This is a genomic window from Actinosynnema sp. NPDC053489 (assembly GCF_044544865.1).
Lineage (GTDB): Bacteria > Actinomycetota > Actinomycetes > Mycobacteriales > Pseudonocardiaceae > Actinosynnema.
This window is the reverse complement of the sequence record NZ_JBITXT010000011.1, coordinates 1-112,708: the sequence shown is the minus strand read 5'-3', so window position 1 is coordinate 112,708 and position 112,708 is coordinate 1. Positions and strand designations below refer to the sequence as shown.

The window sequence follows — 112,708 nt, the reverse complement described above, 5'->3', positions numbered from 1 at the left end:
GCTGGCGGAGGAGAGCTTCTCCTTCCCGAGGCAGCAGATGGGGCTGGAGATCGAGCTGAACCTGGTCGACGGGGCCTGTCGGCCGGCGATGGCGAACTCCGAGGTGCTGGAGAAGATCGACGACCCGTCGTTCACCCTGGAGCTCGGGCAGCACAACCTCGAGGTCAACGTCCCGCCGCGCGAGCTGGCCGGTGACGAGACGCTGGACCTGGAGAAGGAACTGGTGTCCACGCTGGCGTCGGCGGACGTGAAGGCGCACGACGCGGGCACGTCGATCGTCATGATCGGGGTGCTGCCGACGTTGCGGCAGGAGCACTTCGACCGGCGGTGGCTGTCGCAGCAGCCCCGGTACACGACGTTGAACGACCGGATCCTCGCGGCGCGCGGGGAGGAGGTCGTGCTGTCGATGGAGGGCGCCCCCCTGCCCGGGCGGGCGGGCGAGCGGCTGTCCAGCTACGCCGAGTCGATCATGCCGGAGGCGGCCTGCACGTCCGTGCAGCTGCACCTGCAGGTGGCCCCGGACGACTTCGCGGCGCACTGGAACGCGGCGCAGGCGCTGGCCGGGGTGCAGGTGGCGATCGCGGCGAACTCGCCGTTCCTGCTGGGGCGGGCGCTGTGGCACGAGACCCGCATCCCGTTGTTCCTGCAGGCCACGGACACCCGGTCACAGGAGCTGAAGAACCAGGGCGTCCGGCCGCGGGTGTGGTTCGGGGAGCGGTGGATCACGTCGATCTTCGACCTGTTCGAGGAGAACGTGCGGTACTTCCCGGCGCTGCTCCCGGAGACCGGCGACGAGGACCCGTTGGACGTGCTGGGGTCGGGCGGGACGCCGTCGTTGACCGAGCTGCGGCTGCACAACGGCACGGTGTGGCGCTGGAACCGGCCCGTGTACGACGTCGTGGACGGCGTCCCGCACCTCCGCGTGGAGAACCGCGTGCTGCCGGCCGGGCCGACGGTGCTGGACACGATGGCGAACGCGGCGTTCTTCTACGGCGCGCAGCGGGCACTGACCACTTTGGAGCGTCCACTGTGGAGCCAGATGTCGTTCCACGCGGCGGAGGAGAACCTGTACGCCGGGTCGCGGCACGGGATGGGCTCGCAGCTGTACTGGCCGGGGATCGGGTGGGTGCCGGCGGATGAACTGGTGCTGCGCCGCCTGCTGCCGTTGGCGCACGAGGGGCTGGCGGCGTGCGGGGTGTCGGACGAGGCGCGGGAGCGGTACCTGGGCGTGATCGAGGCGCGGTGTCTGACGCGGCGGACGGGGTCGCAGTGGCAACGCGACACGGTGACCCTGCTGGAGGACCGGGGGGCGGACCGGGACGCGGCGCTGGCCGGGATGCTGGCGAAGTACGTCGAACTCTCCCACCTCGGCGAACCGGTCCACACCTGGCCGGTGGGCGTCTAACCCCCGTCACGCCCCCGCCCCACCTCGACCCCCACCGCACCCGTCGATCGCCCGCCGGACCCGGACCGCACCTCGTTCCCACCACCCGGCGGGCATCCCCACCACGTCCACCTCACCCGCCACCGCCCCGGACCCGCCCAGCCGCGCCCCGCTCCCAGCCGGGACCCGCGCAGCCGCGCTCTGGTCCCCTCCGCGCTCTAGTCCCTTGCGCGCTCGCAGCCGGGTCCGCGCCCTCCGCGCTCGCAGCCGGATCCGCCGGATCGTCTCTCGCCACGGGGTTCACCGACCGACCGCGCCGGTTCGACCGACCGCGCCGCGTTCGCGGACGTACTGCCCGTGACGGGCTTCACCCGAGCCGGACCCAGGCGTCCCCCGCGTCCCCGGCCGGCGGCGACCCTCAGCCGGCCTGGGTGTGGCGGTCACCCAGGCCCCGTCCCGGACTCACAGGCCCGGAAGCACAGGTCGGGCCGAGCGGCGCGCCTTCATTCTTTCGGCAACGTTTTCGGCCTTACCATTGATCCCCGCCGCCGCCGCATTCGCGCGTTCGGGTGATCTTCAGACCATCCGCCCGAACCGTCGCCACCCACCATACCCGCTGGTCAGCGACGACGCCCGGCCTTCAGCGGGGCTACGTCGGCGCCGTCGTGGGAGCTGCGGCACTCCTCGGGCGTCACCGCTTCCACCGCGAGGGTCAGCATGCCCTTCACACCCGTGTAGATGCTCTCGCCCGCCGACGCCAGCGACGTGTGCACCCGGTTCGAGTCGGAGAAGTCGCGCTCGTCCTTCGTGCGCTTCTTCCCGGCCTCCTCGGGCTTCGTGGCGCTGCGCAGGTTGACCTCCAGCCACGCGGCGACCTCGGCCGGCGTGGTCAGGACCTCCTCCGGCGTCCGCTCCAGCCGCTCGGCGCGCGGGGAGGCGTGGTCGAGTGAGGTGTGCTCCACGTAGGCGTGCCAGTGGGTGTTGCGCAGCGACCACGTCTGCTCGATCGGCCAGTCCTCCTCGGTGCCCATGCTCCCTATCTTGCCAGGCTCCGCACGTCCAACGTGTGGTCAACCCCCACCGCCGACGCCAACCGCCGGTCGTGGGTGACGAGCAGCAGCGTGCCCCCGTACCCCTGCAACGCCTGTTCCACCTGCTCGATCGCCGCCAGGTCGAGGTGGTTGGTCGGCTCGTCCAGCACCAGGCACGTGGTCCCGCGCGCCTGCAGCACGGCCAACCCGGCCCTGGTCCGCTCGCCCGGCGACAGCGTCCGCGCGGGCCGCAGCACGGCGTCCGCGCCGACCCGGAACTTCGCCAGCAGCGTCCGCGCCTCCACGTCCGCGAGCCCGGTCAGCCCGGTCACGACCTCCAGCACCGGCTCCGGCACCGCGAAGTCCGCCCGCACCTGGTCGACCTCGCCCACCACCACGGCGGGTCCCTGGCTACGCTCGCCCGCCACCAGCGGCAACCGGCCGAGCAACGCCCCCAGCAGCGTCGACTTGCCGGAGCCGTTCGGTCCCGTGATCCGCCACCGCTCCCCCGCCCCGACCGTCAGGTCCACCGGGCCGAGCGTGACGTCGCCCCGGCTGACCACGGCCCCGCGCAACGTGAACGCGACCTGGCTCCCGCGTCCCGCGCCGGGCAGCGTCAACCGCAGCTCCCACGGTTCGCGCGGCTCCTCGACCTCCTCCAGCCGCGCCAACTGACGGTCCACAGTGGACGCCCGGCCGGCGAGGTTCTCCGCGCCCTGCTTGCGGGCGAACTTGATGTTCTTGTCGCTCTCGTCGGACTTCGCGTTGCGCCGCACGCCCTGCCGCGACCACTCGCGCGCCTGCCGGGCCCGTTGCGTCAACGCGTCGCGCTTGGCGGCGTAGGTCTCGTATTCCTCCCGCGCCCGCCGGCGCGCCCGCGCCTGCTCCTCCACGTACGCGTCCCACCCGCCGCCGAACACGGTGAGCCCGTGGCCGAACTCGTCCAGCTCGGCGATCGCGGTGGTGGTGCGGGCCAGGAACTCGCGGTCGTGGCTGACGAGGACCATCCCGGCACGGCTGCGCAGCACGTGCGCCTCCAGCACCTCCAGGCCGGCCAGGTCGAGGTCGTTGGTCGGCTCGTCCAGCAGCAGCACGTCGGCCGTCGTCAGCAGCACGGCCGCGAGCCGCAGCCGCGCCGACTGCCCGCCGGACAGCTCGCCGGACCCGCGGCGGTCGAGCAGCGTGGCGGGCAGCCCGAGCCGTTGGCACACCTCGTCGGCGCGTTCGGCGAAGTCGGCCGCGCCGGAGGAAGTCCACGCGTCGAACGCCCGCGCGTAGGCGTCCTCGGCGCCGGCCGCGCCGTCGCTCAACGCCGCGGTCGCCGCGTCGAACGCGCGTTGGGCGGCGGCGACGCCGGTGCGGCGGGCGAGGTGGTCGCGCAACGACTCCCCCGGCCGGATGTCGGTCTCCTGGGTGAGGTGGGCGACGACCCCGCGGGCGACGACGGTGCCGGAGTCGGGGGTCAGCCCGCCGGCCAGCACGCGCAGGAGGGTCGACTTGCCGACGCCGTTCGGTGCGACGAGCCCTAGGCGTTGACCTGCGGCGACATCGAGGTCCACCTCCGAAAGGACGATCTTGGTGCCGTACGACAGCGTGACCTTCCTGGCTGTCAACACGGTCCGATGGTGGCACGGGGGCGGGGCGACGGGCACCCGACTTTTCGGGCACCCCCGGACGCGACGAGGTCCCGCACCCGGCGGTACGACCCGGGGTGCGGGACCTCGTCTGTTCCCGAACTGACTGCCGCTCCCACCACGAAGCGACGAGACTTAGGTTAGCCTAACTTCTCCGACCGCACCAGTCCTGCGCACGAGCCCGCGCGCGACCAGTTCCACGACCACCGCGATCGCCACCGCCTCGACCGCCAGCAACCCCAGCAGCACGACCAGCTGCAACGCCCCCGCCTGCCACACCGGCGCACCGCCCAGGAGCATCCCGACGAACGCCCCGGGCAGCGTCACCAGCCCGACCGTCCGCGTCTGGTCGAGCGCCGGCACCAACGCCTCCGCCGCCGGCCGCCGCACCAGCTCCCGCACCGCCACCGGCTCGGTGAACCCCAGCGCCAGCGCCGCCTCGAACTCGCCGTGCCGGTCCCGCAGCGTGTCCAACGCCCGCCGCACGGACAACGTCGTGGCCGTCATCGCCCCGCCGATCAGGATGCCGCCGACCGGCACCAGCGCGATGCCCTGCACCGGAACCAACCCGCTGACCAGGAGCACCCCGAGCGCCGGCCCCGCGCCGCCGAGGATCGCCGCGCCGACCCACGCGCCCCGCCGTCCGGTCTTCGTGCGCGCCGCGGACGTCCCCGTCGCCACGGCCGCCATCAGCAGGAGGAACGCCGCCGTCAACGGCAGCGACGCCAGCACGACCGCGATCACCGCCGACACCGCGGCCAGCTGCGCGGTCGCCCTGGTCGCCGCGCGCACCACCGGGCGGGGCGACGCCAGGCCGGCCCACCGCACCACCGCACCGGCGGCGGCGGTGAAGACCAGGCAGACGACGAGCAGCCGGACCCAGTCCGTCGCGATGACCACGCGCCCATTGTCGACCGCGACGCCCGGAGCCGCCGCGAGCCGGACCCCCGGGGAACGGGTCGGGCGGGTCAGACGCGGGCACGGCGACGCAGGCCCAGGCGGTGCGTCGGCAGCTTCAGGCCGCCCCGCCGCGCCAGCACGAACCCGCCGACCAGGGCCGCCAGGATCGACACCGCGCCACCGACGACCAGCGGCGCGCGTCCGGTGAAGTGCTCGGCCAGCCAGCCCATCACCGGCCCGCCCACCGGGTTGCCGCCCAGGAACACCAGCATGTACAGGCCCATCACCCGACCGCGCATCGCGGGCGACACGGCGAGCTGCACGGTGGCGTTCGCGGTAGTCGTGAAGGTCATCATGGCGATGCCCAGCGGGATCAGGGCGACGCCCGTCAGCCACATCGTCGGCAGGACCCCGGCGACGATCTCCAGCACGCCGAACGCGAGCGCCCCGATGATCAGCAGCCGCAGCCGCGGCTTGCCGTTGGCACTGCGCTTGGCGGCCAGGGTGGCGCCGGCCAGGGTGCCGACCGCCAGCATGGTCGACAGCAGCCCGTACGCGCTGGCGTCACCGCCGAACGTGTTGCGCGCGAGCACGGCCAGCGTCACGTAGAAGTTCAGCCCGAACGTGCTGATGAAGAACACCAGGCACAGCAGGATCACCAGGTCGGCGCGCTTGCGCACGTACCGCAGGCCCTCGCGCAGCTGGCCCTTCTCGCGCGGCACGGGCTCGCCGCGGTGCAGCTCGCGCGGGTTCATCAGGAGCAGCCCGAGCAGCACGCCGAGGAAGCTGATCGCGTTGAGCAGGAACACCCACCCGGTGCCCACCACGATGATCAGTCCGCCGGCGACGGCCGGACCGACCATCCGGGCCAGGTTGAACGTCATGGAGTTGAGCGCGACGGCGTTGGTGAGCTGGTCGCGACCGACCATCTCGACCACGAAGCTCTGCCGCACGGGCGTCTCCACCGCCGACACCGCGCCGAGCAGCAGGCACAGCACGTACACGTGCCACAGCTGCGCCACACCGGTGACGTCGAGCAGGCCCAGCGTCAGCGCGCAGAGCCCGAGCCCGGTCTCCAGCACGAGCAGCAGCTTGCGCTTGTCCATCCGGTCGGCGAGGACGCCCGCCCACAGCGACAGCAGCAGGGTCGGCGCGAACTGGAGCGCGGCGGCGATGCCCAGGGCCACCGGCGAGCCGTCGGACAGCTCCAGCACCAGCCAGTCCTGGGCGACGCGCTGCATCCACAACCCGACCAGGGACACGACCTGACCGGACGCGTAGAGCCGGTAGTTGCGCACGCGGAGCGAGCCGAACATGCGGCTGCGTGGCGGGGGTGCGGCGGAGTCGCGTTGGACCTGCTCTGTCTCTGCACCACCCGCGTACGCCGGCACGTCGTTACTGCCCCGCCATCCTGTCGATTATCTCGGCGGCGCGCGAGAGCACGCCCCGGTCCTCCGGTGTCAGCTCGGCCAGCCGCTTGTCCAGCCAGGCCTCGCGCGCCGACACCTCTTCGTTGATGTAGCTCAGCCCCGTCTCGCTCAGCTCCACGATGGCCTGCCGGCCGTCGGTGGGGTGCGGGCGGCGCGTGGCGAACCCGTACTCCTCCAAGGCGGCGATCACCCTCGTCATGGACGGTGGCTGGACGCCTTCCCTGGCGGCCAGCTCGCCCGGCGTCAGGGGCCCGCACTTGTGCAGCGTCGACAGCGCGGACACCTGGGTGAGCGAGATCGCGGAGTTCACCCGCTGCGCGCGGAGCCTGCGGTTGAGCCGGACGACGGCCAGTCGCAGCCGACTCGCCAGTCCCGCTTCAGCCTCGGTCTCCGCCACGTAGTTAGCATACCTCACGATCTCTGCGCCCATCGTGTGAAATCGACCATTCAGCCGGCGAGAGCGGCTTCGATCGGCCCGATCGCGAAGTAGACGACGAACGCCGCCGCCACGACCCACATCAGCGGGTGCACGCTGCGCGCACGCCCGGTGAGCGCCCGCAACAGCACGTAGCTGACGAAGCCCGCGCCGATGCCGTTCGCGATCGAGTACGTGAACGGCATGATCACGATCGTGAGGAACGCGGGCAGGCCCACGGAGAAGTCCGCGAAGTCGATCTCCCGCACCTGCATGATCATCAGCGCGCCGACCACGACCAGCGCGGGGGCCGCCGCCTCGATCGGCACCACCGTGTAGAGCGGGGTGAGGAACATGGCGGCCAGGAACAGCAGGCCGGTGACGATGTTCGCCAGGCCGGTCCGCGCGCCCTCCGCGATGCCGGACGCCGACTCGATGAAGACGGTGTTGGACGACGAGGACGCCGCACCACCCGCGACCGCGCCGAGGCCGTCCACGAACAACGCCTTCGACACGCCCGGCAACTGGCCGTCCCTGCCGATCAGCCCGGCCTCCTTGCCCAGGCCGGTCATCGTGCCGACGGTGTCGAAGAAGTCCGTGAGCACGAGCGTGAACACCAGCAGCGCGGCGGTCAGCGCGGGCACGCGCGTCCACGCGCCGAACGACACGTCGCCCAGCAGGGACAGGTCGGGCAGGCCGAGGACCTGCTCCGGCAGGGCCGGGTAGCCGAGGTTCCAGCCGGTGGGGTTGGTGCCCTGCGACGGGCCCGCCTTGACGACGGCCTCGAGCACGATGGACAGCACGGTCGCCGCCAGCACGCCGATGAGGATCGCGCCCTTGACCTTGCGGGCGACCAGGATGCCGGTGACCACCAGGCCGACCACGAACACGAACGTCGGCCAGGACGCGATCGAGCCGTTGATGCCGAGGCCGACCGGGACGGTGGTGTTGGCGGCGTCGGGGAGGCGGCGCACGAAGCCCGCGTCGACCAGGCCGATGAAGCAGATGAACAGGCCGATGCCGACCGCGATGGCCGCCTTCAGCTCCGCCGGGACCGCGTTGAAGACGGCCGTGCGGACGCCCGTGAGGACCAGCACGAGGACCACGAGGCCGTTGACCACGACCAGGCCCATCGCCTCGGGCCACGACATCTGCGGGACCATCGTGACGGCGACGAACGAGTTGATGCCCAGGCCCGTGGCGAGCGCGAACGGGTAGTTCGCGATGAGTCCGAAGAGGATCGTCATGACGCCCGCGACCAGCGCCGTGACCGCCGCGACCTGGGGGACCGTGAGGATGTTGCCGAGGACGTCGACCTTCGCGCCGGGGGCGTCGGCGGCGAAGCTGCCGAGGATCAGCGGGTTGAGGACGACGATGTAGGCCATGGTCACGAACGTGACGAGGCCGCCGCGGACCTCGCGGCCGACCGTGGAGCCGCGCTCGGTGATCTTGAAGAACCGGTCCAACCCGGACCGACCGGCGGGTGCCGCGGCGGACGTCCCGGCGGCGGACGTGCCGGCAGCGGACGTCGCGGCGGTCTCGCCGCCGGACTTGCCGGTCTCGCCAACGGCGTTGCCGGCCTTGCCGGTTCCGCCGCCGGACTTGCCGGTCTCGTCGACGACGTTGCCGGCCTTGTCACCCGACTCGCCGGTGGTGACCTTGGCGCTGGACTCGTCCCCTGCCCGATCGCCGGGTGTCCCGGCCGGCGGCTCGACGGGTGGCTCGACGGTGGCCATCTCATCTCCTCGGTAGGTGTGGTGAGCAGGCAGAGCGTGCCCCACGCGTGTTTCCGCGAGGTAGCCTGCCCGACGTGGCCGAACAGGACGCAACACCCCTCCCGCCCCCGCCCGCGCTGCCCCCGAGGTTGGCCGACCCCGTGCCCGTGGTGGTGGCGGGGACCGCGCTGTGGTTCGTGGCGTTCGCGCTGGTGCTGCTGTTCGGCCGGGACCAGTCGACGCTCCTGTGGACGTGCCTGGCCGGCGGCGTGCTGGGGTTCATCGGCTACGGCATCTTCGCCTGGCAGCGCTCCGCCGCGCGCCGCGGCAGCAAGACCGCCCAGCAGGGCCTGGAGTGATCACCCTGCGGGCCACCCACGAGCAGGGCTGACACCCGGCACCTCGACACCCGACCACTCACGGGCACGGGCACGGGCGCCCGGCCGCAGCACCAGCGCGGACGAACGGGCGTCCCACGGACCGCGGGTCAGGACGGGCGCCCACCCGACCGGCCGGCGCTCGGCCGGCCGACCCCGGCGGCGGCTCGGGCCGGGCGCTCAACCCCCTGCCCGGGCGAGCCCGGCGATCCCGTGCCCACACCGCACCGCCCAGCCACACCGCACCGCACCGCCCACACCGCACCGGGCCCGCAGATCCGCAGCCCTACCCGGACCCGGGACCGGCACGCGCCCCGTCACGGCAGAGACCGAGGGCCGGGTGCCGCGCCTCCCTCTTTTCCGGCAACAAATCCGGGATTTCCATTCATCCCCGGAGCCGGTTCCTCGATCAGGTGATCTTCGGCCTCAGCCCAGCAGCACGGCGGGCGTCGGGTCGGCGATCAGGGCGGCGAACGTGTGCCGATCCTCCCACCGGCCCGTCATCCACGCCAGCGCCCGAGCCAGGCCCTCCGGGGTGTCCGCGGCGTGCACGACGTCACCGTCCACCCACCACGACACCGGGTGCCGCGCCCCCTCGGCCGACACCACCAGCTCGTCGTGCACCACCACCGGACCGGTCGGCAGGTCGACGCCCAGCAGGTCGCACGCCAGCCGCACCGCGCCCAGCTCCGACCACACCACCTCGTCACCCTCGCCGACCACGGCCCCGGAGACCTCCTCCGACGCCAACGGCAGCGCGAGCAGTTCCGCCAGCTCCCCCGCGGCACCGCGGGAGGCCAGCACCTGCTCCGGCGGCAGCACGCCGAGCAGCCACGGCAGGTCCGGCACGAGCACGTCGTCGGCCGGCACGGCGGCGCCTGTCAGCACCCGCACGCGGTCCGGCGGTTCGACGTTCACCGAGTCCGCCACCTCCGCCAGCACCGTGTGCACGCGCAGCACCAGGGCGTCCGACAGCTTCCGCGCCGGATCGCCGAGCCTGGCGATCAGGTCCGCCACGTCGTCGGAGTCCACGACGCTCAACGACGTGCGCACGCCGGCGGCGGCGAGCATGTGCGGCGGCAGGTCGACCTCCGGCACGACGTCGTACAGGCCCTCCAGCCCTTCCGCGTCGGGCAGCCGCCACGACCCCAGCGGCACGCCGTCGATCGTCGCGTAGCGGGCCAGCCACCAGCCCGTGTAGCCGTCGGGCTCGGTCACGGCGCGCCACGCGACCGGGTCGGCGGCCATCATCCGCAGCGCCCGCGGCCACTTGTCGCGCGCCACCAGGTCGAGGTCGCGGATGCCGAGGACGCGGGTCGGGGGCACGTCGAACGCGTCCCACCAGTAGCCCTCGTCGGCGAGGTCGTGGTCGGGTTCGGTGGGCGAGTCGTCCTCGACCACGGTGAACCCGTCGATCACGCCGACGTCGGTCAGCACCGACCGCGGCCACTCCCGCGCCACGGAGGCGTCCAGCACGCCGAAGGGCGCGTCGGGTTCCAGCACGGCCAGCAGCGCCGAGTCGGGCAGCACGAGTTCGTCCGCGCGCCGCCACTCGCCGTCCGCGGAGGGCAGCGCCAGCTCGGCGAGCCACGGTCGGCCGCCGGCCCGCGACACGAGCCGCAGCACGGTCCGCACCAGGTCGGGTCCGTCCAGGGCGGGGTCGTCGAGGCTGCGGTGGACGGCTTCGCGCACGGCGTCGGAGTCGAGCAGCTCGGCCGGGCCGGCTTCGGTCGCGCCGAGGCGCAGCAGCAGCGGGTGGGCGGCGTCCGGGTGGGCGATCCGCAGGCCGGGCACGGAGAACAGGTCCGAGTCGGTGCCGACGAGGACGCCGCGCGGGCTGCCGACGAGCCGGCCGTCGACCAGCGGCACGGGCAGGGCGGCCAGGGCCTCGCGGGCGGTGGAGTCGACGTCGGCGACGGGGGACAGCGCGTCGTAGACCTGGTGCCACCACGTCGGGTCGCCGCCGACGCCGGCCAGCGCGTCGACGACCTCGGCCACGCCGAGCCGCGGCACCTCCAGGGCGGCCAGGGCCCTGGCGTGCGGCGGCAGGGTCAGCTCGTAGTCCAGCAGGCCGGGCACGACGTCCTCGAGCAGTTCGACCAGCTCGAACGAGGCCAGGTCGAGCACCTTGGCGGCGGCGGGGGCGGCCCACTCGCCGTCGGCCAGCGGCAGCCACGCGGCGGTGCGGAGCGCGGCGAGGACGCTCGTGCGGAGGCGGTCGTCCACTTCGGACAGGGGGAACCCGGGCAGCGGCACGAGGGACGTGCGCTCGACGGCGGGCAGCTTCGCCACCAGGTCGGGGTACGCGAGCGCGGCCTGCTCCAGCACGAACGACGCCGCCGCGCCGGTGAGCACGCGGCGGCGGGACGGTTCCACGGGCAGGGTGGCGATGAGGCGGGCGGGCAGGGACAGCTTCTCGTCGGTCGGCGTGGGCGCGTGCAGGACGTCGCCGGACAGCGGTTCGTCCGTCGGCCAGGCCCAGCACACCGACCACTGCGGGCGGGACTCGACGCCGGCGACGAGGGACGCGGGCAGTTCGCCGCCGACCCGGTGCACGAGCCACCGCTGCGCGCCGGACGGCCCGGTCAGCTCCACGACCCCGTCGGCCTCGGCGCGGTCCCAGGCCCGGTCGCCGACCTCGACGCGGCGCAGCCCGGGCAGGGCCAGCAGCAGGTCGGGCACCTGGGCCGCGAACTCGGCCAGCAGCGCCTCGCCGTCGACCTTGAGCGGCAGCCGGACCTCGGTGTCGAACCCGTCGGGCAGGTCGGCCTCGTCGGAGGGCCACACCAGCCGCAGCACCGGCACGTCGCCGCCGCGGGCGGAGGCCAGGGACGGCACCGCCTCGCGCGTGCGGGCGGCGGAGAACGCGACGGCCCCGGACCGCGACACCACGCGGGGTTCGTCGGTGACCGCGAGCACGGCGGCGAAGCCGACGCCGAACTGGCCGACCGTGTCGGCCGCCTTGGAGGAGGCGCGCAGCGACGCGAGGGCGGCCACCCCGGCGGCGTCGAGCGGTGCGCCCGTGTTGGCCGCGCGCAGCTCGCCGGCCACAAGGGTCAGCCGCAGCACGCCGGGGGTGTCACCGGCCGCGTCGGAGGCGTTCTGGGCGAGTTCGACCAGCAGCCGGTCGCGGTAGCCGCCCAGCCGCAGGTCCTCCTCGGCGTTGGCGTCCTCGCGGAAGCGGGTGGGCGAGCCGCGCCACGCGGCCAGCACCGACTCGCGCAGCGCCTCGGTGCCGAACGGGTCCGCGCTCACTTCCCGCTCTCGTCGGCCGCGGGGTTGGCCTCCACGTCCAGCACCGCGTCGTCGTAGACGACCTCGGCGACGGGCACCAGCGGGCCGCCCTCGACCTCGACCTCGGAGTGCGCGCCGCACCCGTACTCCACGTGGACCACGTGCCCGTCGGCGGGCGTCAGCTCGTTCGCGCACACGCCGAAGGCCGCGCCGAGCGACCCGGCGATGCGGGTGTAGAAGCCGCACGTGCCGCAGGTCGCGGGGGCGCTGCGGGCCATCTCGCTGCGCGGGCCGAAGTCGCCGGAGTGCCAGCGCTGGGCGGCGTCGAGCACGCCTTCGCGGGACAGCACCCGCACGCGGCCGAGGCCGACCTCCAGGGCCACCTCTTCCACGGCCGGGTCGTCGGAGCCGACGTAGCCGGGCGCGAGGCGCGGGTCGTCCTCGGGCGCGGGCAGCAGGTCGCCGACGCCGAGGTCGCCCGCGCGGACCCGCTCGTGCCAGGGCACCCACTCGGGGGCGACCAGCGCGTCGTCGCCGGGCAGCAGGACGACCTCGCTGACCGACAGCGGCGTGCCGGGGCCGGCGAACGCGACCGTGACGGCCCAGTTCCAGCCGCGGTAGCCGGCGTGCTCGGCCTCGAACAGGTGCGTGGCCGACACGTCGTCCTCGGCGACGACGCCCACGTGGTCGCCGACGCGTTCCTCGCCCGCCTCCTCTTGGGCGGCGGCTCGGGCGAGCCGGACCGCCTCGGGGTCGGCGAGCGCGGGATCGGGCTGGCGGGTCGGCGTCGCGGTCACAGGTGAATTGTGCCGCACGTCTGCGGGACCCGGTGCACACGTGCCACCCTTTCGGACGTGCGGTGGCTCTTCATGGCGGTGGTCCTGGGTCTGTCGGCGGCGTGCACCGCCGCCCCGGAGGCGCCGTCGGGGCCCGCGGGCGCGCCCTCGGGCTTCGAGCTGCTGGGCAGCGCGCCGCACGACCCGGGCGCGTTCACGCAGGGGCTGGAGCTGGTCGACGGGGTGCTCTACGAGGGCACGGGCCTGGAGGGCGAGTCGTCGGTGCGCCGGGTGGACCCGGCCACCGGCGTGGTCCAGCGGCGCGTGGACCTGCCCCCTCCGCTGTTCGGCGAGGGCATCACGGTGGTGGGCGATCGGATCTGGCAGCTGACGTGGCGGGACGGCGTGGCCATCGAGCGTGACCGCGACACCCTCGAAGAGGTGAGGCGGGTCACCTACGAGGGCGAGGGCTGGGGGCTGTGCCGTGACGGCGGTCGGCTGGTGATGAGCGACGGCAGCGACGAGCTGACGTTCCGCGACCCCGGGTCGTTCGCCGAGACCGGCACGGTGGCCGTGCGCCGCGACGGCCGGCCCGTGACCCGCCTCAACGAGCTGGAGTGCGTCGCCGGCCAGGTGTGGGCCAACGTGTGGCAGAGCGACGAGGTGGTGCGCATCGACCCGGCGGACGGCCGGGTCACCGCCACCGTGGACCTCTCCGGCCTGCGCCCGGCCGACCTGCCGGCCGCGAAGGTCCTCAACGGCATCGCGGCCGTGCCGGGCACGGACGAGTTCCTGGTCACGGGCAAGAACTGGCCGACGGTGTTCCGCATCCGGTTCACCGGCGCGTGACCCCTTTCGGGGCGACCACCGGTGGCGATGTGTGAGACAGCCCGCACCCGGTGAGGCAGGATTGGAGGCGTGACACCCCCTCGGCCGGAGGACCAGCCGCGGCGGTACCCGTGGGAGGACGACGAGTACCGGCCGCGCACCCGGCCGTACCCGACACCCGGCCCGCCGCCTCCCGACCCGCCCCGCCGGTCGGCCCGCTCCACCCCGCCGCCGGACGACCGGCCGACCGCGCCGACGCCGCCGAAGAAGCTGACCGTCACCCGCGTGGCGTGGTTCCGGGTCAAGCAGCTCAGCGGCCGGGCGGTGTCCGCGTTCCGCAAGGCCGCCCACGCCGACGGGGCCAAGCAGTCCGGCCTGTCGTCGCTGACCTACGCGGTGATGCTGAACTACGCGGCCGACGCGGCGATGGCCGTCGCCCTGGCCAACACCCTGTTCTTCTCCGCCGCGGCCGGTGAGAGCCGCGGCAAGGTCGCGCTCTACCTGCTGATCACCGTCGCGCCGTTCGCGCTGGTCGCGCCGGTGATCGGGCCGGCGCTGGACCGCGTCCAGCACGGCAGGCGGGTGGCGCTGGCCGCGTCGTGCGTCGTCCGGGTCCTGCTGTCGATCGCGATGGCGCTGAACTTCGACAACTGGGGCCTGTACCCGGCGGCGCTGGGCAGCATGGTCCTGTCGAAGTCGTTCACCGTGCTGAAGGCCGCGATCACGCCCCGCGTCGTGCCGCGCGAGATCACCCTGTCCAAGACCAACGCCCGGATGACCGTGTTCGGCCTGGCCGCCGGCGGCGTGTTCGGCGCGGTGGCCGCGGGCTTCGCGCACCTGTTCGGCTCGCCGGGCGCGCTGTGGTTCACCGCCGCGCTCTGCCTGGCCAACGCCTACTACTGCCTGCGCATCCCGTCCTGGGTGGAGGTCACCGAGGGCGAGGTGCCGACGTCGCTGCGGGCCAGGCCGCACAAGGCCAAGCGGCAGGCATTGGGCCGGTCCGTCGTCGTCGCCCTGTGGGGCAACGGCGCGATCCGGATGCTGACCGGCTTCCTCATGCTGTTCGCCGCCTTCGTGGTCCGCGCGCAGACCGAGGGCGACGGCCTGATGCAGGTGTTCCTGCTGGGCGTGATCGCCGCCGCCGCGGGTGTCGGCAGCTTCCTCGGCAACGCCGTGGGCGCGCGCCTGCACTTCGGCTCGCCCGACCAGGTCGTCATCGGCTGCGTCACCGCCGCCCTGCTCACCGTGGTCGTGGCCGCCGTCCTCCCCGGCGTGGTGACCGCGGCGGCCGTCGGCCTCGTCGGCGCGACCGCCAGCTCGCTGGCCAAGGTGTCCCTCGACGCGGTGATCCAGGACGACGTCCCGGACGAGTCGCGGGCCTCGGCGTTCGGCCGGTCGGAGACGATCCTCCAGCTCGGCTGGGTCTTCGGGGGCGCGCTGGGCGTGCTGCTGCCGACCGAGTACTGGATCGGCTTCACCGTCCTGGCCGTGCTGCTGGCGGTGGGCCTGGCCCAGACCGTCCAGACCAGACGCGGCACGAGCCTGATCCCGGGCTTGGGCGGCGACCGCCCACTGCGGCCCGCGCCCGTCGTCCCCGGAGCGGGCACGTAGGCTCGCGAGCCGTGCGCCGAGCCCTGATCCCCGTGTCGCTGCTCGTCCTGGCCGGCTGCGCGGCGGCACCCAGCGACCCCGAGGTGACGTTCTACGCCGACGGCAGGACGGTCAACGTCAAGCCGTCCCAGTACTGCGACCTGCGGTCGGAGAACTGCGCCGTCGACCCCGACGCGGTCGGCGTGCTGCGCGTGCGCCCGGGCAAACCGGTCCAGATCTCCGTCCCCGGCGACCTGGCCGACTCCGCCTGGTCGGTGAAGTTCACCTACCGCAACGCCCGGGGTGAGCCCCAGGAACCGCTGCGGAGCAAGCTCTTCACCGAACGCGACCCCCGCCACGCCTACACCCTCGTCCTCCCGGACGAGGGCGACCAGCTGGAGAGCGTCGAGGTCCAGCAGTACGGCGCGCGGATCGAGACCAGCACCACGGGCGCCTTCGACTTCGTCGCCCGAGGGACCTGGATCCTCTCCGTCGACGACCGCGCCGGCTGACCCGCGCCCACCACTCGATCCGACAGGGGTTCGAGCGCCCCGTGTCGGATCGAGCCGGGCTCGACGCCGGACCGCGGAACGCGATCCCGCGACCTACGGGTCCAGCTCCCGAGCCACCGCCCGCACCACCTCGGCGATCAACTTGGTGTTCTTCCGGTCCGGGTACCGCCCACGCCGCAGCTCGGGCTGCACCTTGACCTCCAACAGCTTGATCATGTCCTCGATCAGGCCGTGCAGCTCCTCCGCGGGCCGGCGACGCGCCTCCGCCACCGACGGGGCGGGGTCGATCAGCCGGACCGACAGGGCCTGCGGCCCGCGCCTGCCCTCGGCCATGCCGAACTCGATCCGCTGACCGGCCTTCAAGCCCTCGACACCCGGAGGCAGCGCGGATTTCCGCACGTACACGTCTTCGCCGCCGTCCTGGGTGACGAAGCCGAAGCCCTTCTCCGAGTCGTACCACTTGACCTTGCCGGTCGGCACCGTTCCCACCAATCCTCTGCGATCACACGACGAACGCGCCCCGGGGCGTGCCCGAGGCGCGTCCGACCAGACTATCCAGAACACCGCCGCCGGGGCACCTCCGATCGCGCGACTACGCTTCACGCCATGTCGACCCGGAAGCTGATGCCGGCGGCGGTGGTGTTGTTCGCGCTCGGCGTGGCGGCCATCGTCGCGATGTTCGTCGCCGGCGAGCGCGGCCTGCCCGGCTGGGTGTTCGCCGCGGGCTGGCTGCTCGCGCCGGCCGGTCTCGCGCTGGGCGTGTTCAGCGCGGTGCGGAGCGCCAGGCCCCGGCGCTGAGCCGGTCCGCGTTCGCCCGCAGCCACCCCGGGAAGCCGGTCAGGTCGGGCAGCACGACGTCCGCGCCCTCGGCGGCCAGCTCGTCGGTGTCGCACGGGCCGCTCACCACGGCGACCGACACCGCGCCGGCCGCCTTCGCGCCGCGCACGTCACCGACGTGGTCGCCGACGTACACCGCCGCGTCGTGCGCCTTCAGCGCCTCGGCCTTGCCGGTGGACCACAGCTCGCCGAACAGGTGGTCGACCTCCCAGCCGAACGCGGCCAGGTGCAGCGCCGCGTTGGCCCGGTACTTGCCGGTCACGACGATCGTCGTCCCACCCAGCTCACGCACGACCGCAAGCGCTTGCGCGGCGCCGGGCAGGGCGACCGTGGCGGGGATGACGACCTCCGGGTACAGCGCGCGGAACCGCGCGATGAGGTCCGGGATCTCCGCCTCCGGCACGCCGAAGTCGCGGTAGACCATGTCCAGGGGCGGGCCGAGGTTGGCCGCGAAGTGCGCGCCGTCCAGCGGGTGGCCGCTCTCGGCCGCGACCGCGTCCATCACCGCCGCCATGCCCGGCCTGGGGTCGATCAGCGTCATGTCCAGGTCGAATCCCACGGTCAACGGCACGGTTCGCACCCTATTCCCTGTGCCAAGCTGTGCGCCGTGACCGAACTCACCCGGGCGCTGCTCGACGCGGCGGTGGAGCTGATCGCGGAACGCGGGTCGCGCGGCCTGCGCATGGCCGAGGTCGCCGCCAGGGCCGGGGTCAGCAGGCAGACCGTCTACAACGAGTTCGGCAACAAGGAGCGGCTCGTGCAGGCCGTGGCGCTGCACAAGACCGCCGAGTTCCTCGACGGCGTCCGGCAGCGGCTGGCGAGCACCCCCGACCCGGTGGACGGGCTGCGGCGGGGCATCGCGTTCGCGTTCGACCTGGCCGCCCGCGACCCGCTGGCGCGGTCCGTGCTGAACGGCGCCAACGCCGAGGACATGCTGCCGCTGCTGACCACCAAGGGCCGGCCGGTGCTGGCCCTGGCCACCTCGGTGTTCGCCCGGCACGTCCGCGCGCACTGGCCGGAGCTGCCCGACGCGCGCGTGCAGCTGATCGCGGACACGGTCGTGCGGGTGGGGCTGAGCCACCTGCTGACCCCGACCGGCCGCCGCGTCGAGGCGGTCGTCGCCGTGACGGAAGCGCTGCTCGCCGGCACCCCTCGCCTGCCGGAACCGCGGCACCCGCCGACCCCGGCCTGACGGACCCACCGCACGTCCCACCCAGTCGAGCCGCGCCAGCCGACCCACCCCCACCAAGCCGCGCCAGCCGACCTGACCCAGCCGATCCCGCCCAGCCGACCCGACTCAGCCGAGCTGCCCCGCCGATCCGGCCCCGCCGCGGCACGGGCACCTCACCCGGCCTTGCGCACCGCCTCACCCGACCGCGCCCGCCGCACCACCACGGCCCGCCGCCCCCGCCGCGCGTCCGCCCGACGGGGCGCCTCGCGCCGCCGGACCACCACGGCCCGCACCGGCTCCTCGCCCGCGGCGGCGCCGCGCCGCTTGACCACCACCAGCCCCGCCACCCCGGCCAGGACCACACCCGCGACCTTCAACGCCTTGCCCATGCCTACCCCGCAGTCACGTCGTCGTAGCTCAGGCCCACCCGCTCGGCGGCCCTGGTGAGGGTGCGCAGGATCGCCAGCGACTCGGCGGGTCGCATCGACGGGCTCTCCGTCTCGCCCGCCAGCACCCGCCGGACCACCTCGCGCAACTGCGGAACGTACCCCGCGCCCTCCTGCTCGTGCCGGTGCTCCACCCCGTTCACCAGCATCCGGCTCGGGTTGAACAACGCCTCCGGCAGCTCGACCAGCCCCTTCGTCCCGTACACCACGGCACCGGACTTCAACGGGCTCACCAGCGACGACCCGAGCAGCGCGTGCGCGCCGCCCTCGTAGCCCAGCAGCATCCCGATCTCGGCGTCCACGCCGTCGACCAGCCGCCCGTGCGCCTGCACCACGTCCGGCTCGCCCAGCACCAGGTGCGCCAGCGACACCGGGTAGATGCCCAGGTCGAACAACGACCCGCCGCCCAGCGCCTTGTTCCACAGCCGGTGCCGCGGGTCGTGCTCCAGGGTGAAGCCGAAGTCCGCGCGCAACGACCTGACCTCGCCGATCTCGCCCGCCGCGATCAGCTCGGCCATCCGCACGATCAGCGGGTTGAAGCGGGTCCAGATGGCCTCCATGAAGAACAGGCCGCGCTCGCCCGCGAGGTCCACCACGTCCTGCAGCTCGGCCAACGTCAGCGTGGCGGGCTTCTCGCACAGCACGTGCTTGCCCGCCTCCAGCGCCGCCCGCGTCACCGCGTGGTGCTGGACGTGCGGGGTCGCCACGTAGACCACGTCCACGTCCGGGTCGGCCAGCAGGTCGGCGTAGTCGCCGTAGGCGCGGGGGATCGAGTGCTTGGCCGCGAAGGCCTCGGCCTTGGGCAGCGCTCGCGACGACACCGCGAGCACCTCGACGTCGGGCAGCAGGCGGAGGTCGCCGGTGACGACGTCGGCGATGCCGCCCGTCGCCACGACGCCCCAGCGGAGTGAGTTCGGCACGGACGGGAGCTTAATCGGGCAGGATGACCGGGTGAGGCTCCTCCTGAACCTGATCTGGCTGGTGCTGAGCGGCTTCTGGCTGGCCGTCGGGTACGCGGTCGCCGGCGTGGTGTGCTGCGTGCTGATCATCACCATCCCGTGGGGGCTGGCGTCGTTCCGCATCGCGAACTACGCGCTGTGGCCGTTCGGGCGCACGGTCGTGGACCGGCCCGGCGCGGGCGCGCCGTCCTTGCTCGGCAACGTCGTCTGGATCGTCGTGGCCGGCATCTGGCTGGCGATCGGGCACGTCGTGACCGGCGTGCTGCTGTGCGTGACGATCATCGGCATCCCGCTCGGGGTGGCGAACTTCAAGCTGGTGCCGGTCTCGCTGATGCCGCTGGGCAAGGAGATCGTCCCCGCGCCCTAGTCCGGCGGGTCCAGCTCCACGACCAGGCACGGGCCGCCGCTGTACAGGCCCGCGTCGACGGCCAGCACCTTGCCGTCGGCGTACCGCAGGGGGCCGTCGATCTGGTCCGGCGGCACGCCGAGCTGGTCGGCGATGACGCTGTGCCCGTGCACGACCTCGTGGCCGCCGAGCACCTGCAGCAGCTCGTCCGCGACGTCCGCGCCGTCCGGGCCGCGGAACGCGTAGCGGGTGGTCATCTTGCGCCAGCACTCCCACCAGGCGTCGAGGTCGTCGCCCCGCAACACCTCCCGCACGGCCTCGTTGACCTCGTCGATCGTGTCGCCCCACTCCAGGTAGGCGAGCGTGTCGGAGTGCATCAGCAGGTGGCCGTCGACCTCGGTGAGGACGCGGCGGGTGGTCAGCCACTCGATGTGGGCGTCGGTGAGCCGGTCCTGGTCGCTGCGCAGGCCGCCGTTGAGCAGCCAGCTGCGGGCGAAGCTGCGCGGGGTCGGCGCGCCCGGCACGTTGCGGTCGCCGAACCGGTGCATGCCCAGCAGCAGCACCTCGTGGTTGCCGACGAGCGCGTCGACCCGGCCGCCGCTCTGCTCGGCCAGCCGCATCACGAACTCGATCACCCCGATGCCGTCGGGGCCGCGATCGACGAAGTCGCCGAGGAACCACAGCTCCGCGTCACCGCCGCACCAATCGCCGTCGGCGTCGACCAGGCCCGAGGCGTGCAGGGCGCGGGTCAGTTCGGCGAGGTGCCCGTGCACGTCGCCAACCACGAAGAGCGGTCGTTCCACAGGTGCGACGATAAGCGACGCGGGCGCGTCGTGCGCAGAAGTCGATCAGCGACACGACCCGCGGGCCTCCCCCACAAGGGTGAGATCCGGCCTGCTCGACGCGCTCCGACCGGCCACGGGAGCAGCCGGCGGGCACCTCAGGGCGCGCACCGACCGGAGTCCGGCCGACTACGGGCACCCCGCACCCGCCGCGATCCCGCCGGCCCGGGGCGGCGAACCCCCCGCACCAGCCCCCGTCGGCTCAGGTCCGGCCACCCGAGCAACGCCTCCGCCTTCGACCGGTCACCCGCCACCTCCACCTCCCCCACCCCGACGCGCCGCCACAGCAGCAGGTACAGCTGTTGCGCCGAACCGCTCACCCGGGCATCGGCCGCACCCCCAGCCGCCCCCTCCGCCCACCGCGCCGGCTCGCCGGACCCGTCCGTGCCCACCAGCCACCGCCCGCCGGTGTCCGTCGCCACCAGCTCCGGCACCGCCGGACCGCCCGCCCACGGCACGCCGTCCAGGAAGCGCTCCGGGAACTCGTCCACCCCGCCCGCCGCCGGCCCGGCCGGGATCGACCGCACCACGCCCGCGGCCCGCCACGCGTCCCGGCGGTGCACGACCGCCTCGTGCGCCTGCCGCGACACCAGCGCCGCCGCCGTGGCGCTCCGCTCCTCGGTCCACCACGCCCACCCGGGCGCGTCCGGGCCGGCCGAGCGCGGGTGCTCCTCCCGCACGGCGACGTACCGGGCGCTGATCTCCCGCCACCCCGCGACCCGGTCCGGGCCCGTGTCGGCGGCCCGCCGCGCCGCCGCCTCGCCCGGGTACGCGCCCTTCGCCGGCACGACCGCGGTCCACCACGCCCGCACCTCCGCCAGGTGCGCGACCAGGTCGTCCACCGTCCACCCCGGACACGCGGCCACCGGCGCGCCGAGGTTGCCCGTCACCGCGCCGGTGAAGGACCCGCTGTGCTCCTCGACGACCGCCAGGTGATCGATGCCCATGGCCGGCGACGCCAGACCCGACCACCGACAATTCCGGGACCGCCGCGGGTCAGGCCGGGTCGTGGGCCTCGTCGGGGAACGGGTTGCCCGAGTGGCCCAGCAGGTCGGCGATCGACTTGACCACGCGCGTCGGCCGGTACGGGTACAGCTCGGCCGTCGTCTCCGCCGAGATGCCGGTCAGCACGAGGATCGTGCGCAGCCCCGCCTCCAGCCCGGACCGCACGTCGGTGTCCATCCGGTCGCCGATCATCAGCGTGTTCTCCGAGTGGGCGCCCAGCGCGCGCAGCGCCGACCGCATCATCAACGGGTTGGGCTTGCCCACGTAGTAAGGGGCGCGGCCGGTGGCGCGCTCGATCAGCGCGGCGATCGAGCCGGTCGCGGGCAGCGAGCCCTCGCGGGACGGCCCGGTGGCGTCGGGGTTGGTCGCGATGAACCGCGCGCCCTCCTCGACCAGCCGGATGGCCTTGGTGATCGCGGTGAAGCTGTAGGTGCGGGTCTCGCCCAGCACCACGTAGTCGGGGTCGCGGTCGGTCAGCACGTACCCGATCTCGTGCAGCGCCGTGGTCAGGCCCGCCTCGCCGATGACGAACGCCGAGCCGCCCGGCCGCTGCGAGTCGAGGAACCTGGCGGTGGCCAGCGCCGAGGTCCAGATCGCGGCCTCCGGCACCTCCAGCCCCGTGCGGGACAGCCTGGCCCGCAGGTCCCGCTGCGTGTAGATGGAGTTGTTCGTGAGCACCATGAACGGGATGTCGTTCGCGGTCAGCTCGGCGACGAACTCGCTCGACCCCGCGATCGGGTGCTCCTCGTGCACGAGCACGCCGTCCATGTCCATCAGGTAGTTCCACTGAGCGGCCATGGCGGACATGCTGCCGGCTCAGGCCTCGATCACGCGCCTGCGGAACGTCTCGATGAGCGCCACGTTGTAGCGCTCCAGCACGTCCAGCTCCTCGGGCGTGAACAGCCCCAACACCTCGCGCAGGGTCTCCTGGGCGCCGGCGAACAGGTCGGCGAACTTCCCCTCGTCCGGCACCGTCACCTCGACCAGCACCTTGCGGCGGTCGTGCGGGTCGCGCACCCGGCGCACGTAGCCCGCCCGCTCCAGCCGGTCGATCACGCCCGTCACGGCGCCGGTGGACAGCCCGGACAGCTCGGCGATCCGCCCGGCCGTGACGGGGCCCTGCGCGCGCAGGGCGAGGTCGAGGCACTTCTCGTCGGTCGCCGACAGGCCCATCCGCTCGGCCACCCTGCTGTGGAACAGCACCGTGAGCGCGCTGGACTCGCGCGCGTAGGCGCTGAACCTCTCCAGCACGTCCGCGGGCACCTCGTGACGACCGGTCATGGCTGGCAATTTAGCGTTCCGGTGCGAGGTTTCGGCATCCTCGTCCGGGTTGCCGCCGGCCGCTGTCCCCCCGTCCAAGGCAGTACCCGCAAGTGTCAGCCGATTACCCTGGCAGGGGTGACAGCTGTCGAGCTGGGGCTGCCCGTCGTGCGGGACGGGGCGGAGACCACCCCACGGCCGGACTCGCCCGCGCTGGTGGACCGGTTCGGCCGGGTCGCCACCGACCTCCGCGTGTCGTTGACCGATCGCTGCAACCTGCGGTGCACCTACTGCATGCCCGCCGAGGGCCTGGACTGGCTGCCGAAGCCGGACGTCCTCTCCGACGCCGAGCTGGTCCGGTTGCTCGGCGTCGCCGTGACGCGCCTGGGCGTGACGGACATCCGGTTCACCGGCGGCGAGCCGCTGCTGCGGCCGGGGCTGGACGACGTGATCGCCGCGACCGCCGCCCTGGAGCCCCGTCCCCGCATCTCGATGACCACGAACGGGTTGACCTTGGCCCGCCGCGCCGCCGGGCTGGTGGCCGCGGGCCTCGACCGGGTGAACGTCTCGCTGGACACCCTCGACCCGGAGCGCTTCCGCAGGCTCACCCGCCGCGACCGGCTGGGTGACGTGTTCGCGGGCCTGGCCGCCGCGCGGGACGCCGGGTTGACCCCGGTCAAGGTGAACACGGTGCTGATGCGCGGGGTGAACGAGGACGAGGCCGTGCCGCTGCTGCGCCACTGCCTGGAGCACGGCTACCAGCTGCGGTTCATCGAGCAGATGCCGCTGGACCCGCAGCACGCCTGGAACCGCGACGACATGGTGACCGCCGAGGAGATCCTGGCGGCGCTGCGCGCGGAGTTCGCGCTGACGCCCGAGCCGGGCGAGCGGGGCGGCGCGCCGGCCGAGCGGTGGCTGGTGGACGGCGGGCCGGCCGTGGTGGGCGTCATCGCGTCGGTGACGCGGCCGTTCTGCGCGGCGTGCGACCGCACCCGCCTCACCGCGGACGGGCAGCTGCGGAACTGCCTGTTCAGCCGCTCGGAGACGGACCTCAGGGCGCTGCTGCGCGGCGGGGCGTCGGACGAGGAGGTGGCGGCGGCGTGGCGCGGCAACGCGTGGGCGAAGGCCAGGGGGCACGGGATCAACTCGGCCGGGTTCAGCCAGCCGGACCGGCCCATGAGCGCGATCGGGGGGTGACGGTGCTGCTGACGGTGCGGTACTTCGCGGGGGCGCGGGCGGCGGTGGGCGTGCCGGACGAGCGCTTGGAGCTGCCCGGCGACGCCGCCACGGTGCGGGCCGCGATCGACGCGGTCCGGCGCCGGCACGGGGAGAAGGTGGCCCGCGTGCTGCCCGCGTGCAGCTTCCTGCTGGACGGCGTGGCGGTCCGCGATCATGACACGGCAGTGTTGTCCGGGTCGCAACTCGACGTGCTGCCGCCCTTCGCCGGTGGCTGAGACTTCTCCACCCTTGCGGATTAACACGTGAGCTAAACCTCACTTACGGTGATTGATCTCGGTGAATCTCGGATCGGAAACGGACCGGTAACGGTGCGCTGAGCTGGCTAAACGGTGCAGTCGGGGAGTCACTCTGTCGCGTTACAGTGACGCGCGTCACATGCCAGATCATTTGGCGAGCGGCCCCCGGTTACGTACCGTCGCTTCTCGGTTGGCCCCGACCGACCGAGAGCAAGACCGGGACACCTCGCACCGAACCTGTCCACCGGTGTCCCGGATACACCCCCCGAGCGAGAGTCAACCACCGGACAGGGATCAAGCCGAGCGGCGTACCGGGCCCCGAACCCGAGCCGGTCGAGCAGGTGCGGGTGGCCAGAGAGGGAAATGGCTTCTTACCGAGGCAAGCACCGTCCGACCACCAGTCCCACCGCCCGGGGCATCGCGAAGGTCGCCGTCGCCGGCGTCATCGTGGGCGCTCCGCTGGCCATGGCCGCCGGCACCGCGAGCGCGCAGGGCTCCGGCGTCAACTGGGACGCGGTCGCAGCGTGCGAAAGTGGCGGCAACTGGAGCATCAACACCGGCAACGGGTTCTACGGCGGCCTGCAGTTCGTGCCGTCCACCTGGACCGCCAACGGTGGCACCGGCATGCCACACCAGGCTTCCCGCGAGGAGCAGATCCGCGTGGCCGAGAACGTCCTCGCGACCCAGGGCATCGGCGCCTGGCCCGTCTGCGGCCCCAAGGGCCTCGGCGGCGCCCCCGCGCCCGCCAGGACCGCCCCGGCCCCGCGCCAGGCGCCCGTCCAGCAGGCCCCCGTCCAGCAGGCCGCGCCGGTCGAGGAGGAGGCCCCCGCCCCCGCTCCCGTGACCGTCGCCCTGCCGAGCTCCAACCCGAACGGCGACTACGAGATCAAGGCCGGCGACAGCCTGTCGAAGATCGCGGACGAGCTGAAGATCGAGGGTGGCTGGGCCAAGCTCCACGAGCTCAACAAGGAGTTCATCCCGAACGCCGACCTGATCCTGCCGGGCCAGAAGATCGCCACCAAGTGATCCGAGGCCGGCGCGAGTCGGCGCACGACGGAACCGGGACCCCGGACCGCCCCCCTCGGCGGTCCGGGGTCCCGCACTCGTCTCCGGACCCGGTCCCCCGGCCGATCCCCCGGTCCGCCCCCACCGGGACCTGACCACTCCGGGACCTGACCGCCCCGGGACCTGACCGCCCCGGGTCCAGGCGCCCCGAGTTCAGGGCATGTTGACCCACTCGTCGGACCCGTCGGCGAAGACCTGCCGCTTCCACACCGGCAGCCGCCGCTTCACCTCGTCCACGAGCTCCGAGCACAGCGCGAACGCCTCGCCCCGGTGCTCGGCGGACACCGCGCACGCCAGCGCCACGTCCCCGATCGCCAGCCGCCCCACCCGGTGGGACACCGCGACGGCCCGCACGCCCTCGAACCGGGCCACCACGTCCGCCACCACCTCCGCCACCACCGCGGCGGCCGTCGGGTGGCCGACGTACTCCAGCTCCCGCACCGAACGCCCGCGGTCGTGGTCGCGGACCACCCCGGCGAACGTCACCACCGCGCCCGCCGCCGCGTGGTCCACCAGCTCGGCGTGCTCGGCCACCGACAGCGGCTCGTCGCTGACGGTCGCCCGCAGCACCTCGGTCATGCGTGGTCACCTCCGGACACCTGGTCGACCGCGTGCTCCAGCACGGTCGCGAGCACCTCCAGCCCGTCGCGCACCCCGCCGGTCGAGCCGGGCAGGTTCACCACGAGCGTGCGGCCCGCGACGCCCGCCACCCCGCGCGAGAGCACGGCCGAGGGCACGCGCGGCCAGCCCGACATGCGGATGGCGTCGGCCACCCCGGGCACCTCGAAGTCCAGCACCGACCGGGTCGCCTCGGGCGTGCGGTCGGTGGGGCTGACGCCCGTGCCACCGGTCGTGATCACGACCGCGACCCCGTCCGCCACGGCCGCCCGCAACGCCTCGGCCACCGGCTCGCCGTCCGGCACGACCACCGCGTCGGGCACCTCGTAGGACCGCTCGCGCAGCCACTGGACGACGATCGGCCCGCCGCGGTCGGCGTAGACACCGGCGGACGCCCGGTTCGACGCCGTGATCACCCGCGCGGCGCGGGGCGTCACGGGCGCTCCCACAGACCGGTCTTGCCGCCCTCCTTGCGCTCGACCCGCACCGCGTCCAGCGACGCCGCCGGGTCGACCGCCTTCACCATGTCGTGCAGCGCGAGGCCGGCCACCGACACGGCCGTCAACGCCTCCATCTCCACGCCCGTGCGGTCGGTCGTGCGGACCGTCGCCGTGATGCGCACCTCGGCCTCGCCCAGCGCCAGGTCCACCCGCACGCCCGACAGCGCGATCGGGTGGCACAGGGGCACCAGCTCCCACGTCCGCTTCGCCGCCATGATCCCGGCGATCCGGGCCGTGGCCAGCGCGTCGCCCTTGGGCAGGCCGTCGCTGCCGAGCAGCGCCACCACCTCGTGCGTCGTGCGCAGCACTCCGGACGCCACCGCGGTGCGGGTGGTCGGCTCCTTCCCGGACACGTCGACCATGCGCGCCGCGCCGGCGTCGTCCAGGTGGGTGAACTGGTTGCTCATGGGGCCGATGCTAGGCGGGAACGGACTCCGTGGCGGCCTTGCGGACCGCCTCGGCGACCGCCGGGGCGACGGTGTTGTCGAACACGCTCGGCACGATGAACGACGCGTTGAGCCGGTCGCCGTCCACCACGTCCGCGATGGCGTTGGCGGCGGCGATGAGCATCGAGTCGGTGATGGTGCGGGCGTGGGCGTCGAGCAGGCCGCGGAAGACGCCCGGGAACGCCAGCACGTTGTTGATCTGGTTCGGGAAGTCGCTGCGCCCGGTGGCGACGACGGCGGCGTGCTTCTGCGCCTCCATCGGGTCGATCTCCGGGTCCGGGTTGGCCAGGGCGAACACGATCGCGTCGGAGTTCATCGTGGCGACCTGCTCCGCGCCGAACAGGTTGGGCGCGGACACGCCGATGAACACGTCCGCGCCGACCAGCGCGTCGTGCAGCCGCCCGCTCACGTTGGCCTTGTTCGTGGTGGCCGCGATGGACCGCAGGTTGTCGTCCAGGCCCGGCCGGTCGCGGTGCACGATGCCGTCGACGTCGACCGCGACCACGTCACCGGGCTCCTGCTTGAGCAGCAGCCGGATGATCGCGCTGCCCGCCGCGCCCACCCCGCACACCACGACCTTGCAGTCGGAGATCTTCTTGCCGACCACGCGCAGGGCGTTGCGCAGCGCGCCGACCACGACGATCGCGGTGCCGTGCTGGTCGTCGTGGAAGACCGGGATGTCCAGCTTCTCGCGCAGCCGCGCCTCGATCTCGAAGCAGCGCGGCGCGGCGATGTCCTCCAGGTTGATGCCGCCGTAGACGGGCGCGATCAGCTCGACCGCGCGGATGATCTCCTCGGTGTCCTGGGTGTCCAGGCAGACCGGCCAGGCGTCCACGCCCGCGAACTTCTTGAACAGCGCGGCCTTGCCCTCCATCACGGGCAGCGCGGCGGCCGGGCCGATGTTGCCCAGGCCGAGCACGGCGGAGCCGTCGGTGACCACGGCGACCGTGTTGCGCTTGATGGTGAGGCGGCGGGCGTCGTCCGGGTTCTCCGCGATGGCCGTGCAGACGCGGGCGACGCCGGGGGTGTAGGCGCGGGAGAGGTCGTCGCGGTTGCGCAGCGGCACCTTCGACGAGATCTCGATCTTGCCGCCGAGGTGGACCAGGAACGTCCGGTCCGACACCTTGCGGACCACGATCCCGGGCAGCAGCTCCAGGGTGTCGGTGATGTCCTTGGCGTGGTTGGCCGACAGCGCGTTGCAGGTGAGGTCGATGATCACCCGGTCGGTGTGCGACTCGACGACGTCGAACGCCGTGATCACCCCGCCCGCCCGGCCGACGGCCGAGGTCAGGTCGCCGGCGGCCGACGCCGACGGCGGGGCCTCCAACCGGACGGTGATCGAGTACCCAGGGCCGGGGACCGGCATCGAACCTCCCAGAACGGCACAGCTCAAGAGGCTTCGAGCGTAGTCCCGCCGGAATTGCGGAACGCGCGCGGCTCGACAGCCGCGCGCATCCGGGCTAGCGGTTGATCTCGGTCTCCGGGTGGCGGTAGCCGAGCTCCTCGACCGGCAGCGGGAAGGTGACCTTGCCGAACGGCGACAACGCGCCCTGCACGTCGCTGGCCAGCTCGGACACCGCGTACTTGCCGTCGGCGGGCGGCTCCGGCCAGTGCGGGTCGATGCGCTCGGGGCGGGCCTTGGCCACGGTTCCTCCTCGGTCGTGCCTTCGTCGCCCACAAGTGTGCCTCATCCGCCCTGGTCGCGGTCCGGGGTGGTGGGCGGCCCGGCACGAGAGGCAGGTCACGACGTGATCCGCGTCCCGTCGTGCCCGGCCATTCCGGGTGACGTGGCCGGCGAATTCATTTCCCCACCGCCCCCGGGTCACCCGTGGTGAACCTCGTCCACCCCTCGCCGACCGCACCGGGCTCCATTTCGCCGCCGAATTCGCCCGCGTGATCCCGTGACGCCCTTCGCGCCATTCCGGCGATCGGGAGGGCCGACCCGTGCGCACCCGTTCCCCTTTCCCCGGCGCGACCGCCGGGCTCCGCCCCGACGTCGGCGGCGGTGGGACGGAACCCGCCACCCGGACCGGAGGCGCACGACGGGCGCCGCGGGTCGGCATATACCGTGGTGGGGATGTCCGGCACGACCCTCGCCGAGTGGCTGCGGGCGCAGGACGACTCCGCGCTCGTGGCGCTGCTGCGCGCCCGGCCGGACCTGGCCACGCCCCCGCCGGCCGACACGACCGTGCTCGCCACCCGCATCGGGTCGCGCGCGTCGGTGGCGCGGGCGTGCGAGGACCTCGACACGCTGACGTTGACGGTCCTGGAAGCGCTGCTCGTGCTGGACGCCGACGTGCACCCGGTCGGCCGGTCCGCGGTGCAGGAGCTGTTCGGCCCGACCGACGTCGGACCCGCCCTCGACGTGCTGCGCGCCCGTGCCCTGCTCTGGGGCGGTGACCACGCGCTGTCCACGCCGCCGGCGACCCGTGACGCGGTCAACCCGTTCCCGTGCGGCCTGGGGCGCTCGGTGCCGCGACTGGCCGACGCCGACCTGTCCGGGCTGGACCCCGACGAGCACCGCGTGCTGCGGACCCTCGCCGCCGGGCCGCCGATCGGGCAGACCAAGGACGCCGCCCACGTCGTGTCCCTGGCCAACGCCCGGACGCCGATCCAGAAGCTGCTCGCCCGCGGCCTGCTCGTGCGGCGGGACGCGCAGACCGTCGAGCTGCCCCGCGAGATCGGCCTCCGGGTGCGCGGGGACCGGCCGCTGGGCGAGCTGCGCACCACCGAGCCGCCGCTGACCACGTTCCGCCGCGACCCCTCCGACGTCGACCACACCGGCGGCGGCGAGGCGCTGGAACTCGTCCGGCACGTCGAGGCGCTGCTGAAGGGCTGGTCGGAGGAACCGCCGGCGGTGCTGCGGTCGGGCGGGGTCGGCGTGCGGGAGCTGCGCAGGCTCGCCAAGGAGCTCGACGTGGACGAGCGCCGGGCCGCGCTGCTGGTCGAGCTGGTCGTCAACGCGGGCCTGGTCGCCGACACCGAGGGCCTCGAACCGGAGTGGGTGCCGACGACGCAGACCGACGCGTGGCTGGTGGCCGCGCCCGAGCACCGGTGGGCGACGCTGGCCCAGGCGTGGCTCGACCTGCCCCGGCTGCCCGGCCTGATCGGGCAGCGCGACGACCGCGACCGGCTGCTCAACCCGCTCGCCCCCGAGCTGAACCGGCCGGGCGCGCCGCGCGACCGCAGGCGCGTCCTCGACGCGCTGGCCGCGCTGCCGCCGGGCACCGCCGTCACCGACCCGGACGAGCTGGCCGCCGTGCTGGCGTGGCGCGCTCCCCGGCGCGGCGGGCGGCTGCGCGACGAGCTGGTGCGCTGGACCGTCGACGAGGGCACCCGGGTCGGCGTGCTGGCGCACAACGCCATCACCGCCCAGGGCCGCGCGCTGCTGACCGAGGGGGCGGGTGCGGCGGCGAAGCGGCTGGGCGAGGCGCTGCCCGCGCCCGTCGACCACGTGCTGGTTCAGGCGGACCTGACCGTCGTCGCGCCCGGGCGGCTCGACCAGGAGCTGGCCGACGAGATCGCGCTCGTCGCCGACGTCGAGTCGGCGGGCGGCGCCACCGTCTACCGGGTGCGCGAGACGTCGGTGCGGCGGGCGTTCGACGCGGGCCGCAGCGCCGCCGACCTGCACGAGCTGTTCCGCGCCCGGTCGCGCACGCCCGTGCCGCAGTCGTTGACGTACCTGATCGACGACACGGCCCGCAAGCACGGCCGGTTGCGGGGCGGCGCGGCCGGGTCGTTCCTGCGCTGCGACGACCCCGTGCTGATCGCCGAGGTGCTGGCGCACCCGACGGCGGAGCGGCTGGAGCTGCGGCGGATCGCGCCGACGGTGCTGGTGAGCCCGGCGCCGCTGGCGGAGGTGCTGGACGGGTTGCGGGCGGCCGGCTTCGCGCCCGCTGCCGAGGGGCCGGACGGGCACGTGGTGGACCTGCGGGCCGGTGGTCGGCGGACGGCGGGCAAGGGCCGGCGCAGGCCCGTGCCGCCGGGCGCGCCGTCGGACGAGCAGCTGGGCGAGCTGGTGCGGCTGGTGCGGGCCGGGGACCGCGCGGCGACGACCACCGGTGGCACGCGGGTGTCCGTGCCGGGTCACCTGGGGGCGGGGCCGTCGGCGACGCTGGCGCTGCTGCAGCGGGCGGCCCGGGAGGGGCGCAACGTCCTGGTGGACTTCGTGGACGGCCACGGCACCGCCGCCCGCCGCGTGATCACGCCGCAGGTCGTGGGCGGCGGTGTGCTGGAGGGCGTGGACGTCAGCTACGGCGAGGTGCGCCGGTTCCCCCTGCACCGCATCACGTCGGCCGCGCTGGTGGAGGGCGACGGCGCGTAGAGCCCGATCCGGGGAGGGATCGGGCGGGGATCGGGCTGCCTCCGCACCACCGGGGGCACGGCGGCCTCCGGCCACGAGCGGCCGTGAACGGCGAAGGGCGGCCCTCCGGTGGAGGACCGCCCTTCGCGGGAAAGCCCGGTCAGCCCGCGCGGACCGACATCCACTGGCGCATGGCGTGCTCCACCAGCGTGATCAGCGTCTGCTTGGTCGACTGCCGGTTGCGCGCGTCGCACGTCACGATCGGCACCGACTGGTCGATCGTCAGCGCGTCCCGGACGTCCTCGATGCGGTGGTGGAGCAGGCCGTCGAAGCAGTTGACCCCGACCACGTACGGCAGCTGCCGGTCGTCGAAGAAGTCGATCGACGCGAACGCGTCGGCCAACCGACGGGTGTCCACCAGCACGATCGCGCCGATCGCGCCGCGCACCAGGTCGTCCCACATGAACCAGAACCGGTGCTGGCCCGGTGTGCCGAACAGGTACAGGATCAGGTCCTGGTCCAGCGACACCCGGCCGAAGTCCATGGCCACCGTCGTGGTGACCTTGTTCGGCGTGGCCGAGAGGTCGTCGACCCCGGCGCTCGCCTCGGTCATCACCGCTTCGGTGGTCAGCGGAACGATCTCCGACACGGAACCGACGAACGTCGTCTTGCCCACGCCGAAGCCACCGGCCACCACGATCTTCGCGGAGGTCGTCGGCTTCTTGGCGCCTTCGGCCGCGTTGGGGCTAGAGCCTGCGAAGCCCACTGAGCACCCTCTCAAGGAATTCAATGGAAGGCCGGTCCCCCACGACCAAGCCGCCCTGGTGAATCAAAACCAAACCCATGCTCGCCATGTCGCCGATGAGGACCCGCACCACGCCCAGCGGCAGCCGGAGGTGGGCGGCGACCTCCGCCACCGACCTGGTGTCCTGGCACAGCCCGCAGATCGAGCGGTGCTCGGGCAGCACCGCCGCGTCGCGTTCCAGACCCCGCTCGCTGGTCGACACCAGCGCCTCGATCGCGAGGTCGTAGTCGGGCCGGGTGCGGCCACCGGTCCGGGTGTACGGGCGGACCAGTGATCCCGACTCCGCCGCGGGGTTCTCCTCGCGGCGGACGACCGGCTGGGGACCGGTCGCGTAGGGAACCTGTTCCGGCACGCTGTCGGGCAGGCCGTGGGCACCGAAGAGATCGGCGCCCGGACCTCCGAACAGGCCGCTGCCGTACCCGTCGATGTCGAACCGGTTGGGAACGTCGTCGTAGTCGTACGACGAGTCGTCAACCTCACGCTGAGACATATCGCCTTGCCCCTGCCCTGTGCCTTCGACCCGTGGCCCCGGCGCCCGTTCCGCCCGGCGGCCCGACCACGAGTTGGGTGCGTCCTCGGCTTCCTCGTCCTGTGCGGGGTCGGCGTCCGGCTCAGCGAATTGGAAGCCCCCGACCGCCCACTCCTGGTAGTTGAAGTTCCTACCGAAGCGTCGGCCGCCGGCGCCAGATCGTTCAGCCATCCACCATCACCCCCACGATCTCATGAGGATCTACCGCCGAACCACGCCCTGGAGCTGCGCGCGCAGCTCCGGGGTGAGCTGCTGGCCCACGCGCTCGACCAGCAACGTCATCTCGTACGCGACGAGCCCGATGTCGCAGTTGGGCGCCGCGAGCACGGCGAGGCACGAACCGTCGCTGATCGACATCAGGAACAGGTAACCCCGCTCCATCTCGACCACGGTCTGGTTCACCGCGCCCGCCTCGAAGCACCGCGCCGCGCCCGCCGTGAGGCTGACGAGCCCGGATGCCACGGCGGACAGCTGCTCGGCGCGGTCGCGGGGCAGGCCCTGCGAGCCGGCGAGCAGTAGCCCGTCCGCCGACACGACCACGGAATGTGCGACACCGGGAACCCGGCGCACGAAGTCGGTGATAAGCCAACCAAAGCTGCCTGGCTGAGCTGCGGTCGTCACTCCTGCTCCTCGTCTTGCCGGCTCGACATGTCACCAGCGTAAGCGTCGATCAACGCGTGTCGCCCTCGACGGACGCCCTGCTGAAGACTCGACATGCGTCCACGGATCGCGTCAGCCGATCGTGGTGGCAGCGAAGTCCGCTGCGGTTGCCGCTCCGTCGCCGTGGTCGGCTTCGGCGCGGCGGATCCCGGCACAAGCTGAGCCTTGGGCACCCGCTTGGGCAACCCCGCTTGTGTCGTGGTCTCGGGGGCCTTGTTCAACAGGGCCTGTGCCGCCTGCCAACCCTCGTCGGCGGGGGACTCCCACACCGACTCGGCGGCGGCCGCGACCGGCTCGGGTTCGGCGACCGGTTCCGGCTCGGTCACGCGGGACACCTCCGCGGCGCGCTTGGGCAGGTTGTTGGGCGAACCGGGCTGCCGCTTGGGCAGCCCGCCCTCGGTCAGACTAGTGCCCTCGGCGCGCCCGGTCGTCGCCTCGCCCCGCTGGGGCGGCGATCCGCCGTCGAGTTCGCGCCTCGGCACGGCCGCGCGGCCCGAGTCGAGCAGGCCCCGCTGCGGCAGCTGGTCCTCGGACGTGGTGGGCGCGACCGGCGGCACCGGGCGCGGGCGGCGCGTCGGCAGGCCCGACTCGGCCTGCGGCTCGGACTCCGCCGCGGCCGGGGCGGGCGGCACGGCCTGCGCCGTCGCCGCCGACGTCTCGCTGCCCACGGCCTGGAACCACTGCGACAGGACGGCTTCGTAGATCGGCAGGCGCTCGGTGGGCGCGTCCAGGTCCCGCTCGACCTCCGCGGCCGCGGGCGCGAACCCGTTGCGGCGCGCGGGTTCCGGCTCCGGCTCGGGCTCCGGGTCGACCAGGAAGCCGCTGTCCACCGGCGCGAACTGCGTCGTCTCGAAGCCGTGCTCGTAGGCGGTGTCGTGCTGGTCGCGGTCCTCGTAGGCGGTGAACAGGGTCGGCTCGCCGAACGAGCCCTCCGGCTCCCGCTCGACGTCGCGCTCGGAGCCGGCCTCGACCCACGGCCGCGACACCTCGGCGGGCGTCTCCGCGGGCGCCTGCCCGAACGCCGCCGCCTCGCCGAACGCGGGCACGCGGGCCGGGTCGTGCTCGCCCTCGCCCTGCACGAAGCTCACCGGGAACGCCGGCTCGTCGTCGACGCGGGGCATGCTCGGGAAGCCGGCGTCCTCGTCCAGGCGGGACAGCGTGCCGGTGCCGAACGCGCCCGCGATGCCGGAGGCGCGCTGCGCCGGCGACCCGAACCCGGACTCGCCCAGACCCGAACCGCCCAGACCCGAACCGCCCAGACCCGACCCGACCAGGCCCGGGTCGCCGAACGCCGAGTCGCCGAACGCGGGTGCGGGCTCGGTCCCCAGCGGGGAGCCGGCGGCGCCCGGCGAGGAGACCAGCGTGTCGGGCACCAGCACGAGCGCCGTCGTCCCGCCCTCGATGTCCTCGTTGGACCGCAGCCGCACCTTGATGTCGTGCCGCTTGGCCAGCCGCGCGACCACGTACAGGCCCATGCGGCGGGACACCGCGACGTCCACGTCCGGCGGGTCGGCCAGCCGCTGGTTGGCGTCGGCGAGCTCCTGCTCGCCCATGCCCACGCCGCGGTCCTGGATCTCGATCGCCAGCTCGCCCTTGCGGGTGCGGGCCGTGCGGACGGTGACCTTGGTCACCGGGTCGGAGAACGCGGTCGCGTTGTCCAGCAGCTCGGCGATCAGGTGCACGAGGTCGTTGACCGCGCGGCCCTGGACGGTCAGCTCCGGGGTCTGGCCGACCTGCACCCGGGCGTACTGCTCGACCTCGGACACCGCGGCGCCCAGCACCTCGGCCGCCGGGACCGGGCGGGTCAGCCTCCGCGACAGGTCCGTGCCGGACAGGACCAGCAGGTTCTCGCTGTTGCGCCGCATGCGGGTGGCGAGGTGGTCGAGCTCGAACAGGCTGGCGAGCTGGTCGGGGTCCTGCTCGTCCTGCTCCAGCCGGTCGATCAGGTTCAGCTGGCGCTCGACCAGGGCCTGCGAGCGGCGGGACAGGTTGACGAACATCGAGTTGACGTTGTCGCGCAGCAGCGCCTGCTCGGCGGCCAGCCGCACCGCCTCGCCGTGCACCGCGTCGAACGCCCGCGCCACCTGGCCGACCTCCTCGCGGGTGGTGATCGGCACCGGTGCGATGGCCGTCTTCGCCGCCTCCTGCGGGTTCGGGTCGGCGAGGATGCGGCCGACCGCCTCGGGCAGGCCGTGGTCTGCGACCCCGAGCGCGGTGCGGCGCAGCGTGCGCAGCGGGGTGAGGATCGAGCGGGCCACGAACAGCGCCATGACCAGGGCCAGCAGCAGCGCGCCCAGCACGATGCCGGAGTCGCGGAACGCCGCCGCGCGGGCCGCGCCGGTCAGCTCGTCGGTCCGGTTCTGCAGCTGCTCCAGCAGCAGGTTCTCCACGTCCCGGGTGAGGTTCACCGTCAGCGTGGAGGCGATGTCCCACTTCTCCGGGCGCAGCGACGTCATGGGCTGCCTGGCCGCGGCCAGGTTCAGCGCCGTCTCCTGCATGTCGTTCGCGGTGTCGACGATCAGGCCGGTGACGGTGTCGTCGTAGATCTTGGCCTGGTCGGGGGTCGCGGACTTGCGGAAGTCGTTGCGGGCGGCGTCCAGCTCGGCGTTCGCGGCCAGCAGTTGGCGCTCCTGGCCCGGGCCGAAGCCGCCGCGCTGGAAGACGTCGAGCATGATGCCGCGCTTGCGCGACTCCTGCTCCTTGATGCGGGCGATCGCGTTGGCGGCCAGGTGCAGCCGCACCAGCTCCGGCTCGTTGATGCCCGCGATGGCCTGCTCGCCGAGGTCGAGGAGGCTCTCCACCGACTCGGAGTAGGTGCGCAGGACCGCGTCGGAGGGGTACTTCGTCTCGCGGACGGCGTTGCGCAGGCTGTTGAGCCGGTCGAGCTGGCTGGAGGCCCGGCGGAACCGGGTGACCACCTCGTCGTCGAGGTCGGCGCTGAGGTCGGCGATCTTGGCGTTGAGGGCCTGCACGGTGTCCTCGACGCGCCGCAGCTGGCGGTCCAGGACGACGCGGTCGAGCTGCCGGCCGGAGGCGACGTGGCTCGCGCTCAGGTCGCGCTCGCGCTGCAACTGCTGCACCAGGTCGGCGACGGCCGACTCCAGCTGGATCTGGTTCGCCAGGCGGTTGAGGTCGGCCGCGTCACCGAGGGCGGAGTTGACCCGCAGCCCGCCCAGCGCCACGGCGGCGACGGTCGGGATCAGCAGGACGGCGGTCAGCTTGGTGGGCAGCCGCCAGTTGCGCAGCCGCCAGCCGGCCGTGCGGGTCGGCCGGTCCCGCTCGGCCGACGTCGAACCCGTGTTCCCGGTACCCGTTGACTCGGTCACAGTTCCATCACTCAGCGCAGCCAACCCGTCACCCGTTCCGGGCCTTTCGGAGCGCGGTGGAATCCCCACGCCTGACTGGCTGGGACCTCTCTCTCGACGGGCCACCCTGGGCTTCCTCTTCCGGCAGCAGTGTTCCCCGGCCTCTCCCCCGCGGACCGAAGCATGGACTCGAAATCGGCCGAATTGCAGCACAGGAGCGGTGGTGCCGGCTAGTCACCGCGCTCCGTGCCCGGGACACGACGGTCTGCGACGACCTGTGCCACCAGGCGGGGAGCGTAGTGGTCGAGCCCAGCCCCGGGGAAGACTCCGGAAGCACTCACCGTATCGGAGCAGGGCTGTCGTTTCATACCTCTGGGTGGTTACCATCCCGGACATCGACTAGTTCGTCGACAAATTCGTTGATCAAAAGACCCCGCCCTCTGAGGTCGTCCCGGCGAGAGGTGCCATGCCTACCCCAGCGCGTGTTCTGCGACGTGCGGCAGCGTTGTTCGCGTGTGCCGCCACCTTGACGGCGTGCGGCCTGATCCCCGGCACCGACGGGAACAGCCGCCCCGACGTGGAACGCAGCACGCTGCGCATCGGCGTGCTGCCGGTCGTGGACGTGGCGCCGCTGCGCCTGGCGTTCAACAACAAGCTGTTCGAGAAGGCCGGCCTCCAGGTGCAGCTCGTGCCGCTGAACAGCGAGGACGAGGGCATCAAGCAGCTCGACACGACGCTGGACCTGACCTGGGCGACGCACGTCACGCTGTTCCGCAGCTTCGCGGAGGGCGCGCAGCTGCAGCTCCAGGGCGAGGCGTACCAGGCGGGCGCGAACACCATGGCGCTGGTGACGCTCGACCAGAACTACGACAGCCCCGGCAAGCTGCCCAGCCCGCGCATCGCCGTGCCGTCGTCCGGTGACGTCGGCGCGCTGACCACCAAGGCCGTGCTGAAGACGGCGGGGGTCGAGAAGCAGCGGATCAGGCCCGTCGAAATGCCGTTCGAGCAGATGGTGACGGCGATGGAGGCCAAGCAGGTCGACGCGGCGTGGATGACCGAGCCCTACATCACGCAGGCGCAGAGCGGGTCGGGCGCGCGGATCCTCACCGACACCGCCGTCGGCCCGACCAAGGACTTCCCCATGTCCGGGTACGCGTCGAGCAAGAAGTTCGCCGAGGGCAACCCGCGGACGCTGGCGCTGTTCCGGCAGGTCCTGCGGGACGCGCAGGAGGCCGCGTCGAACGACAAGCTGTCCGTGCAGAACGCGCTGACCGGCTACATGGACGTCGACCAGCGGACCGCCGCGCTGGTATCGGTGGGCACGTTCCCGCTGTCGCTCAACCCCGTCCGGCTCCAGCGGGTCGCGGACATGATGGACACCGAAGAGGTGCTGCCGGAGCGGTTGGACGTCGGCGGGTTGTTGCCGCCCGGAACCACGAACTGACGCTGCGTTGTGAACAGGGGGTCTTCCACAATGGAAGACCCCCTGATTCTTTCGATTTCCGCCTCACGTGGAACTCGATCCGTGGTGATCACGTCACCGTGCGCAGACGGATCAGGCTTCGACCAAGCAGATCGTCGTAGCGGGCTGTGAGTAAACGGACACGGTGTCGCCACTCTCGCACTCGTTCTCGTCCGCGCGCCCGGTCACGACCTTGCCCACCTTGTAGGTCGCGCTCGAATCGCAGGGGACCTTGGTCGTTTTCGCGGCCACAATCGAGCCCTCCTGCTTGAAGCACTCGCCCTCTGCGGCGTTGAGCATCAGGCAGAGCTTGAACCCGTCGCTGCGCCGGCCGCCGCTGTCGGAGTACTCGGCGTAGTCGCCCTCGGGGCAGGAGTCGGCGCTGCTGTCGAGGTTGGCGGCGACCTTGAAGGCGGCCTCGGGCGAGGAGCAGTCGACCTTCTCGACGTCGGCGTCGGTGACGCTCGCCGAGACGACCTTGATGCAGTCGCCCGCCTCGGCCCCGGCGGGACCGTTGAGGTTCGCGACGATGCCCGCGACGACGATGCCGACGACCGCGACGGCGACCACGGCGACCAACGCCTTCGCGCCGCGGGAGGTGCCCTTGGCGGGCGGCGGCGGCAGCGGGGACTGGTAACCCGGGGCGAACTGACCCGGCTGGCCCGGGTACGGCCCTTGGCCCGGGTAGAGGGCTTGGCCCGGGTAGAGGGCTTGGCCCGGGTAGGGGGCTTGGCCGGGGTACGGCGGTTGACCTGGGTACGGCGATTGGCCCGGGTACGGCGGTTGGCCCGGGTACGGGAGTTGGCCTGGGTAGGGAGCCTGGCCTGGGTAGGGAGCTTGGCCCAGGTAGGCGGCTTGACCGGGGTGGGGAGCCTGGGCCTGGTGGAGGGCCTCGTCCGGGTAAGAGGGCTGCGCCGGGTAGGGCGCTTGATCCGCGGGGGAAGCCTGATCCAGGTGGGGCGCTTGGCCGGGGTGCGCCGGGGCGCCGTACTCGCCGGGGAAGCCGGGGTGCTCGGCTCCGCCGGGCTGGTGGGACCGACCCGGCCAACCGGGCTGCGGGTGGTGCGGCGCGGCGTCCTGCGGCGCGGCGTCCTGCGGCGGGTCGGCTGGGGCGGTCGGGAAGCCCTGTGGCGACGACTGCGGACCCCGGGTCGGTGGCTGGGGTGGCGGGAAGCCCTGCGGCTGGTCGTGGGGTGGGGTGGGAGGCGTGGTCACCTGGCGTTCCTCTCGACAACGATCGAGCGGAACGTACCCCCGCGCGCCCGGCGGGCGCACCCGGCTCAGCGCGGGTCGGACGCGGGGACCAGGCAGTACGTGACGGCGGGCTCCACGTAGGTCAGCTTCTTGCCGTTCGCGCACTCCGCGGGCTCACGGGTGACGCCCGCCACGCGGATCGCCTGGGCGGTCGTGCAGTCGACCCTCTTCATCCCCGCCGCGCGGTCGCCCCGGTAGCACGCGCCCTCCACGAAGTTCGGCATCAGGCACAGCGTGTCCGAGCGCTTGAAGATCGTGTAGGGCGCGCCGCCCCGCGGGCACTCGGAGGCGTCGTCCACGACCTTGGCCACGCGCACGTTGGCGTCCGTCGCCGTGCAGTCCAGCACCTTGTACGCCGCGCCCTCCTCGACCCGCTCGACGTGCGCGCAGCCGCCCGGCGCGGGGGTGCGGTCACCGCCGCCGCCGAGCAGCGCGAGCGCGAACGCGCCCGCCGCCACGACCGCGACCGCGCCGACGCCCAACCCGATCTTCCGCATGGTCCAGGACATCGGCACGGCCGCACGGCGGGTTGAGCACGTTCACCCGCCCGTGGCGGGTCACATCTCGGCGGGCTCCAGGCAGTACGTGACGGCCGGCTCCGGGTAGGCCATGCCCGCGCCGTCCGGGCACGCCGCCAGGTCGGCGGAGCCCTTGACGACCTTGGTCACCTTGATGGTCTCCGGGCCGGAGCACGCGGTCTTGACGAAGCCGGTGCCCTCGTCGGCCTTGTAGCAGCCGCCCTCGACCATGTTGGGCAGCAGGCACAGCTTGTAGCCGTCGCCCGCGTCGTCGGTCGGCACGATCTCGGTGTAGAGGCCGTCCTCGGGGCAGGTGGCGTCGCTCGCGTCGAGGACCTTGCCGACCTTGAACGACGCCTGGTCGGTCGAGCAGTCCTGGGTCTCGACGTCGGCGCGGTCGTCCTGCTGGGCGCTCACGCTGACGCAGTCGCCCGCCTCGGCGTGCGACCCGCCGCGGGTCAGCGACCACACGCCGAAGGCGATGATGCCGAGCAGCACCAGGACCAGCACGGCGATGAGGATGCGGCGGCCGTCGCGGCGGGGGTTCGCGGCGGGGTCGTCGTCGGGCGTGGGACGCGCGCCCGGCACGGCGGCCGGGCCGGCGGGGGTGATCGGCTCGTTGCCCGACACGGCCTGGTCCCGGGCCGCCCCTCCGGCCTCGGGCGCGGGTTCGGCGTCGGCGCCGCCCCCGCCCAGGCCGGTCGACGCGGGGGTGGAGAGCTGCTGCTGCCCGGCCGACGCGGCCGCTTCGCGGGCGGCCGCGATGCGCTCGGCGTCGGCGGGCGGCACGTCGGGACGCGCGGAGGGGTCGCCCCCGGTCGGCACGTCGTCGGCGGGTCGGCTCGGCTCGTTGCTCATGGTCATCCTCGCTGCACGGGTGCGTGACGTTCCTGACGGTAACGCCACGCGTGCCGCGAGGTGGATCAGCCGTGCCGGAGGTGCGCGTGACGCCGGTGCGCCGGCGTCACGCGCACCCGCGTCAGGCGCCCTCGGCCGGCGCGAAGCAGAACGTCGTCTTCGGCTCGGGGTAGACCAGCGGCAGGCTGTCGGTGCACGCGCTCTCGTCCGCGCTGTCCTTGACCAGCTTCACCAGCTTGTACACACCGGACTTGCCGCAGTCGACGGGCGGGTAGCCCATCTGCGTGCTGTTGCCGTCGATGTCGTAGCACTTGCCCTCGGCCAGGATGGGCACCAGGCAGAGCTTCGAGTCCGGGCCGCGGCGGGCGGTCTCGGTGTACTCGTCGTAGCCGTCGGTGCCGCAGGACTCGGTGGTGGAGCCCAGCACCTTGCCGACGGTGTAGTTGGCGTCGGCCGAGCCGCAGTCGACGGTCTTGAAGTCCGGCTTGGTGGTGGTGCCGGTCAGGCTCGCGCAGTCGCCCGCCTTGGACTGGGCGGCGTCGCTGGTGAAGTAGTTGATGCCGTAGATCACCACGCCGGCGACCACGAGGCCGATGATCGCCGACGCGATGCGCGCGAGGACGCTCTTCTTCTTCGGTGCCGGGGGAATCTGCTGGGGCGGGGGCGCGTTGTAGTGCTGCGGGGCGCCGCCCTGCTGGAACTGGGGCGCGCCCTGGTACTGCGGCGCACCCTGGTACTGCGGCCCGTTCGGGTACTGCGGTGCGGACGCGGGCATGTCCGTGCTCATGATGACCTTCGTTCATCCGGGGAGGGCCCCCTACCTCCGCGCGCTGGGTCGCGGTGGGGGCGCAGGGACGCTATCCGCTGCGCCACATGGACGTGCGCGCCTTTACCGAACCGAGTCCGTAAGCGTCGGGTGCCCGGACGCACACCGTCCGCAGTCGACTTGCGGCCGGTGGGCACACTGGACCCGACACCGACCGACAGGAGCGCTGCCCCGTGACCGACGGCCCGTTGATCGTCCAATCGGACAAGACCCTGCTGCTGGAGGTCGAGCACCCGCTGTCGGACGACGCGCGCACCGCCATCGCGCCGTTCGCCGAGCTCGAACGCGCCCCCGAGCACGTGCACACCTACCGCATCACCCCGCTGGCGCTGTGGAACGCGCGCGCGGCGGGGCACGACGCCGAGCAGGTGGTCGACGCGCTGGTCCGCTTCTCCCGCTACCCGGTGCCGCAGCCGCTGCTGGTCGACGTGGTGGACACCATGGGCCGGTTCGGACGGTTGCAGCTGACCAACCACCCCGCGCACGGCCTGGTGCTGAACTCGCTGGACCGCGCGGTGCTGGAGGAGGTGCTGCGGCACAAGAAGGTCAAGCCGATGCTCGGCGCGCGGGTCGACGACGACACGGTGGTCGTGCACCCCAGCGAGCGCGGCCGGCTCAAGCAGCTGCTGCTCAAGATCGGCTGGCCGGCGGAGGACCTGGCCGGGTACGTCGACGGCGAGGCGCACCCGATCGACCTGGTCGAGGACGGCTGGGAGCTGCGCGACTACCAGCGGCGGGCGGCGCAGGCGTTCCGGGCGGGCGGCTCGGGCGTGGTCGTGCTGCCGTGCGGCGCGGGCAAGACGCTGGTCGGCGCGGCGGCGATGGCCGAGGCGGGCGCGACGACGCTGATCCTGGTGACGAACACCGTGGCCGGTCGGCAGTGGAAGCGGGAGCTCGTCGCGCGGACCACGCTGACCGAGGACGAGATCGGCGAGTACTCCGGCGAGCGCAAGGAGATCCGGCCGGTCACCATCGCGACCTACCAGGTGATCACGCGCAAGTCCAAGGGCGAGTACAAGCACCTGGAGCTGTTCGACTCGCGCGACTGGGGCCTGATCGTCTACGACGAGGTGCACCTGCTGCCGGCGCCGGTGTTCCGGATGACGGCCGACCTGCAGTCGCGGCGGCGGCTCGGTCTCACCGCGACGCTGGTGCGCGAGGACGGCCAGGAGGGCGACGTGTTCTCCCTGATCGGGCCGAAGCGGTACGACGTGCCGTGGCGCGACATCGAGGCGCAGGGCTGGATCGCGCCCGCCGAGTGCACCGAGGTGCGGGTGACGCTGACCGACCACGAGCGGCTGGAGTACGCGACGGCCGAGCCGGAGGAGCGGTACAGGCTGTGCTCCACGGCCCGGACGAAGCTGCCGGTGGTGCGGGCCGTCCTGGACCGGCACCCGGGCGAGCCGGCGCTGGTCATCGGGGCGTACCTGGACCAGTTGGAGGCGCTGGGCGAGGCGCTGGACGCGCCGGTGATCCAGGGCTCGACGAAGAACAAGGAGCGCGAGGCGCTGTTCGACCGGTTCCGCAGCGGCGAGCTGCGGACGCTGGTGGTGTCGAAGGTGGCGAACTTCTCCATCGACCTGCCCGAGGCGTCGGTGGCCGTGCAGGTGTCGGGCACGTTCGGGTCGCGGCAGGAGGAGGCGCAGCGGCTCGGCCGGTTGTTGCGGCCCAAGGGCGACGGGCGGCAGGCGCACTTCTACTCGGTCGTGTCGCGGGACACTTTGGACACCGACTACGCGGCGCACCGGCAGCGGTTCCTGGCGGAGCAGGGGTACGCCTACCGGATCGTGGACGCCGACGACCTGCTCGGCCCGAAGCTGCCCGAGGTCGGCTGACCCGGCGCACCGCGCCCGGCCCGCTCTAAGCTCGGGCGCGTGCTGGTCTACTCGATCCCGATGCGCAACCGGTTCCGCGGCATCACGGTGCGCGAGGGCGTGCTGCTGGAAGGGCCCGCGGGGTGGGGTGAGTTCTGCGCGTTCCTCGACTACTCCGACGAGGAGTGCGTGCCCTGGCTGGCGTGCGCGCTGGAGGCCGCCGAACAGGGCTGGCCCGCGCCGGTCCGCTCGCGGATCCCGGTCAACTGCACGGTTCCGGTCGTCTCCCCGGAACGCGCGCACGACATCGTCGCCCGCTCCGGCTGCGCCACCGCCAAGGTGAAGGTGGCCGACCCCGGCACACCGCCGGCGGACGACCTGGCGCGGGTCGAGGCGGTGCGTGACGCGTTGGGCCCGTCCGGTGCGATCCGGGTCGACGCGAACATGGCGTGGGACGTCGACACGGCCGTCACGGCGATCCGCGAGCTGGACCGCGCGGCGGGCGGCCTGGAGTACGTCGAGCAGCCGTGCCCGTCGATCGAGGAGCTCGCGGCCGTGCGGCGGCGGGTCGACGTGCGGATCGCGGCGGACGAGTCGATCCGGCGCGCCGAGGACCCGTTGAAGGTGGCGGTGGCGGGTGCGGCGGACGTGGCCGTGATCAAGGTCGCACCCCTGGGCGGCGTGCGGCGGGCGTTGGCCGTGGCCGAGGCGTGCGGCCTGCCGTGCGTGGTGTCGTCGGCGGTGGAGACCTCCGTCGGCATGGCGGCGGGCCTGGCCCTGGCCGCCGCCCTGCCGGAGCTGGACTTCGCGTGCGGCCTGGGCACCCTGCCCCTGCTGGCCGGCGACGTGACCACCGACTCCCTGGTCCCGGTGGACGGCCACCTGCCCGTCCCGACCCGGGCCCCGGAACCGGACCGCTTCACCGACCACCCCGCCTCCCCCACCACCACCGCCCACTGGACCGCACGGCTGGACCGGGTCAGGGCGGCGGGACGAGGGCGGGGTCTGGGAAGGCCGTGAGGCGGGCGATGCCGGTCCTGGTGGCGGTCAGGACGGCCATGCCCCACGGTCCGCCGCGGTGGTGGGTGCAGGTGGCCGGGTGGTTGTTGGCGGTGGTCGGGTGGTTGTTGGCGGTGGTCGGGTCCATCGGCCGCCCGTTGAGCCGGTCCACCGTCCACCGCTCGTACATCGCCCGCACCGCCGCCGACCGCTCGCTCGCCGTGGTCGTGCCTCCCCGATCGTGGTGTCGGAGGTGCGGACCGGCGGACGCGCTGGGAGGAATCGGTCCTGAGCGTCGAACTCAGGGGTCCCGGGTGTTCGACACGCGGGGCCCGGAGGTTCGACACACCAGTGACCAGGCGGCTTCGTAGGCGCGTCGCACGAACGACGCGCCCACCGTCGGGCCGGCGTTGGCCAGGGCGACGAAAACGGTCGAGGTGGTGGGGCTGAAGGCGGCGAACGCCGTGCAACCCCGGGTTCCTCCGGAGTGGAACAGCAGTTCACGGCCCTGCCGGCGGCGCAGGTTCCACACCAGGCACACCTCGTGGTCACCGGCCGACGCCCGCGGCCGCGATGCCTCCGCGGCGGCCCGGCCCAGCGGCCCGGTGACCGGGACCAGGTGGGCGGTCAGGTAGCGCAGCAGGTCCAGCGCCGACGAGCGCAACGCCCCGGCGGCGGGCATGCCGGGTATCTCCCACGGTGGTCGGGGACGTCCGCGCAGGTGACCGGTGACCTGGGGGGATGTGGAGCAGTCGGTGTCGTCCAAGCCCAGCGGGCGCAGCACCCGTTCGGCCAGCAGTTCGGGGTAGGGCCGGCCCGCCGCACCGGCCAACGCCTCGCCCAGCAGCGCCACGCCGAAGTTCGAGTACCGGTACCGGCCGGGCGCTCGTGCCCGGGTGCGGCGCAGCGCGGCGGTGAAGTCGGCGGCGCCGAAGCCGCGGTAGGGGTTGGTGCGCCAGTGCGGCACGGCACGCGCCGGCAACCCCGGTGGCAGGCGCGGGAGGCCGGCGGTGTGGGTGGCCAGGCGCTCCAGGGTGACCTCGCGGCCCAGGTGCGGCACCGCGCCCACCGGCAGGTGACGCCGGACGGGGTCGGACAGGTCCACCTCGCCCCGGTCGGCCATCTCGGCGAGCAGCAGGCCGGTGAACGTCTTGGTCAGCGAACCCACCTCGAAGCGGGTGCGCCCGGTGACCGGGCGCGGATCGGCCCGGCCGGTCGTGCCGCCGACCAGGACCAGCTCGTCATCGCCCTGGCGGAACGCGACCGCGACGCCCGTGGCACCGGGCGCGGCGGCCGGCAGGTCCGCGACGAGGTCTCTCACCTGCCCCCGCCGAGCAGTCGGGACACGGTCAGCGTGCCGGCGATGGTGGCCACCACGGCGGTGTGCTGGTGGCCGAGGAAGCGTTGCCGCGGGTCGTCGTCGACGGGTTCGGCGTCCCGGGGCACGAACCCGTCGGCGTGCTGGGCGCGGGCGAACACCTCCCACGTCGTGCGGTCGCACCACGGCTCGGGCAGGCACGCGCCCACGACCAGCAGCTCGCCGAGCAGGTCCCACTGGCCGGCCTCGGCCCACACCTCGCACCACACCGGCAGCCAGTTGCCCAGGTACTCGACCACGTCGGGCGGCAGTCCACCCGGCAGCGCGCTCCAGTCGGTGATGTGGAAGACGGTGTGCGTCATGCAGTAGGCGGTGTACCAGTCGATCGCCCACGGTTGGGTCGTGCGGCCCAGCCACGTCTGCCGGAGCATGGCCGGGAAGTCGTCGTCGCGGCGGGTGCCCACGACGCGGTGGGCGTTGGCCACCGCCAACCGGCGGTTGGGCAACACCTCGATCAGGGCGTCCGCCGCCGAGGCCCGGTCGAGGAGCTGCTCCAGCGCCTCGTGGCGCAGGCCGCCGCGGGCGTGGGGGGCGTAGGTCTCCAACGGGTCGGTGAGCACGGCGTGCCGCAGTTGGCGCTCGTAGAGCAGGTCGCCTTCGCGCAGCTGCGCCCAGGCGTAGCCCATGAGCTCGCGCGCCGCCCGCAGCTCCGCCGTCCCGGCCACGCCCTCGCGCAGCACCAGCGACGCGGCCAGCGCCAACTCGGCCACCGGCTTGTAGACGCCGTCGGGGTCGTCCAGGTCGGCGGTGGCGTCGTCCTCGAACCCGCCCAGGCCGTGATTGGCGTGCAGCCAGCCCAGGGCACCCGCCGAGACGTCGTGCGCGAGGCGGACCACGGCGTTCACGCCGCCTCCACGAGGTGACGGGCGACGGCCAGGTCCAGCAGCCGTCGCGGTTCCGCGCCGACCCGCGGTTCGACGTGCTCGACCAGCAGCACCGGGTCGACCGGCAGCCGGGCACCGCCGGCGTGCGCCAGGGCGACCCAGCGGGCCATCCGGCTCGCGGTGGCGAAGTCCCGGCGCAGCACGGTCCGAACGGCGCCTCGGCACAGCGCCAACGGCTGCGCCACGACCGCGTCCACCACCGGGCCGGTCGCACCGGGCTGCGCCAACGCCGAGAGCTGCGCCACCGCCCCCGACCAGCGCACCCAGTCCCGCACCGGGCCGAGCACCGCGTCCGGGTCCGCCGGCGAGGTGACCGGCACGTCCCCGGTGAGCCGGGCCAGCACCGAGACCGTGGACCAGTCGTGCCAGGCCATCACCCGCTGCGCCGGCGCGACCGGCTCGGTGATCGGCGGGAAGACCTCGAACGACGCGGCGACCACCTCGGCGTCCCGGGGCGTCAACGGGTGGTTCAGCACCACGTGCGGCAGGAAGACGTCCGCGCCCACCAGCCGGACCGCGCCGAGCCCGGCGGTCGGGTCGGCGCACGAGTCGAGGAAGTCGGCCAGACCCGCTCCGCCGCTTCCCCGCAGTGCGCCGAGCACCCGACCGGCCAGGTCCGCGGCGTCGCTCGCGCAGGACGACGCGTCCACAGTCCCTCCTCGCCGATCCGCCGTGGATGTCCGCCGAACCGCGTGCCTACTTCCGGGGCTCCTTCGGCGTCCCGGTCGAGAGGAGCAGCAGCGCGAGGAGCACGCCTGCCGCGTTCGGCACGTGCAGCGGCGGGTCGGTCAGCGCGCACTCCGGCTCGGCCACCAGCGCGCCGAGCTGCTCGACGTCCGCCGGTGTGGCGACCGTGCGGGTGGTGGTGTGAACAGGCATTGGAGCCTCCCTCCACAGTGGGCGTCACGACGTTCGTCGCCGTGGCTGCCTGTGCGTGTCCGCCCCTCGAGTGCAGCACAGACGGGCGCTCCCATCCTCGTTCGGGGCCCGATCCCGGCCGGTAATACCCGTACGGGTGACAAGTGGTTTTCCGTGTCACCCCAACGGTTCCGGAGCGTCACCGCCCGCCGGGGGGACCACAACGCCTCCCCGAACCGGCCGCTCGGGGTCAGGGGTGGCCGATGGCCGCGCCGAGGCTGCGCACGACGCCGTCCGTGCGGGTGAGGGCTTCGGTGCGGCGGGGGTTGGCGGGCACGCGGGTCAGGTCGACCACGCGGATCGGCGGCCCGAACTCGACCAGGGTCGGGACGTAGGACGCCTGCGCCACCGCCCAGCCGGACGGTCCCTTCACGAACTTGAACCGGGTGACGATGCCCTCCTCGGTGATGCCGCGCGGCTCGGAGTGGCGGGCCACCTCGTTGCCCATGCCGTAGACGACCCACTTGCCGTTGAGCTGCTCGATCGGCTGCACGGCGTGCACGTGCGTGCCGATGATCAGGTCCACCGCCGGGTCGGCGAGCAGCGCCCGCGCCATCTCCTTCTGCTGCGGCGTCGCCTCGTGCCGGTACTCGTCGCCCCAGTGCAGGCTCGCCACCACGACCTCCGCGCCGGCCGCCTTGGCCGCGCGTGCCGCGGCCAGCACGCCCTCGGTGGACAGCTGGTTCGCCATCCACGGCTGCGGCAGCGGGATGCCGTTGAACCCGTAGGTGAAGGCGATGTGGCCGACCTTCACCCCGCCCACGTCCAGCAGCAACGGCGTCGCGGACTCCTCGGGCGAGCGGAACGAGCCGGTGTGCTTCAGCCCGGCGGCGTCCAGCACGTCCAACGTCGTCCTGATCGCGGGCGCGCCCCGGTCGAGGGTGTGGTTGGACGAGGTGGAGCAGCTGTCGTAGCCGATCTCCTTCAACGCCGACGCGACCTCGGGCGGCGCGCTGAACGCCGGGTAGCCGTAGGTCGGCGCGCCCGGCGCGGACAGCGGCGTCTCCAGGTGGCAGATCGACACGTCCGCCGCGATCGCCTCGCGCAGCCCCTCCAGCAGCGGCACGAAGTTGCGCGCGCCGTCGGCGTCGGCCTGCTCGGTCAGCGCCGGGTGGATCAGGATGTCGCCACCCGCGGCCAGCGTGAACGACGGCGACTCCGGCGCGGCCGACGACGTGGTTGTCGCGGGCGCGCGCGGCGAGGTGGTCACGACCGGCGACCCGGTGCACGCCACCAGCACGACGAGGCAGGCGACCAGCCCGAGGACCGGCCGCCCGCCGCGCGCGTTCAGCGGTGCCGCCCGCGGAACCCGCGCACCAGCAGCACCACCACCAGCAGCCCGGCCAGGACCGCCGACACGCGCTTGAGGACGGGCGCGCCCGCCGGGTCGACCAGGTCGAGCGGCTCGTCCGGCACGGCTCGCAGGTGCGGCCTGGCGGCGGTCTGGGGTGGCGTCACCTCCTCAGCTTCCGCCGGCGCGGGCCCGCTCGCCAGGCATTGCGCGAACTCGTCCACGATCCGAGCGGCCCGGCCGCCCGGTGTGGACGACCCCTCACCTGTGGATGGAGCCGTCCGTGCGGGTCAGGCGCTCACCTCCGCCGCCCCAGCGCAGCGCGATGATCTCCGCGGCGATCGACACCGCCGTCTCCTCCGGCGTGCGGGCGCCGAGGTCCAGGCCGATCGGGGACGCGAGCCCGGCCAGCTCGCCCTCGGTCACGCCCGCTTCGCGCAGCCTCCGCAGCCGGTCGTCGTGCGTGCGGCGGGATCCCATCGCGCCCACGTAGCCGAGCTTGAGGCGCAGCGCGACCTCCAGCAGCGGCACGTCGAACTTCGGGTCGTGGGTCAGCACGGCCACCACCGTGCGCTCGTCCACCAGGCCCGCCTCGGCCTGCGCGGCGAGGTAGCGGTGCGGCCAGTCGACCACCACCTCGTCGGCTTCGGGGAACCGGCCGGCCGTGGCGAACACCGGGCGCGCGTCGCACACCGTGACGCGGTAGCCGAGGAACGTGCCCAGCCTGGCCACGGCGGCGGCGAAGTCGATCGCGCCGAACACCAGCATCCGGGGCGGCGGCTCGAACGAGTTCACGAACACGGCCAGGCCCTCGCCGCGCCGCTGCCCGTCCGGCCCGTAGTGCAGGGTGCCGCTGCGCCCGGCGGCGAGCAGGCCGCGCGCGTCGTCGGTGATCGCGTCACGCGCCCTGGCGGACGGCACGTCGCCCGCGGCGCGGTCGGGCCAGACGACCACGCGCCGGCCGACCCACTCGGGGTGCTCCACCACCGTGGCCACCGCGACCGGCTCCCGCGCCCGGACGGTCTCGAGGACTTCGGGCAGTTCGGGGAACGAGCCCTTGTCCACCGGCTCCACGTAGACGTCGATGACCCCGCCGCACGTCAACCCGACCGCGAACGCGTCGTCGTCGCCGACGCCGTACCGCTGGAGCACGGGCCGCCCGTCCCGGACCACCTCCTGCGCCAGCTCGTACACCGCGCCTTCCACGCAGCCGCCGGAGACGCTGCCGACGACCGCCCCGTCCGCGCCGACCAGCATCGCCGCACCGGGCGGCCGCGGCGCGGAGCTGAACGTGGCCACCACCGTGCCGACGCCGACCGTCTCACCCCGGTCGACGCGGCGGGCCAGTTCGGCGAGGACATCACGCACGTCGGACCTCCTCCAGCGGGATGACCCGATTGTGCTCCCGGTCGTGCGGCCGGGCACACCACCCGGCGGTGGCGAGCCGGCGTCACGTGGTCGGATGTGCGCGCCGGTAGCGGCCCGGCGGGGTGCCGTGGGTGCGCTTGAACGCGGCCGCGGACGCGAACTCCGAGGTGCAGCCGACGCGGCCGGCGATGGCGGCCTGCGACGCGTCGGTGTCCCGCAGGAGGCGGGCGGCGGTGGTCATCCGCCACCACGTCAGGTAGGTCGGGGGCGGTTGGCCGACCAGGGCGGTGAAGCGCTTGGCGAACGGCGCGCGGGACAGGCCGGACGCGGCGGCCGGCCCCGCCACCGTCCACCGGTGGGCGGGGTCGCGGTGGAGGTGGAGGTGGTGCAGGGCGGTCGCGGTGACGGGGTCGCGCAGGGCGGCGGCCCAGCCGGTGGCGCGGTCGGACCCGGTGAACCAGGCGCGCAGCAGGTAGAGCAGCAGCGCGTCGAGCAGGGCGGGGACGAGGGCGTCGGAGCCGAGGCGCGGGCGGGCCGGCTCGTCGTCTCGGCGACCCGGGGCGACGCGCCCGACGCCCACTTCGTCACCCGCTTCGACCGCGACCGGCTCGCCGCGCTCGTCGCCCTGGTGGACCGGGGCGCGGTGGTGGTCGACGTGTCCGAGCGGCACGGCCTGGCCGAGGTCCACCGCCGCGCCGAGGCCGGCGACCTCAGGGGGAAAGTGCTGGTGGAACCCTGAGGACGCGGGTCCGGGGGAAGTCAGGGTGCGTCCCCGATGCCCCGAACGGCCCCCGCGGCGCACTCTTGAGCCATGACGAACGACGTGCTCACCGAAGCCACCGCCAAGGTCAAGAAGCTCCGCCGCAGCCGGACCGACAAGATGGTCGCGGGCGTGTGCGGCGGCGTCGCCGAGCTGCTCGGCGTGGACGCGGCGCTGATCCGCATCGTGCTGGTCGCGGCCACCCTCCTCGGGTTCGGGGCCGGCGCGGTCCTCTACCTCGCCGCCTGGCTCCTGGTGCCCGAGGAGGGCTGACCGCGCTACCGGGGGAAGCCGGGCACGCCCGGCAGCGCCTGCCACGGCCGGGGACCGCCCAGGGGCCGGTACTCGACGCCGAGCGCGTCCAGCCGCGGCAGGTGGTGCTCGACCAGCCGGGTCAGGAACTCCGCCTCGTCGCGCTCGGCGGGGCTCCACACGACCTCGGCGAACGCGCTCAGCCGGGGGAAGGCGGCGTAGTCGAGCCGCCGCGGCGAGTCGAGGTGCTCGGTCCACAGGTTCGCCTGCGCGCCGAGCACCCGGTCGGCCGCCGCGGGCTCGTACCGGTAGACGTCCTCCAGCGTGGTGACGGTGCCGACGGGGATCGGCTCGTCGGGGTGGTCGGACTGCCGGTAGTCCAGGTAGAGGTGCCGCTCGGGGCACATCACCACGTCGTGGCCGCGGTCCAGGGCGGTCAGGCCGGCCCGCTCGTCGCGCCACGCGGCGACGACCGTGCGGGTCGGCAGGGGGCCGACGCCCAGCACCTCGTCCCAGCCGAACGGCCGCCGCCCCCGCTGGTGCAGGTGTTGGGCGATGCGCCGGACGAACCGGCCGTCACCGCCCTCGGCCTCGTCGCCGCCCAGCCCGACCACCTCGGACGGGAAGACGTCGAGCAGCTCGTCGAACACCTCGCGGTAGAACGCGACCACCGACTCGTCGGCCTTGAGGACGTTGGGGTTGACGCCCCAGTCCGTCCACACGCCGCCGCCGGACACGCCCAGCTCCGGGTAGGCCGCGATCGCCGCCTGGCTGTGCCCCGGCACGTCGATCTCCGGCACCACGGTGATCTGCCGCTGCGCCGCGTACGCGACGACCTCCCGCAGGTCGTCCTGGGTGTAGTAGCCGCCGTGCGGCCGGCCGGCCGTGCCGCCGGAGCGCCGGTCGCCGAACCGCGAGTCGGGCCGCCACCCGCCGACCTCGTGCAGCCGGGGGAAGCGGCGCGACTCGAACCGCCAGCCCTGGTCGTCGGTCAGGTGCAGGTGCAGCACGTTCAGCTTGTGCACGGCCAGCAGGTCGACGTAGCGCAGCAGGTCGTGCTTGGGCAGGAAGTGCCGCGCCACGTCGAGCATCACGCCGCGCCACGCGAACCGCGGGTGGTCCTCGACCTCGCACACGGGCAGCGCCACCGCGCCCGGCGGCACGGCGCGGAACGCCGCCGGGCCGCTGAGCTGCCGCAGCGTCTGCCGGGCGTAGAACTCGCCCGCGTCGTCGGAGGCGCTCACCCGCACGCCGTCGGCCGACACCGACAGCCGGTAGCCCTCGGCGGGCCCGGCCACGCGCTCGACCTGGAACGTGCCGTCGAACGGCACCTCACCCGCGCCGCGGGTGAAGGACACGGGACGGGGCAGGATCACGACTTCACCGCCCCGGCGAGGCCCGCGACCAGCCGCCGCTGCACGAGGATGAAGAACACCAGCACCGGAATCGTCATCAACGTCGATCCTGCCATGATCGCTCCCCAGTCGTTCTGGTCGGGTTTGACGAACACCTGCAGCGCCAGCGGCAGCGTCTGGTTCTCCGCCGCCGAGATGATGAAGGTCTTGGCGAACAGGAAGTCGTTCCAGGCGTGGATGAACGACAGCACGCTCGTCGCCACCAGGCCGGGCGCGACCAGCGGGAACAGCACCTGCCACAGGAACCGGAACCGGGACGCGCCGTCCAGCGTCGCGGCCTCCTCCAGCTCCACCGGCACGGCGGCGACGAACCCGCGCAGCATCCAGATCGCGAACGGCAGGCTGAACGCCAGGTGCACCAGCACCAGCGAGCCGAGGTGGTTCAGGCCGAACACCGGGACCACGTCGCGCACCGACCGCATGAGGAAGAACAGCGGGATGGTCAGCGCCTCGACCGGCACCATCTGCACCACCAGCAGCATGACCAGCAGCGTGGTGCGGCTGCGGAACCGGAACCTGGTCAGCGCGGTGGCCGCCAGGAACGAGATCAGCAGGCTCAGCAGCACCACCGCGACCGCCACGACGACGCTGTTGAGCAGGTAGCGGCCGAAGTTCTGCACGGTCAGCGCGCGGGTGAAGCTGTCGAGCGTCGGCGCGAGCGTCCACGGCCGCGGGTCGGCCGAGAAGATCTCCGCCTCGGGCTTGAACGCCGTCAGCGCCATCCAGTACAGCGGGAACGCCACCACGGCCGCGACCGCGACGGTGACGCCCTCGGCGACGCCCCGCGACACCCGCCGGTTCACAGCGCCTCCCCGCTGCGGCGCAGCGCCCGCAGGTAGCCGAGGGTGATCAGCAGCAGCAACGCCGTCATCACCACGCCGATGCCCGCGCCGAGGCCGTACTCGGAGGCGGCGAACGCCTGCTGGTAGGCGTAGACGTTGAGCACGAGGTTGCGGCCGGCGATGCCGCCGCCGTTGGTCATGATGTAGATCTGGGTGAACACCTTGAAGTCCCAGATGATCGACTGGATGGTCACCACGATCAGCAGCGGTCGCAGCAGCGGCAGGATCACCGCGGTGGCGGTCCGCCGGGTGCTCGCGCCGTCGAGCGCGGCGGCTTCGAGCACCTCGCCGGGGATGGCCTTGATCCCCGCGTACAGGGTGACCATGACGAACGGGAACGAGCACCAGATCACCTGGGCGGCGACCAGCCCGAACGCCAGCCACTTGTCGTAGGTCCAGGAGAGCCCGGTGGTGCCGAGGACCTCGTTGACGAACCCGAAGTTGGCGTCGAACAGGAACAGCCAGATCGTCGACCCGGCCACGGTCGGCGTGGCCCACGCGCCCAGGGCGGCCAGGAACAGCGTGGTGCGCGCCCACGTGCGGACCCTGGTGGCCAGCACCGCGAGCGCGGCGCCGACCAGCAGGGTGCCGACCACGCAGACGGCGGCGAACCCGACCGTCTGCCCGAGCACGGACCAGAACTTCGGCTGCGACAGCAGGTGCGCGTAGTTGCCCAGGCCCAGGAAGGTCAGCGGCGCGCCGCCGCTGACCTGCTCCTGGCCGTAGTCGAACAGGGAGATCAGCACGAGCTGGTAGATCGGGTAGCCCATCAGCCCGACCAGGACCAGCAGCGCCGGGGCGAGGTAGGCGTACGCGATCCGCCCGTCGCCCTTGGCGGTCCGCATCACGAGGAGAAGGCGGCGTTCATCTGGGTGGCGGCCTGGGCGGCGGCCTGGTCCAGCCCTTCCCCGCCGGTCGCGACCTGCTGCAGCAGCGTCGGCAGCACGGCCTGGGCGTCGATCTTGGCCCAGTTCGGCGTGACCGGCACGAACCGCGTGCCCGCGTTCAACGTCCTGGTGAACGGCTCCAGCACGGGGTTGGCCTTGGCCACCTCGGCCTGCACGTCGCCGAACGTCGGCAGGTTGCCCATCGCGTCGAACATCTTGCGCTGGTACTCCTTGCCGCCCAGGAGCTGCAGGAACTGGTTGGCCAGGGTCTTGCGCTGACTGCCCTTCAGGACGCCGAGGAGGTTGCCGCCGGCGAACGCGGGCGCGATCTCGCCCGCCTTCTTGCCGGGCAGCGGCACGACGGCGTACTTGCCGGCCGCGGCGGAGGCGTCGACGGACTTGCGGTTGAAGTCGCCGCCGACGACCATCGCGGCCTTGCCGGCGCGGAACGCCTCGACGCTGGCGTCGCCGCCGTTGCCGGCGCACTGGGCGGGCGGGCAGATGTCCTCGGCGATCAGCTCGGTGTACTGGCGCAGGCCGGCCTTGGACTCGGGGCTGTCGATGGCGGCGACGTACTTGTCGCCGTCCCTGCGGGCGATGTCGCCGCCGTTGGCCCAGACGAACGGCATCGCGCCGTAGGTGTACTTGCCGCCCGCGGAGATGCCGAGCAGGTCGGGCTTGGCGGCGCGGATCCGGCGGGCCAGCGGCGCGATCTCGTCCAGCGTGGCCGGTGGTTGGAGGTTCAGCTCCTGGAAGACGTCGGTGCGGTAGTAGAGCGCGCGCACGCCGACGTACCAGGGCACGCCGTAGACCTTGCCGTCCACCTTGCCGGTGTCCAGGACGGCGGGCAGCAGGTCCTTCGAGTCCGCCCAGCCGCCGAGGTCGAGTTCGGCGAACCCGCCGCCCGCGACGTAGCCCGCCAGGTCGGTGTTGCCGAACTCGGCGACGTCGGGCGCGCTCTGCGGGTCGCTGAACGCGGCCTTGAACCGCTCCGCGCGGCTCTGCACCTGGATGTACTGGACGTCGACCGTGACGCCCTGGTGCGCCTGCTCGAACTCGGTGATCGCCTCCTTGACGACCGCCTCCTTCGGGGCGCGGTTGACCTCGTCGAACAGCCAGACCCGGAGCTGCCCCGACTGCTCGTCGCCGCCGGCGGGCGCCGGACCGGACTGCACCGGGGCGCACCCGGCCAGCACGACGGCGCCCACCACGGCTGCTGCTGCTGCGAACCGCATCTCGCCCGCCTTTCAGGTGTGTCGCACCCCGGCTACTTATTGCGTATTTCGCAACGGCCATTTCATGGGGAGCAACGGCGATGCTAATGTCCGCATCGGCAAGCGGTCTAGACCAGATTCGCCCAGGTGCGGACCGCGTCGGCGGACACCGGGGCGTCCCACCCGCCTGGGCGCACCGCGCCGCCGACGTGGAACCCCGTGACGCCGACGGCCTTCAGCGGCGCGACGTGCTCGGCCTTGAGCCCGCCGCCCACGAGCAGCCGCACGTCGCCCTGGCGCGCGGCGAGCCGTTCCAGCACGTCGAAGCCGTCGGCGACCCCGCGCGGGCTGCCGGCCGCGAGCACCGTGTCGCAGCCCAGCGCGCCGACGGCGGACCACGCCGCCTCCGGGTCCACCGAGTTGTCCAGCGCGCGGTGGAACGTCCACGCGCACCCGTCCAGCTCCGCCACCAGGGCCGAGCACGCCGCCTCGTCCACCCGCCCGTCGGCGTCGAGGAAGCCGAGCACGAACTCCGACGCGCCCGCCTCCCGCAGCGCCGCCGCGTCGCGCCGCAGCCCGTCGAGGTCGCCGGGCGCGAAGCCCCGCGCGTCGCGCAGCATGACCCGGACCGGCAGGTCGGTCGCGGAGAGCACGTCGCGGAGCACGGTGACCGGGGGCGTCAGCCCGTCCGCGGCCATGTCGACGGTGAGTTCCAGCCGGTCCGCGCCACCGGCCTGCGCGGCCTCGGCGTCGGTGGCGTCCAGTGCGATGACCTCAAGCATGGTCTGGACCATAGCCGTCGGACCGGCGCGGACGCGGTCGGTGAACTGTTAAGGCGGGCCGATGTATCTCGCGTAGAACTACCCACTCCTTACCTAGTGACCGGTCCGCGACCGCGAACCAGGAGAGCGAATGAGCGCCAACCCGCCCGGCGTCGACGAGGTGGGCCCGGCGCGGCGGTGCGCGGACGGGCGGCAAGCCGCTGGGGGGAGGAGGGGTGGCGGTCGGTCGGCTTCGAGGGGTGCCGATCGGACGCCACCGGCGATGGGGGGAGGGCGGTCCGCGGTGCGAGGGGGGCACCGCGGACCGCCGCCGCGCCGGCCCTGGGGAACGTGTGTGACGATCAGCTTCGGCTGGGGGACGCCGAGAAGGAGGTGACGACGTGGGAGAACTGCGCACGGCCGGTGAGCGCCCACCGTGGGAGGGTCTCGACGGGACCGACCGGCACGCGGCTTGCGTCGTCGCCGCGCGGGACGGGGACCGCCGGGCGTTGGACGCGCTGGTCGCGGACCTGACGCCGCTGGTGTGGCACGTCGCCCGCGGGCACGGGCTGGACCGCAGCACCGCGGAGGACGTGGTGCAGACGGTGTGGCTCGCGCTGCTGCGCCACCTCGACCGGCTGGTCGAACCGCGCGCGCTGGCCGGCTGGCTGGTCGTCGCGACCCGCCGCGAGGCACAACGGACCTGGACGCCCGCTCGCCGCGAAGCGGCGCTGAGCGACGAGCTGGCGGATCAACTGGAGAGCGAGTACGGCCTGCCCGAGGACGCCGCCCTGGTCGACGACCGGGACCACCGGCTGTGGCGGGCGTTCGGCCGTTTGTCGCAGAAGTGCCAGGAGCTTCTGCGGCTCACCGTGCTGGCCGGCCGGGCGGAGTACCGCGCGGTCGCCGAGGCACTGTCCATGCCGCGCGGCAGCATCGGCCCCACCCGGGGTCGCTGCCTGACCGCGTTGCGCACACATCTCGACGCGGAAGGAGGATCGCGGTGAACGACATCGACCCGCGCGATGACCGCAGAGGCCAAGAGGACACCGCTGTCCTCACTGAACTGAACCGCCTGGTGTACGAGTTGGACCCGCCCCCGGCGGGGCTGGTCGAACGCATCCAGTTCGCGGTGGCACTGGAGAACCTGGACGTCGAGGTGGCCCGCTGGGAACGCGCGGGCTCGTTCGCGGGCGTGCGAGGGGGCAACCCCGGCACCATCACGTTCACCGTGGACAACCTGACGCTGATGGTGAACTTCACCTCGATCGGCGCGCGGCACCGCATCGACGGCTGGCTCGTGCCCGCGGGCGAGCACACCGTCGAGGTACGGGTCGCCGAGCACGAGTCGAGCACCACCAAGGCCGACGACGGCGGCCGCTTCGTGCTGTCCGACGTGCCCGCCGGCACCACCCAGATCGTGGTGCACCTGGTGAACTCGCGCGGTGAGCCGGGGCGGACCGTGGTGACGCCGACCATCATGTTGTGACGGGTGCGCCACCCCGTGGCGCATTCACGGAGAGTGATCCGTTCCGCCCACGGAGGGGCGATGGCGCCGGGCAACCTCGGTGACATCGCGCACCTGACGGGCGACGTGCCGCGGGCGCCGGCGTTCCGCGTGCCGGCCTTAAGCTCCGCGTGCCGGCCTCGGACTCCGCGTGCCGGCCTCGGCCCTGGTGGCGCGCGAACCGGGTCGACCGGACCCGGGTGGTGCCGGCCCTGTGCCACCGGCGTGCGGGTCAGGAGCCGACGGAAGCGGCAACGGGCCCGGACCGCCACAGCAGCACGTCCTGGGCCGAACCCGGCCCTCCTGACGCGTCCTGAGGGCTGAACCTCACCACCGCTACTTCACTACCGCTGTCTTCCGGTGCGGACACCGCGCCCACTTCGCCATCCGCGACGCCTTCGGGCGACCCTCCACCCGAGGGAATGCCCATCCCTCGTCCTGGTGATCCACTCGGTTCCCGCCGTCCACCGCGGGGTGCCCGACGAGGCGGCCACAGCGGAGGCCCCTCACCGTTCTTACCGCGATCCGTCGGGGTGACCCGACCACGGTTCGCGCGGTACTCGACAGATCCCGGCGCCGGGTCCGATCACACCGGTGGACCACCGGATGCTGCCGCGACTGTGCCGGGCGGAACTGGCCATGGCGGTCGGCGGGCAAAGCCAGTGAGGGCGCCAAACTCCCGCAGCGATCGCACGAACAACAACGCCTGCGGCCCTGTGCAATTGTTCTCCGCGCACAGCACGAAGGTGATTCTTCCCGGCCCTGGCCTCCGAGCCCGACCCAATCGACCGCGGGGGTACCCACGAGGATTGCCGCTGGTCATCGCGGCAGCCGCTCGGGAGAACGCCAGGAACGAACGCGGTAAACCACCGAGCATTTCTCCCACGACTTCGGTGGCGGATGCGTTCGACAGCCCAGTCCTCACTTCGGGTTGGGGCCCGCGAAGGGTGAGCGGTCATCCGCCTTGGGGATTTCGAGGTAATCCGACCTCGCCCTGTGTTCAGGTGAGGCTGGACGTCGGGCTGCTCTTATCGCCCAGGCACGCCGGCGTGCCTGCGTCACGGGCCCTATGACGGATACGCCTGGGACCGCGAGCACCGGGGGCGCGACCAAGAGAGGCGCGGCACGGGTCCGGAAGTGGCCGGCGGGAGTGCCGGCGGTGACTGGCGGCGTGGCGGTGGTCGACAGCGGTGGCGGGTGGCGGCGGCGGGCAGCGGCGGTGGCAGCGGCGGACAGAGGCGGCGGCGGATAGAGGCGGCGGCGGCGGACAGAGGCGGCGGCGGACAGAGGCGGCGAGCGGTGGTGGCGGGCAGAGGTGGCGGGCGGTGGTGGCGGGTGGCGGTGGCGGGTGGCGGGAGCGGCATTGGTGGGTGAGGGGGTGGTCGGGGTTCCGTCTCGTTTTAACCGAGGTGCGGTAACGGTGTTTCCGTACACTTCCGACCCGATCTCACCCGATCGTGTTCCACGCCTGCCTCCCGCCGCGGGTCGCGGACGACGGAGGGCCCGGTCCGCGCTGAGCGCGGACCGGGCCCTCCGGGAACTTCAGGTCGATCGAACCCCGGTCAGGTGACCTGGTCGATCAGAAGTCCATGCCGCCGGCGTCCGGGACGGCCGGGGCGTTGTTGGCCTTCTCCGGCTTGTCCGCGACCACGGCCTCCGTGGTCAGGAACAGCGCGGCGATCGACGCGGCGTTCTGCAGCGCCGAGCGGGTCACCTTGGTCGGGTCCGGCACGCCGGCCGCCAGCAGGTCCTCGTACGCGCCGGTCGCGGCGTTGAGGCCGTGGCCGACGGGCAGGCCCTTGACCTTCTCCACCACGACGCCGCCCTCGAGGCCGGCGTTCACGGCGATCTGCTTCAACGGGGCCTCGACGGCGACCTTGACGATGTTGGCGCCGGTCGCCTCGTCACCCTCGAGGTTCAGGCCCGCGAACGCGATCTCGGCGGCCTGGAGCAGCGCGACGCCACCACCGGCGACGATGCCCTCCTCGACGGCGGCCTTCGCGTTGCGCACCGCGTCCTCGATGCGGTGCTTGCGCTCCTTCAGCTCCACCTCGGTGGCGGCGCCGGCCTTGATCACCGCGACACCGCCGGCGAGCTTCGCCAGGCGCTCCTGCAGCTTCTCGCGGTCGTAGTCGGAGTCCGACTTCTCGATCTCGGCGCGGATCTGGTTGACGCGGCCCTGGATCTGCTCCGGGTCACCGGCGCCCTCGACGACCGTGGTCTCGTCCTTGGTGACGACGACCTTGCGGGCCTTGCCCAGCAGCGACAGGTCGGCGTTCTCCAGCTTGAGGCCGACGTCCTCGGTGATGACCTGGCCACCGGTGAGGATGGCGATGTCCTGCAGGATCGCCTTGCGGCGGTCGCCGAAGCCCGGGGCCTTGACGGCGACGGACTTGAACGTGCCGCGGATCTTGTTGACGACCAGGGTGGCCAGGGCCTCGCCCTCGACGTCCTCGGAGATGATCAGCAGCGGCTTGCCGCCCTGCATGACCTTCTCCAGCAGCGGCAGCAGGTCCTTGACCGACGAGATCTTCGAGCCGTAGAGCAGGATGTACGGGTCCTCGAGGACCGCTTCCTGGCGCTCGGCGTCGGTCACGAAGTAACCGGAGATGTAGCCCTTGTCGAAGCGCATGCCCTCGGTGAGCTCCAGCTCGAGCCCGAGCGCGTTGCTCTCCTCGACGGTGATGACGCCTTCCTTGCCGACCTTGTCCATGGCCTCGGCGATGAGCTCGCCGATGGTCGAGTCGCCCGCGGAGATGGACGCCGTGGCGGCGATCTGCTCCTTGGTCTCGACCTCCTTGGCGGTCTTGAGGAGCTGCTCGGTCACGGCCTCGACGGCCTTCTCGATGCCCCGCTTGAGGCCGAGCGGGTTGGCGCCCGCGGCCACGTTGCGCAGGCCCTCGCGGACCAGGGCCTGGGCGAGCACGGTGGCGGTCGTGGTGCCGTCACCCGCGACGTCGTCGGTCTTCTTCGCCACTTCCTTGACGAGCTCGGCCCCGATCTTCTCCCACGGGTCCTCGAGCTCGATCTCCTTGGCGATGGAGACGCCGTCGTTGGTGATGGTCGGCGCGCCCCACTTCTTCTCGAGCACGACGTTGCGGCCCTTCGGGCCGAGCGTCACCTTGACGGCGTCGGCGAGAATGTTCATGCCACGCTCGAGACCGCGGCGGGCATCCTCGTCGAACGCGATCATCTTGGCCATTGCGGTGTGTTCCTCCGCCTGATTACGAATGGGGCCACTGCGGGCGCGCGCCCACAGCGGAACACGGTGCTTCGGCCAGGCTCGGTGCCCGCGACGGACGACCTGCCCCCGGAGGGGGACGGGCCTCACCGTCCCAGCCTGCGTGTTGGCACTCAGGTGTTCCGAGTGCCAACACCGTGTTTAGCACTCGACGGGGGAGAGTGCAAGAAGAGCAGGTCAGCGGGAGGTGCGCACGGGGACGTCGGTGGGCAGCGTTTTGCCGCTGGTCGTGCCCCCGACCTCGATGGATCGGGTGGTGGTGCCGCTGCTCCCCTGTCGCGGAGGTTCATCCTTCGGCGTGAGGATCACCACGAGGATGACGACGAGCACGATGGCGACCGCGCCGGCGACGACGGGCGCGAACCACGCCGGCCGGGACTTGCCGGTGTTGGTGAACGCGCTGGCGCCGACCTGGGCGGGCGGGCGCAGCCGCACGGGGTCCTGGAGGAACCCGGGCTGCTGCTGGTAGGGCGGCCGGTACTGGCCCTGCTGCGCGGGCACGCCGCCGGTCTGCGGGCCCATCGGCACGGGGCCCGAGGCGGGCCCGGCGTCGCGGCGGGGCGGGGCGCCCTGGGCCGCGCCGGACAGCGCGGCGCGGGCGGCGGCGATCAGCTCGACGCACGAGCCGTACCGCTGGGAGGGGTCCTTGGCGGTGCCCTTGCGGAGCACGTCGTCGATGGCGGGCGGCAGCGACACCAGCGCGGTCAGCGACGGGATCTCGGAGCCGAGGTGCCCCTGGATGACGTCCTGCACGCCGCCCTGGAACGGGGGCCGGCCGGACAGGCAGGCGAACACCATGCACGCGAGCGCGTACTGGTCGGTGCGGCCGTCGAGGGGTTCGCCGCGCAGGTGCTCGGGGGCGGCGTAGGTGGGCGAGCCGAGGAAGTCGCCGGTGCGGGTGCGGTGGCCGGTGGCGCCGCGCCGGGTGAGGCCGAAGTCGGCGAGGTAGACGTGCTCGTTCGCGGCTTCCTTGGTGGTGACCAGCACGTTGGCCGGCTTCACGTCGAGGTGGACCAGGCCCTTGCCGTGCAGCATGTCGAGCGCTTCGGCGACCTGGCCGAGCAGCGCCAGGGTGCGCTGGGGCGAGAGGGGGCCGTCCTTGATGTGGCTGGCGAGGTCTTGGCCGTCGACCAGGCGCATGGCGATGTAGAGCAGCCCGTCGACCTCGTCGAAGTCGTACAGCGGCACGATGTTGGCGTGGTCGATCGCCGAGGTGTTGCGGGCCTCGTCGACGAACCGCTCGCGGAACTCGGCGTCCGCGGTGAGGTGCTCGCCGATGACCTTCAGGGCGACCTTGCGACCGAGCCTGACGTCCGTGGCCTTGTAGGTCACGCTCATGCCACCGCGGCCGAGCACCCCGTCGATCCGGTAGTGCCCCAGCCGTCGCCCGCTCAGGTCCTCCGACACGCGACGGAGCCTAACGTCCGCGCGCGGCGAGTTGCGCGGGGTTCCGGCGAACGGACCAGGCGCGGCGGCCGGAAGGCGGCCCGACCCGCCGCGCGGCGGGTCGGGCGGAGGTCACGATGCCTTCCGCACGTCCGATGCCTGGCTGCGGCCGTCGCGCCCCGCCTGGATCTCGAACTCCACGCGGTCGCCCTCGGCCAGCGTCCGGAAGCCTTCCATCTGGATCGCCGAGTAGTGCACGAACACATCGGGCCCGCCGTCGGCGGCGATGAATCCGTAGCCCTTCTCCGAGTTGAACCACTTGACCGTGCCGACAGCCAAGACGTCCTCCTTCGAGAAATACCTTGAGCAAACCGCCACGCTAGAGGCACGAGGGGGTTCGCCGATACCTCCTTATGGAGTCATGAGCGGACGCTGAATCCGTTGTCGCGCAACCAAGTGACGAGTCCGCGCGGGCTGCGGGTCCGGGTGAGCACGAGGCCCGGTCCGGCGAAGTCCAGGACGAGCCCTTCGCCATTCCGCACGGATTGGGGCGCGCCGGGGGAAACGGCGCGCAGGCGGGACTGGACGGTGTCGGCGAACGCGACGACGTGGCTGCCGGCGACGGTGACCAGCTCACCGGCTTCGAGGGTGACCACGTCGAGGGTGCCGTAGCAGCTCAGCACGACGGGACCGGTGCCGTAGGCGTAGGCGAGGAAGCCGTGGTCGCCGCCGTGCAGGACGCGCACGGGCGGTGCGGCGGGGTCGAGGCGGGCGGTGGCGGCGCAGGCGAGCCAGCTGTCGCGGGCGACGCACCAGCCGGTGGTGGCGTCGAGTTCGAGGACGTGCAGGTCGCCGGGCAGGGGTGGGGCGACGTCGACCCAGCCTCCTTCGGGGCCCGCGGTGCACAGGGCGGCGTTGACGCCGGGCGACTTGGCGCGGCCGTCGACGGCGATGCCGTAGCTGGTGGCGAGCACGGAGTTGCGCTCGACGACGACGGGCTCACCGGGCGCGAGGACGAGTCTGGCCACCCCGAACGTAGGGGTGTGGCGGGTCCTGACCTGCAACGTTCCCCCTGTCGTGATCAGCCGGTTGGAGCAGTCTGCCACGGGCGCGGCAGGATGGGGTGCGTGTCGAACGCGCTGACCCGAGTCGCTGATCACAAGGCCCGCGTCGCCGGGCTGGTCGGGGCGATGCCCGTGGTGGAACTGCCGGTGGCCGAGTGCCTGGGGTTGGTGCTGGCGCGGGACCTCGTGGCGCCGGTGCCGCTGCCGCCGTTCGACAACTCGGCGATGGACGGTTACGCGGTGCGGGCGGCGGACGTGGCGCGGGTGCCGGTGGAGCTGCCGGTGGCCGAGGACATCCCGGCGGGCCGCACGTCGTCGCCGCCGTTGGAGCCGGGCACCGCGCACCGGATCATGACGGGTGCGCCGGTGCCGGCGGGGGCGGACGCGGTGGTGCAGGTGGAGTGGACCGACGGCGGCACGTCGGTGGTGCGGGTCGAGCGGGCCGTGGCGGCGGGCGCGAACGTGCGGCGGGCGGCGGACGACGTGGCGGTGGGGGCGACGGTGCTGCGGGCGGGGACGCCGCTGGGCCCGGCGCAGCTGGGGTTGGCGGCGGCGCTGGGGTTCGGCGCGCTGCCGGTGCGGCGCAGGCCGCGGGTGCTGGTGCTGTCGACGGGCTCGGAGCTGGTGGGGCCCGGGGTGGCGCTGGAGCCGGGGCAGATCTACGAGTCGAACGGCGTGATGCTGGCCGCGGCGGTGCGGGAGGCGGGTGGCGAGGCGGAGCTGCTGCGATTCGTGCCCGACGACGTGGAGCGGTTCCACGAGGCGATCGCGCCGCGGCTGGCGTCGGTGGACCTGCTGCTGACGTCGGGCGGGGTGAGCGCGGGGGCGTACGAGGTGGTGAAGGACGCGTTCGCGGGGCGCGGGGTGGAGTTCACGAAGGTGGCGATGCAGCCGGGCGGGCCGCAGGGCGCGGGCCGCTACCGGGGGGTGGCGGTGGTGACGCTGCCCGGCAACCCGGTGAGCGCGCAGGTGTCGTTCGAGGTATTCGTGCGGCCGGCGCTGCGGGCGGCGATGGGGTTCGCGCGGGTGGAGCGGCCGACGGCGGCGGCCCGGTTGAGCGCTCCGGTCACGTCGCCGGCGGGGCGCACGCAGTTCCGGCGGGGCGCGTACGACCCGGAGTCGGGGCGGGTGGTGACGCCGGTCGGCGGGCCGGGGTCGCACCTGCTGTCGGCGCTGGCGGTCAGCAACTGCCTGATCGAGGTGCCGGAGGACGTCACGGAGCTGGCGGCGGGCGCGGAGGTGGCCGTCCGGCTGCTGCACGCAGAGTGACCCGGCGTGACCGTGGGCGTTGATCACCGGTGTGACCGGGCTTACACTGGGGATGATGGGAGGACCGGCCGGTCCGTGCGTTCGTCGGGGGACGCACGGGCGGGCCGGACGGGGGCCGGCGCAAACGCGTAGCGTGTGGCGGGCCGGAAGCACTGCCCTGACACGGAAGAGCCATGACCGTCGATCGCGACAAGCACAGTGGTGCCGTCTCCCACTTCCTCGACCTCGCCCGGGGCGTCGTGCCCCCGATGCACCCCGCGGGCCGCCCCTTCGTGGCGGGCGCGGCCGTCGCGACACTGCTGCTGCGCAGGTACTCCAAGCGCGCCGGTGTCGTCGGTGGCCTGCTGACCGCGTGGGTCGCGTGGTTCTTCCGCGAGCCGAAGCGCACCGCGCCCAGCAGGTCCGACGTCGCCGTCGCGCCCGCGGACGGCACCGTGTCGCACGTGGTCGAGGCCGTGCCGCCGGCCGAGCTGGGCCTGGGCTCCGCGCCGATGACCCGGGTCAGCGTGTTCCTGTCGGTGTTCGACGTGCACGTGCAGCGCGTGCCCGTGCCCGGCCTGGTGCGGCAGGTGTCGTACCGGCCCGGCAAGTTCCTGTCCGCCGACCTGGACAAGGCCAGCGAGGACAACGAGCGCAACACGGTGTGGCTGACCACGCCGTCCGGGCACGACGTGGTGGTCGTGCAGATCGCGGGCCTGGTGGCGCGGCGGATCGTGTGCCAGGTCGCCGAGGGCGACAAGGTGGCGGCCGGGCAGACCTACGGCCTGATCCGGTTCGGCTCGCGGGTCGACCTGTACGTGCCGTCCGGCAGCCGCGTGCTGGTGGAGGCCGGGCAGCGCACGATCGGTGGCGAGACCGTGCTCGCCGAGCTGCCCGCCGCGGAGGGCTGAGCCGATGGCTCCCAGCGGGCCGGGGATCAGGCTGCTGCCCAACGCCATCACGGTCCTGGCGATGTGCGCGGGGCTGTCGGCCGTGCACTTCGCGATCATCGGGATGTACGGCGCGGCGATCGGCTCGATCGCGGCGGCGGCGGTGTTCGACGGGTTGGACGGGCGGATCGCGCGGCTGCTCGACGCGACCAGCAAGATGGGCGCGGAGCTGGACTCGCTGGCGGACGCGATCTCGTTCGGCGTCGCGCCCGCCCTGGTGATCTACGTGTGGAGGTTCCAGCCGGGTCGCGAGGGCTGGGTGGTCGCGTTGATCTTCGCGGTGTGCATGGTGCTGCGGCTGGCGCGGTTCAACACGCTGCTGGAGGTCGAGCAGCCGCCGTTCGCGAAGGAGTTCTTCGTCGGCGTGCCCGCGCCGGCCGGCGGGTTGCTGCTGCTGCTGCCGCTGATCGTGGACGAGCAGCTGGGCCGGTCCGGGTGGTGGTCCGGGTCGGCCGTGGTGGCGGTCTGGACGGTCGGGATCGCGCTGCTGCTGGTGAGCCGCATCCCGACGCTGTCGGTGAAGACGATCAAGGTGCCGCCGCGGCTCGTCGCGCCGCTGCTGGTGCTGGTCGGGCTGCTGGCGGCGGCGGTCATCACGTTCCCGCTGGTGGCGTTGATCGCGGCGATGCTGGTGTACCTGGGGCACCTGCCGTACTCGGTGCGCCGGTACCGGTGGCTGGCCAAGCACCCCGAGGCGTGGTCGGTGCCGGCGGCCGACCGGCGGGCGATCAAGCGGGCGCACGGCGTGGCGGCGCGGCGGTTGGGGTTGCGGCAGCCGCTGGGCGGTCGGGTGGCGGGCGCGGCGATGCGCGCGGTGCGGCGGCCCCGGCGCGGCGTGGACCCGACGCAGGTGGCGGCGGAGGCGAACGGTCAGGCGCGGTCCGGCAAGCGCCGGGGGTGGCGGCAGGTCGGCTTGCGCCGGCATGATCGGCCGTAGGCCGGTGAAGTGCGGTTGAGCTGGGGTTTCGGTCGGTCACGCGGTTCACGACCGGGTGATCTTCGAGGCCGGCGAGAACGGTGACGCCGTTTTTGCCGTGCTGGGACGTCGGTTGGAACAACGAGGACCGCGACCGACCGCCACCCCTGCGCCGACCCGCCACCCGTCGTGCCACCCGCTGCGCCGACCACGGCCGGTGGGGAGGCGCCGCGGCCGGCATTGCGGGAACCCGCAGTCGCCACCGCGCCCATCCATCGCGCCCATCCACCGCACCCATCCGCGAGCCCCGTCGTCGCGCCGGCCGTTCGCGAGTGGTCAGCGCGCGAGTGGTCAGCGCGCGGGGTTCGGCGCGCGGGGGTTCGGCGCTGCGCGGAGGCCGTGCGCGGGGTGTGGTGACCGGTCGGACCGTCGGGGGTCAGTCGTCCTCGTCGTCGGCGAACGGGTCCTCGGAGGTCGCCGGGTCCCAGCTCAGGCCGGGCACGCCCCAGCCGTTGGCCTTCAGCATCCGCTTCGACGCCCGCTTGTGCCGCCCCACCAGCCGGTCGAGGTAGATGATCCCGTCCAGGTGGTCGGTCTCGTGCTGCAGGCACCGCGCGAAGAAGCCGGTGCCCTCGACCTCGACGGGCTTGCCGTCGCCGTCGAACCCGGTCACCTTCGCCCACGACGCGCGCCCCGTCGGGTACGACTCGCCCGGCGCGGACAGGCAGCCCTCGAAGTCGTCGTCCGGGTCCGGCATCCCCAGCGGGACCTCGGAGGTCTCCAGCACGGGGTTCACCACCACGCCGCGGTGGCGCACGCCCTCGTCGTCCGGGCAGTCGTAGACGAACAACCGCAGGTCGATCCCGATCTGGTTGGCCGCGAGCCCCACGCCGTGCGCCGCCGTCATCGTCTCGTGCATGTCCTCGATCAACGTGCGCAACGACTCGTCGAACACCTCGACCGGGCGGGTCGGGTGGTGCAGGACGGGATCTCCGGCGATCCGGATCGGGTGAACTGCCATGGCGTGCAGCCTAACGGCGTGTCAGAGGGGACGCGCCGACCGATGAGCCGACCCAGACCAAGATCACGTGGTGTAATGGCACCCACGCACGGGACACGGCTGAGGAGCCAGATGGACGCCGCAGAGGCACTGGCGCCGGCGGAGGGGCCGGACGACGGTTTGAACGACCGGGAACGCGAGATCCTGGCCTTCGAACGCCAGTGGTGGAAGTACGCGGGCGCCAAGGAACAGGCCGTCAAGGAGCTGTTCGACATGTCCGCGACGCGCTACTACCAGCTGCTCAACGCGTTGATCGAGAAGGAAGAGGCGTTGGCCGCCGACCCGATGTTGATCAAGAGACTGCGCCGGTCCCGTTCCGGCAGGCAACGCGCCCGCGCGGCCAAGCGGCTGGGCGTCGAGCGCCGATGACGAACCCGGAACAGCCGGCGGGCCCCGCGCACCCGGCACGCGCCGCGGGCTACGCGCTGCTCGGCGTGGCCGTGATCGCCCTGGTGATCGGGCTGGTCAGCCTGTTCACCGGCGGCCCGGACGACGAACCGCCCGCCGCCCAGTCGGCCCCGCCGTCGGCCACGACCCCGGGCACGTCGGAGGGGTCGCAGACCGCGTCCGCCGAACCGACCGCGCCGTCGGCGCCGTCGTCGGAGACCTCGTCCGCACCGGCCGGGACGCCGACGACGGCGCCCACCGCCGTTCCCCCGGCCAACGCCGGCACGCCGACCACGACCGAGGTCCCGCCGCCGCCGGTGAACACGACGCCGAAGGTGCCGGTCCGCGTCTACAACAACAGCACCCTGCAGGGCTTGGCCAAACGCGCGTCGGAGGACGTGCAGCGCGCCGGGTGGCAGGTCGCCGAGAGCGGCAACTACTCGTCGGGCACGATCCCGACGACCACCGTGTACTTCCGCCCCGGCACGGACGAGGAAGCGTCGGCGCGCGAGCTGGCCCGGGTCCTCAACGCCCGCGTGGAACAGCGGTTCGACGGCATCCGGGACGCGCACCCCGGGATCATCGTGATCGTCACGAACGACTACAAGGGCCCGTCCGGCAAGGTTTCCTAGCCCGGCCTACCGCTCGCGGGACCTGGCGTAGGCGGCGAGGGACGCCAGCTGCGCCGGGTCCAGCGACGGCCGGACGGCGTCCCGGGCCGTCGCCAGGTGGGCCGCGGTCACCTCCGCCGCCGACAGGGACTCACGCATCGCGGTCAGCGCGGCTTCGCGGATCAGCGCCGCGCAGTCGGCCGCCGAGTAGCCGTCCAGTTCCTCCGCCAGCGCGTCGAGGTCCACGTCCGCGGCCAGCGGCGTGTTCCGCGACGACGCGCGCAGGATCTCGGCGCGTGCCCGGGCGTCCGGCGGCGGGACGTAGACGAGGCGCTCCAGCCGGCCGGGGCGCAGCAACGCCGGGTCGATCAGCTCGGGGCGGTTCGTCGCGCCGAGCACGATGACGTCCCGCAGCGGTTCGACGCCGTCCAGCTCGGTGAGCAGCGCGGCGACGACCCGGTCGGAGACGCCGGAGTCGGACGACTGGCCGCGGCGGGGTGCGAGCGCGTCGACCTCGTCCAGGAAGACCAGCGCGGGTGCCGCCTCGGCGGCCCGGCGGAACAGCTCGCGGACCGCGCGTTCGGACTCGCCGACGAACTTGTCCATCAGCTCCGCGCCCTTGACCGACAGGACGTTGAGCCGGCCGGTGCCCGCCAGCGCGCGGACCAGGAACGTCTTGCCGCAGCCGGGCGGGCCGTAGAGGAGCAGGCCACGCGGCGGTGCGACGCCCAGTCGGGCGAAGGAATCCGGGTACTGCAACGGCCACAGCGCGGCCTCGGTGAGCGCCTGCTTGACCTCGGTCATGTCGCCGACGTCGTCCAGCGTCAACCCGCCGGTCCTCAACGTGTCCGAAGTGGACATCGAGATGGGGCGGACGGTTTCGAGCGCTTGCAACAGGTCCGCCTGCGCCACGCGCGGTTCGTCGACGTCGCGTTGCCGCAGCGCGGCCCGCAGCGCGGCTTCGCGGCGCAGCGCCACCAGGTCGGCCGCGACGAAACCCGGTGTGCGGTCGGCGATCGCGCCGAGGTCCACATCGGACTCGACGGGCACGTCCCGCAGCAGCACGCGCAGCAACTCGGTGCGGGACTTGCCGTCCGGCAGCGGCAGGACCAGCTCGCGGTCGACCAGCTCGGGGACCCTCAAGCGGGTGTCGACCGCCTCCGGGTGGGCGCTGGTGACGACGAGCGCCACGCCGTCGGGCCGCTCGCGCAGGGCGTCGAGCACGACGGTCGCCACCGGCGGCGGCGAGGCCGCGGGCAGCAGGGCCTCCACGTCGGTCAGCAGCAGGACCGCCGGCGACTGCTGCCCGGCCTGGGCGAGGGCGTCGGCCACGCGCTGCGCCGCCGCGTTCGCCTCCAGCACGGCGATGCCCGGGGCGGCGACCTCGACCACCGAGGCTTCGGCGGCCTGGGCGACGGCGCGCACGAACGTCGCCTTGCCGACCCCCTCCGGTCCGCTGACCAGCGCGGCCAGGCGTGGGGCGGCGCCGAGCCGGGCCAGCAGCTCGGGGTGGCTGAACGTGAGGTCGAACCACTCGGCCAGGCGCTTCGCGGCCTCCTGCTGCCCCACGAGGTCGGCGACCGGCACGGCGGGGGCGGGCGGTGGCACGACGTGCGGCACCCGTTGCGCGGCGGGACGACCCGGCGTCGGGCTGGTGCCGGACACCGCTGGGGCATCGCCCGTCCGCGCGCCGTCGCGCCACCCGACGACGGTCGAGGGGCGGACGGCCACGGGCCCGTCGGCGGGGTCGGTGGCGGTGATGGTGAGCAGCTCGTTGGTCCACGTCATGCCGATGGCGTTGGACAGCCTGCGGCGGGTGGCGCTGACGTCCGTGCCGGGTGGGGGCGCGAGGTCCTGGGGCAGGAGGGAGACGGCGTCGCCGACGGTCAGGACCTTGCCGGTCAGCGCCAGGCGGAGGGTCTCCGGGGTGAGCGACGTGCTGGCCAACCGCGATCCCGCCACGACGACCGTGCGCGCGGCGGCGACGTCCACGGGCGCCACCACCACCTCCGCGCCCTCGACCACGCCGAGGTTGGACAGCGTGACGTCGTCCACGAACACCACGCCGGGCGGGCCGTCGCCGGCGGTCGCGGCGGCCAGGGCGGCGCTGACGCGGGCGCCGGTGAGGCGCACGGCGTCCCACGCGCGCAGGCCCAGCGCGTCGAGCACCTCCGGGTGGAGCCGGACCACGCCGCGGCGGGTGTCCAGGGCCGAGGGGGACAGGCGGGCGGTCAGCGTGATCACGGGATGAGCGTAGTTGGGGTTCGCGGGCGGGGGCGGGTGGTCCGGCCGGTTCTCCGGGGTCCGGCCCGGTCGGGCGCGCGAGGTGGGGGCCGGGGACGGCGGGGTGCGGCGGAAGCGGCGGGAGCGGAAGCGGTGAAGGCGGGCGTGAGAGGCGGCGGGGTGGCGCGGGCGGGAGGCGGCGGAGGGCGAGGTCGGAGGGGTGGGTTGGTCGCGGGCCTCGTTGTTCCAACCGACGTTCGAGGGTGGCGAAAACGGTGTTTCGGTTCTTCGGCGGTGACAGGTCCACTCGAACGGGTTACGGGTGCACGGCCCTGACCTGCGCTTTCACGCCAGGTCCACGGCCGGTTCGTCAGGCGCTGGGCGGGGTTCGTCCGCGACCTCCGCGACCTCCGCCACCTCGACCACCTCCGCCACCTTCGCGTACTGCGCCTTCCCCTGGTGGTCGGCACGCGCCGCCCGCTCCGGCCGGCGCCACGGCAGCTCCGGGTACGACGCCAGCTCCCCGTACGCCATGCACCCGGCCAGCTCCGCGTACGCCCCCGCCAGCACCGCCGCCCGGATGCGGCGCACCTCCCCCACCGTCGGCAGTTCACCCACCAGCAGGAACGGCAGCAGCAGCCGCCACGCCCCGACCGTCGCGGCGCGGTGGCGGTGCGGGGCGCGGAGCACGGCGCGGGCCACGCGGAGCGCGTGCTCGCCCGCCGTGATCGCCGTCGGGTAGCCGGCGTGGTCCCACGACCAGCGCAGGCCGTCGGCCATGGCGCAGCGCACGCAGTCGGCCGGCCCGGTCGCCGGCTCCTCGCCGCACCGGGAGCACGCGAGCAGGGTCATGGCCCAGTCGGTGCACGTCCACGGGTGGCGGCCGACCTCGTCGGCGAGCACCAACTCGGCCAGTTCCCGCTCCCCCGCGCCGCCCTCGGCGAGCTGCTCGGCGGCGAGCAGCTCCTGCCAGTCGAGCAGCCAGTACTGGTCGACGAGCTCGGCGCAGAACCGGCACGCGGGGTACCCGCGGCCGGCCAGGTCGCCGCACGAGGGGCACGGCGAGACCGCGGCGGGGCGGGCCACGCGCCGGGCGCCGGGCGGGAACGGCCGGTGATCAGCCACGCGGTGAAAGGTACGCGCAAACGGTGGGCGTTGGCATCCGCACCTTGGCACCGGCGGCGGGCCGTGGCTATGGTCAGGCCCGACAGGCACAACAACTCAACACACGCGGGAGCTCGCGCCACAGCGGGCTGAGAGGGCGGCTGGGGTGTGAGGGCCCCGGTGCCGCCGACCGCCTGAACCTGACCGGGTAATGCCGGCGTAGGGAGGAATGTCGTGACGGCACTCGAGGACCGTTCGGTCGAGCCGAGCGTCACCACCGGGCCCATCTCGGGCTCCGCCAAGGTCTACCGCGAGGTGGGCGGGGGCGTGCGCGTCCCGTTCCGCCGGGTGGGGCTGACCAACGGCGAGCACGTGGACCTGTACGACACTTCCGGTCCGTACACGGACGACAACGCGACCATCGACGTCCACAGTGGACTTCCGAAGCTGCGCGCGGACTGGGTCGCGGGGCGCGGGCCGATCGACGGGGCGGTGACGCAGCTCGCGTACGCCAAGGCCGGGATCGTCACGCCGGAGATGCGGTTCGTGGCGGCCCGCGAGAACCTGAGCCCGGAGTTCGTGCGGGACGAGGTGGCCGTGGGGCGGGCGGTCATCCCGCTCAACCGCAACCACCCGGAGGCGGAGCCGATGATCATCGGCAAGAACTTCCTGGTGAAGGTGAACGCCAACATCGGCAACTCCGCCGTGACCTCCTCGATCGGGGAGGAGGTGGAGAAGATGGTGTGGGCGACGCGGTGGGGCGCGGACACGATCATGGACCTGTCGACGGGCAAGCGGATCCACGAGACGCGCGAGTGGATCATGCGCAACTCGCCGGTGCCGGTGGGGACGGTGCCGATCTACCAGGCCCTGGAGAAGGTGGACGGCGACCCGGCGAAGCTGTCGTGGGAGGTGTACCGCGACACGGTGGTCGAGCAGGCCGAGCAGGGCGTGGACTACATGACGGTGCACGCGGGCGTGCTGCTGCGGTACGTGCCGCTGACGGCGCGGCGGGTGACGGGCATCGTGTCGCGCGGCGGGTCGATCATGGCCGCGTGGTGCCTGGCCCACCACCGGGAGAGCTTCCTGTACACGCACTTCGAGGAGCTGTGCGAGATCCTGCGCGCCTACGACGTGACGTTCTCGCTCGGCGACGGGTTGCGGCCGGGGTCGATCGCGGACGCCAACGACGAGGCGCAGTTCGCGGAGCTGCGGACGCTGGGCGAGCTGACGCACGTCGCCCGGTCGCACGACGTGCAGGTGATGATCGAGGGCCCGGGCCACGTGCCGCTGCACAAGATCGCGGAGAACGTGCGGTTGGAGGAGGAGTGGTGCGGCGAGGCGCCGTTCTACACCCTCGGGCCGCTGGCGACGGACATCGCGCCCGCCTACGACCACATCACCTCCGCGATCGGCGCGGCGCAGATCGGCTGGTTGGGCACGGCGATGCTGTGCTACGTCACGCCGAAGGAGCACCTGGGCCTGCCGAACCGGGACGACGTGAAGACCGGCGTGATCACGTACAAGATCGCGGCCCACTCGGCGGACCTGGCCAAGGGGCACCCGGGGGCGCAGGACTGGGACGACGCGCTGTCGCGGGCGCGGTTCGAGTTCCGGTGGGAGGACCAGTTCAACCTGTCGCTGGACCCGGACACGGCGCGGTCGTTCCACGACGAGACGCTGCCGGCGGCGCCGGCGAAGACGGCGCACTTCTGCTCGATGTGCGGGCCGAAGTTCTGCTCGATGAAGATCACGCAGGACGTGCGGCGGTACGCGGAGGAGCGCGGTCTGTCCACGGTGGAGGCGATCGAGGCGGGGATGGCGGAGAAGTCGCACGAGTTCGGCGACCGGGGCAACCAGGTGTACCTGCCGGTGGTCGACTGATGGCGGCCGCGCCGCCGCGGGTGCTCACCATCGCCGGGTCGGACTCCGGCGGTGGTGCGGGCCTGCAGGCCGACCTGCGGACGTTGTTCGCGTGCGGGGTGCACGGGATGACGGCGGTCACGGCGGTGACCGTGCAGAACACGCTGGGCGTGTCCGGGTACACCGAGATCCCGCCGGAGGTGGTGGCCGCGCAGATCGAGGCGGTGGCCTCGGACATCGGGGTGGACGCGGCGAAGACGGGGATGCTGGCGTCGGCGGCGATCATCGAGGCGGTCGCGGCGGCGGTGGACCGGGTCGACGTGGGCCCGTTCGTGGTGGACCCGGTGGCCGCGTCGATGCACGGGCACCAGTTGCTGGCCGACGACGCGCTGGACGCGATCCGGTCGCTGCTGTTCCCGCGGGCGACGCTGGTCACGCCGAACCTGGACGAGGTGCGGCTGCTGACCGGGGTGGAGGTGCGCAGCCGCGCCGACCAGCGCAAGGCGGCGGAGGCGCTGCACGCGATGGGCCCGCGGTGGGTGCTGGTGAAGGGCGGTCACCTGTGGGACGACCCGGAGTGCCTGGACGTGCTGTACGACGGGGACGGGTTCGTCGAGCTGCTCGGGCCGCGCTACGACGTCCGGCACACGCACGGCAGCGGTGACACGCTGGCGTCGGCGATCGCGTCGCAGCTCGCGCGGGGCGCGGACGTGCCGACGGCGGTGCGGTTCGGCAAGGAGTTCGTGGTCCGGTCGGTGGCCGCCGCGTACCCGTTGGGCGGTGGGGTCGGGCCGGTGTCGCCGTTGTGGCGGTTGGAGGGCTAGCGGTGGAACGGCCTGGCGGCGCCCGCCGCCGTCAGGCCGTCTCGCCGACCAGTTCCTCCAGCGCCGGCAGGGCGGCGAGCAGGGCGTCGCGGTGCTCCGGGGTCAGCTCCTCGATGCGCCGCTGCAGCTCCCGCACGCGCGCCGACCGGACGCCGGACACCATCGTCACGCCCTCGGGGGTGGGGGTGGCCAGCCAGGCCCGGCCGTCCTGCGGGTCCGGTTCGCGCCGCACGTAGCGGGCCTCCACCAGGGCCGCCACGATCCGGGACAGGGTGGGCGGGGCGACGCCCTCCTTGGCCGCCAGGTCGCCCAGTCTCATGGGGCCGCAGCGCGCCAACGTCGCCAGCGCCGACACCGCGCCCGGTCCGAGGCCGGGGGAACCGGTGCGCCGCAGCAGCCGGGAGAGCCTGCCGATCGCGAGGTACAGCCGGGCGGTGGCGTCCTCGACCTGGTCGGTCGTCACGGCACTCCTCCTCGGGCAGGCGGACACGGGCGAGCGTCCATCATGCCGTGCCGGGCAATCACCCCACCGCGGGACTCGACGCGTGGGCCCGGAACCGCTTCGGGATGCGCCCCGCCGACCGGGCGAGCCGGCCCGCCTCCACGCCCGCCCGCATCGCGGCCGCCATCCGCTCGGGGTCCTGCGCCCTCGTCACGGCGGTCGCCAGCAGCACCGCCGAGCAGCCCAGCTCCATCGCCAGGACCGCGTCGGACGCCGTGCCGATGCCCGCGTCCAGGATCACCGGCACCGACGCGCGGGACACGATCAGCTCGATGTTGTGCGGGTTGCGGATGCCCAGGCCCGTGCCGATCGGCGAGCCCAGCGGCATGACGGCGGCGCAGCCCACCTGCTCCAGCCGCAGCGCCAGCACCGGGTCGTCGGAGGTGTAGGGCAGCACGACGAAGCCGTCGTCGACGAGGCGCTGCGCGGCGTCGAGCAGTTCCACCGGCTCGGGCAGCAGGGTCTCGTCGTCGGCGACGACCTCCAGCTTCACCCAGTTCGTCTCCAGGGCCTCCCGCGCCAGCCGCGCGGTCAGCACGGCCTCGGCGGCGGTGCGGCAGCCGGCCGTGTTGGGCAGCGCGGTGATGCCGAGCCGCCGCAGCAGGTCCAGCACGCCGCCGCCGGAGGAGTCCAGGCGGCGCAGGGCGACGGTCGTCAGCTCGGTGCCGGACGCGACCAGGGCGCGTTCGAGCACCGACAGGTTCGCCGCGCCCCCGGTGCCCAGGACGAGCCGGGAGCCGAACTCGCGGCCGGCGATCACGAGCGGGTCGTCCACGTCAGCCTCCCTGCACGGCGGTCAGCACCTCGACGGTGGCGCCGGCGGGCACCGGGGTCGTGCCCCACGCCGCTCGCGGCACGACCTCGCCGTCCAGGGCGACCGCGACACCCCTGGGCGGCGCGTCGAGGAGCGCGAGCACGGTCGCGACGGTCGCCCCGTCGGCCAGGTCGCGCTCCACGCCGTTGACCTTCGCCTTCACCGTCCGTGTCCTCCTTCGCGGAGCAGGTCGAGCACCCGCCGCGCCGTGACGGGCGCGAGCAGCAGTCCGTTGCGGTGGTGGCCGGTGGCGGCCAGCACCCCGGGTTCGAGCCAGGCGATGACCGGCGCGTTGTCGGGGCTGCCGGCGCGGAACCCGGCGGCGGCCTCGGCCAGCCCGTACTCGGCGACGCCGGGCCACACCACCTCGGCGTCGCGCAGCAGGTCCCGCACGCCGCCCACGGTGACGTCGCCGTCGAAGCCGGCTTCGTACTGGGTCGCGCCGAGCACGAACCCGTCGTCGCGGGGCACCAGGTAGACGGGGCGGCCGCGGACGTGGGCGCGGATGGTGTGGCGGGGCGGCGGCAGCGCGCCCGGCCTGGCCGACAGCCGCAGGATCTCGCCCTTGACGGGCCGGATCACGTCCCGCAGCGCGGGGTGCAGGTCGCGGCTCCACGCGCCGGCCGCGATCACCGTCACGTCGGTGTCCCCGGCGGGCCCCTCGGCGAAGTCGACGCCGGCGGCGGCGCACGCCCCCCGCAGGGCGCGCAGCAGGGCCCGGTTGTCGACGGCCACGTCACCGGGCACCGACAGTCCACCGAGGACGGCGCCCAGGCCCGGTTCCAGCGCGCGCAGCTCGCGGCCCGTCAGCCGCTGCGCCGACCGCCCCATCCGGTCCAGGTAGGCGCGGAGCTGGTCCAGCACCTCGACGTCGGCCCGGTCCACGGCGACGGCGAGCGTGCCCGCCGGGCCGAGCGCCACGCCGAGGGAGCGGGCGAACTCCGGCCACAGCTCCAGCGACTCGACCCCCAGCGCCAGCACGTCCTCGTCGCCGGGCCACGCCTCGGTGATCGGCGCGAGCATGCCGCCCGCGACCCAGGAGCCGCCGTGCGGCGACCCGAGGTCGACGAGCCGCACCGCGTACCCGTCCCGGGCCGCGTACCAGGCGGCGGACAGCCCGATGACGCCGCCGCCGAGGACGGTCACCCGCATTGCCAAGGCACTCACGCTCCCTGCGCCGGCATGACCCGGATCAGGTTCGACGGTCGGAGCGAACCACGCTCCCTCTCAGCCCGGTGCGTTCCAGGCTCCCGTGCGGACCACGTCCACCGTAGCGCACGCGCCGGGCCGGCGGTTACCGTGCCGCCCGTGCCAGGACTCGACGGAACGCGGATCAGGCGGCGGCTCGCCGACGCACGGCTCTACCTCTGCACCCCGGCGCGGCCGGACCTCGCCGAGTTCGCCGACGCCGTGCTCGCCGGCGGCGTGGACGTGGTGCAGCTGCGGGACAAGGGGCTGGAGGCCCGGCAGGAGATCGCCGCGCTGGAGGTGCTGGCCGAGGCGTGCGCCCGGCACGGCGCGCTGCTGGCGGTCAACGACCGGGCCGACGTGGCGCTCGCCGTGGACGCGGACGTGCTGCACCTCGGGCAGGACGACCTGCCGGTGCCGCTGGCCCGCCGGGTCGTCGGCGACGCGGTGGTGATCGGCCGGTCCACCCACGACGTGGACCAGGCGCGGGCGGCGGCGGTGGAGCCGGGCGTGGACTACTTCTGCACCGGGCCGTGCTGGCCGACGCCGACGAAGCCGGGCCGGCCCGCGCCGGGGCTCGACCTGGTGCGCGCCACCGCCGGCACGACCGACCGGCCCTGGTTCGCGATCGGCGGCATCGACCGCGACCGGTTGCCCGAGGTGCTGGCCGCGGGCGCGGAGCGGGTCGTGGTCGTGCGGGCCGTCACCGAGGCCGAGGACCCCCGCGCCGCCGCAGCCTGGTTGAAACTTCAACTAACTGGCGTACAGTCGACGGCGTGATGCCTGTGCTGTACCTGGGCCACGGGGCTCCCCCGCTGGCCGACGACGAACGGTGGACCGGCGAGCTGAGGTCGTGGTCCGCGGCGCTGCCCCGCCCCGAGTCGGTCCTCGTGGTGTCCGCGCACTGGGAGAACGACCCGCTCACCCTCGGTGCGACGACGACCGTGCCCCTGACCTACGACTTCTGGGGCTTCCCACGGCGCTACTACGAGGTCACCTACGACGCGCCGGGCGCGCCCGGGCTGGCCCGCGAGGTGACCGGGCTGCTCGACCGGCCGGTGGCGCGGGACGAGGCGCGCGGGCTGGACCACGGCGCGTACGTGCCGCTGAAGGAGATGTTCCCGGAGGCGGACGTCCCGGTGCTCCAGATGTCCCTGCCCAGCCTCGACCCGCGCGACCTGTTCGAGGTCGGTCGCCGGCTCGCGCCGCTGCGGGAGCGGGGCGTGCTGATCGTCGGCAGCGGGTTCGTCACCCACAACCTGAGCTGCGTGGACCTGTCCCGCGCCCCGGACCACGAGCCGCCGTCGTGGTCGGCGGAGTTCGACGACTGGGCGGGCCGGGCGCTGGCCGGCGGCGACGTGGACGCGCTGCTGGACTTCCGGCGCAAGGCGCCCGCCGCCGGCATCGCGCACCCCCGCACCGAGCACTTCGCGCCGCTGTTCGTCTCGCTCGGCGCGAGCGCCGCCGCCCAGGCCACCACCACCGTCGACGGGTTCTGGTACGGGCTGTCCAAGCGGTCCGTGCAGTTCGGCTGACCTTCTTCGCGCGGAACGCCCCCGGACCGGAGCCCGGGGGCGTTCTGGTGAGCGGTGCGCGGCCCGCAGGGGATGACGACCGCGCGCCCGACGGCCGCGGGTCAGCCGCGGGTCAGGCTCAACCCGTAGGCGCTGAGGATCTCGTTGACGGGCTGGAAGTAGGTCGTGCCGCCGGAGGTGCAGTTGCCCGAACCGCCGGAGGTCACGCCCTGGGCCTGGCTGTAGTTCGAGCCCGCGACCCACGAGCCGCCCGAGTCACCGGGCTCCGCGCAGGCGTTGGTGCGGGTCAGGCCGGACACCGAGCCCTGCGCGTAGTTCACCGTCTGGTTCAGGGCCTGGACGGTGCCGCAGCGCCAGCCGGTGGTGGAGCCGGAGCGGCAGATCGCCGCGCCGACGGCCGCGGCCGAGGAGCCGGTCACGGTGACGTTGGTGCCGTTGTAGCGGTTGACCCACGGGCGGGAGGTCCAGTTGGTGTTCGTCCGCACCCAGGCGTAGTCGTTGCCCGGGAAGGACGAGCCCGCGAAGGTGCCCTGCGAGACGCGGTTGAAGCCGGTCGTCGTGTTGCCCGAGCGGCCGCAGTGGCCCGCGGTCACGAAGCCGCCGGAGACCGCGAAGCCGACCGAGCAGCGGCTGCTGCCGATGTAGTAGGCGTCGCCGCCGCGGGTGTCGTACAGCGGGGTCGGGGACTCGTCGACCTCGACCACCCGCACCGCCGGGCTGACCGACTTCGCGGTGGCCAGGAACGACTCGGCCGCCGCGTCGCGCTGGAACCGGTTGACCTCGACGACCACCGAGTTCGTCTGCGCGTCGACCCGCCAGCCGGTGACCGACTTCGGGGCCGACAGGGCGTCGATCGCCGACTTCGCGCCGGTCAGCTGGTCGTGGGAGAAGGCGACGGACCGGGTGTCGGCGCCGGCGGCACGGGCCGCGCCCGCCTTCGCCGGGTCGGCCACCGCGACCACCAGCTTGCCGGTCGCCGCGTTGATCCAGGAGCCCGCGTAGGCGCTGCCGACCGCGGACCGCGCGGCGGCCTCGACCTCACCCGCCCGCGTGTCACTCGCCAAACGGGCGGTGATCTGTTCGGCGTTCAGGCCGAGGTCGCGTTGCACCGCTTGGAGCAACTCGGCGGGGTAGCTCTCCGTGTCGGCCCGGCCGGCGCCCTGGGGCGCTGCCGTGTCCGCGACGGCCGGTACGCTGAGAGCTGTAGCCGTGCCGGCGGCCAGCAGGACGGCCGTGGCAAGGCGGACCGCACTCGTGCGGTTCATTAGGCGTCTCCCTCATCTTCGGGTGCAGGGAACCCGAGAGCCTGGTTGCAGGGACCGCTCTCGGGGGCTCTAGGGGGACGGGTGGTGGGGCGGCGGCAGGGGTCGCCCCACCCCATTACTCCTCGCCCGCGTCGTCGCCCGGGGCGACCGGACCTCCGCAGCGCCCGGTGAGGCGCACCCGCCGGACCGCTTTGACGCGTCCCGCATGGCACTCCCTCCCGATCGCTACCGACCAGTACTCGCCCGTTCGAGCGACGTTATGACCCTGTTACCTGTTACGGCTCAGGCCATCTGAGGGCGAAGTGTGTCACAGGACACGCCGATGTGACTGCGCTGTGTAGCGTTTGACAGTTAACTCTCACTCAAGGTAGTGAGACGATCACCGATTCGGGCGGTTTTGCCAGATGTAAGGGATTCGGCGAGGCAAGCCACGGACGTGTGAAACCTGTTGGCCCGGGCGGGTGACGCAGGAGGAGTTCCGGTGACGACCCGTGTAGTCGCCGCGCCACCGCAGGGGTGAGGATCGACGCATGGACCTCGTCACCATCTCCGACATCCGGGCCGCCGCCGACCGCATCCGGGGCGCCGCGGTGCGCACCCCCCTGCTGCGGTTCGACGACGGGCTGTGGCTCAAGCCGGAGAGCCTGCAGCCCGTCGGCGCGTTCAAGCTCCGCGGCGCCTACAACGCGCTCGCGCGGCTGCCCGAGGACGTGCGGGCGCGGGGCGTCGTCGCCTACTCCAGCGGCAACCACGCGCAGGCCGTCGCGTACGCGGCCAAGCTGTTCGGCGTGCCCGCGGCCATCGTCGTGCCGGACAACACGCCCCGCGTGAAGGTCGAGGCGACGCTGTCCCACGGCGCCGAGGTGGTGCAGGTGCCGATGGCCGAGCGCGAGTCGCGGGCCGCCGAGCTGGTCGCCGAGCGCGGCGCGACGCTGATCCCGCCGTTCGACCACCGCGACGTCATCGCGGGCCAGGGCACCGTCGGGCTGGAGGTCGTCGCCGACCTGCCCGACGTGGCCGCGGTGCTGGTGCCGGTCAGCGGCGGCGGGCTGATCTCCGGCGTCGCCGCGGCCGTGAAGGCGCTCAGCCCGTCGACCAGGGTGATCGGGGTTGAGCCGGAGCTGGCCGGCGACACGGCCGAGTCGCTGCGGGCGGGCGAGCTGGTCCGGTGGCCCGCCGAGCTGCGGGCCCGCACGATCGCCGACGGGCTGCGCGCCGAGCCGTCCGAGCTGACGTTCGCCCACCTGCGCGCCCACGTCGACGACGTCGTCACCGTCACGGAGGAGCAGATCGGCGAGGCCGTCGGCCTGCTCGCCCGGCGGGCGCGGCTCGTCGTGGAGCCCAGCGGCGCGGTCACGGTCGCCGCCCACCTGGCGCGGCCGGCCGAGCGGACCGTGGCCGTGCTGTCCGGGGGCAACGTGGACCCGGAGGTGTTCGCCCGCTACCTGTGACGCCTCACTCGGGCACCCGGGCCGGCGGGGCGTCCACGCCGCAGCTGTGGCACTCCGGCACCTCCGGGGTGGGCTTGAGCACGCCGTTGTCCGTGCCCAGGGCCAGCAGGCCGCCGACGGCCGCCGCGACCGCGCACACCAGCAGGGCCGTGCGCCAGCCCTCGGTGAGCGCGGTCGGGTCGGCGTACTGCGCGCCGGTCAGGCCCGCCACCGCGGGCAGCACGGCCACCGCGAGCAGGCTGCCGGTGCGGGCGACGGCGTTGTTCACGCCCGAGGCGACCCCCGCGTACCGGTCCGGTGCGGCGGCCAGCACGGTCGCCGTCACCGGCGCGACCACCGCGGCCAGGCCGAGGCCGAACACGAGCAGGCCGGGCAGCACACCCGTCCAGTAGTCGGCACCGGGCACGACGCGGCGCAGCAGCAGCATGCCGGCGCCGATCAGGATCGGTCCGGCGACCAGCTGGGCGCGGGGCCCGATGCGCTGGGCCAGGCTGCCCGAGCGCGCGGACAGGGCCAGCATGATGAGCGTGATGGGCAGGCTCGCCAGGCCCGCCGCGGTCGGCGGGTAGCGCAGGGACACCTGCAGCTGCAGGACCATCAGCACCATCACCCCGCCCAGGGCCGCGTAGACCAGGAACGTCAGGGCGTTGGCCAGCACGAACGTGCGGTCGGCGAACAGCCGCGGCGGGACGAGCGGGTCCCGGCCGCGCCGTTGCAGCACCACGAACGCCACCAGGCAGCCCACGCCGAGCACCGCCGCCGTCACCACGAGCGGGTCCGCGCCCCGGACCGGCGCCTCGACCAGCGCGCCCGTGACGCCGGCGAGGCCGAGCGCGCCGACTGCGGACTCGCCGACGTTCGGGTGGCCGGTGAGGGCCTCGTCGCGGGACTCGGGCACGTGCCGGCGGGCCAGCCACACGCAGGCCACCGCGACCGGCAGGTTGATCAGGAACGCGAGCCGCCACGACCACGCCTGCACCAGCAGCCCGCCCAGCAGCGGCCCGACCGCCGTGGCGACGCCGGACAGCCCCGACCACGCGCCGATCGCCCGGCCGCGGTCGGCGCGGGCGAACACCGACTGGAGGATGGCCAGCGAGCCGGGGGTGAGCAGCGCGCCGCCGACGCCCTGGAGCACGCGTGCGACGACCAGCAGCTCCGTGGTCGGCGCGAGCCCGCACAGCAGGGAGGCCGCGCCGAACCACAGCACTCCGAACGCGAAGACCCGGCGGCGGCCGTACCGGTCGCCCAGCGAGCCCGCGACCAGGATCAGCGAGGCCAGCGCCAGCAGGTAGCCGTCGAGGATCCACTGGAGCCCGGCGACGGACGCGCCCAGCTCCGCGCCGATGCGGGGCAGGGCGACGTTGACGATCGTGCTGTCGAGCATCGCCATGCCCGACCCGAGGATGGTCGTCGCCAGCACGGCCCTGGCCCGGCCCGTGCCCCACACCACTGTCTCCGCCACCGACCCATTCTGCGCCCGCACCGCCGGCCGGGTGGCCCGGCCGGGCTGGGAACGGTCCCAGCCGAAGGCGCCCGGCGGGTCGCCGGACGACTTCGCGGGTGCCGCGCCGCGCGGGCTAGTCGGCCGGCCGGTTCAGCGTCGCCACGAACTTGTAGCGGTCGCCCCGGTAGACCGAGCGGACCCACTCGACGGGGTTGCCCTCGGTGTCGAACGAGTGCCGCGACAGCAGCAGCATCGGCAGGCCGATGTCCGCGCCGAGCAGCTCCGCCTCCTCCGGCGAGGCCAGCGCCGTCTCGATCGTCTCCTCGGCGTGTCCCATCTCGACGCCGAACCGCTCCCGCAGCACCTGGTACAGCGACGCGCCCGGCGCGAGGTAGCGGCGCAGGCCGCGGAACCGGCCCAGGGCCAGGTGGGTCGTCTCGATCGCCATCGGCTCGCCGTCGGCCAGGCGCAGCCGGTGCAGGCGGAGGACCTTCGCGCCCGCCCGCACGCCCAGCAGCCTGGCCAGCTCGGCCTCGGCGGGCATCTCCGACGCCTCGATCAGCTTGGACGAGGGCTGCCTGCCCTGCGCTTTCATGTCCTCTGTGTACGACGACAGCTGGAGCCGTTGCGCCACCTTGGGTTCGGCGGCGAACGTGCCCTTGCCCTGCACGCGCAGCAACCGACCTTCCACGGTCAGTTCGGCAAGCGCTTGCCTGACCGTCGTGCGCGACACGTCGAACTCGGCCGCCAGCGACCGCTCCGTCGGGATGGGCGATCCTGGCGGCAGTGCCCGAAGGAGGTCGAGCAGGTGCCGTTTGAGTCCCCAGTACTTCGGCTCGCGCTGCGCGCGAGTTCTGGCGTCCACGCCAGTCGCAGGGCTCGTGTCGAGCATGCCTTCCTCCTGCCCCTTGCCAGCCGACCTTGCCAGCGCTCCCGGACACAGGATGCCTTGTCCGGGTCGGATCGTGCGCCCGAACCCCCGACAACGGCCGAGAAAATGATCCGATGACTTTGCAACGGTCCAGCAACAGCCTTGACATGCCCTGTGGCGAGGCACACTCTAGGCCGCATTGGTCTACACCACTTAAGCGTTCCGGTCGTGGGATCGGGGCATGGGGAAAGGGCGCACAACGTGAAGGGCTGGAGAGGACTGGCCGTAGGTGCCGCCGCACTCGCGGTGGCCGTGGCCGGATGTGGCACGAGCTCCGACAGCGGCAGCAGCAACTCCGGGGAACCCAAGACGCTGACGGTGTGGTTGATGGACGGCTCGGCGCCGACCACCCTGACCGACGCGCTGAACAAGGAGTTCCAGGACGCGCACCCCGGCGTCACCGTCAAGTACGAGGTCCAGAAGTGGAACGGCATCCAGGAGAAGCTGACCACCGCGCTGACCAGCAACAACCCGCCTGACGTCATCGAGCTGGGCAACACCCAGACGGCGAAGTTCGCGGCGGAGGAGACGCTGACCGACCTCAGCGGCGACGCCTCCGACCTCAACGGCGACCAGTGGCTCGGCGGTCTGAAGGACTCGCTGACCTGGGACGGCAAGCAGTACGGCCTGCCGTTCTACGCCGCGAACCGCACCGTCATCTACCGGACCGACCTGTTCCAGGCCGCCGGCGTGGCGAACCCGCCGAAGTCCCGTGACGAGTGGGTCTCGGCGATCGAGAAGCTGAAGGCCGCCAACGCCGCGGACCCCGACTTCCAGCCCCTCTACCTGCCGGGCCAGTCGTGGTACGTGCTGCTGTCGTTCATCTGGGACGAGGGCGGCGACGTCGCCAAGCCGCAGGGCTCGGCCTGGGCCGGCTCGGTGGACACCCCGCAGGCCAAGGCGGGTCTGGAGTTCTACAAGAAGCTGGTCGACACCTCGGGCACGAAGGCCCCGAAGGACGCCGACGAGGCCACCCCGCAGCAGATGGAGGTGTTCGCCACGGGCAAGGTCGGCATGATGATCGGCCTGCCGTGGGAGCTGGCGGGCGCGGTCAAGGCCAACGCCGACCTGAAGGACAAGACCGGCGCGTTCCCGATCCCGTCGAAGACCGCGGGCAAGACGGCCCCGGTGTTCCTGGGCGGGTCCAACCTGGCCATCCCGGCCGGCAGCAAGAACGCCGACCTGGCCAAGGAGTACCTGAAGCTGCTCAGCGGCAAGAAGTACCAGGACATGCTCGCCGAGGGCGGCGCCGTCCCGGGCACCTCGACCGACACCGCCAAGCTGGCCACCACCCCCATCGGCAAGGCGCTGGCCGAGTCGGCCCCCAACGGCAAGGTCACCCCGACCACGCCGTCGTGGGCGGCGGTCGAGGCGGGCCAGAACCCGCTGAAGGACATGCTGACCGCCTACCTGACCGGCGCGAAGCCGCTGGACCAGGCCACGGCCGACGCCAACTCCGCGCTGTCGAAGACCCTGGCCGGATGACGATCGCATGACGGCCGTGCACACGACCGACGCCGCGGTGCCGACGAACCCCTCGTCGGCACCGCGGCGTGCCGCACCGGACGGCGCGCCGCGCCGTCGGGCCAGCGCCTTCGACCGGGTGCTGCCCTACCTGCTGCTGGCCCCCGCCGTGGCGGCCATCCTCTGGCTGATCGGTTGGCCCGTCCTCTCCGTCCTGGTGACCAGCTTCCGCAAGCTGAACCTGCGCGAGCTGACCCGCGGCGAGGTCGTGTGGGCCGGTCTGGACAACTACACCGAGATCCTGGGCGACCCCGGGTTCTGGGTCATCGCGGTGCGCTCGGTGGTGTTCACCGGGCTCGTGGTGGCCGCGTCCGTCCTCGCGGGCCTGCTGATCGCGCTGCTCATGCGGCAGATCAGCCCCGTGGTGCGGATCCTGCTGCAGGTCGCGATGCTGCTGGCGTGGGCGATGCCGCTGCTGGCGGCCACCACGGTCTACCAGTGGATCTTCGACCAGCGGTACGGCATCCTCAACAAGACGCTGGTCAAGCTCGGTTTCGACTCGTTCGCCGGGTTCTCGTGGTTCGCGACGGGCACCTCGACGCTGGCCGTGGTCGGGCTGCTGATCGTCTGGCAGGCCGTGCCGTTCCTGGCGTTCTCGCTCTACGCGGGCGCCATCGGGATCCCGAAGGACCAGTACGAGGCGGCGGGCATCGACGGCGCGTCGGCGTGGCAGACGTTCCGGGCGGTGACGTGGCCGGAGCTGCGGCCGCTGCTGCTGATGGTGACGTTCCTGTCGCTGCTGTGGGACTTCAAGGTGTTCACGCAGGTCTGGGCCATGCGCAAGGGCGGCCCGGACGGCGGCAGCACCACCCTGCCCGTCTACCAGTACCTGGAGGGCATCTCCAAGAGCCACTTCGGCGTGGCCGCCGCGGTGTCCGTGGTGATGGTGGCGCTGCTGGCGCTGCTGACCTTCCAGTACCTGCGCAGGCTGGTCCGATCCCAGGAGGGCGAGCTGTGACCGCGAAGAGGGTCTCCGCCAACGTCGTGGCGCTGGTCGTGGCGCTGTTCTTCGCGTTCCCGACCTACTGGATGGTGTCCACGGCGCTCAAGCCGCGCAAGGACCTGCTGTCCAACGACTACGACCTGATCCCGTTGTCCCTGTCGGGCTCGAACTTCGCCACCGCGTGGGCCAAGCCCGGGTTCCTCGACGCGCTGGGCAACAGCCTGCTGGTGTCGCTGAGCGCGGTGCTGGCGGCCGTCGTGATCGGCCTGCTGGCGGCCCTCGCGCTGTCCCGGATGCGGTTCCGCGGCCGCAAGGGCTTCGCGTTGCTGCTGCTGATCGCGCAGATGGCCCCGTTCGAGGCGCTGCTGATCCCGATGTTCCTCATGATGCGCGACCTGGACCTGCTGGACCGGCTGCCGGCGCTGGCGCTGATCTACTTCGCGGTGACGCTGCCGTTCTGCGCGTGGACGCTGCGCGGGTTCGTCAACGGCATCCCGCTGGAGCTGGAGGAGGCGGCGATGGTCGACGGCTGCGGGAGGTGGGGCGCGTTCCGGCGGGTCACCCTGCCGCTGCTCGGGCCCGGCCTGGTGGCCACGTCCGTGTTCGCGTTCGTGACCGCGTGGAACGAGTTCCTGTTCGCGCTGTCGCTGGTCAAGGACCAGACCAAGGAGACCCTGCCGGTGTGGCTGTCGGGGTTCCAGACGCAGTTCGGCACCGACTGGGGCGGCACGATGGCCGCGTCGGCCCTGTTCACCCTGCCGGTGCTGGTGTTCTTCCTGATCGTGCAGCGCAAGATGGTCACCGGTGTCACCGCCGGTGCGGTGAAGGGGTAGGACCGCATGTCGTTGCACCGGCTCGCGTCGGGTGTGCTGCTGCCGGGGTTCCACGGGACCACCGCGCCGGACTGGCTGCTGGCCAGGGTGGCCGACGGGCTCGGCGGTGTGGTGCTGTTCGGGCGGAACGTGGTGGACGACGAGCAGGTCACGGCGTTGAACGCGCGGTTGCGGGGTGCGCGCGCCGACGTCGTGATCGGCATCGACGAGGAGGGCGGCGACGTCACGCGGCTCGACGCGGGCCGCGGGTCGGAGGTGCCCGGCAACCACGCGCTGGGCGCGGCGGACGACGTCGCGCTCACCCGGGCGGTGGCCGCGTCGATCGGGGCGCGGCTGGCGGCGACCGGGGTCAGCCTGGACCTCGCGCCGTCGGCGGACCTCGTGCTGACGCTGGACGACCCGGTGATCGGCGTGCGGTCGTTCGGGTCGGACCCGGCGGTCGCGGGCGCGCACGTGGCGGCGTTCGTCGAGGGCATGCAGGCGGTCGGGGTGGCGGCGTGCGCCAAGCACTTCCCCGGTCACGGCGCGTCCACGGTGGACTCGCACGCGGCGCTGCCGGTGCTGCCGCGCACGGTGGCCGAGCTGGCGGCGGTGGAGTTCGTGCCGTTCCGGGCGGCCGTGGCGGCGGGCGTGCGGTCGATCATGACCGGGCACCTCGTCGTGCCGGAGTGGGGCGAGCAGCCGGCGACGCTGAACCCGCAGGCCGTGCGCGTGCTGCGGGAGGAGCTGGGGTTCACCGGGGCGGTCATCACCGACGGGCTGGACATGAAGGCCGTCGGCGGCGACCTCGCGGAGGGCTCCGTGCGGGCGCTGGCGGCCGGCGTGGACGCGCTGTGCCTGGGCGGGGAGCCGTTGGACGACGACGGGCTGCGGTGGCTGGTGGACAGCATCGTGGCGGCCGTCGAGTCGGGCGCGCTGCCGGTCGAGCGGCTGGAGGAGGCGGCGCGGCGGACGGCCGCGCTGGGCACGCCCCCCGGTCCGGTGGACGCGCACGACCCGGCGTTGGGGCTGATCGCGGCGCGGCGGGCGCTGGAGGTGCGGGGCGAGCTGGCGCTGTCCGGGCCGCCGGTGGTCGTGGACCTGGCGGTGGAGCCGTCGATCGCGGTCGGCGACGTGCCGTGGGGCCTCGGGCCGTACCTGGTGGAGCTGGTGCCGGGCACCGAGGTGGTCGCGGCGACGTCGGCCGGGGAGATCGCGGCGCTGGCCGCGGGGCGCCCGGTGGTCGTGGTGACGCGTGAGGCACACCGCCACGCGTGGGCTCGCGAGCTGGTGTCGTCACTCGCTAGTATTGGTCTAGACCTTGTGCACGTCGAGACGGGCGTGCCGGGTCCCGACCTGGGCGCTGTCGCCCGCGTGGACACCCACGGCGGCGCCCGGGTGTGCCTGCGGGCCGCGGCCGAGCGGATCGCCGCCGCCCTCTAGCACCCGAACCGACAGGGGAACAGCGATGACCGACCACCAGCCCGGCAGGCACATGGCGGCCGAGATCGACCAGCAGCCGGGCATCTTCGCCGACCTGCACGCCCGGCGGGACGCCATCGCGTCGGTCGCCTCCGTGATCGCCGAACGCCGGCCGCGGTTCGTGCTGCTGGCGGCGCGGGGGTCCAGCGACCACGCGGCGCTGTACGCCAAGTACCTCACCGAGGTGCTGCTGGAGCTGCCCGCCGGGCTGGTGTCCCCGTCCACGACCACGCTGTACGGGGCCCGGCCGGACCTGCGGGACGTGCTGCTGGTCGCCGTGTCGCAGTCGGGCGGGTCGCCGGACCTGCTGGAGGTGACCGAGTCGGCGCGCGCCCGCGGCGCGTTGACCGTGGCGGTGACCAACACGGCCTCCTCGCCGTTGAACGGCGCGGCCGAGCTGTCGGTGGACGTCGGCGCGGGCGTGGAGCAGGCCGTGGCGGCGACGAAGACGTACTCGGCCACGCTGCTGGCGCTGTACCTGCTGGTGGACGCCATCCGGGGCGGGGACGGGTCGGCCGCGGCGCGGTTGGGCGACCTGGCCCGGTCGACGCTGGACGCGTCGGCGGACGCGGTGGCCGAGGCGGTGCAGCGGTACCGGTTCGTGGACCGGGTGCTGACCACCGGGCGCGGCTTCTCGCTGCCCACGGCGCTGGAGTCGGCGCTGAAGCTGGCCGAGACGTCCTACCTGGCGGCGCGGGCGTACAGCGGGGCGGACCTGCTGCACGGGCCCGTGGCGGCCGTGGACGCCGAGACGGCCGTGCTGGCGGTGACCAGCGCCGGCAAGGGCGGTGAGGCGCTGCACGACGTGCTGGACGCCGTGCACGGGCGCGGTGCGGACGTGCTGGCGGTCGGTTCGGCGTCGGACAAGGTCTCCGCCGCGCTGCGCGTGCCGGTCGCCGAGACCGCCGAGGAGGTCGCGCCGATCCTGGAGATCCTGCCGGTGCAGCGCCTGGCCCACGGCCTGGCCCTGGCCCGCGGCGGCGACCCGGACAACCCGCGCGGCCTGAACAAGGTCACCCGCACCCGCTGACCCACCCCCGGCGCGAGCCCATCCCCCAGTTCGCGTGAGTCGTCCCCTCAGGTCTCGTGAGTCGTACGCTCAGGTCCCGAGAGTCCTACGTTCGGGACCCGAGAGTCCTACGTCCAGGACCCCCGAATTCAACGCTCAGAACGCGAGAGGCCCGAGGAATCGCTCCTCGGGCCTCTCGCGTCATCGGGTCACTGGCCCGCCGCGGCCACCCCGACCGGGGCGTTCTCCAGCACCGCCTCGCGGTCGAACGCCACCTCGCCGTCCACCCAGACCTTGCGCGGACGCAGGTCGTCGTCCCACCAGACGAGATCGGCCACCGCGCCGGGCTCCAGCCGGCCCAACGTCGGCTCGCCGATCACGTCCGCCGGCACGATGGTCGCCGCCGCCAGCGCGGCCGCCGGGTCCACCCCCACCGACACGATGTTGCGCACGGCCCGGTCCAGCGTCAGCGCGCTGCCCGCGATCGTGCCCTCCGGCGAACGCGGCACGCCGTCCTCGGCCAGCACCACGTCCGCGCCGCCGAGCTGGTAGCGGCCCGGCGGCATGCCGGCGGCGGCCACGGCGTCCGTGACCAGCGCGACCCGGTGGCCGGCGGCGTTGAAGACCAGTCGGCAGACGTCCGGGCCGACGTGCGCCAGGTCCGCGATCAGGCCCAGCGTGAACCGGTCGTCCACCAGCGCCACGCCCGGCACGCCCGGCTCGCGGTGGCCCAGCGGCCGCTGCGCGTTGAACAGGTGCGTCACCATGCGCGCCCCCGCCTCCGCCGCCGCACGGGTCTGCTCGCCCGTCGCGTCGCTGTGGCCCACCGCGACCAGCACGCCCGCCGCCGCGAGCCGCCGCACGGCGTCCATGCCACCGGGCTGCTCGGGCGCCAGCGTCACCATGCGCAACGCGCGGCGCAGCACCTCGTCGCCCAGCAGCACGTCCAGCTCGGCCTGCCCGGGCGGCACCATGAACGCCGGGTCGTGCACCCCCGCGCGCTTCGGCGACAGGAACGGCCCCTCCAGGTGCACGCCGAGCGGCTTGGCGCCCGCGTGCGGCGGCAGGGTGGCCGCGGCCTCCAGCACGGCGTGCGCCTGGCGGACGGCGACCGGCACCGGCGCGGTGATCAGGGTGGGCAGGAACCGGGTCACCCCCGTTCGTGGGAGCGCTCTCGCGACTGCGGCCATGCCCTGGGGGTCGACCTCGGCGAAATCGACGCCGACCGCACCGTTGACCTGCACGTCCACCAGGCCCGGGGTGAGCAGGCCGTCCGCCATCACCTCGGCACCCTCGGGCGGTGAGCCCGTGATCACCTCGACGATCCGGCCCGCGCTGATCCTCAGGCTGACAGGACCGGTGATGGTCCGACCGAGCAGTGCTCGCGGAGCTGCGACAACCGTGTCCAAGGTCCCTCCTCAAATGGTCCAGACCATTATGGCCGGAATTTGTGGACGACGTCACGTTTGGTTATAAGATAACCGAATGGAGTAACGAGAGGTGAATGTTTCGCCGCACGGTGTGGGCCGTCCGCGCGGCGCTTCGCCGTGGCCCATACTTGGCGCCAGACATCCGAGGTCTAGCTGACGAGTCGAGGGCCGCCGTGGCAGTTACCGACGACGCGATCCTGCGCGTCAAGGAGATGATCGTCTCGGGCGAGCTCAAGCCGGGCGACCGACTGCCGCGCGAGGCGGACCTGGCCGAGCGGCTGGGGCTGTCGCGGAACTCGCTGCGCGAGGCGGTCAAGGCGTTGTCGCTGGTCAGGGTGCTGGACGTGCGGCAGGGCGACGGGACCTACGTGTCCAGCCTGCGTGCCGACGACCTGCTCGGCGCGCTGTCGTTCGTGCTGGACCTGCACCGCGGCGAGGACTCCGTGCTGGAGGTGCTCCAGGTGCGCCGCATCCTGGAACCGGCCGCGGCGGCGATGGCGGCCCAGCGCGTCGGGCCGGACGAGGTCGCGGCGCTGCGGGCGCTGTGCGACGCCGCCGAGTCCGCCGGGTCGGTGGAGGAGCTGGTCGAGCACGACCTGGAGTTCCACCGGGCCATCGCCCAGGGCTCCGGCAACGCCTACCTGGCCCGGCTGCTGGACACGCTCGCCGGCCCGACCGTGCGGGTGCGGATCTGGCGGGGCATCACGCAGGCCGGGGCGGTGGACCGGACCGTGGCCGAGCACCGGGCCATCGTCGACGCGCTGGCCGCCCGCCAGCCCGAGCTGGCCCGCTCCTGGTCCACGGTGCACGTGGCCGGCGTCGAGCAGTGGCTGTCCGACCTGGCGTGACGCCGGCGGCCGTGCGCCGGGCGTTGAACTCGGGGGTCCCGAACGTAGGACTCACGCGACCTGAACGTAGGACTCTCGGGCTCTGAACGTAGGACTCACGAGACGCGAGGGGACGACACACGGGGCGCGAACGTGGGACTCACGGGAGGGCGGGCCAGAGGTGGTCGGGGACGGGGGTGGCGAAGGCGGCGGCGTTGGCGCGCATCTCGGCGGCCGAGCGCACGCCCAGCAGCACCGACACCACGGCCGGGTGGCGCGTCGGGAACCGCACGGCCGCCTGCGGCAGGGTCACGCCGTGCCGCTCGCACACCGAGGCGATCCGCCGGGCCCGCTCCACCAGCTCCGGCGGCGCGGCCCGGTAGTCGTAGGTGCCGCCCACCTCCGGCCGGGCCAGCAGGCCGGAGTTGAACACCCCCGCCGCCACCACGGCCACCCCTCGTTCGGCGCACAGGTCGAGCAGCTCCTCCCCGGACCGGTCCAGCAGCGTGTAGCGACCGGCGAGCAGCACCACGTCCAGGTCCGCCTCGCGCACGAACCGCGCCGGCATCTCCCACTGGTTCATGCCGACCCCGACCGCGCCGACCACGCCCTCCGACCGCAGCGCGAGCAGCGCGGGCACGGCCTGCGACACGGCCTGCTCCCAGTGCTCGTCGGGGTCGTGCACGTACACCACGTCCACCCGGTCGAGGCCGAGCCGGTCCAGGGAGGACTCCAACGACCGCCGCACGCCGTCCGCGCTGAAGTCCCAGCGCCGCCGGGCGGCGGCGGGCACCGCGAACCCGTTCGCCAGGTCGTCCCCGTCGCCGGGCGCGGGCTTCAGCACCCGGCCCACCTTCGTGGACACCACGAACTCGTCGCGCGGCCGGCCCGCGAGGAACGCGCCCACCCGCCGCTCGGACAGCCCCAGGCCGTAGTGCGGCGCGGTGTCGAAGTACCGCACGCCGACGTCCCACGCGGCCTCCAGCGCGCCGAGGGCGTCCACATCGGACACCTCGGCGAACAGGTTGCCGATCGGCCCGCCGCCGAACCCCAAGGGGGACAGGGGGATCACTCCTGCGCCTTCCCCGTGGCGAACCTGGTCACCACCAGCGCCACGATGATCACCGCGCCGTACGACGCGTTGATGTAGAACCCGCTGACGCTGAGCAGCCGCAGGATGTTCTCCACCAGCCCGAGCAGCAGCACGCCGAACAGCGCGCCCACCAGCGTGCCCCGCCCGCCCTGGAGCGAGATGCCGCCGATCACCGCCGCCGCGAACACCTTGAAGATCATCCCGTCGCCCTGCGTCACGGCGACCGTGCCCAGCCGCCCGGTCATCAGGATGCCCGCCACGGCCGCCAGCACACCACCGATGACGAGCACCACCCACACGACCCGGTCGACCCGGATGCCCGCCGCACGCGCGGCCTCCTTGTTGCCGCCCACGGCGTACAGCGCGCGCCCCTGCCGCAGGTAGCCCAACGCCCAGATGCCGGCCGCGAAGAGCAGCGCGCACACCCACACCGCCGCCGGCAGCCCCAGCCACGTCGCCGCGCCCAGGTACAGGAACGACTCCGGCACGTCGAACAGCGTCTGCCCCTTGGTCAGCGCCTCCTGCAGGCCCCGCAGCAGGGTCAGCATCCCGAGCGTCACCATGAACCCGGACAGGCCCAGCCGCAGGACCAGCAACCCGTTGACCGCGCCGACCAGCGCGCCCACCAGCAGGCACACCGGGATCGCCGTCCACGCGCCCAGCTCCACGCCGAGGCCGTTGGACCCCGCCGGGATGACCAGGGCGATCGCCAGCGCGGGCGCGATGCCGATGGTCGACTCCAGCGACAGGTCCATCTTCCCGGCGATCAGGATCAACGCCTCCCCGAGCACCAGCAGCGACAGCTCGCTCTGCTGCTGGAGCACGGCGACGAGGTTGTCCGCGGTGAGGAAGATCGGGCTGACGGCCGCGCCCACGGCCAGCAGCACGACGATCGCGGGCACCAGGGCCAGGTGCTGGTAGCGGCCCAACAGGGATCGGCCCAACAGGGATCGGCCGGCCAAGGATCGACCCGACGGGGATCGGTCGAGGGGAGCGCGGCCCTCCGGTGACCGCCGTGACGCGAGCCGCCCGGTCATCGGCCCATCCCCTCCACGGCGGCGATCAGCTCCCGGTCCGACCAGCCGCGCCCGAACTCGCCCACCACGCGGCCGTGGAACAGCACCAGCACCCGGTCGCACACCCGCAGGTCGTCCAGCTCGTCGGACACGACGACCGCCGCCGTGCCCGCCCGCGCCCGCGCGTCCACCACGCCGAGCAGCGACTCCTTCGACTTCACGTCCACCCCGGCGGTCGGGTTGAGCAGCACCAGCACGGCCGGGTCGGCGGCCAGCGCCCGCGCCATCACGACCTTCTGCTGGTTGCCCCCGGACAGGTCGGACACCGGCCGCGCCGGGTCGTCGGCCTTGATGTCGTAGGCGGCGATCGCGGCCCGCCCGGCCTCGCGCAACGCCCCGCGCCGCACGACCCGGTCCAGCACGCCCAGCCGCGCGTTCTCCGCGATGCCCAGGTCCGGCACCAACCCCTGCCGGTGCCGGTCCCGCGGCACGCACCCGATCCCGGCGCGCAGCGCGCTCGGCACGTCCCGCACCGGCACGCCCCGCACCGACACCGAACCGCCCGACGCGCGCCGCAGCCCGTACACGGTCTCCGCGAACTGGTGCTTGCCGCTGGACGCGCTGCCCGCCAACCCGACGACCTCGCCGGCCCGCACGGTCAGCGACACGGCGGAGAACGCCTCGCCGGACAGCTCCCGCACCGCCAGCACCTCCTCCCCCACCGGCCCGCGCCCCGACGCGCCCGGCACGGCCAACCCGCCCGGGTCGCCCGTCATCGCCTCGATCAGCCGGGGTTTCGGCAGGTCGGCGACCGGCGCGGTCACGACGTGCCGCGCGTCCCGGTACACCGTCACGGTCTGGCACACCTCGTAGACCTCCTGGAGGTGGTGGGAGATGAACAGGAACGCCACCCCGCCGTCGCGCAGGGACCGCATCCGCTCGAACAGCCGCTCGATCGCGGGCCCGTCGAGCTGCGCGGTCGGCTCGTCCAGCACGATCAGCCGCGCGCCGGCCGACAGCGCCCGCGCGATCTCGACGAGCTGCCGCTGCTCCACGGTCAGGTCGGCCACCAGGGCGTCCGGCGGCACGGCCACGTCGTACTGCTCCAGCAGCTCCGCGGCCCGCCGGCGCAGCCGCGACCAGCGCACGAGCGCCCCCTGCCGGTTGAGGAACAGGTTCTCCGCGACCGTCAGGTCCGGCACCACCGAGGACCGCTGGTAGACGCACGACACGCGGGCCCGCCACGCCGCCCGGTCGGCCACCGGCGGCGCGGGCTCGCCGAAGAACCGCACCTCGCCCGCGTCCGGCGCCCGCATCCCCGTCAGCACCGACACCAGCGTCGACTTGCCCGCGCCGTTGCGGCCCACCAGCGCGTGCACCTCGCCCTCGCGCACCCGGATGCCCACGTCGTCCAACGCCACCGTGCGCCCGAACCGCTGCGTGACGCCCGTCGCCTCGACCGCGAACATCACGACCCGGCCCGGTTGCCCCAGAAGGCGTCGTCGTCCACGTTCTCCCGGGTGATCAGCGGGGCGGGCAGCTGGTCCTCCAGCTGTCCCCCGCCGACGTCGACGATCTCGCTGCCGTGGTCGGTCCTGCCCGGTCCGAAGACCTTCCCCTCGACCGCGGCCTTGGCGTAGAACAGGGCCCACTCCGCGTACAGGTCGGCGGGCTGCGAGACGGTCGCGTCGATCTCGCCCTTGCGGATCGCCTCCAGCTCCTGGGGGATGCCGTCGTTGGACACGACCACCACGTGCTTCGGGTCCTCCGGCGGCACCAGCAGGCCGCGCTGGCGCAGGACCTGGAGCGTCGGCGCGAGGAACACGCCGCCGGCCTGCATGTAGATGCCGTTGACGTCGGGGTGCTGGGCCAGGCGGGTCTGCAGCGCGGCCGACGCCTTCGTGCCCTCCCAGTCGGTGGGCTCCTCGAACACCGTGATGCCCGGGTAGTCGCGGCGCATGCAGGCGGCGAACGCCTCGGACCGGTCCCGGCCGTTCACCGACGACAGCGAGCCCTGGAACTCGACCACCTTGCCCTTGCCGCCCAGCGCGTCGCCGAGGAACCCGCACGCCTTCTCGCCGTAGGCCTTGTTGTCCGCGCGCACCACCATGTACGCGCCGCCGCGGTCGGGCCGCGTGTCCACGGTGACCACCGGGATCCTCGCCTTGCCCAACCGGTCCATGGTGGACGCGATGGCGCCGGTGTCCTGCGGCGCCATGACGATCGCCTTCGCGCCCTGGCTCTGCAGCGACTGGACGTTCGCCACCAGGTTCTCGACCTTGTTCTGGGAGTTGGTGGGCGGCATGAGGGAGACGCCCAGCGACCGCGCCTTCTCCGGGACGTACTTGATGTAGGAGTTCCAGAAGTCGGAGTCGGCGCGCGGGTGGTCGACGCCGATCGGGCCGACGCCGGCGGACGGCCCGGTCGTGCCCGCGGAGCCGCAGGCGGTGGCAAGCGCGAGGCACACCGCGACGGTGGGGATGCTGCGACGCTTCATGGTCCCTCGTTCCTGGTCACTGGGGTTTCGGGCGCAACCGCAGCCCGTGCATGCCGCCGTCGACCGCGAGGACGGTCCCGGTGGTGGAGGCGGAGAGCGGACCGGCCAGGTAGGCGATGGCGCCCGCGACCTCGTCCGCCGACACCAGCCGCCCGTGCGGCTGCCTGGCCTCCAGCGCGGCCCGCTCGGCGGCCGGGTCCGGCGCCGAGTCGAGCAGGCGGCCCACCCACGGGGTGTCCGCCGTGCCGGGCGCGACCGCGTTCACGCGGATGCCCTCCCGCACGTAGTCCGCGGCCATGGCCAGCGTCAACGCGTGCACCGCGCCCTTGCTCGCCGAGTACAGCGCGCGCTGCGGCAGCCCGGCCCAGGCCGCGATCGAGCCGGTGTTGACGATCGCCGCGGCGGGCGACCGGCGCAGGTGCGGCAGCGCGGCGCGGGCGACGCGGGCCATGCCGACCACGTTCACGTCCAGCACCCGCAGCCACTCCTCGTCGGGGTTCGCGGTCACGTCGCCCTGCGCGCCGACGCCCGCGTTGTTCACCACCACGTCGAGCCGCCCGAACCGCCCGACCACCTCGTCCACCGCGGCGCGCACCGAGGTGTCGTCGGAGACGTCCGCCCGGATGCCGTGCAGCGGCGGCTCGACCCGGGGGTCCAGGTCCAGCGCCACCGCCGTCGCGCCGCGCGCGGCCAGCAGCCGCGCGGTCGCCAGGCCGATGCCCGACGCGCCGCCGGTCACCACCGCGACCAGCCCCTCGAACTCGCTCACCCGTCCTCCACCCCGGTCCACGCGGGACCGTCCGGGAACCGGTACTCGGTCAACGACTCCTCGCGCAGCCGGGCCGAGAAGCCGGGCTCGGCGGGCGCGAGGTACCGGCCGCCGCGGACCACCGCGGGGTCGGTGAAGTGCTCGTGCAGGTGGTCGACCCACTCGATGACGCGCCCCTCGGCGGTGCCGGACACGGCCACCAGGTCGGCCATCGCCAGGTGCCGGACCAGCTCGCACAGGCCGACGCCGCCCGCGTGCGGGCACACCGGCACGCCGAACTTCGCCGCGAGCAGCAGGATCGCCACGTTCTCGTTCACCCCGCCGACCCGGCACGCGTCCAGCTGCACCACGTCCACGGCCCGTGCCTGCAACAGCTGCTTGAACACCACCCGGTTCTGCACGTGCTCACCGGTGGCGACCCTGATCGGGCCCACCGCCCTGGCGATCGCGCCGTGCGCCAGCACGTCGTCCGGCGACGTGGGCTCCTCGACCCAGTACGGGTCGAACGGCGCCAGCTCGCGCACCCACGCGATGGCCGTGTCGACGTCCCACCGCTGGTTGGCGTCCACGGCGATGCGCACGTCCGGGCCGACGACCTCGCGGGCCAGCCCCAGCCGCCGCACGTCGTCGCCCAGGTCGCCGCCGACCTTCAGCTTGATCATGTCGAAGCCGTCGGCCACCGCCCGCCTGGCCAGGTCGGCCAGCTTCTCGTCGGAGTAGCCCAGCCAGCCCGGTGAGGTCGTGTAGGCGGGGTAGCCGTCCCGGACCAGGGCGGCGGCGCGCTCGGCCCGCCCCGGCTCGGTGCGCCGCAGGATCTCCAGCGCCTCGTCCGGCGTGAGCGCGTCGGACAGGTACCGGAAGTCGACCAGGCCGACGATCTCCTCCGGGGTCATGCCCGACAGGAACCGCCACAGCGGCAGCCCCGCGCGCCGCGACGCCAGGTCCCAGGCCGCGTTGACGACCGCGCCGAGCGCCATGTGCGCCACGCCCTTCTCCGGGCCCAGCCACCGCAGCTGCGAGTCGCCGACCAGGTCCGCGGACAGCGCGGCCAGGTCGGTGGCCGTCTCCGGCACGGCGCGGCCGACCACGTGGTGGGCCAACGACCGGATCGCGGCGGCCTGCACGTCGTTGCCCCGGCCGATGGTGAACGCCAGCCCGTAGCCGTGCGGGCCGGCCGACGTGCGCAGCACGACGTAGGCCGCGGAGTAGTCGGGGTCGGGGTTCATCGCGTCCGAGCCGTCCAGCTCGCGCGAGGTCGGGAACCGCACGTCGAGCACGTCCAGCGCGACGATCCGGTCCCTCCCGGCGGCCATCACGCCTGCCCGAGCGTCTGCCGCTGCCTGCCCAGCCCGTCGATCTCCAGCTCCACCACGTCGCCCGCCCGCAGGTACGGCTTCGGCTCGGGTTGGCCGAGCGCGACGCCCGCCGGCGTGCCGGTGTTGATCACGTCCCCCGGTCGGAGGACGAGGAACCGGCTCAGGTAGCGGACCAGCTCGGCCACCGGGAAGATCATGTTCTTGGTCGAGGAGTCCTGCCGCGGCACCCCGTTGACCCACAGCCGCATGCCCAGCGCCTGCGGGTCGCCGACCTCGTCCGCAGGCACGAGGAAGGGTCCGAGCGGGTTGAACGTCTCGCAGTTCTTGCCCTTGTCCCACTGCCCGCCGCGCTCGAGCTGGAACTCGCGCTCGCTGACGTCGTGGGACAGCGCGTACCCGGCGACGCAGGTCAGCGCCTCCTCGGCGGAGCCCAGGTACCGGGCCGTGCGGCCGATGACCACGGCCAGCTCGACCTCCCAGTCGGTCTTGACCGAGTCGCGCGGCACCAGCACCTCGTCGTCGGGCCCGACGATGGTGTCGGCCGCCTTGAGGAACACGACCGGCTCGGTGGGCGCCGGCTGCCCGGTCTCCTCGGCGTGGTCGCGGTAGTTGAGGCCGATGCAGACGATCTTGCCCACGCCCGCGACCGGCGGTCCGACGCGCGTCCCCTCCACCACGATCGGGTGGAGTTCCCCGGCGGCGAGCGCCGCGCGGGTGCGGGCGATGCCGTCGGCGGCCAGGAACGCACCGGTCACGTCGTCGGTCACCGGGGTCAGGTCGTACGTCACGCCGTCGTCGGCGCGGACGGCGGGCCGTTCGGCACCCGACGGTCCCAGGCGCAGCAGCTGCACGGCAGGTCCTCCTCCACAACCGGTCGATAGATCGGATGTATAGCCGTCTTCGACCACTCCGTCTAGAGGTAGTCCGGGTAGTGGTCCGATGAATCCCACTCACGAAAGGTCTCGATGTCACTCCACCGCGCGGTGTGGGCCTCCGCCGCCGCCACCGCACTGCTCGGCACGCTCCTCGTCGGCACCGGCACCGCGACCGGCACCGACCGGGCCGCCCGGCCGCTGCCGCCGACCGGCGCCCACCACGCCCGCGGCGGGTCGACCGAGCGGGTGGGCGCGACCCTCGCCCGGGCCGCCGGTCCCGTCACCGCGTTCGTCGAGCTGGCCGCCACCCCGGCGGCCCGGGCGTACGGCGACGAGAAGGCGCGCGGCGGTGACCCGGCCGCCGCGGCACGGGCCGCCCGGCGGCGCGCCGACGGGCAGGCCGACCGGGTGCTGACGGCGTTGCGCGGCCGGGACGGGGCCACCCGCCGGGTCGCCGAGACCCGCAACGCCGTGCCGGGCCTGGTGGTGAGCGCCGACGCGGCGAGCCTGCGCGCGGTGGCCGCGCTGCCCGAGGTCCGGTCCGTGCGGCTGACCGTGCCGAAGTCCGTGCGCAACGCCGGGGCGGTCCAGCTCACCCGGGCCGCGCGCGTGTGGCACGACACCGGCCGGTACGGCGAGGGCCTGCGCATCGGGATCGTCGACACCGGCATCGACTACACCCACGCCGACTTCGGCGGCCCCGGCACCACCGCCGCCTACCAGGCCGTCGACCGCACCGCGCCGTGGACGCCCACCGCCAAGGTCGTCGGCGGCCACGACTTCGCGGGCGACGCCTACGACTCCACCAAGCCCGAGACCGCGGTGCCCGTGCCCGACCCCAACCCCCTGGACTGCCACGGCCACGGCACCCACGTCGCCGGCACGGCCGCCGGGTACGGCGAGAACGCCGACGGCACCACCTTCACCGGCGACTACCCGGCGTTGACGCCCGAGGCCCTGACCGGTCTCAGGGTCGGTCCCGGCGTCGCGCCCAAGGCCTCGCTGTACGCGCTGAAGGTGTTCGGCTGCACCGGTTCCACCGACCTGGTGGGCCAGGCGCTGGACTGGTCGCTGGACCCGGACGGCGACGGCGACCTCGCCGACCGGCTCGACGTGGTGAACCTGTCGCTGGGCGGCGACTTCAGCGGCCAGGACGACCCCGACGGCCTGTTCGTGCGCAAGGCCGTGGAGCACGGCGTGGTGGTCGTCGCGGCGGCCGGCAACGGCGGTGACCTCTACGACGTCGGCGGCTCGCCCGCCAACGCGCCCGAGGCGCTGGCCGTGGCGAACGCGCGGGACGCGTACGAGGTGCTCGACGGGGTCGAGGCGGCCGGCACCCGGCGGGCCGGGCAGTACAGCAAGAACTACCCCGGCTACGCGTCGCTGGACCTGGAGCTGCCCGTCGTGCCGGTGTCCGACCCGAAGAACCCCGACGGGTGCGCGCCGATCGCCGACGACCTGCGCGGGAAGTTCGTCTGGCTGGAGTGGGACGAGGACGACGCGACCCGGGCGTGCGGCTCCACCCCGCGCACCGACCACGCCCAGGCGGCCGGCGCGGCGGGCGTGCTGCTGCCCGCCACCAGCGACCACTTCAAGGCGGGCATCGCCGGCAACGCGGGCGTCCCGGTGTTCCAGTTCACCCGCGCGTCCACCGACGCCGTGCGGCCCGCGTTCGCCGAGGGCACGCTCAGGGTGCGGATGCTCGGCTCGCTGCGCAACGCCGTGCCGACGATGACGCCGACGTTGGCCGACACCATCACGCCCTCGTCCTCCCGCGGGTCGCGCGGCGCGACGGCGGCCAAGCCGGACGTCGCCGCGCCCGGCGACACGATCTCCTCCGCCGCCTTCGGCACGGGCGCGGACGCGGTGACCATGGGCGGCACGTCGATGGCCGCGCCGCACGTGGCGGGCATCGCGGCCCTCGTGCGCGAGGCGCGTCCGGAGTGGACGGTCGAGGAGGTCAAGGCCGCCATCATGAACACCGCGGGCGGCGAGGTCACCGACGGCGACGACCACACCACCGGCACGCCCGAGGCCCCGATGCGCGTCGGCGCGGGCCGGGTCGACGCGCTCGACGCGGTGGGCACCGACCTGCTGGCCATGGTCGCCGACGACCCCGGCGCGGTGGGCGTGTCGTTCGGGCCGGTCGAGGCCGGTGAGCCGCTGACCGCGCGCAAGACCGTGAAGGTGGTGAACAAGTCGCCGCGGGGTCGCACGGCGCGCGTGACCTACGACGACGCGACCACCGTGCCCGGCGCGCGGATCGACGTGCGGCCGGCCGTGCTCGCCCTGCCGCCCGGCGGGACCGGGACGGTCGAGGTGGAGCTGACCGTCACCCCGGGGGAGCTGCGCAAGGTCGCCGACCCGACGGTCGTGAAGGTGCAGGCGGGCGTGGCGCGGCAGTTCCTCGCCGAGGCGTCCGGGCGGCTGCTCGTGCGCTCCGGCGGGCGGGTGCTGCGGGTGCCGGTGTACGCGGCCCCGAAACCGGTGTCGGACCTGACGGCCGTCGACCTCGGCGACGGGTCGGTGCGGCTCGACGGGCGCGCGCTGGACCAGGGCGAGGGCGACGAGGCGTACCGGTCGCTGGTCAGCGCGTTCGAGCTGCAGGGCTCCAGCCCGCCGCTGCCCGACTGCGGTGACGACCAGGTGCCGGCCGAGTGCGCCGTCAACGGCTCCGCCAAGGGCGGCGACCTGCGCTACGTCGGGGCGGCCTCGGCCGGGGGGCTGCTCGCGTTCGGCGTCGTGACCTGGCACGACTGGGTGACCCTCGGCCTCGCGAACAGCCCCGCCGTGCGGCTGGACACCACCGGGGACGGCACGCCCGACTACACCGTGCGGGCCGTGAAGCCGTCGGTCGGCGACGTCGTGACCGCGGACGTGTGGCTGGCGCGGACCGAGCGCGTGTCGGACGGCGCGGTCGTCGACGAGCAGCCGCTCAACGGGCGGTACGGCGACGTGGACACCAACCTGATGGACAGCGACGTGGTCGTGCTGCCCGTGGCGCTGAGCGCGCTGGGGATCGACCCGGCGGCGGGCAGCGCGCCCGTGACGTACACCGTCGTGACCTCCGGCAGCTACCCGGCTCCCGGCAACGCCGACGGGTTCGTGGACCGGATCGACACGCCGATGACGTTCGACCCGCTGCGGCCGGCGCTCGCGGTCGAGGGCGGGGTCACGTTCGCGGCGGAGGAGGGTGCGGTGCTGCGGGTGCGGCGCGCGGCGGCGGGCAGCCTGCTGCTCCTGCACCACCACAACGCGTCCGGCCGCCGGGCGCAGCTGGTCCCGATCGGCTGAGGGGTCGGCTGAGGGGCGTTCCCGCGCGGTGAGGTCCGGCGCAACCCGGTTGGGCGTGCCGGACCTCGCCCGCGCTGGGCATACTCGGGCGAATGGGTTTCGTGGTTGGTCTGGACGCGGGCGGCACCAGCACCCGGGCGCTGGTGCTCGACCTGGACGGCGCGCGGCTCGGCGCGGGGGTGGCGGGTGGGGCGAACCCCAACTCGCACCCGCCGGAGGTGGCCGCCGAGCACGTGCGGCGGGCGTTGGTGGCGGCGCTGGACGGGTTGGACGCGGGGAAGGTCGAGGCGGGCGTGCTCGGCATGGCCGGGTCGAGCAAGCTGACCGACCCGGCGGTGGCGGCGCTGTTCGAGCGGGCGTGGGCCGACGCCGGGCCGCGGTGCCCACTGCGGGTCGTCACGGACAGCGAGGCGGCGTTCGCGACCGGCACGGCGTCGCCGGACGGGACCGTGCTGGTGGCCGGGACGGGGTCGATCGCGGCGCGGATCGAGCAGCACGAGCTGGTGTCGACGGTGGGCGGGTACGGGTGGCTGCTGGGTGACGAGGGTTCGGCGTTCTGGCTGGGTCGGGAGGCGGTGCGGGCGGCGCTGGTGGCGTTGGAGCGCGACGCGGTGGACGACCTGGCGGTGGCCGTGCTGGCGCGTGCGGGCGTTCCCGGCGACCTGCCCCGACGTGACCGGCGGCGGCGGTTGATCACCGCGGTGAACGCGGCCGAGCCGATCGCCCTGGCGGCCTACGCGCCGCTCGTGACGGCGCACGCGGCCGTGCCGTCGGCGGACCGGATCATCACCGCCGCCGTGCGGGCGTTGGCGGACCTGGCGCAGGCGGCCCGCCCGGCCGACGACCACGCCCCGATCGTGCTGGTGGGCAGCCTGGTCCACGCCGACCCCCTGGGCGCGCGCCTGAAGCGCGAACTGGCCTCCCGCACCGCGGCCCCGGTCACCGCCGTCACCGGCGGCGCCGCCGGCGCCGCCTGGCTGGCCGCCACGAAACTCCTGGGCCCCACCGCCCCCCGCCCCACCTGACCCGTGTGTCGAACCTCCAAGCCTGGTGTGTCGAACGCTCAGGTCTCGTGTGTCGAACGCTCAGGACCCCCGAGTTCAACGCTCAGAAGCTGCGGCGCCGAGCCCGACCGTCCTGAACGTTGAACTCGGGGGTCCTGGAGGTTCGACACACGGGGCGCGAAGGTTCGACACACGAGACCTGGGGGTTCGACACACGGGTCAGGGGGTGCGGGGGTGGCGGAGGCCCGGGTGGTCGGGTGGGAGGGTTCGGCGGAGGACCCACCAGCTCACGGCCAGGCACGCGAGTTGCAGCGGCCAGGTCAGGGCGGCGCGCATGACGCCCAGCAGCACGACCTCGCCGGCCAGCCACAGGGCGCCGAACACCAGCACGCGCAGCAGGTACTGGCCCACCCACGGCCACGACGCGTAGCGGTACGCGCGGAGCAGGTCCGGGTCGCGCCGCCAGCGGAACCTCTGACCCGTCACCACCCCCACCACCACCCCCAGCAACGGCCACCGCAGCACGATCGACGCCGCCCACACCAACGCCGACGCCGCGTTCAGGAACAGCTGCACGAGGAAGAAGTCCTCCGCCCGCCCCGTCCGCAGCGCCACGTAAGCCGCCAGCACGACCAGCGCGACGGACGCCAGCAGCGCCCGCGGCCGACCACCGCGAACGACCCGCACCACCCCCACCACCACGCCGCACACGACGGCCGCCAGCGCGCCGACCGCGACGGAGTTCCCACCCAGCAGCCACCCCAGCACGAACGCCAGCGGCGGCAGCGACGCGTCCAGCGCACCACCCCGCCCGCCCAGCAGTGAGGCCAGCGACTCCTGACGCGTGTCGGTCATGCGTCCAGAGTGCCCGAGGGCCTCCCGACCCAGGTAACGGACCCGTCTCGGGCATTGACCCCCGTGAGGCCCGTCACTACCGTTCCCGAAATCGTCTGGAAAGTTAACAGACAGGAGAGCCGATGCGAGCCGGGAGCCCGAGGCTGCTGCGCGAGATCAACGACCGCGCGGCCATCGAGGCGTTGCTCCGCAACGGACCGCTCACCAGGGCCGAGCTGGAAGGCATCATCGGACTGTCCAAACCGGCCACCGCGCAGCTCCTCACCCGCCTGGAGGACGAGGGCACGGTCCTGCGCAACGGCCTGCGCGGCGGCGGACGCGGCCCGCGCGCCCAGCTGTGGACGGTCAACGGCGCGCTGGCCCACGTCGCCGCCGTCGACCTCACGCCCGACGCGATCGACATCGCCATCGCCGACATCTCCGGCGCCACGCTCACCGAGCACCGCGCGCCGATGCCGAGGACCGACGTGCTGGAGGCGTTCCGCGACGCGGTCACGAAGGCCGCCGCGCAGGCCGGCCTCACCACCGACGCCCTGCACCACGTGGTCGTGGGCAGCCCCGGCGCGGTGGACCCGGCGACGGGCCGCCTCAACTACGCACCCCACATGCCGGGCTGGGCGGACCGGAACATCCCCGAGGCGCTGGCCGCGCTGCTGGACACCTCCGTGACGGTCGAGAACGACGTCAACCTGGTCGCGCTGGAGGAGATGGTCGCCGGCCGGGCCGTGGGCGTGAAGGACTTCGTCCTGCTCTGGCCCGCCGACGCGGTGGGCGCGGCCGTCGTCGTCAACGGCGTGCTGCTGCGCGGCGCGACCGGCGGCGCGGGCGAGATCGACGCCATGCGCGTCCCCGACCACGCGCACGCCGACACGGGCGGCGACCGCGCCGGCAGCCGGTACGGCGACCTGCTCGACAGCCCGGCCATCGCCCGGCTCGCCCGCGCGCACGGCGTCTCCGCCCGCACGGGCCAGGCCGCCGTGGAGAAGGCGCTGGGCGAGGGACCGGCCGGTCGGGAGTTCCTGGCCGACCTGGCCCGCCGCATCGCCACCGGCGTCGCGAACGTGGTCGCCGTCCTCGACCCCGAACTGGTGCTGCTCTCCGGCGGGATCGCGCAGGCGGGCGGCACCGCGCTCGCCGACCTCGTCGCCGCCGAGCTGCGCCGCCTGGTGGTGCCCCGCACCCCCGTCCGACTCGCCCTGGTGACCGGGAAACCGGTCCGGTCCGGCGCGCTGCACGCGGCGCTGTCGGTGGTCAGGGAACAGGTGTTCGGTCTGCCCGCCGCCACGACCGAGCCCTTCCGCGGTCCGAACCAGACCGCGTCGAGCACGTCGACATGAAGGAGAGCACATGCGCAAGCTCCACCGCGCAGCGTTGTTGTGCGTGGCCGCCGCGGTGTCCCTCACCGCTTGCGCGGCGGGCTCCGGCGGGCAGGCCGGGCAGTCGGGACCGGCGGCGGCGCCCGGCCGGGACGACCGGTTCTCGCTGACCGTCTGGAGCAACTACTCCGGGCGCGAGCAGGACGAGGTCACCAAGGCCCTGGAGAGCTTCAAGGCGAAGTACCCCAACGCCGAGATCAGGCACGAGGGCAGCCAGGACGACGACAAGATCACCGCGGGCATCCGCGGCGGCAACCCGCCGGACGTGGCCCTGTCGTTCACCACCGACAACATCGGCCAGTTCTGCTCCAGCGGCTCGTTCCAGGACCTCAAGCCCTACCTGGAGCGCGACGACGTCGACCTCGGCCAGATCACCGACGCCGTGCGCTCCTACACCGAGTACAAGGGCACCCGCTGCGCGATGCCGCTGCTCAGCGACGTGTACGGGCTGTACTACAACAAGGACCTGCTCGCCGAGGCGGGCATCACCGCGCCACCGAGGACCACGGCCGAGCTGCTGGACTTCGCCAAGCGCACCACCAAGCGGGCACCGGACGGCTCGATCGAGGTCGCGGGCTTCCTGCCCAGCATGCCGTTCTACGCCAACAACCCGCAGATCTGGGCGCCGCACTTCGGCGCGAAGTGGGAGACCGCGGCCGGCAGGTCGGGCCTGGCGTCGCCGGAGTGGGAGGAGATGCTCCGGTTCCAGAAGGAGCTGGTCGACTTCTACGGCCACGACGCCCTGGAGCGGTTCCGCGCGGGCCTCGGCCAGCAGTACTCCAACGACCACGCGTTCCACCAGCGCAAGATCGCCATGATGATCGACGGCGAGTACCGGACCGCGTTCCTGCAGGACCAGGCCCCGGACGTCCGCTTCGGCACCGCGCCGTTCCCGACGAGCAAGCCCGAGCTGTACGGCACCGGCTTCACCGCGGGCACGATCATGGGCATCCCGAAGGGCGCGAAGAACCCCGGCGCGGCCTGGGAGCTGATCAAGCACCTGTCGTTCGACACCACGGCGATCGTGGACCTGGCCAACGGGATCAAGAACATCCCGCACACCAAGGCCGCCCTGGCCGACCCGCGGCTGGAGGTGGACGACAACTTCCGGACGTTCATCGACCTGGCCGCGTCCGACAAGCTCCAGGGCAACCCGGTCACGCCCATCGGCGACGCGCACATCAAGGCGATCGGCGACTTCGCCACCTCGTGGCAGGCCGGCAAGGTGCCCGACCTGCGGGCGGGCCTCGCCGAGGTCGACCGGCAGATCGACGACCGGATCGCGAAGAGCGGCAAGTGACGCGATGACCGCCACGCTGCCGCGCGTGGACGTGGCGCCGACCGCCCCCGCGAGGGGGCGGTCCCGCGCCCGCACCCGCCACCGCCTGACCGTGCTCGCGTTCCTCGCGCCCGCGATCACCGGGTTCGCCCTGTTCTTCGGCTACCCGCTGGTCGCCACGATCGGGTTCTCGTTCACCGAGTACGACCTGATCAACCCGCCGCGGTGGGTCGGCTGGGAGAACTACGCGTTCATGTTCTCCGACGAGCTGTTCCGCACGGCCGTCTACAACACGCTGTGGTTCGTGGTCGTGCTGACCGCCGCGCGCGTGGTGTTCGCGCTGGGCGTGGCGTCGGTGATCGCCCGGCTGAAGACGGGCGTGGGCCTGGTCCGCACGCTGTGCTACCTGCCGTCCCTCGCGCCGCCGGTCGCGGCGACCCTGGTGTTCTTCCTGGTCCTGCGGCCGAACGAGGGCCCGCTGGACGCCGTGCTCGGCTGGTTCGGGATCGAGGGGCCGCTGTGGTTCGCCGACCCGGTGTGGGCCAAGCCGGGCATCGCGGCGGTGGTGCTGTGGGTGTCCGGCGACCTGATGATCATCATCCTGGCGGCGATCCTCGACGTGCCGCAGGAGCAGTACGAGGCCGCGGAGCTGGACGGCGCGGGGCCGGTGCGGCGGTGGTGGCACGTCACGCTGCCGACGATCGCGCCCGTGCTGACGTTCGGGGTGGTGAACTCGATCATCCTGGCGCTGCAGCTGTTCACGCAGGCCGTGGTGGCGGGGTCGGCGGCCAGCGGTTCGGCGGACGTCACCGGGTCGACCAAGGTGCTCGGGTTCCCGGAGAACTCCACGCTGACGTTCCCGGTGTGGCTCTACACGCAGGGCTTCCGGTACTTCGACATGGGGTACGCGGCGGCGATGGCGACGGTGCTGTTCGCGGTGTCCTTCGCGGCCACTGCGGTGCTGGTGCAGCGGATGCGCCGGGCGACGCACCAGGAGGCGTCGTGACGGCGGCCAGGCCGATCCGGTGGCGCCGGGCGCTCGACTGGGTGGCGGTGCACAGCCTCGGGCTGGCGCTGGCGCTGATGTTCGCGCTGCCGATCGTGTTCGTGCTGCTGACGGCGGTGATGTCCGACAGCCAGGCGTTCACGGAGGACCTGTGGCCGCGCGAGTGGCACTGGGACAACTTCGCGGAGGTCTTCGACAAGGCACCGCTGCTGGGGTACCTGGGCAACAGCATGCTGTACTCGCTGCTGGCGACGGCCGGGATGCTGCTGTCGTCCATCCCGGCCGCCTACGCGCTGGCCAAGCTGCGCTGGCGCGGTCGCGACACCGCGTTCCTGCTGGTGGTGGCCGCGATGATGCTGCCGCCGCAGGTGGTGGCCGTGCCGCTGTACGACACGTGGTCGAGCCTCGGGCTGACCGGCACGCTGTGGCCGCTGATCGCGCCCTACTTCCTGTTCGACGCGTTCAGCGTCTTCCTGCTGCGCCAGTTCATCCTCACCATCCCGCAGTCCTACGTGGACGCGGCGCGGGTGGACGGGTGCGGCGAGTTCCAGGCGCTGGCGCGGGTCGTCGTGCCGATGGCCCGGCCGGGCATCGCCGCGACCGCGCTGTTCTGCTTCCTCTACACCTGGAACGACTACTTCGGACCGCTGCTCTACACGAGCGAGAGGCCGGACCGGTGGACGCTGTCGCTGGCGCTGTCGAGCTTCAAGGGCATGCACCACGTGCAGTGGAACCTGGCCATGGCCGTCACGTTGCTGATCATGGTCCCGGCGGTGGTGCTGTTCGCGTTCGCGCAGCGCTCGTTCGTCCGGGGCATCACATTCACGGGGGTCAAGGGGTGAAGCTCACCGTTGTCGGTGGCGGGTCGACCTACACGCCGGAGCTGGTCGACGGGATCGCGGGGCGGCGCACCGGCCTCGCCGTGGACGAGATCGCGCTGGTCGACCCCGACGAGTCGCGGTTGGCGGTCGTCGGGGCGTTCGCGCGGCGGATGCTGGAGCACGCCGGGCACTCCGCGCGGGTGACGACCACCACGGCGCTGGACCGCGGGGTCGACGGCGCGTCGGCGGTGTTGTTGCAGCTGCGGGTGGGCGGCCAGGCGGCACGGGCGGTCGACGAGACGTTCCCGCTGGCGTGCGACTGCGTCGGGCAGGAGACGACGGGCGCGGGCGGGCTGGCCAAGGCGCTGCGGACCGTGCCCGTGGTGCTGGACATCGCCCGGCGGGTGCGGGAGGTCGCCGGCGACGACACCTGGATCGTGAACTTCACCAACCCGGTCGGGATCGTCACCCGGGCGCTGCTCGAGGAGGGGCACCGGGCGGTCGGCCTGTGCAACGTGGCCATCACGTTCCAGCGCTGGACTTCGGCGCTGCTGGGGGTCGAGCCGGGGTCCGTGCGGCTGGAGCACGTCGGGCTCAACCACCTGAGCTGGGAGACCGGCGTGTTCGTGGACGGGGTGGACCGGCTGCCGGAGCTGCTGGACCGGCACGGTGACGCGGTGAGCGGGCACATCGGGCTGCCCGCGGCGCTGATGCGGCGGTTGGGCATGGTGCCGTCGTACTACCTCAAGTACTTCTACGACCACGACGAGGTGGTGCGCGAGCAGCAGAGCGCGCCGCCGCGCGCCGAGGTCGTGGCGGGCGTGGAGAAGGAACTGCTGGACCTGTACGCGGACGAGTCCGTGGTGACGAAGCCGGAACAGCTCGCGCAGCGCGGCGGCGCGTACTACTCGGAGGCGGCCGTGCGGCTCGTGCACGCGTTGACCGGCGGCGCGGGCGCGGAGCAGCACGTCGTGAACGTCCGCAACGGCGGCACGCTGCCGTTCCTGCCCGCGGACGCCGTGATCGAGGTGCCGGCGGTGGTGGACGGCGGCGGCGCGACACCGCTGCCCGTGCCCCCCGTGCCGCCGACGATCTCGGGGCTGATCGCGCACGTCACGGCCTACGAGCACCTGGCGCTGGACGCGGCGGTGCGCGGCGGGCGCGACCGGGTGGCCGACGCGCTGCTGGCGCACCCGCTGATCGGGCAGCACGCGCCGGCCGAGCGGCTCGCCGACGAGCTGCTGGCGCGCAACGCCGACTTCCTGCCGTGGGCGAGGGGATCGGCGTGACCGACCGGGTGCTCGCCATCGACGGCGGCAACAGCAAGACCGCCGTGGCGCTGGTCGACGTGGCGGGGCGGGTGCTGGCGCGCGTGCTCGGGCCCGGCGCCTCCCCGCAGAACGTCGGCCTCGCGCGCAGCCTGGAGGTGTTCGACGGGCTGGTGCGCGAGGCGGCCCGGCGGGCGGGGGTGGCGGGGGGCGGGCCCGTCGCCGCGCACACCGCCGCCTACCTGGCCGGGGCCGACCTGCCCGAAGAGGAGGAGGACCTGCGCGAGGCCATCTCGGCGCTCGGCTGGTCGGCGACGACGGTGGTCGGCAACGACACCTTCGCGCTGCTCCGGGCCGGCACCGCGGACGGGATCGGGGTGGCCGTGGTGTGCGGCGCCGGGATCAACTGCGTCGCCGTCGCGCCGGACGGGCGCACGCACCGGTTCCCCGCGCTGGGCCGGATCTCCGGCGACTGGGGCGGCGGCGGGCACCTCGGGTCGGAGGCGCTGTGGCTGGCGGTGCGGGCCGAGGACGGGCGGGGCGAGCCGACGGCGCTGCTGGACGCGGTGACCGCCCACTACGGGACGGCGACGCTGGCCGAGGCCGTGCGGCGGCTGCACTTCGGCGAGGTGGAGTTCGACCCGCACGCCCTGTGCCCGCTGCTGTTCGAGGTGGCGGCGGCAGGCGACGCGGTGGCGCGGTCCGTGGTGGACCGGCTGGTGGAGGAGGTCGTGCTGCTGGCCCGGGTGTCGCTGACGCGGTTGGAGCTGCTGGCCGAGCCGGTGGACGTGGTGCTCGGGGGCGGGGTGCTGACCGGGACGGGTGAGGTGGTGGTCGACGCGGTCGCGCGGCGGTTGGGCGTGGACGCGCCGCGGGCGCGGGTGCGGGTGGTGGACGTGCCGCCGGTGGTGGGCGCGGCGCTGCTGGGGTTGGACGCCGTGTCGGGCGGGGCGTCGGCCGAGGCGGAGGCGCGGTTGCGGGCGGGGTACCGGGCGGTGGGGGCGCGGTCCTGAGTGATGTGCGCCGCACGTCCGGCGGGCAAACGCGGTGAATCACCCATTGCCGACACCGGTTCGCGCCGATGGGTGACACCTTGGTAACGGCGTCGCCAACCGGCGGTGGCGCGGGGCGGACGTCGCGTTGCATGCTGGTCTGCGCGGTCATGGGGGTGCCGCGCGGATGTGGAGGGACGCATGGAAGGGCTCGACAGCTTCGTCGCAGTGGGGGACAGCTTCACCGAGGGGATGGACGACCCGGCGCCCGACGGCACCTACGTGGGGTGGGCCGACCGGCTCGCCGCGATGATCTCGGCCAGGCAGCGCGGGTTCCGGTACGCCAACCTGGCCATCCGGGGCAAGATGCTCCAGGAGATCGTCGACGAGCAGGTGCCGCTGGCCGCGTCGCTGAAGCCGAAGCTGGTCACGCTGTGCGGCGGTGGCAACGACATCCTGGTGCCCGGCAGCGACGCCGACGCGCTGGCCGAGGTGTACGAGATCGCGGTGGCCGACCTGCGGGCGGCCGGCGCGGAGGTGCTGATCTTCACCGGGTTCGACCCGAAGCACACGCCGCTGCTGCGCTCGTTGCGCGGGAAGATCGCGATCTACAACGCCCACCTGTGGTCGGTCGCGCAGCGCTACCACTGCAAGGTGGTCGACCTGTGGTCGATGACCGTGCTGCACGACCGGCGGGCGTGGAGCGCGGACCGGCTGCACCTCTCGCCCGAGGGGCACCGGCGGGTGGCGCTGCGGGCGGCCGAGGTGCTGGGGTTCGAGCCGGACGAGGCGTGGAACACCCCGTGGCCGCCGCTGGTCGGCGAGGACTGGGTGACGCAGCGGCGGCACGACCTGAAGTGGGCGCGGGAGCACGTCGTGCCGTGGATCGGGCGGCAGTTGCGCGGCGAGTCGATGGGCGACGGGTTGGCGCCCAAGCGGCCCGAGCTGCTGCCGGTGTGCGACTAGCGGTCGCGGGCCCTAGGAGCTGTTTGGGGTTCGGATCATGTGGTTGGGGTCAGGGTCTTCAGCCACATGATCGCTCCTCGTAGATGCAGTCCTGCTTCGTAGCTTTGCGGTGTCTTGTCGTAGCGGGTGGCCAGGCCGCGCCATGTCTTGATCTTCTGGAAGCAGCGTTCGACGGTGTTGCGCCGCCGGTAGCGCACGGGATCGAAGGATACCGGCCGCCCTCCGGCGGAGCCCTTGTTCCTGCGGTTGGCCTGCTGGTCGGTCTTCTCCGGGATCACCGCGGTGATCCGGCGGCGGCGCAGGTAGGCCCGGTTGGCCTTGGAGGAGTACGCCTTGTCCGCGGCCACCGCGTCCGGACGGGTGCGGGGCCGCCCGGTCGGGCCGGGAACCCGGATCCGGTCCAGCACCGTCCGGAATTGCGGACTGTCCGCGGCCTGGCCGGGGGTGAGCACGAACGCCAACGGCAACCCCGCGGCGTCCACCGCGGCGTGGACCTTGCTGCTCAGCCCGCCCCGGGACCGGCCGAGCCCGGCCGCCGCAGCCCGCGCCCTGCGACGACGCCTGCGGGCGGCACGGTCCCGATCGGCAGGCGTGCCCGCACTGGCCGTGTCCGGCGCGGACCGCGGCGCATCACCCGCAGC

The 112,708-nt window shown here is 73.6% G+C and carries 112 protein-coding genes and 2 riboswitches (1 of these 114 cut by a window edge); of the genes, 45 read left to right on the top strand and 67 right to left on the bottom strand.

The features are described from left to right. Positions 1–1,405, top strand: partial view of a glutamate-cysteine ligase family protein gene (locus ACIGNX_RS24620; RefSeq protein ID WP_396543042.1) — the 3' portion only. It extends 95 nt beyond the left edge of the window; the window shows 1,405 of its 1,500 coding nt (coding positions 96–1,500); its start codon lies off the left edge, out of view; it ends in the stop codon at positions 1,403–1,405. A gap of 599 nt (positions 1,406–2,004) precedes the next feature. Here ACIGNX_RS24620 and ACIGNX_RS24615 read toward each other — a convergent pair. The 6 genes from ACIGNX_RS24615 to ACIGNX_RS24590 all read right to left on the bottom strand — a co-directional run bounded on the left by ACIGNX_RS24615 (position 2,005) and on the right by ACIGNX_RS24590 (position 8,530). Beyond that, a complete protein-coding gene (locus tag ACIGNX_RS24615) occupies positions 2,005–2,415 on the bottom strand; it encodes a hypothetical protein (RefSeq protein ID WP_396543041.1) in 411 nt (136 codons plus the stop codon). A 5-nt stretch (positions 2,416–2,420) separates the two neighbouring features. Next, positions 2,421–4,031 carry an ABC-F family ATP-binding cassette domain-containing protein gene (locus ACIGNX_RS24610; protein WP_396543040.1) on the bottom strand — a complete coding sequence of 537 codons (1,611 nt, stop codon included), beginning with the start codon at positions 4,029–4,031 and terminating at the stop codon, positions 2,421–2,423. Positions 4,032–4,184: 153 nt separating this feature from the next. Next, on the bottom strand, positions 4,185–4,949 hold the full coding sequence (locus ACIGNX_RS24605; RefSeq protein WP_396543039.1) for an ABC transporter permease: 765 nt from the start codon (positions 4,947–4,949) through the stop codon (positions 4,185–4,187). Positions 4,950–5,017: 68 nt separating this feature from the next. After that, the gene (locus ACIGNX_RS24600; protein ID WP_396543038.1) at positions 5,018–6,265 is read right to left on the bottom strand and encodes an MFS transporter; all 1,248 of its coding nucleotides are present in this window, start codon (positions 6,263–6,265) and stop codon (positions 5,018–5,020) included. Positions 6,266–6,344: 79 nt separating this feature from the next. After that, a complete protein-coding gene (locus ACIGNX_RS24595) occupies positions 6,345–6,809 on the bottom strand; it encodes a MarR family winged helix-turn-helix transcriptional regulator (RefSeq protein ID WP_396543037.1) in 465 nt (154 codons plus the stop codon). 17 nt (positions 6,810–6,826) lie between these two features. After that, positions 6,827–8,530 (bottom strand): NCS2 family permease, encoded by a 1,704-nt coding sequence (locus tag ACIGNX_RS24590; protein ID WP_396543036.1) that lies wholly within the window; start codon positions 8,528–8,530, stop codon positions 6,827–6,829. Between the two features lie 74 nt (positions 8,531–8,604). Here ACIGNX_RS24590 and ACIGNX_RS24585 point away from each other — a divergent pair, with 74 nt between their 5' ends. Further along, the gene (locus ACIGNX_RS24585; protein WP_396543035.1) at positions 8,605–8,868 is read left to right on the top strand and encodes a DUF2530 domain-containing protein; all 264 of its coding nucleotides are present in this window, start codon (positions 8,605–8,607) and stop codon (positions 8,866–8,868) included. Between the two features lie 444 nt (positions 8,869–9,312). On the opposite strand, the gene ACIGNX_RS24580 is transcribed toward ACIGNX_RS24585, so the two are convergent. Both ACIGNX_RS24580 and ACIGNX_RS24575 read right to left on the bottom strand, forming a co-directional pair. Continuing rightward, positions 9,313–12,141: a sacsin N-terminal ATP-binding-like domain-containing protein gene (locus tag ACIGNX_RS24580; RefSeq protein ID WP_396543034.1), complete on the bottom strand. Its 2,829-nt coding sequence runs from the start codon at positions 12,139–12,141 to the stop codon at positions 9,313–9,315. Continuing rightward, positions 12,138–12,917, bottom strand: a complete 780-nt coding sequence (locus tag ACIGNX_RS24575) for a DUF3027 domain-containing protein (RefSeq protein WP_396543033.1) — start codon at positions 12,915–12,917, stop codon at positions 12,138–12,140. Before ACIGNX_RS24575 ends, ACIGNX_RS24580 begins: the two co-directional genes overlap by 4 nt. 72 nt (positions 12,918–12,989) lie before the next feature. On the opposite strand from ACIGNX_RS24575, the gene ACIGNX_RS24570 reads away from it, so the two are divergent. From ACIGNX_RS24570 to ACIGNX_RS24560, 3 genes are all read left to right on the top strand, one after another. Then, positions 12,990–13,745, top strand: coding sequence for a glutaminyl-peptide cyclotransferase (locus tag ACIGNX_RS24570; protein ID WP_396543190.1), 756 nt, complete (start codon positions 12,990–12,992; stop codon positions 13,743–13,745). Positions 13,746–13,814: 69 nt separating this feature from the next. Next, positions 13,815–15,335 (top strand): MFS transporter, encoded by a 1,521-nt coding sequence (locus ACIGNX_RS24565; RefSeq protein WP_396543032.1) that lies wholly within the window; start codon positions 13,815–13,817, stop codon positions 15,333–15,335. Between the two features lie 11 nt (positions 15,336–15,346). Further along, entirely contained in the window at positions 15,347–15,826 is a 480-nt protein-coding gene (locus ACIGNX_RS24560) for a DUF2771 family protein (RefSeq protein WP_396543031.1), read from the top strand. A gap of 93 nt (positions 15,827–15,919) precedes the next feature. Here ACIGNX_RS24560 and ACIGNX_RS24555 read toward each other — a convergent pair whose 3' ends face one another. After that, a complete protein-coding gene (locus tag ACIGNX_RS24555) occupies positions 15,920–16,306 on the bottom strand; it encodes a cold-shock protein (protein ID WP_141979393.1) in 387 nt (128 codons plus the stop codon). 126 nt (positions 16,307–16,432) lie between these two features. Here ACIGNX_RS24555 and ACIGNX_RS24550 point away from each other — a divergent pair, with 126 nt between their 5' ends. Continuing rightward, positions 16,433–16,624, top strand: a complete 192-nt coding sequence (locus ACIGNX_RS24550; protein WP_396543030.1) for a hypothetical protein — start codon at positions 16,433–16,435, stop codon at positions 16,622–16,624. Here ACIGNX_RS24550 and ACIGNX_RS24545 read toward each other — a convergent pair. Beyond that, positions 16,590–17,234 (bottom strand): HAD family hydrolase, encoded by a 645-nt coding sequence (locus tag ACIGNX_RS24545; protein ID WP_396543029.1) that lies wholly within the window; start codon positions 17,232–17,234, stop codon positions 16,590–16,592. The genes ACIGNX_RS24550 and ACIGNX_RS24545 overlap by 35 nt on opposite strands. A 36-nt stretch (positions 17,235–17,270) precedes the next feature. On the opposite strand from ACIGNX_RS24545, the gene ACIGNX_RS24540 reads away from it, so the two are divergent. After that, a complete protein-coding gene (locus ACIGNX_RS24540) occupies positions 17,271–17,855 on the top strand; it encodes a TetR family transcriptional regulator (protein ID WP_396543028.1) in 585 nt (194 codons plus the stop codon). 152 nt (positions 17,856–18,007) lie between these two features. Here ACIGNX_RS24540 and ACIGNX_RS24535 read toward each other — a convergent pair whose 3' ends face one another. Both ACIGNX_RS24535 and ACIGNX_RS24530 read right to left on the bottom strand, forming a co-directional pair. Next, positions 18,008–18,223 carry a hypothetical protein gene (locus ACIGNX_RS24535; RefSeq protein ID WP_396543027.1) on the bottom strand — a complete coding sequence of 72 codons (216 nt, stop codon included), beginning with the start codon at positions 18,221–18,223 and terminating at the stop codon, positions 18,008–18,010. A 2-nt stretch (positions 18,224–18,225) separates the two neighbouring features. Next, positions 18,226–19,200: a Gfo/Idh/MocA family protein gene (locus ACIGNX_RS24530; RefSeq protein WP_396543026.1), complete on the bottom strand. Its 975-nt coding sequence runs from the start codon at positions 19,198–19,200 to the stop codon at positions 18,226–18,228. A 31-nt stretch (positions 19,201–19,231) separates the two neighbouring features. Between ACIGNX_RS24530 and ACIGNX_RS24525 the strand changes: the two genes are divergently transcribed. Next, positions 19,232–19,606: a YccF domain-containing protein gene (locus ACIGNX_RS24525; protein WP_396543025.1), complete on the top strand. Its 375-nt coding sequence runs from the start codon at positions 19,232–19,234 to the stop codon at positions 19,604–19,606. Here the strand turns inward: ACIGNX_RS24525 and ACIGNX_RS24520 are convergent. The 4 genes from ACIGNX_RS24520 to ACIGNX_RS24505 all read right to left on the bottom strand — a co-directional run bounded on the left by ACIGNX_RS24520 (position 19,603) and on the right by ACIGNX_RS24505 (position 22,713). After that, on the bottom strand, positions 19,603–20,388 hold the full coding sequence (locus tag ACIGNX_RS24520) for a metallophosphoesterase (RefSeq protein ID WP_396543024.1): 786 nt from the start codon (positions 20,386–20,388) through the stop codon (positions 19,603–19,605). The two genes, ACIGNX_RS24525 and ACIGNX_RS24520, sit on opposite strands and share 4 nt — an antisense overlap. A 137-nt stretch (positions 20,389–20,525) precedes the next feature. Beyond that, complete coding sequence (locus ACIGNX_RS24515) at positions 20,526–21,374, bottom strand: maleylpyruvate isomerase family mycothiol-dependent enzyme (protein ID WP_396543023.1); 849 nt, start codon at positions 21,372–21,374, stop codon at positions 20,526–20,528. Between the two features lie 49 nt (positions 21,375–21,423). Next, complete coding sequence (locus ACIGNX_RS24510; protein ID WP_396543022.1) at positions 21,424–22,230, bottom strand: HAD-IIA family hydrolase; 807 nt, start codon at positions 22,228–22,230, stop codon at positions 21,424–21,426. Positions 22,231–22,248: 18 nt separating this feature from the next. Continuing rightward, positions 22,249–22,713, bottom strand: coding sequence for a MarR family winged helix-turn-helix transcriptional regulator (locus ACIGNX_RS24505; RefSeq protein ID WP_396543021.1), 465 nt, complete (start codon positions 22,711–22,713; stop codon positions 22,249–22,251). Positions 22,714–22,830: 117 nt separating this feature from the next. Here ACIGNX_RS24505 and moaA point away from each other — a divergent pair, with 117 nt between their 5' ends. From moaA to ACIGNX_RS24490, 3 genes are all read left to right on the top strand, one after another. Further along, positions 22,831–23,889, top strand: coding sequence for a GTP 3',8-cyclase MoaA (moaA, locus tag ACIGNX_RS24500; RefSeq protein ID WP_396543020.1), 1,059 nt, complete (start codon positions 22,831–22,833; stop codon positions 23,887–23,889). Beyond that, positions 23,886–24,146, top strand: a complete 261-nt coding sequence (locus tag ACIGNX_RS24495) for a MoaD/ThiS family protein (protein ID WP_396543019.1) — start codon at positions 23,886–23,888, stop codon at positions 24,144–24,146. The genes moaA and ACIGNX_RS24495 overlap by 4 nt, the downstream gene beginning before the upstream one ends. Before the next feature lie 384 nt (positions 24,147–24,530). Next, a complete protein-coding gene (locus tag ACIGNX_RS24490; RefSeq protein ID WP_396543018.1) occupies positions 24,531–25,193 on the top strand; it encodes a transglycosylase family protein in 663 nt (220 codons plus the stop codon). A 192-nt stretch (positions 25,194–25,385) separates the two neighbouring features. On the opposite strand, the gene ACIGNX_RS24485 is transcribed toward ACIGNX_RS24490, so the two are convergent. The 5 genes from ACIGNX_RS24485 to ACIGNX_RS24465 all read right to left on the bottom strand — a co-directional run bounded on the left by ACIGNX_RS24485 (position 25,386) and on the right by ACIGNX_RS24465 (position 28,442). Continuing rightward, positions 25,386–25,811, bottom strand: coding sequence for a molybdenum cofactor biosynthesis protein MoaE (locus ACIGNX_RS24485; protein WP_396543017.1), 426 nt, complete (start codon positions 25,809–25,811; stop codon positions 25,386–25,388). After that, complete coding sequence (locus tag ACIGNX_RS24480; protein ID WP_396543016.1) at positions 25,808–26,287, bottom strand: molybdenum cofactor biosynthesis protein B; 480 nt, start codon at positions 26,285–26,287, stop codon at positions 25,808–25,810. Before ACIGNX_RS24480 ends, ACIGNX_RS24485 begins: the two co-directional genes overlap by 4 nt. Continuing rightward, complete coding sequence (gene moaC, locus ACIGNX_RS24475) at positions 26,284–26,757, bottom strand: cyclic pyranopterin monophosphate synthase MoaC (protein ID WP_396543015.1); 474 nt, start codon at positions 26,755–26,757, stop codon at positions 26,284–26,286. Before moaC ends, ACIGNX_RS24480 begins: the two co-directional genes overlap by 4 nt. A 10-nt stretch (positions 26,758–26,767) precedes the next feature. Further along, positions 26,768–28,162, bottom strand: coding sequence for an NAD-dependent malic enzyme (locus ACIGNX_RS24470; protein WP_396543014.1), 1,395 nt, complete (start codon positions 28,160–28,162; stop codon positions 26,768–26,770). Between the two features lie 94 nt (positions 28,163–28,256). Next, positions 28,257–28,442 (bottom strand): hypothetical protein, encoded by a 186-nt coding sequence (locus ACIGNX_RS24465; protein WP_396543013.1) that lies wholly within the window; start codon positions 28,440–28,442, stop codon positions 28,257–28,259. A gap of 431 nt (positions 28,443–28,873) precedes the next feature. Between ACIGNX_RS24465 and ACIGNX_RS24460 the strand changes: the two genes are divergently transcribed. Then, positions 28,874–31,120, top strand: a complete 2,247-nt coding sequence (locus ACIGNX_RS24460; RefSeq protein ID WP_396543012.1) for a helicase-associated domain-containing protein — start codon at positions 28,874–28,876, stop codon at positions 31,118–31,120. A gap of 139 nt (positions 31,121–31,259) precedes the next feature. On the opposite strand, the gene ACIGNX_RS24455 is transcribed toward ACIGNX_RS24460, so the two are convergent. From ACIGNX_RS24455 to ACIGNX_RS24440, 4 genes are read right to left on the bottom strand one after another with little or no spacing between them, the layout of a single operon-like run. After that, positions 31,260–31,865, bottom strand: coding sequence for an ATP/GTP-binding protein (locus ACIGNX_RS24455; RefSeq protein ID WP_073887831.1), 606 nt, complete (start codon positions 31,863–31,865; stop codon positions 31,260–31,262). Next, a complete protein-coding gene (locus ACIGNX_RS24450) occupies positions 31,846–32,604 on the bottom strand; it encodes a DUF742 domain-containing protein (protein ID WP_396543011.1) in 759 nt (252 codons plus the stop codon). Before ACIGNX_RS24450 ends, ACIGNX_RS24455 begins: the two co-directional genes overlap by 20 nt. Positions 32,605–32,634: 30 nt before the next feature. After that, on the bottom strand, positions 32,635–33,054 hold the full coding sequence (locus ACIGNX_RS24445) for a roadblock/LC7 domain-containing protein (protein ID WP_189221129.1): 420 nt from the start codon (positions 33,052–33,054) through the stop codon (positions 32,635–32,637). Continuing rightward, positions 33,051–36,419 (bottom strand): nitrate- and nitrite sensing domain-containing protein, encoded by a 3,369-nt coding sequence (locus tag ACIGNX_RS24440; protein WP_396543010.1) that lies wholly within the window; start codon positions 36,417–36,419, stop codon positions 33,051–33,053. The genes ACIGNX_RS24445 and ACIGNX_RS24440 overlap by 4 nt, the downstream gene beginning before the upstream one ends. A 556-nt stretch (positions 36,420–36,975) precedes the next feature. Here ACIGNX_RS24440 and ACIGNX_RS24435 point away from each other — a divergent pair. Then, complete coding sequence (locus ACIGNX_RS24435) at positions 36,976–37,842, top strand: ABC transporter substrate-binding protein (protein WP_396543009.1); 867 nt, start codon at positions 36,976–36,978, stop codon at positions 37,840–37,842. A gap of 111 nt (positions 37,843–37,953) precedes the next feature. Here the strand turns inward: ACIGNX_RS24435 and ACIGNX_RS24430 are convergent, their stop codons facing one another. Further along, positions 37,954–38,430 (bottom strand): hypothetical protein, encoded by a 477-nt coding sequence (locus ACIGNX_RS24430; protein ID WP_396543008.1) that lies wholly within the window; start codon positions 38,428–38,430, stop codon positions 37,954–37,956. 384 nt (positions 38,431–38,814) lie between these two features. Between ACIGNX_RS24430 and ACIGNX_RS24425 the strand changes: the two genes are divergently transcribed. Next, the gene (locus ACIGNX_RS24425; protein ID WP_396543007.1) at positions 38,815–39,195 is read left to right on the top strand and encodes a hypothetical protein; all 381 of its coding nucleotides are present in this window, start codon (positions 38,815–38,817) and stop codon (positions 39,193–39,195) included. On the opposite strand, the gene ACIGNX_RS24420 is transcribed toward ACIGNX_RS24425, so the two are convergent. The 3 genes from ACIGNX_RS24420 to ACIGNX_RS24410 all read right to left on the bottom strand — a co-directional run bounded on the left by ACIGNX_RS24420 (position 39,141) and on the right by ACIGNX_RS24410 (position 41,277). After that, positions 39,141–39,611, bottom strand: coding sequence for a hypothetical protein (locus ACIGNX_RS24420; RefSeq protein WP_396543006.1), 471 nt, complete (start codon positions 39,609–39,611; stop codon positions 39,141–39,143). The genes ACIGNX_RS24425 and ACIGNX_RS24420 overlap by 55 nt on opposite strands. Positions 39,612–39,671: 60 nt before the next feature. Continuing rightward, positions 39,672–40,490, bottom strand: coding sequence for a hypothetical protein (locus tag ACIGNX_RS24415; protein ID WP_396543005.1), 819 nt, complete (start codon positions 40,488–40,490; stop codon positions 39,672–39,674). A 121-nt stretch (positions 40,491–40,611) separates the two neighbouring features. After that, positions 40,612–41,277: a hypothetical protein gene (locus ACIGNX_RS24410; protein ID WP_396543004.1), complete on the bottom strand. Its 666-nt coding sequence runs from the start codon at positions 41,275–41,277 to the stop codon at positions 40,612–40,614. A 212-nt stretch (positions 41,278–41,489) separates the two neighbouring features. Here ACIGNX_RS24410 and ACIGNX_RS24405 point away from each other — a divergent pair, with 212 nt between their 5' ends. Beyond that, positions 41,490–43,151 carry a DNA repair helicase XPB gene (locus ACIGNX_RS24405; RefSeq protein WP_396543003.1) on the top strand — a complete coding sequence of 554 codons (1,662 nt, stop codon included), beginning with the start codon at positions 41,490–41,492 and terminating at the stop codon, positions 43,149–43,151. A 39-nt stretch (positions 43,152–43,190) separates the two neighbouring features. Beyond that, positions 43,191–44,150 (top strand): o-succinylbenzoate synthase, encoded by a 960-nt coding sequence (locus tag ACIGNX_RS24400; RefSeq protein ID WP_396543002.1) that lies wholly within the window; start codon positions 43,191–43,193, stop codon positions 44,148–44,150. Here ACIGNX_RS24400 and ACIGNX_RS24395 read toward each other — a convergent pair. From ACIGNX_RS24395 to ACIGNX_RS24355, 9 genes are all read right to left on the bottom strand, one after another. Then, positions 44,110–44,319 carry a hypothetical protein gene (locus ACIGNX_RS24395; RefSeq protein ID WP_396543001.1) on the bottom strand — a complete coding sequence of 70 codons (210 nt, stop codon included), beginning with the start codon at positions 44,317–44,319 and terminating at the stop codon, positions 44,110–44,112. The genes ACIGNX_RS24400 and ACIGNX_RS24395 overlap by 41 nt on opposite strands. 111 nt (positions 44,320–44,430) lie before the next feature. After that, entirely contained in the window at positions 44,431–45,450 is a 1,020-nt protein-coding gene (locus ACIGNX_RS24390) for a serine hydrolase domain-containing protein (protein WP_396543000.1), read from the bottom strand. Further along, positions 45,447–46,352 carry a DUF6895 family protein gene (locus ACIGNX_RS24385; RefSeq protein WP_396542999.1) on the bottom strand — a complete coding sequence of 302 codons (906 nt, stop codon included), beginning with the start codon at positions 46,350–46,352 and terminating at the stop codon, positions 45,447–45,449. The genes ACIGNX_RS24390 and ACIGNX_RS24385 overlap by 4 nt, the downstream gene beginning before the upstream one ends. Next, entirely contained in the window at positions 46,349–47,041 is a 693-nt protein-coding gene (locus ACIGNX_RS24380) for a hypothetical protein (RefSeq protein ID WP_396542998.1), read from the bottom strand. Before ACIGNX_RS24380 ends, ACIGNX_RS24385 begins: the two co-directional genes overlap by 4 nt. Positions 47,042–47,087: 46 nt before the next feature. Further along, positions 47,088–47,270, bottom strand: a complete 183-nt coding sequence (locus ACIGNX_RS24375) for a hypothetical protein (protein ID WP_396542997.1) — start codon at positions 47,268–47,270, stop codon at positions 47,088–47,090. A gap of 229 nt (positions 47,271–47,499) precedes the next feature. After that, the gene (locus ACIGNX_RS24370; RefSeq protein ID WP_396543189.1) at positions 47,500–48,600 is read right to left on the bottom strand and encodes a CapA family protein; all 1,101 of its coding nucleotides are present in this window, start codon (positions 48,598–48,600) and stop codon (positions 47,500–47,502) included. After that, positions 48,597–48,767 (bottom strand): hypothetical protein, encoded by a 171-nt coding sequence (locus ACIGNX_RS24365; protein ID WP_396542996.1) that lies wholly within the window; start codon positions 48,765–48,767, stop codon positions 48,597–48,599. The genes ACIGNX_RS24370 and ACIGNX_RS24365 overlap by 4 nt, the downstream gene beginning before the upstream one ends. Before the next feature lie 94 nt (positions 48,768–48,861). Next, on the bottom strand, positions 48,862–49,968 hold the full coding sequence (locus ACIGNX_RS24360) for an XdhC family protein (RefSeq protein ID WP_396542995.1): 1,107 nt from the start codon (positions 49,966–49,968) through the stop codon (positions 48,862–48,864). An 82-nt stretch (positions 49,969–50,050) separates the two neighbouring features. After that, on the bottom strand, positions 50,051–50,314 hold the full coding sequence (locus ACIGNX_RS24355) for a helix-turn-helix transcriptional regulator (protein WP_396542994.1): 264 nt from the start codon (positions 50,312–50,314) through the stop codon (positions 50,051–50,053). Positions 50,315–50,323: 9 nt separating this feature from the next. Here ACIGNX_RS24355 and ACIGNX_RS24350 point away from each other — a divergent pair, with 9 nt between their 5' ends. Both ACIGNX_RS24350 and ACIGNX_RS24345 read left to right on the top strand, forming a co-directional pair. Then, entirely contained in the window at positions 50,324–50,707 is a 384-nt protein-coding gene (locus tag ACIGNX_RS24350) for a hypothetical protein (RefSeq protein ID WP_396542993.1), read from the top strand. Between the two features lie 72 nt (positions 50,708–50,779). Further along, positions 50,780–51,001, top strand: coding sequence for a PspC domain-containing protein (locus ACIGNX_RS24345; RefSeq protein ID WP_396542992.1), 222 nt, complete (start codon positions 50,780–50,782; stop codon positions 50,999–51,001). A gap of 5 nt (positions 51,002–51,006) precedes the next feature. On the opposite strand, the gene ACIGNX_RS24340 is transcribed toward ACIGNX_RS24345, so the two are convergent. The 5 genes from ACIGNX_RS24340 to ACIGNX_RS24320 all read right to left on the bottom strand — a co-directional run bounded on the left by ACIGNX_RS24340 (position 51,007) and on the right by ACIGNX_RS24320 (position 56,120). Beyond that, complete coding sequence (locus ACIGNX_RS24340) at positions 51,007–52,356, bottom strand: beta-N-acetylhexosaminidase (protein ID WP_396542991.1); 1,350 nt, start codon at positions 52,354–52,356, stop codon at positions 51,007–51,009. Further along, a complete protein-coding gene (locus tag ACIGNX_RS24335; RefSeq protein ID WP_396542990.1) occupies positions 52,353–53,198 on the bottom strand; it encodes a carbohydrate ABC transporter permease in 846 nt (281 codons plus the stop codon). Before ACIGNX_RS24335 ends, ACIGNX_RS24340 begins: the two co-directional genes overlap by 4 nt. Next, on the bottom strand, positions 53,195–54,082 hold the full coding sequence (locus ACIGNX_RS24330; RefSeq protein ID WP_396542989.1) for a carbohydrate ABC transporter permease: 888 nt from the start codon (positions 54,080–54,082) through the stop codon (positions 53,195–53,197). The genes ACIGNX_RS24335 and ACIGNX_RS24330 overlap by 4 nt, the downstream gene beginning before the upstream one ends. After that, the gene (locus ACIGNX_RS24325; RefSeq protein WP_396542988.1) at positions 54,082–55,359 is read right to left on the bottom strand and encodes an extracellular solute-binding protein; all 1,278 of its coding nucleotides are present in this window, start codon (positions 55,357–55,359) and stop codon (positions 54,082–54,084) included. Before ACIGNX_RS24325 ends, ACIGNX_RS24330 begins: the two co-directional genes overlap by 1 nt. Positions 55,360–55,466: 107 nt before the next feature. Next, positions 55,467–56,120 (bottom strand): copper homeostasis protein CutC, encoded by a 654-nt coding sequence (locus tag ACIGNX_RS24320; RefSeq protein ID WP_396542987.1) that lies wholly within the window; start codon positions 56,118–56,120, stop codon positions 55,467–55,469. A 380-nt stretch (positions 56,121–56,500) separates the two neighbouring features. Here ACIGNX_RS24320 and ACIGNX_RS24315 point away from each other — a divergent pair, with 380 nt between their 5' ends. Both ACIGNX_RS24315 and ACIGNX_RS24310 read left to right on the top strand, forming a co-directional pair. Then, positions 56,501–57,106, top strand: a complete 606-nt coding sequence (locus ACIGNX_RS24315; RefSeq protein ID WP_396542986.1) for an RNA polymerase sigma factor — start codon at positions 56,501–56,503, stop codon at positions 57,104–57,106. A 71-nt stretch (positions 57,107–57,177) separates the two neighbouring features. Further along, positions 57,178–57,588 (top strand): carboxypeptidase regulatory-like domain-containing protein, encoded by a 411-nt coding sequence (locus ACIGNX_RS24310; RefSeq protein ID WP_396542985.1) that lies wholly within the window; start codon positions 57,178–57,180, stop codon positions 57,586–57,588. Between the two features lie 1,597 nt (positions 57,589–59,185). Here ACIGNX_RS24310 and groL read toward each other — a convergent pair. The 4 genes from groL to ACIGNX_RS24290 all read right to left on the bottom strand — a co-directional run bounded on the left by groL (position 59,186) and on the right by ACIGNX_RS24290 (position 63,297). Then, the gene (gene groL, locus ACIGNX_RS24305) at positions 59,186–60,808 is read right to left on the bottom strand and encodes a chaperonin GroEL (protein WP_396542984.1); all 1,623 of its coding nucleotides are present in this window, start codon (positions 60,806–60,808) and stop codon (positions 59,186–59,188) included. A 216-nt stretch (positions 60,809–61,024) separates the two neighbouring features. Then, complete coding sequence (locus ACIGNX_RS24300) at positions 61,025–62,254, bottom strand: serine/threonine-protein kinase (RefSeq protein WP_396542983.1); 1,230 nt, start codon at positions 62,252–62,254, stop codon at positions 61,025–61,027. 111 nt (positions 62,255–62,365) lie between these two features. Then, the gene (locus ACIGNX_RS24295) at positions 62,366–62,572 is read right to left on the bottom strand and encodes a cold-shock protein (RefSeq protein ID WP_033432301.1); all 207 of its coding nucleotides are present in this window, start codon (positions 62,570–62,572) and stop codon (positions 62,366–62,368) included. A gap of 80 nt (positions 62,573–62,652) precedes the next feature. Next, positions 62,653–63,297: an AIM24 family protein gene (locus ACIGNX_RS24290; protein WP_396543188.1), complete on the bottom strand. Its 645-nt coding sequence runs from the start codon at positions 63,295–63,297 to the stop codon at positions 62,653–62,655. 54 nt (positions 63,298–63,351) lie between these two features. Between ACIGNX_RS24290 and glp the strand changes: the two genes are divergently transcribed. The 3 genes from glp to pssA all read left to right on the top strand — a co-directional run bounded on the left by glp (position 63,352) and on the right by pssA (position 66,432). Then, positions 63,352–64,566 carry a gephyrin-like molybdotransferase Glp gene (glp, locus tag ACIGNX_RS24285; protein WP_396542982.1) on the top strand — a complete coding sequence of 405 codons (1,215 nt, stop codon included), beginning with the start codon at positions 63,352–63,354 and terminating at the stop codon, positions 64,564–64,566. Positions 64,567–64,739: 173 nt separating this feature from the next. Next, positions 64,740–65,456, top strand: coding sequence for a phosphatidylserine decarboxylase (locus ACIGNX_RS24280; RefSeq protein WP_396542981.1), 717 nt, complete (start codon positions 64,740–64,742; stop codon positions 65,454–65,456). A gap of 4 nt (positions 65,457–65,460) precedes the next feature. Further along, positions 65,461–66,432, top strand: coding sequence for a CDP-diacylglycerol--serine O-phosphatidyltransferase (gene pssA, locus ACIGNX_RS24275; RefSeq protein WP_396542980.1), 972 nt, complete (start codon positions 65,461–65,463; stop codon positions 66,430–66,432). Positions 66,433–66,847: 415 nt separating this feature from the next. Here the strand turns inward: pssA and ACIGNX_RS24270 are convergent, their stop codons facing one another. After that, positions 66,848–67,432, bottom strand: a complete 585-nt coding sequence (locus ACIGNX_RS24270) for a peptide deformylase (RefSeq protein ID WP_396542979.1) — start codon at positions 67,430–67,432, stop codon at positions 66,848–66,850. 111 nt (positions 67,433–67,543) lie between these two features. Between ACIGNX_RS24270 and ACIGNX_RS24265 the strand changes: the two genes are divergently transcribed. Both ACIGNX_RS24265 and ACIGNX_RS24260 read left to right on the top strand, forming a co-directional pair. Further along, positions 67,544–67,840, top strand: a complete 297-nt coding sequence (locus ACIGNX_RS24265; protein WP_053715184.1) for a DUF3263 domain-containing protein — start codon at positions 67,544–67,546, stop codon at positions 67,838–67,840. Then, entirely contained in the window at positions 67,837–68,490 is a 654-nt protein-coding gene (locus tag ACIGNX_RS24260) for a LytR C-terminal domain-containing protein (RefSeq protein ID WP_396542978.1), read from the top strand. The genes ACIGNX_RS24265 and ACIGNX_RS24260 overlap by 4 nt, the downstream gene beginning before the upstream one ends. 6 nt (positions 68,491–68,496) lie before the next feature. Here ACIGNX_RS24260 and ACIGNX_RS24255 read toward each other — a convergent pair whose 3' ends face one another. Both ACIGNX_RS24255 and ACIGNX_RS24250 read right to left on the bottom strand, forming a co-directional pair. After that, a complete protein-coding gene (locus ACIGNX_RS24255) occupies positions 68,497–70,713 on the bottom strand; it encodes an AAA family ATPase (RefSeq protein WP_396542977.1) in 2,217 nt (738 codons plus the stop codon). A gap of 324 nt (positions 70,714–71,037) precedes the next feature. After that, entirely contained in the window at positions 71,038–71,817 is a 780-nt protein-coding gene (locus ACIGNX_RS24250) for a hypothetical protein (protein WP_396542976.1), read from the bottom strand. 95 nt (positions 71,818–71,912) lie between these two features. After that, positions 71,913–72,040: riboswitch (TPP riboswitch) on the top strand. On the opposite strand from ACIGNX_RS24250, the gene thiC reads away from it, so the two are divergent. Together thiC and thiD are read left to right on the top strand one after the other, a co-directional pair. Next, the gene (gene thiC, locus ACIGNX_RS24245; RefSeq protein WP_396542975.1) at positions 72,031–73,680 is read left to right on the top strand and encodes a phosphomethylpyrimidine synthase ThiC; all 1,650 of its coding nucleotides are present in this window, start codon (positions 72,031–72,033) and stop codon (positions 73,678–73,680) included. (Overlaps the previous riboswitch by 10 nt.) Then, on the top strand, positions 73,680–74,483 hold the full coding sequence (thiD, locus tag ACIGNX_RS24240) for a bifunctional hydroxymethylpyrimidine kinase/phosphomethylpyrimidine kinase (protein WP_396542974.1): 804 nt from the start codon (positions 73,680–73,682) through the stop codon (positions 74,481–74,483). The genes thiC and thiD overlap by 1 nt, the downstream gene beginning before the upstream one ends. A 31-nt stretch (positions 74,484–74,514) precedes the next feature. On the opposite strand, the gene ACIGNX_RS24235 is transcribed toward thiD, so the two are convergent. The 4 genes from ACIGNX_RS24235 to thiO are packed head-to-tail and all read right to left on the bottom strand — an operon-like array spanning position 74,515 to position 76,951. Continuing rightward, the gene (locus ACIGNX_RS24235; RefSeq protein WP_396542973.1) at positions 74,515–74,946 is read right to left on the bottom strand and encodes a MarR family winged helix-turn-helix transcriptional regulator; all 432 of its coding nucleotides are present in this window, start codon (positions 74,944–74,946) and stop codon (positions 74,515–74,517) included. A gap of 58 nt (positions 74,947–75,004) precedes the next feature. Then, positions 75,005–75,760: a thiazole synthase gene (locus ACIGNX_RS24230; RefSeq protein ID WP_396542972.1), complete on the bottom strand. Its 756-nt coding sequence runs from the start codon at positions 75,758–75,760 to the stop codon at positions 75,005–75,007. 1 nt (position 75,761) lies between these two features. Continuing rightward, on the bottom strand, positions 75,762–75,962 hold the full coding sequence (gene thiS / locus ACIGNX_RS24225; protein WP_396542971.1) for a sulfur carrier protein ThiS: 201 nt from the start codon (positions 75,960–75,962) through the stop codon (positions 75,762–75,764). Continuing rightward, entirely contained in the window at positions 75,959–76,951 is a 993-nt protein-coding gene (gene thiO / locus ACIGNX_RS24220; RefSeq protein ID WP_396543187.1) for a glycine oxidase ThiO, read from the bottom strand. The genes thiS and thiO overlap by 4 nt, the downstream gene beginning before the upstream one ends. Then, a riboswitch (TPP riboswitch) is annotated at positions 76,952–77,063 on the bottom strand. It lies immediately after the preceding gene. A 44-nt stretch (positions 77,064–77,107) separates the two neighbouring features. Between thiO and thiE the strand changes: the two genes are divergently transcribed. Both thiE and ACIGNX_RS24210 read left to right on the top strand, forming a co-directional pair. Next, positions 77,108–77,767, top strand: a complete 660-nt coding sequence (gene thiE / locus ACIGNX_RS24215) for a thiamine phosphate synthase (protein WP_396542970.1) — start codon at positions 77,108–77,110, stop codon at positions 77,765–77,767. Then, entirely contained in the window at positions 77,767–78,522 is a 756-nt protein-coding gene (locus ACIGNX_RS24210; RefSeq protein ID WP_396543186.1) for a dioxygenase, read from the top strand. The genes thiE and ACIGNX_RS24210 overlap by 1 nt, the downstream gene beginning before the upstream one ends. A 101-nt stretch (positions 78,523–78,623) precedes the next feature. On the opposite strand, the gene ACIGNX_RS24205 is transcribed toward ACIGNX_RS24210, so the two are convergent. Next, entirely contained in the window at positions 78,624–79,787 is a 1,164-nt protein-coding gene (locus tag ACIGNX_RS24205; protein ID WP_396542969.1) for a S1 family peptidase, read from the bottom strand. A gap of 530 nt (positions 79,788–80,317) precedes the next feature. Between ACIGNX_RS24205 and ACIGNX_RS24200 the strand changes: the two genes are divergently transcribed. Then, positions 80,318–81,238, top strand: coding sequence for a threonine/serine dehydratase (locus ACIGNX_RS24200; RefSeq protein WP_396542968.1), 921 nt, complete (start codon positions 80,318–80,320; stop codon positions 81,236–81,238). A gap of 4 nt (positions 81,239–81,242) precedes the next feature. Here ACIGNX_RS24200 and ACIGNX_RS24195 read toward each other — a convergent pair whose 3' ends face one another. Together ACIGNX_RS24195 and ACIGNX_RS24190 are read right to left on the bottom strand one after the other, a co-directional pair. Further along, positions 81,243–82,700, bottom strand: a complete 1,458-nt coding sequence (locus ACIGNX_RS24195; protein ID WP_396542967.1) for an MFS transporter — start codon at positions 82,698–82,700, stop codon at positions 81,243–81,245. Positions 82,701–82,815: 115 nt separating this feature from the next. After that, a complete protein-coding gene (locus tag ACIGNX_RS24190) occupies positions 82,816–83,574 on the bottom strand; it encodes a GntR family transcriptional regulator (protein WP_396542966.1) in 759 nt (252 codons plus the stop codon). Between the two features lie 240 nt (positions 83,575–83,814). On the opposite strand from ACIGNX_RS24190, the gene ACIGNX_RS24185 reads away from it, so the two are divergent. From ACIGNX_RS24185 to ACIGNX_RS24165, 5 genes are read left to right on the top strand one after another with little or no spacing between them, the layout of a single operon-like run. After that, positions 83,815–85,098 (top strand): sugar ABC transporter substrate-binding protein, encoded by a 1,284-nt coding sequence (locus ACIGNX_RS24185; RefSeq protein ID WP_396542965.1) that lies wholly within the window; start codon positions 83,815–83,817, stop codon positions 85,096–85,098. 7 nt (positions 85,099–85,105) lie between these two features. Next, the gene (locus tag ACIGNX_RS24180; protein ID WP_396542964.1) at positions 85,106–86,095 is read left to right on the top strand and encodes a carbohydrate ABC transporter permease; all 990 of its coding nucleotides are present in this window, start codon (positions 85,106–85,108) and stop codon (positions 86,093–86,095) included. Next, positions 86,092–86,913, top strand: a complete 822-nt coding sequence (locus ACIGNX_RS24175; protein WP_396542963.1) for a carbohydrate ABC transporter permease — start codon at positions 86,092–86,094, stop codon at positions 86,911–86,913. Before ACIGNX_RS24180 ends, ACIGNX_RS24175 begins: the two co-directional genes overlap by 4 nt. A 6-nt stretch (positions 86,914–86,919) precedes the next feature. Continuing rightward, a complete protein-coding gene (locus ACIGNX_RS24170; RefSeq protein ID WP_396542962.1) occupies positions 86,920–88,335 on the top strand; it encodes a glycoside hydrolase family 3 protein in 1,416 nt (471 codons plus the stop codon). A gap of 25 nt (positions 88,336–88,360) precedes the next feature. Then, a complete protein-coding gene (locus tag ACIGNX_RS24165) occupies positions 88,361–89,404 on the top strand; it encodes an SIS domain-containing protein (RefSeq protein WP_396542961.1) in 1,044 nt (347 codons plus the stop codon). Between the two features lie 188 nt (positions 89,405–89,592). On the opposite strand, the gene nagA is transcribed toward ACIGNX_RS24165, so the two are convergent. Next, on the bottom strand, positions 89,593–90,792 hold the full coding sequence (nagA, locus tag ACIGNX_RS24160) for an N-acetylglucosamine-6-phosphate deacetylase (RefSeq protein ID WP_396542960.1): 1,200 nt from the start codon (positions 90,790–90,792) through the stop codon (positions 89,593–89,595). 194 nt (positions 90,793–90,986) lie between these two features. Between nagA and ACIGNX_RS24155 the strand changes: the two genes are divergently transcribed. Beyond that, the gene (locus ACIGNX_RS24155) at positions 90,987–91,661 is read left to right on the top strand and encodes a FadR/GntR family transcriptional regulator (protein WP_396542959.1); all 675 of its coding nucleotides are present in this window, start codon (positions 90,987–90,989) and stop codon (positions 91,659–91,661) included. A 139-nt stretch (positions 91,662–91,800) separates the two neighbouring features. On the opposite strand, the gene ACIGNX_RS24150 is transcribed toward ACIGNX_RS24155, so the two are convergent. The 7 genes from ACIGNX_RS24150 to ACIGNX_RS24120 all read right to left on the bottom strand — a co-directional run bounded on the left by ACIGNX_RS24150 (position 91,801) and on the right by ACIGNX_RS24120 (position 99,182). Beyond that, entirely contained in the window at positions 91,801–92,712 is a 912-nt protein-coding gene (locus tag ACIGNX_RS24150; RefSeq protein WP_396542958.1) for an aldo/keto reductase, read from the bottom strand. After that, complete coding sequence (locus ACIGNX_RS24145; protein ID WP_396542957.1) at positions 92,709–93,677, bottom strand: ABC transporter permease; 969 nt, start codon at positions 93,675–93,677, stop codon at positions 92,709–92,711. Before ACIGNX_RS24145 ends, ACIGNX_RS24150 begins: the two co-directional genes overlap by 4 nt. Positions 93,678–93,766: 89 nt before the next feature. Continuing rightward, the gene (locus ACIGNX_RS24140; protein ID WP_396542956.1) at positions 93,767–95,218 is read right to left on the bottom strand and encodes a sugar ABC transporter ATP-binding protein; all 1,452 of its coding nucleotides are present in this window, start codon (positions 95,216–95,218) and stop codon (positions 93,767–93,769) included. Then, complete coding sequence (locus tag ACIGNX_RS24135) at positions 95,218–96,246, bottom strand: sugar ABC transporter substrate-binding protein (RefSeq protein ID WP_396542955.1); 1,029 nt, start codon at positions 96,244–96,246, stop codon at positions 95,218–95,220. Before ACIGNX_RS24135 ends, ACIGNX_RS24140 begins: the two co-directional genes overlap by 1 nt. Before the next feature lie 16 nt (positions 96,247–96,262). Continuing rightward, positions 96,263–97,015: an SDR family NAD(P)-dependent oxidoreductase gene (locus tag ACIGNX_RS24130; protein ID WP_396542954.1), complete on the bottom strand. Its 753-nt coding sequence runs from the start codon at positions 97,013–97,015 to the stop codon at positions 96,263–96,265. Beyond that, positions 97,012–98,328: an enolase C-terminal domain-like protein gene (locus ACIGNX_RS24125; protein WP_396542953.1), complete on the bottom strand. Its 1,317-nt coding sequence runs from the start codon at positions 98,326–98,328 to the stop codon at positions 97,012–97,014. Before ACIGNX_RS24125 ends, ACIGNX_RS24130 begins: the two co-directional genes overlap by 4 nt. Then, positions 98,328–99,182: a fumarylacetoacetate hydrolase family protein gene (locus ACIGNX_RS24120; protein WP_396542952.1), complete on the bottom strand. Its 855-nt coding sequence runs from the start codon at positions 99,180–99,182 to the stop codon at positions 98,328–98,330. The genes ACIGNX_RS24125 and ACIGNX_RS24120 overlap by 1 nt, the downstream gene beginning before the upstream one ends. 114 nt (positions 99,183–99,296) lie before the next feature. Here ACIGNX_RS24120 and ACIGNX_RS24115 point away from each other — a divergent pair, with 114 nt between their 5' ends. Together ACIGNX_RS24115 and ACIGNX_RS24110 are read left to right on the top strand one after the other, a co-directional pair. Next, a complete protein-coding gene (locus ACIGNX_RS24115; protein ID WP_396542951.1) occupies positions 99,297–102,500 on the top strand; it encodes a S8 family serine peptidase in 3,204 nt (1,067 codons plus the stop codon). A 92-nt stretch (positions 102,501–102,592) separates the two neighbouring features. Further along, positions 102,593–103,525: an N-acetylglucosamine kinase gene (locus ACIGNX_RS24110; RefSeq protein WP_396542950.1), complete on the top strand. Its 933-nt coding sequence runs from the start codon at positions 102,593–102,595 to the stop codon at positions 103,523–103,525. A 198-nt stretch (positions 103,526–103,723) separates the two neighbouring features. Here ACIGNX_RS24110 and ACIGNX_RS24105 read toward each other — a convergent pair whose 3' ends face one another. Further along, positions 103,724–104,359, bottom strand: a complete 636-nt coding sequence (locus tag ACIGNX_RS24105; RefSeq protein WP_396542949.1) for a DUF3159 domain-containing protein — start codon at positions 104,357–104,359, stop codon at positions 103,724–103,726. Between the two features lie 122 nt (positions 104,360–104,481). On the opposite strand from ACIGNX_RS24105, the gene ACIGNX_RS24100 reads away from it, so the two are divergent. The 7 genes from ACIGNX_RS24100 (at position 104,482) to ACIGNX_RS24070 (ending at position 112,067) form a co-directional block, all read left to right on the top strand. Further along, positions 104,482–105,696, top strand: a complete 1,215-nt coding sequence (locus tag ACIGNX_RS24100; RefSeq protein ID WP_396542948.1) for an ROK family transcriptional regulator — start codon at positions 104,482–104,484, stop codon at positions 105,694–105,696. A gap of 10 nt (positions 105,697–105,706) precedes the next feature. Next, positions 105,707–107,035 (top strand): extracellular solute-binding protein, encoded by a 1,329-nt coding sequence (locus ACIGNX_RS24095; protein ID WP_396542947.1) that lies wholly within the window; start codon positions 105,707–105,709, stop codon positions 107,033–107,035. A 4-nt stretch (positions 107,036–107,039) separates the two neighbouring features. Continuing rightward, positions 107,040–108,020: a carbohydrate ABC transporter permease gene (locus ACIGNX_RS24090; RefSeq protein ID WP_396542946.1), complete on the top strand. Its 981-nt coding sequence runs from the start codon at positions 107,040–107,042 to the stop codon at positions 108,018–108,020. After that, a complete protein-coding gene (locus ACIGNX_RS24085) occupies positions 108,017–108,862 on the top strand; it encodes a carbohydrate ABC transporter permease (protein WP_396542945.1) in 846 nt (281 codons plus the stop codon). Before ACIGNX_RS24090 ends, ACIGNX_RS24085 begins: the two co-directional genes overlap by 4 nt. After that, the gene (locus ACIGNX_RS24080) at positions 108,859–110,130 is read left to right on the top strand and encodes a 6-phospho-beta-glucosidase (RefSeq protein WP_396542944.1); all 1,272 of its coding nucleotides are present in this window, start codon (positions 108,859–108,861) and stop codon (positions 110,128–110,130) included. The genes ACIGNX_RS24085 and ACIGNX_RS24080 overlap by 4 nt, the downstream gene beginning before the upstream one ends. Then, positions 110,109–111,122 (top strand): N-acetylglucosamine kinase, encoded by a 1,014-nt coding sequence (locus tag ACIGNX_RS24075; protein ID WP_396542943.1) that lies wholly within the window; start codon positions 110,109–110,111, stop codon positions 111,120–111,122. Before ACIGNX_RS24080 ends, ACIGNX_RS24075 begins: the two co-directional genes overlap by 22 nt. A gap of 180 nt (positions 111,123–111,302) precedes the next feature. Then, the gene (locus ACIGNX_RS24070) at positions 111,303–112,067 is read left to right on the top strand and encodes an SGNH/GDSL hydrolase family protein (protein WP_396542942.1); all 765 of its coding nucleotides are present in this window, start codon (positions 111,303–111,305) and stop codon (positions 112,065–112,067) included. Between the two features lie 35 nt (positions 112,068–112,102). Here ACIGNX_RS24070 and ACIGNX_RS24065 read toward each other — a convergent pair. After that, on the bottom strand, positions 112,103–112,708 hold a 606-nt coding region (locus ACIGNX_RS24065), incomplete at its 5' end, for an IS5 family transposase (RefSeq protein ID WP_396542941.1).

Bases quoted from the DNA above. Each gene is read 5' to 3' on its own strand.
- ACIGNX_RS24100 (WP_396542948.1), top strand. From the start codon at position 104,482: ATGCGAGCCGGGAGCCCGAGGCTGCTGCGCGAGATCAACGACCGCGCG.
- ACIGNX_RS24600 (WP_396543038.1), bottom strand. From the start codon at position 6,265: ATGTTCGGCTCGCTCCGCGTGCGCAACTACCGGCTCTACGCGTCCGGT.
- ACIGNX_RS24325 (WP_396542988.1), bottom strand. From the start codon at position 55,359: ATGCGGTTCGCAGCAGCAGCAGCCGTGGTGGGCGCCGTCGTGCTGGCC.
- ACIGNX_RS24330 (WP_396542989.1), bottom strand. From the start codon at position 54,082: ATGCGGACCGCCAAGGGCGACGGGCGGATCGCGTACGCCTACCTCGCC.
- ACIGNX_RS24415 (WP_396543005.1), bottom strand. From the start codon at position 40,490: ATGAGCAACGAGCCGAGCCGACCCGCCGACGACGTGCCGACCGGGGGC.
- ACIGNX_RS24265 (WP_053715184.1), top strand. From the start codon at position 67,544: ATGGACGCCGCAGAGGCACTGGCGCCGGCGGAGGGGCCGGACGACGGT.
- ACIGNX_RS24205 (WP_396542969.1), bottom strand. From the start codon at position 79,787: ATGAACCGCACGAGTGCGGTCCGCCTTGCCACGGCCGTCCTGCTGGCC.
- pssA (WP_396542980.1), top strand. From the start codon at position 65,461: ATGGCTCCCAGCGGGCCGGGGATCAGGCTGCTGCCCAACGCCATCACG.
- moaC (WP_396543015.1), bottom strand. From the start codon at position 26,757: ATGAGCAACCAGTTCACCCACCTGGACGACGCCGGCGCGGCGCGCATG.
- ACIGNX_RS24210 (WP_396543186.1), top strand. From the start codon at position 77,767: ATGCCTGTGCTGTACCTGGGCCACGGGGCTCCCCCGCTGGCCGACGAC.
- glp (WP_396542982.1), top strand. From the start codon at position 63,352: ATGGGGTGCGTGTCGAACGCGCTGACCCGAGTCGCTGATCACAAGGCC.
- thiO (WP_396543187.1), bottom strand. From the start codon at position 76,951: ATGCGGGTGACCGTCCTCGGCGGCGGCGTCATCGGGCTGTCCGCCGCC.
- ACIGNX_RS24270 (WP_396542979.1), bottom strand. From the start codon at position 67,432: ATGGCAGTTCACCCGATCCGGATCGCCGGAGATCCCGTCCTGCACCAC.
- ACIGNX_RS24420 (WP_396543006.1), bottom strand. From the start codon at position 39,611: ATGCGGAAGATCGGGTTGGGCGTCGGCGCGGTCGCGGTCGTGGCGGCG.
- ACIGNX_RS24375 (WP_396542997.1), bottom strand. From the start codon at position 47,270: ATGCCTGTTCACACCACCACCCGCACGGTCGCCACACCGGCGGACGTC.
- ACIGNX_RS24200 (WP_396542968.1), top strand. From the start codon at position 80,318: ATGGACCTCGTCACCATCTCCGACATCCGGGCCGCCGCCGACCGCATC.
- ACIGNX_RS24550 (WP_396543030.1), top strand. From the start codon at position 16,433: ATGTCGACCCGGAAGCTGATGCCGGCGGCGGTGGTGTTGTTCGCGCTC.
- ACIGNX_RS24505 (WP_396543021.1), bottom strand. From the start codon at position 22,713: ATGACCGGTCGTCACGAGGTGCCCGCGGACGTGCTGGAGAGGTTCAGC.
- ACIGNX_RS24395 (WP_396543001.1), bottom strand. From the start codon at position 44,319: ATGTACGAGCGGTGGACGGTGGACCGGCTCAACGGGCGGCCGATGGAC.
- thiD (WP_396542974.1), top strand. From the start codon at position 73,680: ATGGCGGCCGCGCCGCCGCGGGTGCTCACCATCGCCGGGTCGGACTCC.
- ACIGNX_RS24180 (WP_396542964.1), top strand. From the start codon at position 85,106: ATGACGGCCGTGCACACGACCGACGCCGCGGTGCCGACGAACCCCTCG.
- ACIGNX_RS24450 (WP_396543011.1), bottom strand. From the start codon at position 32,604: ATGGCTGAACGATCTGGCGCCGGCGGCCGACGCTTCGGTAGGAACTTC.
- ACIGNX_RS24535 (WP_396543027.1), bottom strand. From the start codon at position 18,223: ATGGGCAAGGCGTTGAAGGTCGCGGGTGTGGTCCTGGCCGGGGTGGCG.
- ACIGNX_RS24570 (WP_396543190.1), top strand. From the start codon at position 12,990: ATGGCGGTGGTCCTGGGTCTGTCGGCGGCGTGCACCGCCGCCCCGGAG.
- ACIGNX_RS24140 (WP_396542956.1), bottom strand. From the start codon at position 95,218: ATGTTCGCGGTCGAGGCGACGGGCGTCACGCAGCGGTTCGGGCGCACG.
- ACIGNX_RS24165 (WP_396542961.1), top strand. From the start codon at position 88,361: ATGACCGACCACCAGCCCGGCAGGCACATGGCGGCCGAGATCGACCAG.
- ACIGNX_RS24260 (WP_396542978.1), top strand. From the start codon at position 67,837: ATGACGAACCCGGAACAGCCGGCGGGCCCCGCGCACCCGGCACGCGCC.
- ACIGNX_RS24125 (WP_396542953.1), bottom strand. From the start codon at position 98,328: ATGGCCGCCGGGAGGGACCGGATCGTCGCGCTGGACGTGCTCGACGTG.
- ACIGNX_RS24190 (WP_396542966.1), bottom strand. From the start codon at position 83,574: ATGCTCGACACGAGCCCTGCGACTGGCGTGGACGCCAGAACTCGCGCG.
- ACIGNX_RS24135 (WP_396542955.1), bottom strand. From the start codon at position 96,246: ATGAAGCGTCGCAGCATCCCCACCGTCGCGGTGTGCCTCGCGCTTGCC.
- ACIGNX_RS24490 (WP_396543018.1), top strand. From the start codon at position 24,531: ATGGCTTCTTACCGAGGCAAGCACCGTCCGACCACCAGTCCCACCGCC.
- ACIGNX_RS24410 (WP_396543004.1), bottom strand. From the start codon at position 41,277: ATGAGCACGGACATGCCCGCGTCCGCACCGCAGTACCCGAACGGGCCG.
- ACIGNX_RS24105 (WP_396542949.1), bottom strand. From the start codon at position 104,359: ATGACCGACACGCGTCAGGAGTCGCTGGCCTCACTGCTGGGCGGGCGG.
- ACIGNX_RS24590 (WP_396543036.1), bottom strand. From the start codon at position 8,530: ATGGCCACCGTCGAGCCACCCGTCGAGCCGCCGGCCGGGACACCCGGC.
- ACIGNX_RS24510 (WP_396543022.1), bottom strand. From the start codon at position 22,230: ATGGCCGCTCAGTGGAACTACCTGATGGACATGGACGGCGTGCTCGTG.
- ACIGNX_RS24110 (WP_396542950.1), top strand. From the start codon at position 102,593: ATGGGTTTCGTGGTTGGTCTGGACGCGGGCGGCACCAGCACCCGGGCG.
- ACIGNX_RS24115 (WP_396542951.1), top strand. From the start codon at position 99,297: ATGTCACTCCACCGCGCGGTGTGGGCCTCCGCCGCCGCCACCGCACTG.
- ACIGNX_RS24170 (WP_396542962.1), top strand. From the start codon at position 86,920: ATGTCGTTGCACCGGCTCGCGTCGGGTGTGCTGCTGCCGGGGTTCCAC.
- ACIGNX_RS24460 (WP_396543012.1), top strand. From the start codon at position 28,874: ATGTCCGGCACGACCCTCGCCGAGTGGCTGCGGGCGCAGGACGACTCC.
- ACIGNX_RS24615 (WP_396543041.1), bottom strand. From the start codon at position 2,415: ATGGGCACCGAGGAGGACTGGCCGATCGAGCAGACGTGGTCGCTGCGC.
- groL (WP_396542984.1), bottom strand. From the start codon at position 60,808: ATGGCCAAGATGATCGCGTTCGACGAGGATGCCCGCCGCGGTCTCGAG.
- ACIGNX_RS24470 (WP_396543014.1), bottom strand. From the start codon at position 28,162: ATGCCGGTCCCCGGCCCTGGGTACTCGATCACCGTCCGGTTGGAGGCC.
- ACIGNX_RS24280 (WP_396542981.1), top strand. From the start codon at position 64,740: ATGACCGTCGATCGCGACAAGCACAGTGGTGCCGTCTCCCACTTCCTC.
- ACIGNX_RS24070 (WP_396542942.1), top strand. From the start codon at position 111,303: ATGGAAGGGCTCGACAGCTTCGTCGCAGTGGGGGACAGCTTCACCGAG.
- ACIGNX_RS24320 (WP_396542987.1), bottom strand. From the start codon at position 56,120: ATGCTTGAGGTCATCGCACTGGACGCCACCGACGCCGAGGCCGCGCAG.
- ACIGNX_RS24515 (WP_396543023.1), bottom strand. From the start codon at position 21,374: ATGGGCATCGATCACCTGGCGGTCGTCGAGGAGCACAGCGGGTCCTTC.
- ACIGNX_RS24345 (WP_396542992.1), top strand. From the start codon at position 50,780: ATGACGAACGACGTGCTCACCGAAGCCACCGCCAAGGTCAAGAAGCTC.
- ACIGNX_RS24095 (WP_396542947.1), top strand. From the start codon at position 105,707: ATGCGCAAGCTCCACCGCGCAGCGTTGTTGTGCGTGGCCGCCGCGGTG.
- ACIGNX_RS24090 (WP_396542946.1), top strand. From the start codon at position 107,040: ATGACCGCCACGCTGCCGCGCGTGGACGTGGCGCCGACCGCCCCCGCG.
- ACIGNX_RS24595 (WP_396543037.1), bottom strand. From the start codon at position 6,809: ATGGGCGCAGAGATCGTGAGGTATGCTAACTACGTGGCGGAGACCGAG.
- ACIGNX_RS24485 (WP_396543017.1), bottom strand. From the start codon at position 25,811: ATGACCGAGGTGCTGCGGGCGACCGTCAGCGACGAGCCGCTGTCGGTG.